This is a genomic window from Burkholderia sp. Bp9090, from assembly GCF_003857985.1.
Taxonomy (GTDB): Bacteria; Pseudomonadota; Gammaproteobacteria; order Burkholderiales; family Burkholderiaceae; genus Burkholderia.
Genome location: NZ_QTPV01000001.1, coordinates 1 through 115343, shown reverse-complemented (window position 1 = coordinate 115343; position 115343 = coordinate 1). Strand labels below are relative to the sequence as shown.

The window sequence follows — 115343 nt, the reverse complement described above, 5'->3', positions numbered from 1 at the left end:
TCCCCGGCACGGTCGCGCAGGCGCTCGCGCTGGCCGGCCGGGCCGACGATACCGCGTCGCTCGACGAGCGCGACCACTGGTATCGCGTCGAACTGCACGGGCACGGGCCGCGCGTGCTGCGCTTTCACGGCCTCGCGACGCTCGCCGAGGCATGGCTCGACGACACGCCGATCCTGCGCTCGGACAGCATGTTCGTCGCGCACGACGTGCCCGCGTCGCTCGACGGCACGCACCGGTTGACCGTCTGCTTCCGCGCCCTCGCGCCGCACCTGCGCGATGTGCGCGCACCGCGCCGCGCACGCTGGCGCACGCGGCTCGCCGAACCGGCGACGTTGCGCACCGTTCGCACGTCGCTGCTCGGGCACATGCCCGGCTGGTTTCCGCGCTGCGTGCCGACCGGTCCGTGGCGGCCCGTCGACGTGCTGGACCCTGCCGACGGTCCCGTTCTCGTTCATTGCGACCTGCACGCCCGCATCGACGGCGATACCGGCTGGCTCGATGCGGCACTCACATTCGCCGGGCCGCTGCCCGAGGCGTTTGCGGCCCGGCTGTCGTGCGGCGAGCACCAGGCGACGCTCGAACGCCGCGGCGCCGACCGGCTCCATGCGACCGTCGCGGTGCCGAACGTGCGCCGCTGGTGGCCGCACACGCATGGCGAACCGGTGCTTTACGACGTCGCATTGCACATCGGTGCCGAACGGCGGCCGCTCGGCGCGACGGGCTTTCGCACGATCGAGCCGGACGCGGGCGACGACGGCAAGGGGTTCGGGTTGCGCGTCAACGGCGTGCGCGTGTTCGCGCGCGGCGCATGCTGGAGCAGCGCCGCACCGCTCGCGCTGCACGCGGACGACGCGACCTATGGCCGGCTGCTCGGATACGCGCGCGACGCCGGCTTCAACATGATCCGCGTCGGCGGCACGATGACCTACGAGGCCGACGCATTCCATGCGTGGTGCGACCGGCTCGGACTGCTCGTCTGGCAGGACTTCATGTTCGCGAACTTCGACTATGCGCTCGACGATCGCGCCTTCGCGGACGCCGTCGGTCGCGAAGCCGAGCAGTTCCTCACGCGTGTACGCGCGTCGCCGTCGCTCGCGGTGCTGTGCGGCGGCAGCGAGATTGCGCAGCAGGGCGCGATGTCGGGTCTCGGGCCGAAGCAGCGCTTCCTCGAACTGACCGCCGAGCGCCTCGCCGACCACGCGGCGGCACGGCGGCCCGACGCGCTGTACGTCCCCGACTCGCCCGACGGCGGCGTGCTGCCGTTCATGCCGCGCGAGCGCGTGTCGCACTATTACGGTGTCGGCGCGTACCTTCGCCCGCTCGACGACGCGCGTCGCGCCGACGTGCGCTTCGCGAGCGAATGCCTCGCGTTCGCGAACGTGCCGTGCGATGCGATGCTCGCCAGCCTCGGCTGGCCGGGCGTGCACGAGCCGCGGTGGAAAGCGGCCGTGCCGCGCGACCCCGGCACGTCGTGGGATTTCGACGATATTCGCGATCATTATCTGCAGACGTTGTACGACGTGGCGCCCGACCGCCTGCGGCGCGAGGATCCGTCGCGCTACTTCGAGCTATCGCGCGCGGTGATCGCGGAACTGATGCGGGACACGTTCTCGGAGTGGCGGCGCACCGGCTCACGCTGCGCGGGTGCGCTCGTCTGGCAGTTCCAGGATGTGATGGCGGGCGCCGGATGGGGCTTGCTCGATGCGGCGCATCGGCCGAAATCGGCGTGGTATGCGCTGCGCCAGGTACTTCAGCCCGTGCAGGTCCTGCTCGTCGACGAAGGGCTGAACGGGCTCGACGTGCACGTGATCAACGAGCGGCCGGCGCCGCTGTCGGCGGCCGTCGAGCTGGTCGCGCTGCGCGACGGCCGCACGCCGCTCGCGCGTGCCGGCGCTCCGGTCCGGATCGCCGCGCACGACACGGTGCGGCTCGATTCGGCCGAATTGCTCGGCCGCTTCTTCGACTGGACCTACGCGTATCGCTTCGGCCCGTGCGAGCACGATACCGTCGTCGCGACACTGCGCGCCGACGACGGCACGCTGCTGTCGCAGGCGTTCTACTTCCCGTCCCGCACGCACCCGGCCGTGTTCGCCCGTCGCGAACCCGGCATCGAGGCATGCGTGTCGCGCACCGGCGACACGTGGCACGTCGACATCGGCACGCGCCACGTCGCACGTCACGTGCAGATCGATGCACCGGGCTTCGTGCCGCGCGACGACTGGTTCGATCTCGCGCCCGGCACGCCGGCGCGTGTCGCGCTCGTGCCGCTCGCGAACACCGGCGGCCATGCTGCCTCCGGCGCGCCACCGACCGTCGAAATCCGCGCGGTCAACGCCGCGCGAACCGTGCGGGCGGCGTTGACCGGCTGACGCGAGCGGGCGCGGGACCGGGATCACGCACGCGCACACGCTCGCGCGGCCGCACCGCGCGCGTCAGTCCGACGACCCCGTGCTGCGCGGCCGCTCGATGCCGTACGCTTCCATCCAGCGATAGAGCGTTGCACGCGACACGCCGAGCTCGCGCGCGGATGCGGCGACGCGTCCGCGCGTGCGCAGCAGCGCGGTTTCGATCGCTTCGCGCTCGATCGACTTGCGGATGTCGGCCACCGACGGCGACGCCGCGTCGAGACAGTATTCGAGCTCGAGGTCCTGCGCGGTGATCAGGCGCCCTTCCGTCATCACGACCGCGCGCCGCACGCGGTTGATCAGTTCGCGCACGTTGCCCGGCCAGTCATGCTTGTAGAGCGCCGTGATCGCATCCGTCGAAAAGCCGCGCACGCGATGGCGCGCGTCGCCGCGAAAGCGTTCGAGCATGTGATGCGCGAGCAGTTCGATGTCCTTGCCGCGCGCGCGCAGCGGCGGCTGGTCGATGCGCATCACGCAAAGGCGGTGGAACAGGTCCGCGCGGAAACGCCCTTCTTCCATCGCTTCGCGCAGGTCGACGTGCGTCGCGGAGACGATCCGCACGTCGACCGGCACCGGGTCGCTGCCGCCGAGGCGATGGATCGCGCGCTCCTGCAGGAAGCGCAGCAGGCTCGCCTGGCTCTCGTGCGGCAGGTCGCCGATTTCGTCGAGCAGCAGCGTGCCGCCGTTTGCGGCTTCGACGTAGCCGATCTTGCGCGCGTTCGCGCCGGTAAACGCGCCGCGCTCATAACCGAACAGTTCCGATTGCAGCAGGTGGGGCGGGATCGCTCCGCAGTTGACCGCGACGAACGGGCCGTTGCGCCGTTCCGAATGACGATGGATCGCGACGGCCGTCAGTTCCTTGCCGGTTCCCGTCTCGCCGAACACGAACACGGGCGCGTCGGTGCGCGCGAAGCGCCGCACCGTATCGAACAGCCGCAGCATCGCGCTGCAGGTGCCGACGATGCCGTTCTCCTGCGATTCGAGGCGTTCCCGATCGCGCGCGAACAGGCATTCCATTCCGTACGCATGGCCGACCGTATCGGCAATGCGTTGGTGCGACGCGGGCAACGTGATGTAGTCGAAGCAATAGTCGCGCAACAGCGCGCGCACGTTCGGCGAGGCGGTCTGGCCGGTCTCGACGAGCGCGACCCACACGACGTCGCGCATCGACGCGCAGGTCGACGCGATGCTGCCGATCGCGTCGGCGTGACCGCCGCTCAGGTCGAGGATGCCGCAGGTGATTTCGCCGGAGGTATCGCGCAATTCGCTGGCGTGCGCGACGAGCGTCACTTTCCAGTCGCGTCGCGCGAGTTCCTTGCGCAGCATGACGGACGGCGACTGGGTCCAGTAAATCAGAGGACGCTGCCCGGTAATCCTCTCCCCGCCGGCGCTCTTATCGCGCGTTATTGGCATATTCATAGCGAACCATCACTTTCTCCACTCCGCGAACCGTTCGCGTGCGCTGCGGCCGGCGGCGCATGGCCACCTGTCCGCGCCGCGTTTCCGCAGCCTTGGCGAAGATCGAAACTGCACACGGCGAGAGCCCCCGGAGGTCGAGCCGAATGTCATCCGGCCTCGTTGTCATCGAACTCGAAGGGAACGCGCGGCCGCGGGAGCCGCGGCGTTCCGGCTTTCATACGACGCGCCGTCAGGCGGAGCGCGTCGGCAAACGGGATTTCCGTCCGCATTTGCGTCGCGTCGTACACGACAGCCGCGCCCGATGCTGAACCGGATGGCCGCCAACCCGCGTTCGGAATGGTGGCCTCATTTCATCCGTTCCTGAATCTACACCCCGTATCGAGATGGCCTTGTTACCAAAAGATAAAATCGATTCAGCCGATTACGCTGCCGCCCCGGCGCGCGCGGCGCGCGTTTAGCGCCTCAGATTTGATTATCCACGACCATTCCCGTCTATCAGTGCCAAATACCACTTTTCCGCAAGATCGGCGCCTTCCATTGCCCGTGATTCTCGCTTGAATCGCGCAAATAATCCGGGAAGCGTTTTGCATCCGTGGATAATCGCGCGCCCCGTGCGACACCGCCATCACGCATCGAACGCGGGCGAACCGCGCGTGTTCGTTACAACATCGTAACGAAGCAGCCGGTCGTGCCGTCCGTCTCCTGACGCGATGCAGCATGGCGTCCATGCGTGTCGTGCCACCCATGATCGCTGCCGACAGGCCGGCGCGACGGGCACTGTGCTGGTGCAGGGCCGCATGCAGCGCGAAAGCATCGGGCAGCGCACCGTCGCAAGTATGCGCGTGTTGGCCGGCGCGTCGAAACGATTGCGTCCCGATGAAGGATGCGCGCATCGCGACGACATCGACGATGCGGCAGATGCCGGCCTGCGAGCAGCCGGTCGCGATGCGCGGCCGACCCGCCGTGAACGATCGCAATCTCAAGTACAGCCCCCGATTCTTCAATCGCGTTCGATGCAGACTGCCCGCTGCGCTGTTCGCAGCGGACAATCGCGACGAATCAATTATGGGAAAGCCGGCATGCGGCCACTGTGTGATACCGCACAGTGCCCCGCTCACGTCACGGCCCGTTTCGCGCTGCCGGCATCGCCCGCACGAAACGCGCATAACGGGAGTGTGAGTATGCTTTCGAACAGACCGGCGCGCCCCGCATCCGCATCATGGACATCGGCGAGCCGCACCGGACAAACGCGTTCATGCGGCTCGGCATGCTGAAGGCTTCACACGAGGACCGCATCATGGAATGGCATTGTTGTGAATTCGAACATCTGAGCGCCGTCGATCTCTATGCAATCCTGCGCTCGCGCAACGCAGTGCTGGTGGTCGAGGATGCGCATACGTATCTCGACATCGACGGCAAGGATGCGCATGCGCTGCACGTGTTCGCGTGCATGCACAAGGGCGACACGACGGAAGTCGTCGCCTACGCGCGCGTGCTGCCCGGCGACGACGCCGATCCGGACGTCGTGATCGACAAGGTGCTGACGAGCGAGGCATGTCGCGACGACCGCACCCTCGAGCAACTCATGCAGCGTGCGCTCACGGCCGCGCAGGCCGCATGGCCCGACGTGGCGGTGCGCACGCACGTTCCCGCGCAACGCCAGTCCTTCTACAAACGTTTCGGATTCCGCAAGGCATACGGTCCCTATCTCGAACAGGGCGCGCCGTTCGTCGGTCTCGTCCGGCCCGCCGACCGCGCCGCCGGCGCGCTGCGTCAGTTGCTGTCCCGGACCGTCTCGGCGCCGCGATCGCGCAACGAGGACACGCGCGTCGACGGCCGCGTACACAACCGGCTGCCCGCCGATACCGGAGCCAATCGATGAACGCCAACCTTCGCCCGGTTCCCGATCCCGAGCTGCCCTGCGTCCTGCCCGTCATACTCGCCGGTGGTTCCGGCACGCGCCTCTGGCCGCTGTCGCGCGAGCAGTATCCGAAACAGCTGATCGAGCTGACCTCGGACGAATCGCCGCTGTCGGCGACCGCGCGCCGCCTGAACGGCATCGCGAACGCGGCGCTCGGCGACACGCTGCTGCTGGTGTGCGGCGAACAGCATCGCATCATGAGCGCCGCGCAGGTGCTCGGGCGCGCGGCCCCCGCCCGCATCCTGCTCGAACCGGCCGCGCGCAATACGGCGCCCGCGCTGACGCTCGCGGCGCTCGACGCCAGCGTGCTCGCGGACGATCCCATCCTCGCGGTCATGCCGGCCGATCACGTGATCGGCGACGTCACCGCATTCCAGGAAGCGGTCGGCCGCGCGGCGCGCTACGCACAGGAAGGCGCGATCGTCACGCTCGGCGTGCTGCCGCGCCGCGCGGAAACCGGCTACGGCTACATCCAGGTCGGCGAACCGCGCGCCGGCCGCCTCGGTGGACAAGGCGGCTATGCGATCGGGCGCTTCGTCGAGAAGCCGAACGCGGCGCTCGCCGAGCGCTACCTGCATTCGGGCGATTACTGGTGGAACAGCGGGATTTTCGTCACGCGCGCATCGACCTGGCTGAAGGCGATCCGCGCGCTCGCACCCGACATCCATGCGGCCTGCGACGCGGCATGGCGCGCGGGCACCGCCGAGCATCCGTTCTTCCGGATCGACGCGGCGGCCTTCGACGCGTGCCCGTCCGACTCGATCGACTACGCGGTCATGGAACGCCTCGCGGAGCACCCCGAACTCGGCATCGAAGGGATCGTGGTACCGCTGTCCGCAGGCTGGTCGGACGTCGGCACCTGGGATGCGATCTGGGAAATCATGCCGAAGGACGATCAGGGCAACGTCGCGCGCGGCCCGATCGTGTTCGAGGACACGCAGGACAGTCTCGTGCGCTCGGAGGGCCGGTTGATCGCGTGCGTCGGGATGAAGGACGTCGTCGTGATCGAGACGCCCGATGCGGTGCTGGTCGCGAACAAGCACGACGTGCAGCGCGTGAAGAACATCGTCGCGCGCCTGAAGACCGAGCAGCGCCCGCAGGCGAGCGAACATCGCAAGGTGCAGCGGCCGTGGGGTCACTACGATTCGATCGATCTCGGCGAGCGGTTCCAGGTGAAGCGGATCGTCGTCGAACCCGGCAAGCGGCTGTCGCTGCAGATGCACTATCACCGCGCCGAGCACTGGATCGTCGTGCGCGGCACCGCGAAGGTTACGCGCGGCAACGAGACCTTCCTGCTCAGCCAAAACGAATCGACCTATATCGCTGTCGGCGAGGTCCACCGCCTCGAGAATCCCGGCCGGATTCCGCTCGAGATCATCGAGGTGCAGTCGGGTGATTATCTCGGCGAAGACGATATCGTGCGGTTTGATGATCAGTATGGAAGGCCCGTCGTCGAGAGCGTGCGGCAGCGCCCGTCGATCGCCTCGCGCGAACCGGACGAGGAAGCCTCGGAACGCAACGTCATCCGGTAAGCGCATGCGGATCGAGGCGGCGTGCGCGATGGCGATGCGCGCCGCCGCGCGAACAAGGGGTGGCCGCCTATTCGCCGCATGGCGTCGCCGAACCGCGGCCCACCCGACGCACGATCAGTCGATGCCGCCTTGCGACCAGCGCGCTTGCCTGACCGATTCGCGCACGCGCGGCAACAACGACGAATCCGCGCCGATCGCGTCACCTGCAGCCGACAACGGCTGACGCGCGGCCGCACACGGCGCGCCCCTCGCCTGCCCTCCCGACGCCCCCGCCGGTCGGCCGGTCGCGCAATCGTGCGCGGGGTCGACCCGGACCGGCATTCCGCCGATCCCCGACAGTTGATTGTCCGCGAGCCGCACACCCGACACGTTTCCCCACAGGCGAATGCCGTCGAATCGCGCATGCGACACGCGGTTGCCGATCACGGTCACGCGCGACACCGAACCCGACCACGTGCTGACCTCGATCGCCGCCTGCTGCGTGACCGGACGAGGATCGGCCCGGCCCGTCGCTGTCTGGATATCCGCGATCGAGTTGCCCTCGATGCGGATGTCGGACGAGCCGGCAGTTCGATTGCTGTCTTCCTGCGCGACGAGAATACCCGAGCTCACCTGTACGTTGCGCACGATATTGTTCGAGATGGTGACGTTCGCACCGCCGACCACCGTGATGCCCCGGCCCCACGGGTTGCCCTCCAGCGAGTTGCCGGTAATCAGCACGTTGCGCGTCAGCACGCCTTCCGCCTGGTAACTCACGACGGCGATCATGTCGTCGCCGGTCCCGCGCACGACGTTGCCCTGCACGAGCACGTTGTGCGAGCCGTGCGTCATGTGAATGCCGTCGGCCAGCGTCGACAGCACCTCGTTGCCGACGATCGCGACGTCAGCGCCGCCGAACACGAAGATCCCGCCGCCCGCGCCACCGTCGATGACGTTGTCGAGCACCTGCACGCCGCGCCCCGTCACCTCGACCTTCGAAGACTCCGGCGTCGTGAGGCGTGTCGTGCCGGTTCCGGTGAGCCGAAAACCGACGAGCGTCGTACCCTCGCCGCGCATCTCGACCGTCTGGTCGCCGGGGGTTGTCGCGATCAGCGTCGCGCCGTAGCCCGACAACACCACATTCCGCTGCCGCACGACCAGCGACCGGCCGACCACATACCGCCCCGGCGCGAACACCAGTCGCTGGCCAGGCTGCAACGCGTCCAGCGCATGTTGCAGCATGTCGGCCTGATCGGCCGCGTCCGCAGCGGGACGAACGTACGCATCCGGTACAGCCGAATGAAACGCACCAGGCGCAGGCGTGCCGGATACCGCCGCGGCACTGCCCGGCCAAGCCAGCCCGCCTGCCACGCACATCGCGGCAAGCGCCGCACGCGCAAGAATCGGGCCGTGTGATCTATGCATGTCGAGTCGACTCCCTGGAATGACTTCGCGCGCGTCCGCCGGCGCGCCCGAATCGCTGCATGCCGGCCGAGTTGTCGGCCCGCGATACCGCCAAAACAGGCGGTGTACTACGTTCGATTGGATCATTCGAACCCGCCGCGTTTCAGTGCGTCAACAGACCAATACATCCCGTCTGCGCGGCGGATCCGACATGCCGTTGACGATTCATCGCGCTTCCAATGAAGCGAATCGCGGAACGGTAGGCTCGCGAACCGAGTGCCGGTCTGCGACACGTATCATGGCCACCATGCGACGCGACCGTGCGCCGGGATCGCCCGACAGCACCGGTCGCACCCGATCCCGCGTCGCGGTCTCGGCGTGCCGTGCGCCGGGGCACCGAACCCTGCCCGCCGGGCCCCCGGATCGTCCGCACTTCGCTCGTCCAGAATCCGTTCATGACCGACCTGACCATCGCAATCTGCAACTACAACCACGGCGCATACCTGCGCGACGCGATCGATTCGGCGCTCGCGCAGGGCGCGCACGGTGTACGCGTGCTGGTCGTCGACGACGGTTCGACCGACGATTCGCGCGACATCATTCGCTCGTACGGCGAGCGCGTGACGGCGGTGTTCCAGGAGAATCGCGGTCAGGTCGCCGCATACAACCGCGCGCTCGAACACGTCACGACGCGCTACGTGATCCTGCTCGACGCTGACGACCTGCTCTATGCCGACGCCGCGGCCCGCGTGCTCGCCGCGTTCGCGTCCGGCGACTTCGTGAAGGTGCATTTCCGGCTCGACGTGATCGCGCAGGACGGTGCAATGACCGGGGCGAGCGTGCCGCAGTCGGCCGTCGACACCGATTGCGGCCGCCTGTTGCGCGCGGGCTGGCTGTACCCGTCGCCGCCCGCATCGGGCAACGCGTATCGGGTCGATGCACTCAAGCGCATCTTTCCGGTACCCGTCACCCCGGACAACCTGCATGGCGCGGATTTCTATGCGATCTACGGTATCGCGTTGCTCGGCGCCGTACACATGATCGATGCAACGCTCGGCGGCTATCGCGTCCATCAGCAGCCGGGGACGCGCCCGTCCGCCGACACGCCGGCCCTCGCCCTCACCAATTCGGAAGACGCCGCGACAGGCGCGCTGAAAGCCGAACGCCGATGGGCGACGCTGCGCATGCTTGCCGGCACACGGCTGCACGAAGCATTGCCGATCGCGCCGCTCGACTTCGCGATCGAGAAGGCCCGCTTCGCAAGCACGCTCTATCACGCCCCACTCGTGCGGCGCTGGCGCTGGTTCCTGTGCGAATCCGGGCGCTACTGGCAAACCGTGCTGCGCAACCCGTTCTGGGGGCCCGCCAAGAAAACGGCCGTGGCCGGGCTGTCACTCGCATGCTTGCTGCCGTCGGCAACGCTCAGCAACCGTGCGATTCGCTATATCTCCAATCCGCTCGCGCGCGTGCGGAAGTCGTCCGGCCATCACGCCGACGCTCGATAGCGTCGCCGAGTCGCGCCTTCGGTAAGCCATCGCACCCAGCGGGTCGCGCATGCGCTGCACAATGATCCGGACCAGTGGATTCACGCGCACTGACCGGATTTCGTCGTTGTCTCGTCTCCAGTCGTCGTAGTCGAACGCCGGTATCCGATGTTCGGAGGAATCGAGCCGACACGTAGAACGCGGCATTGATTCGTCACGCTGCGTCGTGTTCGGCACGCTCCGGCAACGTCGACCCGATATTCCATCGGCGGAAACCATCCGGCTGCCTCGTCAGCTCGAACAAGCGACTGCGACAGCAGGATCCAATGGCCACGGCAGCCATGCATTTATCAATCAGGAATGCATAGTTTAACGAACTCGACACCGAGACAACACGATTCGCGGGCGGCTCATCGTCACAACGGGCGATGAATGTGCGATCGGATCGCTAGACCGAAAGATGACCCAAGAAAAGATCGTTCATATCGCCGAAGCGTTTGGTGGCGGCGTGCTTTCGATGCTGACCCATCTCGCCAACCATGCCGCGGCGACCGGCGTCGACGTGACGGTTCTGCATTCGATCCGACCGGAAACCCCGACCGATTTTTCAACGCTGTTCCTGCCTGACGTGAAGCTCGTGTACGTCGACATGGCGCGCGAGGTGAGCGTCAAACAGGATCTGCGGAGCTTGCGTGCGCTGGTCCGGAACCTGCGCGACTGCAAGCCGACCGCGATTCATCTGCACTCGTCGAAGGCCGGCGTGCTGGGGCGAATCGCCGCCCGGATCGCCGCCCCGAATGCGAAGGTCCTCTACTCGCCGCACGGACTCTCGTTCCTGCGCCGCGACGTGTCGCGCATGAAGCAGTATGCCTACCTGAGCTTCGAGCGCATCGCGGCGCACATCGGCGGAACCATCGTCGCGTGCTCCGGCAGCGAACTCGCCGAGATCCGGGGAAAGGTCCGGGCGAAGTCGGCAGTCCTGGTGGAAAACGGCGTCAATGCGGCTGAGATCCCACCGCGTCGAACGCGCGACGATCGCAAAGTCGTCATCGGGATGAGCGGCCGGGCGTCGTTCCAGAAAAATCATGAAGCATTCGTGCGCCTTGCCGACACGCTGCACGGCGTGGACGTCGAGTTTCTCTGGATCGGCGGCGATGCCGCCGAGATTCCGGACCCCGGCCAGCGCCGGGCAGTCGTCTGCAGCGGCTGGGTCACCCGCGCACGCGCGCTCGCGCTGACGTCGGAACTGGATATCTACGTCCAGACCTCCCGATGGGAAGGCATGCCGGTCGCGTTGATCGAAGCGCAGGTCGCCGGCATACCGGCCGTGGTGACGGATGTCGTGGGCAATCGCGACGTGGTGATTCACGGCGTGACCGGCTATGTCGCGTCGAACGCCGACGAGATGGCCGCATATCTGACCCTGCTGCGCGACGACCGGCAGCTTCGCGAGGAAATGGGTGCAGTTGCCCGGCAACGGGCGATTCAGCGATTTTCGATGAACGCGATCTTCCGTCAGTGGCACGCCCTTTACGGACTCGACACCGACGGGGCGCGAGTCGACACGCACGACTTCAAGCCGGTTGTTCCCGATCACGTCAAAGCCTGACTCCGATTTCGACATCCCCTTATCGACATGATCGCTTTCAAGAAACCGAAGCAACTCGTATACAACGGCCGATTCACCACGCAGAAGACGACCGGCGTGCAGCGCGTCGCGCGCGAGCTGATCGCCGCACTGATCAAGTTTCAGCCTCAGGATCCGGTGACCGTGCTGGTGCCTCCGCAGCCCGGCGTCGAGGTAAGCGGTGCGAGGACGGTCAAGGTCGGTTTTTACAAGGGCGTGGTCTGGGAGCAGCTGGTGCTCCCGCTGTTCGCTCGCCGCGGCCGCATCGTCAATCTCAGCAATTCGGCATCCATTTTCATCGGCAAGCAGATCATCTACATGCACGATGCGGCGGTGTTCGACACGCCCGCGCATTTCTCCCGGCCATTTCGCGTGTGGTACCGGATCATGTTCTGGATCCTGGCGCGAACATCCGTTTGCGTGCTGACCAACTCCTATTTCTCGCGGGATCGCCTCGCGCATCACTGCGGCGTCTCCGCGGAGAAGATCAGCGTCGTGCCGCTCGGTGCGGATCATCTCGATGCCCTGGAAGCGGACGCGAGCGTGCTCGCCAAGCATGCGCTGACGCCCGGCCGCTTCGTGCTCGCGGTCAGCAGCATGAATCCGACCAAGAACTTCGGGCGGCTGATCGCGGCATTCCGGCAGATCGACGATCCGTCGGTCGATCTCGTCATCGTCGGCATGCAGAACGCCACCGTGTTCGGCAAGCAGGATCATCTCTCGGCATCCGAGCCGAACATCAAGTACGTGGGCTACATCAGCGACGAGCAATTGAAGGCGCTGTATCAGAACGCAGCGTGCTTCCTTTATCCGTCGATCTACGAAGGCTTCGGCATACCGCCTCTCGAGGCGATGCGCTACGGCTGTCCGGCGGTTGTCGGCAAATCGGCCGCACTGCCGGAAGTCTGTGCCGATGCGGCGCTGTACTGCGATCCGTATTCGCAGGACGACATCGCGCAGAAATTGCGGAGCCTGCTCGATTCCGCCGAGCTCAGGGCCGAGCTCAAACGCAAGGGAAGCCTGCACGCGGAGAAATATCGCTGGAGCCGAAGCGCCGAGATGATGACGGAGATCTTCGAGGGGCTGTAAAAGCGACTCCCGCACGCCGGGGCGCCACAACGACGCCGGCGTGCTGCGCGAACTGCTCCGTTTACCCGACGTTGACCGGGTTGCCGGTGGCGGCCCGATGATTTCCGAACATGCGCGTGCCCAGATACGACCTGATCGGTTCTTCAACAAATTTCGCCAGGATGGCGGCGGACACGATCGAAAGAGACGCGGCGATCATCGCGGTTCGGACAACGTGGATGTCGGCCTGTGGCGCATACGCGAACACCAGCCTTCCGATCGGATAGTGCACGCAATAAAGCGGATACGAGATCCAGCCGAGGAACGCGCTGAGCCTTGCAATCGTCTTGCCGCTCGGCGCGAGCATGGCCCCCCGGTAAACCAGCGCAGGTGCGACGAACAGCAGGATAGCCACTGAATACATCCCCTTGATCGACGACGGAAACGCGACGACCAGCAGGAAAACGACAAACAGCATGTAGTCGTTCTTTATGAGCCTGGCGACGAACCAATGCGGCTTCGCCGGAAGATCCGATTCGTACATCTTTCCAATCGCGATGCCCAACAAGAACCCGTAGCCCACCCTGAAGAAGCCGCCGATGAAGTTATCCGCCGCCCAGCCCTGGTTCATCATGATCGCCAGCTTGGCGTTATCGAGACTGGCAAGGAACCCATATACGAGGAATGCGACGAGACAGGCGTAGGCCCATCTCGACAGATTCCGCGCGGTCATCTTGATTGCCGCGATCAGGATGACGCTCGCGAACAACTCGAAGAACAGCGACCAGGCAGGCGGATTCAGCGGGAATACGCCAGGATCATTGACGGACGGCAAGCTGTGATTCGCCGCGCCGACGAAACCCGACACCGAAAAGCGACCGAGGTATGGAACGAGAAAAAAATTCTGGCCGGTGGCGGCCGCCAGGTTGCCCAATGAGAACCGGGCGGACGAATTGGCCTGCATGACGATCAGGCTCGCGAAGCCGATCGCGAACCCGATGAAAATCATCGGGTACAGGCGTATTAACCTGCGCTTCAGATACTCGCCACGCCATGCGTCCTGGCGTAATCTTTCACCATAGGAATACGAAAGAATGAAGCCGCTCAGCATGAAAAACATGTCGACGGAAAGATAGGCACCCTGCAGGATCGTGCTCGATAGTTCCTGCAGGAAATGCATGAACATCACGCTTATCGCAGCGATGCCTCGCAAGCCGTCCAGGATTTCGAACTTCTGCTTGTGACTGGCCATGAAAGTGAGTGGCTCCGGGAAATATCGATCTTGCAGGTTCGGCGCGCGTCGGCGAACACTTCAGGTTTCCGGTGACCCAGCACCCTACGATCGCCGTGCCGCCGCCGCGGGTCAGAAAGTCTTGTAGACGATGTCCGGCGCGGGCGAATCGGAAATGACCAGCACCAGCACGGTCACGACCGCCAATACCGTGCACCACGAGGTACGGGCGTAACGCGACAGGAACAGTCCGGCCATGCCGCCTTGCGTCACACGCTCGTATACCGCGTTGAGCACGGCAAGCGTCACCGTCGCGCCCACGAATACCAGCAGCCATACGAACGCGACGAGCGCCGGGCCGAGCGTCGTCGCGATGGTCTGGATTTCGCTCCAGGTCGACCAGAACCACAACAGGCTGAATGCGAAAAACGTGAACGTCAGCCCGCGCGCGCAATGGGCGTAGAGCGGCGTGTTGCACAGCGCGACGTACCGTTTCTTGCCAAGCCATTTGGTCATGCGGATCTGATACAGCTTGTTGACGCTGACGCCCCCGCCCTGCAGGACACCGAAGAACAGAAACATCGACGTCTGGCCGTGCCAGGCGCCGACCAGGAAGAACGTCACGAAGAACGCGACGACACCCAGATACGGCTCCAGTGAGCGCGACGGAAAGCGACGCATGAGTGTCATCAGCAGCGGGTTGTATACGTAGGTCTTGAGCCAGCCGGAAAGCGTGATGTGCCAGCGACTCCAGAATCCGATGAAGTTGGTCGACGAGAACGGCCGGTCGAAATTCTCCGGCAGTGAGATCCCGAAGTAGCGCGCGACACCGACGACCGTGTCCGTGTAGCCGGAGAAGTTGAAATACAGATAGACCGGGTAGATCGCGGCGATCGCCAGCCCGGTCAGCATGCGCTCGCCGAGCGGTTGCATCGGCGACAGTTGCGCAAGCGCCTGATGATGGAGGTGCGACAGTGCCGCCGACACGATCGCCACCTTGAAGAATCCCACGATGATGCGCTCGAGCGCGACGCCGTAGTCGATTGCATCCGGTCCCGGCCGCTCGCTCGTCTGCGTCACGCTGTAATCCTGAAAGCGTTGAATCGGCCCCGACACGAGCGACGTGAAATTGAGCACGTAATTCAGATACACCACCGGCGTCACGCGAACCGACAGGCCCGGACTGCGAGCGTCGATGATGAGATGGAGCATCCGGAAAAAGATGTAGGACACGCCGATCGTCGCATAAGGGTGCGACAGCAGCAACGCGGACGGCACGAACGTATAGCGTTTGAGCCAGAAGAACAGCGCGATCACGATCGCAACGATCGGCGCGAACGCAGCCAGCCACTGCTTCGTTTGCATGCCCCGGACGCTCAGATATCCGACGAGCAGGAATGCGGCGAACGGAATCCACGCGACCGGATCGCGGGAAAACGTCGCCAGGAACAGCAGATTGACGACGAGAAATACCGCGTTTTGCCAGGTCAGCGAGCGAGACAGGTTGAAGATCAGCGCGGCGACGGCTGCAAAGGCGAAGAACTGGAAGGATGGAATATTCATCGGGCGGCCTGGAAACGGTTCGAAACGATGGCGGCGGCATGCGCCGCCAGGTTCAATGTGACCCGCATGCCGACAACGCGGGTGCCCCGCCGGCGGTAAGCGCCGTCACCATGCTTCGCGCGACAACGCGCGCGCCGGCGGCGTTCAGATGGTTGTCGACCGGATAGTAGTAATCGGCCGGGTTCGCCGACTGCTTCAGGCTCGAGGCCAGATCGATGTAGCGCATGCCGTGCTTCGCGGCGATTTCGGCCATCGCGTGATCGAGCGCCAATGGATCGATGCCCGTCGGCAGCGATTTCGCGGCCAGGAGCCCGGCCTGCGTCCGTTGCGGAATCAGCATCAGCGCCACCGGCACGCCCGTCGCGCGAAACCTGTCCGCGACCGTTGCGGCCACTTTGTCGAACGTCTCGAGCCGCTCGCGCCAGGCGGTCGAAAATGGCGGCCGAAGGAAATCGGCCTTGTCGCCGTATTTCAGATACATCGGCACCTGAATGTCCGGATTTTCGAACATGTAGTGCTGTGCGACGGCGACGGCACGGCTGCCGCTCAGCCAGCCCTTGGCACGCGCCATCAGGTCGCTGCGCGGTTCCGGCGCGACGGTAGCCGCGGGCGCATCCGCGACGTCCGGCAGATTGATCTTTTCCAGATCGAACGGCGCAACCGTGAGTACCGCTGCATCCGGCTGCAAGGCCAGCGCCGGCCCGATCCGGTTCAGCACCTTGCGGAACGGCAGTTCGTAGACACCGAGATTCTGGACCTCCACCGGTGCGCCACACATCCTGCTCAGGTCATGTTCCGCCAGCGCCGCGAACGATTGGTCGTACGGGAGGCTCGTGCCTTCGGCAAACGACGTGCCGAGCAACGCAACGCGTCGCGTACCGGCCGGCTTCGGTCCGCAACCCTCGGTCGAGCGGAAACCGCAAGCGTTGTAGTGGTAAGTGATCCACGGCGTTTCCGGAGTCTTGACCGTCATCGTGCAGTTCGGGACGTTGCGCATGCCCTCCCTGGCATCGGCCACATGGCATTCGCCCCCGCGCGTACCCGCGCTCCAGATCGCCCTCGTCGCGAATTCGGCGGCAACGAAAAGGCAGACCACCGTCGCCACGACGATCAACGGCAGCAATACATAGTCACGGCGCGGCAGCTTGCGAGAAGCCGCAACGTCATCCGTCTCGCGCAACGACGTGAGTGATACGGTGTTTTTCATGATTCAGGCGGCAGCAATCGTATCGAAACCCGCCCGCGTCACGGCGAAATGACCCGGCGCGATCTCGCGGTCGCTGGCCATTTCCCAGACCGTCGTGCCGTCCGGCTCTTCGCTCACGGCTTCGAAACCGAGCTTCGCATAATGATCCTTGACCAGCGCATTGCGGTCGGTCGGGATATAACGCCCGATCACGCGCGTGACATCGCGCTGGCGCGCATGCTGCAGCACTTCGCGCAACACCATCTGCTCGACCTGGCGCCCCAGCACGCGGCAGCTCATCAGCCACGAATCGATCTGCCAGGTACTCGGCGCACGTTCGTCGGGCCGGCAAATCACGACCGAGATCATGCCGTTGTCGCCGAACGTATCCGTCAGGCGAACCTGCAGCGTGAAAACCCGCCCGTCACCTTCGAGCGCGTGGATCTCCGCGTCGGTATAGCGGCGCGTCGTCAAATTGAACTGGTTCGACTTGTTGATCAGCTGAACAATGCGTGCCCGTCCGGTATCGTCGAACGGTGCGAAATCGATCTTCATGTCGAGCGAACGCAGGTACGCATCCATGTCGCCGGCCTGACTGCGCAGCGCCACGCGGCGCGCATTGTCCTGGTACATGTCGGCGCGCTTCTGATCTTCCGGCAAGAACGCGAGGGACTCGAAATAGCCCGCGGCGGCAAGGGTCCGCGCGTACAGCGAAGGATCATCGGGCAACTCGGGAACGGCGACTTCGGGCAACGTCGTACGGACCAGATTCCGCTCGACCGGATTGTCGTCGAGGAACACCATCGAATCGATACCGAGCGACAGCTCGTCGGCAATCGCGCGAATATTGGTAGCCTTGTCGTTCCAGTTGGCCTGGAACACCGCAAAGTGTTGCTCACGCAACAGCATTTCAGGGTGCTTTTGAAACGGCAGACGCGCCGTATCGTCGTTGTTCTTCGACGACACCGCGAGCACGATGCCGCGCGCCCTCAGCGAAAGCGCGAGCTGCTGTACAGCGAGATGGGCTTCACCGACCGCATCGCCCTGCGCCACCTTGATGCCTTCGAGCAAGTCGTCGCCGATCACCCCGCCCCAAAGGGTGTTGTCGAGATCGAGTACCAGCACACGCCGGCTCTTGCCGCGCGCCGCGCCCAGCAGCCGGCCCACGTGATCCGCATAGAGCGGCACGTAGTCGCCGGCAAACGGATACTTGGCTAGATTCCATTGAGCGGGCGAATGCCAGTTCGCCAGTCCGACCGTCCCCGCGACATGCGCAACGTCGAACAGGATGTCGTTCGATTCCGCCACACGCTGCGCGAGCGCTCGATTGAAACGTTCGACGAGATTGAGCGGCGTGCCGGCAATCAGCGCATCTCGATTGCCGAACAGTGTGTCGGACGGCGGCGCGAGCGTCTGGACGATCGACGGCGCATTGCCGTGCTGCCTGAAGCCGGCGCGCAGTGCATCGATCTGATCCAGTGCCGCGGCCACGCTGTGCTGCGCCGCTTCCTCGTCGCCCGGTTGCGCGTTGAGCGGCAGCCCACGGTAGTCCAGGGCCACCAGCACGGCATCGACTTGCGCGCGATTGATCGTCGAATCCGGCGCAAGGGCTTCCTGCATGACCTGCCCGTAGTGCCCCGACACGATCTCCAGCGCCACGCCATGACGCGCGGCGCTGGCGACGAGCGGCAACACGAGATGATCGAGCGTGCCGTTGCCGACCAGCCCGAGCCGGAACGGCGTGAGCGGCGCGAGCGTGCGCCCCGCGCCCTGCAAGGCAACGATCGCGCGCGCCAGCTTGATCAACTGATTTTCGCCGAGCGCGCAGTTGGCCAGTTGGCGTAAGCGGCGGCCCAATCCGGCACCCGGTTCATCGTCGATCGATTCGACGAGCGTGCGGCATCGCGCGGAGAAATCGTCAGGCGGGCGCGGCAACCAGGCCAGCGCAGTGTACAAATCATCTTTCATCGAAGGGCGCTCTCGGCAAAGCGGGTTCTGGACGGGACATGCGGGCCGACCTGCATCATGCGGCGTGGCGCTTGCTGATCAGATCTGCAAATTCACCGACGTTCTTGAGGCCGGAAATATCGGCTGCGGCAAGCTTGATTCCGAAAGCGCGCTCGACGCTCAGAACCAGGCGGATGTGCGACAGGCTGTCCCAGCCGTCGACGTCAGCGGCGGTCAGTTGAGGCGTTGCCACCAGCTCGTCGTCGTCGAATACGTCCCGCAATACATCGGTCAACTTGGCATAGACGGCAGATTGGCTCACGGCGAAGGCATCCTTTGACGTAGGGAAAAATGAACGATGCGATGTGCTCGGTCGAGGTTGTTCGCGTGCAGGTCATCGCATTGCATCGGTCAGCGGTCCGTGGTCCGCAGCGGCACGACAACCTCGACCATCGTGCAAATGCTAGCCCGGCGATCGAATCATTAACGTGCGAAAAGCTACTTTTCCGGGAGGTGACCTGGCTGGAACGCAGGTTTCGACTCGCGAACGCGATGTCGAACGGGCACGCGGCTGCCCCCCGTTTCGCGCACGACAGGCACCGCGACGCGAGGCCGAACGTCGACTGGTCATCGGCGGCATTCGTGCTGCGATACGCTGCGAACCAGGCCGTCGATCGACACGTCAGCGCGCCCGCGTGCGCCTCACGGTGCGGCAGGATGGGTGGCCGGCGGGACCGATGCCGGTCGCTTGACGAAATAGCGGAACACGGCGATCAGCAAGACAATCGGCACGAAATTCCGTCCGCTGAACAAATTCGGAATTCGAAGAATCTCCATGATCGAAACGTAGAGCACGGCATGCGCGCAACACCAGAACCCGGCTCCGCTCCGCCAGCCTGCGTAGCTCCGTCCGAACACCCAGCCGAGGACAACCGCATCGAGCAGCCCGAACCAGCCCCATTCGTAAAAGTGAACGAAGATCCCGGAGGGATTGTTGAATTCCGGGTCGGCGTAGCTGTTCAGGAACACGGTGATGCTGTCGGTCGAGTCGAGCCACGGCTGCAACGGTGCGCCGATGATCGGAAAATGCAGCAGCCAGTCGAAAGTGAACATCGGATGGCCGCGGTCCCAGCCGAGCACGCTCAGTATCCCCGCACCGTTGTTCAGCGCCGTCGAGTAATAGAGGCCGAGACGTTCGAGCGCGAAATCGAAAAGGTTGTCGTAGATGGTGACGTAATAGGCTTCCCACGACCGGTTGTACTCGTTCGCGATGAAGAGCCCGAACAGCAACGGAATCGCGGCGTACGGCCCGAGCGTCAGCAGTCGCGAGAACCGGCCGCCGAGCCGGAACCGCACGATCATGAGCGCGCATGGCAGCGCCACCTCGATCAACGCGAGCCGCTCGGCAAAGATGAAGCTGCGCAGCAGCGTCAGCACCGCGAGCACGCCCAGGTAAACCTTGTAGCGGTTCACCCCTTTGACCGGCGTCTTGAACACGTAGAAATACAACGCGACGTACGGCGCGGCTGCCTGCGTGAACGAGCTCAGGCCCGTGAAGTGCCCTTTCTGCTCGAGCATGACATACGCATTCGCTTCGCCGTGCAGGAACGCCAGCAACAACGCCGGACGCGCGAGAATCCCGCCCAGCAGCATGAGATTGCCGAACAGCGCGAGCACGAACACGAAATCGAGTACGCCGGCGGGCAACTCGGCTGGCGCGGCCGGCGGCCCCCGGCGCGACTGCGCCTCGGTCGTCGCCAGCCACGCCGTCACCACGACGACCAGCAGGAACAACGCGCCGACCAATGCGTAATAGCCGTCGAAGTAGAGCCGCGCGATCGATTTCTGATTGACCAGCAGACTCAGCGACAACATCCCGTACAACGGCAGGATGAAGATCAGCACGAGGCGGGCGGGATCTTCCCACCAGTAACCTGTGTAAGCACCTGCCTCGCGACGGACACGCGCCGCCCTGCGCGCCGTCGCCCCGCTCTGTCGCGGACGGAGCCTGCCGTCGCCCGCACGCCGCCGTCTCATGAAGCCCGTTCCATCTGTTGTCGCGATACCGCCATTCCCTTGGCGACCGCCGCGGCTTGATGCGTGTTCGTATCCGCATATCCATAGTCGTACCGTCCCGGCGCGCCCTTGTAATCGTTCAGGACCACGCCGCGCACGTCGATATGCGCCTGTTCGAGCCGTCGTGCGCTTTCGTCGAGTTCCGCCAGTGTCGTCACGCCGCTGCGCGCGACGAGGAACACGGTTCCCGCGAGGCGGCCGAGCACCAGCGCATCGGCCACCGGCAGCAACGGCGGGCCGTCGATCACGACCATGTCGTAGCGCGATGCGACCTGCTCGATCAGTTCGGCGAGCGCGGGCTGCAGCAGCAGCTCGCCCGGATCGGGCACGACGCTGCCCATCGCGATGAAATCGAGGCCCGGCACGATGCCGCGCTTGATCGCCTCGTCGAGCCGATGGGTGCCAGCCACCACGTCCGACAGGCCCGGTGCGCGGCTGTAGCGGAATCGTTCGTGCAGCGACCCCTTGCGCAGGTCGGCATCGATCAGCAGGACTCGCCGCTTCGCCGCGCCGACGAGCGACGCGATATTCGCGGCGACGAACGACTTGCCGACACCCGTCGTCGGCCCGGAAATCAACACGACGGGATTCGACGTGTCCGGCATCGACAGTTGCAGTGCCGCACGGAAATTGCGCAGGCTTTCGAGCGCCGCGTCCTGCACGGCGACCGACGGCACCTGCGCGCGCGCGCCACGCCGTCCGGCCTTCGGGCGCAGCTCCGCTTGCGCCGCGCCCGGGCTGTGCGGCACGGTCGCGAACACGGGCAGTCCCGTCGTCCATTCGATTTCCTCGGCATCGCCGATCGTGCCGACGATGCGCTGCCGGACGATCACGATTGCCGCGCCTGCCAGCAGGCCCACCATCAGCAGGGCGATCACGGCGACCCCGCGATGCGGGCCGATCGGCTGCTCGGCGACCTTCGCCGTATCGACGATCCGCACGGTGCCGGTCTTGCTGGCCCGCGCGAGGATCATCTGCTGGCGCGTGTTGAGCAGGTTCGTGTACAGCGCCGTGTCGACGGCCACGTCGCGCTGCAACTGCAGCACGCCCTGTTCGACGGTCGGCAGTTGCTGGATCTGCTTGCGTGTCGTGTCGAGCGAACGCTGCGCGTCGGAGAGCTGAGCATCGACGGCCACCACGGCCGGATGCTTCGGCATGAAGCGCGTCAGCAATTCCTCGCGCCGCTGCTGCAGCGTCTGCACGCGCGTCTCGATGTCGACCGACTGCTGGCGCAACGCCAGCGCCTCGTCGCTCGTATTGACCGTCCCGTGCGAGGCCCGGAACGCGTTGAAGCGGCTTTCCGCCTTTTCGAGCTGCGCCTTGAGCTGCGGCAACTGGGCGTCCATGAAGCGGATCAGCTTGTCGGCCGCCTCGGACTTGCGCTGCGTGTTCTGCGCCAGGTATGCGTCGCCGATCGCGTTCAGCACACGGCTGTCGTGCACGGGATCGGTGCCGTCAAGCGTCACGCCGACCATGTTCGACTGCTTGCCTCGCTCCGAGATCAGCGCGTTCTTCTGCAGCCAGGCCGTCGCCTCCTCGTCGCTGTAGCGCGTCAGGTCGAAGCGTGCGCCGGGCTTGCCGGCCACGCCGCGCACGAATATGTCGAGCGGCCCCTGCGGCGTCTCGACATGTAGCGGCTGCCCGATGCGGCCCTGCCATGCCGGCCCCTTGCGGCCGAACCAGCCCGTACGCTGCAGCGTGTAGGCGCCGTCGTCGCCGACGGTCAGCGCGAACCGCTTGCCGAGCAGGCGCTTCGGCACGTCGAAGGTCGGCACGTCGATGCGCTCGGTGCCGTACACATAGCCGCCCGGCAGCGGCGACGACAGCCCGTCGGCCGCGTTCACGAACCGCCAGCCGATCAGCGGCAGGTAATGCGGCCTGGCGTCGACGGCCAGATTGGTGCTGTCGATCGCGCGATCGAGCACCGCGCGGGATTTCAACACTTCGATCTCGGTCGACGCATCCGTCTTCAGGTCGAATACCGACGACGGATCACCGGTCGGCGACGTCGATTTCGAGTCGGTCGGGCTTTGCTCGACCTGGAACAGGATGTCGGTCCGGTAGACGGGGGCCGCACACAGCGCATACACGGCGCCAACGAGTGCGCCCGCGAGCGCCGTGCCAAGGATCAGGCGCCGGCCGCCGTACAGCATGCCCCAGTAGCGGCGCACCGGATAGGACGGCCGCAGGGCGGGCCCGCTGTGCGGGTCGGGCAGGGTCGAGGAAGTCATACGGCATCAGTCCCGTAGGCGCGACGCGCGGTCGCGATGACGAAATGGGTCATGAGGGTCACGGCGAAATCGCCTTGGCCGTCAGCGCACCCTGCGCGGACGACGGAATCAGCAGGTTGACGACGCGGCTCCAGCGCACCAGCGACGACGCATCGACGAACACGACATCGCGACGCTCGAGCGGAAACTGATCGGCCAGCGCGAACGACGCGGGCGAACTGCCGTCGAGGTGGTACACCCGCGGGCGGTTGTCCGGGCCACGACGCACGACGAACACCTGGCGCGCGTCCGACGTGTACTGGCTCGCGCCGCCCGTGTCGCCGAGTGCTTCGCCGAGGCTCATCCGGCCGTCGGTCAGCGTCAGCGTCGCGGGCCGCGACACCTCGCCGAGCACGAACACCTTCGCGTCGCTCGCCGCGCGCACGCGCACGAGATCGCCGTCGCGCAGCAGGATGTTCGACGGGTTCACGCCCGCGGCGATCAGCGCCGGCAGGCTCACGTTCACGGTCTTGTCGCCGCGCGTCACCGAGACCTGCGAGCGATCGGCCGTCGGGGTAAAGCCGCCCGCGCGGTCGATCGCCTCGGGCAACGTCATCGGCATGTCGTTGACGATCTGCAGACCCGGCGTGCGCACCTCGCCATCGAGATAGACACGCTTGCTGCGATAGGTCTGCACGCGCAGCGCGATCTGCGGCTTGCGTACGTATTCGCCGAGACGCTTCGTCAGCAGCGCGCGCGCCTGCGCCTCGGTCAGCCCCGCCACGTGCACGAGGCCGGCATACGCGAACTGCACGTTGCCGTTTGCGTCGACCGTGTAGCCGGTCGCGACCGAACTGGCACCGACACCGTCGCCGCCCGCCGTCGTCTGCGTCGTCGGCAGGTTCAGTTCGGGGTGGTCCCATACGACGATGCCGAGCACGTCGCCCGGGCCGATCGCGTACGGCTTCGGCTTGCCGAACAGCTGGCGGATTTCCGCATCGACATCGGCCGGCCGGCTCGCACGCTGCTGCGCGACGAACGCCGGCGTGATTTCGATCAGATCCTCGCTCGACACGTTCTGCACACCGTCGAGGCCGCCCGCGCCCGATGCATCGGCGCTCACGCGCGCATTCGCGTCACGGTCGGCAGGCGCCCGGTACGTCATGCCCGGCGACAACGCACATGCGCTCAGTGCGCATGCGGCCGCCACGATCGCGATGCGCGACAGCCACGGTGCGCGACGGGTGCCGGCCATGCGTGCCTGCGGCGCTCCGTGCGTCGATTCGGGTTGCGTGGTGATTGACATCGTGCCCTTCCAAAACTGTGTGGTAACCCGCCGAACGCGGCGAATTCCGGCATTACGCTTGCCGGCGCGGCTCGCATCACGGTGCCGCGCCTCCCTCTACACCGCACGTCAAACCGTACGATTCGTCATGAACTGCTCTTCGTCGCTTTCGTTACTCGTCTGCATCGCCTCGGCCGGCATCGTCTGCGCCGTCGATGCGCAGACGTTGCCCGCCGTCCCGGCCAACGCACCGACGTTCGCATCGGCGGCGGCGCTCCCGCCCGTACCGCTGCAGCGATCGGCGCAAGCCGCCGCGACAAGCGACGCCGTCGAACCCGCTGCAGCCGCCTCCGGAGTCGCGATGTCCGCTTCCGCGCGTCCCGTCGCCAGCACCGCCGTCCAGCCCGAAACGCGCGCTCGCGGCGCGCTGCGCCGGCCGCTCGTGCCGGGGCGGCCGCATCGCCCGCAAGCGGCCAGTGCACCCGCCGACGACGTATGGCGCAGCGACAGGTTGTATGCGTCGCCCTACGCGAAGTCGCCCTATGAGCAACCGGACGATCCGGACTGAAGCATCCCGGCCGGTCATGCCTCGGCATGACCGGCGATGCACCGATACGGAATTGGACACCACGGCGAACGGCACGTCTGTGAGGGACCCCACCGAACGCCGATCTTCATGCGTAGAGGGGATCGCACCCCGATGCGCCGCCGCGTGCGACGCGGCGCGCATCACGACCGGCCGACGGACACGCTCGTGTACGATCGCGCGGCCGCTTCCGGTGCGGCCGGATCGGCGACGCGCGCGACCGGCCGGATCGAGTCGCGACCGAGCGCCTGCATGCACCGGTCGATCACGATGTCCGTGCCCACCGCGCCGTACACCGCATGGTCGACCTGCGGCTCGAGGTACAGACGCACGTGACGCGAGCACCGGAACGCGCGCTCGATTGCACCGAAGTGACGCCGGACATCGTCGATGCCGGGATCAAGCGCGCCGTACACCAGCGTCGTCCATACGTTGCGCTGCGCAAGCTCGTGCATCACGCCGCGCGGCGTGCCGATGCCCGGCTTCCAGCCGGCGCGCGCGACAAGCGCCTTCGCCGGCACGCTGACCCGCGCGATCGCATTCGCGGCCACCGCCCGCACGATTGGCCGCAGGTCGCGCCGATCCCGCACGAGGCGCTTCCATTTCTGCCAGTCGCGCACCGAAAGCCAGTAACCGCGCACCGAGTTGTTCCGCTGCTTCTGCACTGCCTCGAGCGAGAGTCCGGCCGGCCACACGAAGCGGGCGAGATTGATCGCGATCACGCCGCCGAGCGACGGCGTCTTCACGGCCGCATGCAACGCCGCATAGGCGCCGGAACAAATGCCCGCCGCGGCCACCTCCGGGTGACCGAGCGCGCGCAGCCAGTCCGCGGCAGCGGCCACGTCGTCGCTCGACCGCGCCGAATACACGACGCCCGACTGGTCGTCCAGCGCGGCGGGCCCGCTATCGCCGACGCCATGCACGTCGATCCGCAGTGTCGTCACGCCGGTGCGTGCCAGCGCGCGCGCGAGGCGCACGCTGAAGCGCCCTTCGCCGCTGCGCGGGTTCGTCGACGTGTTCGCGATCACGAGCGCCGGGCCGACCGGATTCGCAGGCCGCGTGTCGGCGGGACGGCACAGCACGCCGACGAGCCGGTCCGGACCGACCGCGACGACCTGCTCGGTCATGTCGTGCAGGTCCAGCGCGACGGCCGACTCGCCATTCCACGCCGAATCCGTTTGCATCGGGGTTTCGGCGCCAGCCGACATACGCGGCGCGCGTTCGGCGATCCAGTTCGCGAGCGTGTCGATCGCCGCGAGCGGCAAGCGCGAGCGCGTGCCGTCCAGCATCGTCGTCGGCCATTCGCGGAATGCATCGCTCGCAACGTCCACACCGCGCTCGAACAGCGCTTCGCGCAATGCCGGCCCGTCGCCCTGATCGGGCTGGATCAGCAGCATCGCGCCAGGCAACGTCGGCGCATCGCGCACGACGTCGCACAGATCGACCGCCTTCAGCGCATCGACGAAGTCGTCGGGAAACCGGTGTCCGAGCACGTTCATGCACGGTTCGTCGCGATGCGCGGCGCGGATCGCGGGCGACGTGATATCGAGCCACTGGCGATGCACGAACGACAGCTCGCGCAGGTAGGCGCGACCGCGCACGACCGGCGCCAGCGCCACCAGGGCGTCGACGCGCGGCGCCGGGCGCGGGCCCACGCCCGCGGCGGCCAGCATCGCGAACAACGCGCCCGCGCGGATCCCGACGAGCGTCAGCGTGGTTACGCCAACCTGATCGCGCAACAGGTCGATCGCGTCGTGAATGCTGGCGATGCTCGCGACATACCGACCGGCGTCGCGATCGTCGCCCGCCGAGTCGCCGGTGCACGGGTAGTTGAATCGCAATACCGTGACACCCTCGCGGGCCAGCCGCTCCGCGATCGCCCGCATGAGCTTGTGCGTCCACGATGCCTCGTGACCCAGCGATTCGCACAGGATCACGCCTTGTGTCGTATGTCCTTCGTGCAGCCACCCCACGCAGCTGCCGAACGTTATCGGCTTCAATCGGTACTCCTCGGCTCGGTATTTGTTATCGGATGCGGACACGCGTCCGGCGGCACACCGGAATCGGCCACTCCACGGTCATGTGACCGCTCTACGGCGCACGGCCCTCACGCAACGGACCTCCGCCACGCCCCTGCGCAACCCGTCCCTTCGCGATGCGTTGTCCTGCCCCGTTGCCTGGCAGCGGCAGGTTGCCGGCCCGAGTCGTCGTCAAGCCATGTCTGCCGCGCACGCAAACAGTCGTTCGATTAGAGCACTCGGCCCGAGCGCCCTTCGGTGCGCCAGCTTACAAATGCATTCATTACCGTGGCGATACAACGAGGCGCCCGCTGTTCCGATTCGCGCCGGGCGTGTGCGCCGAATCCGCGAAAGGTAGGCTCGCGAACACAGTCGTCTCGCTCGCCCCGTATCATGACCGCCATGCGATGTGGCCGTGTCCGGCATCGCCGGACGAAACCGGCGCCAGCCGGAACGGGCCGCGAACCCACGCAGCCGGGTCAGCGCCGACCGGCCGCGCGAGCGCACGGCGGCCCGCACCTCGCCACCCTGCGACACCCACGGCGCCGACCAAGCGAATGTCAAACCTCAAGAAGAATTTCCTGCTGCTGCTGACGCTGCAGATTTCGATGTATGCGGTGCCGCTGCTGATCGCACCGTTGCTCACGCACGCGCTGGGCCCGGAAGGCTACGGGCAGCTCGCGTTCTCGCTCGCGGTCATCGCGTACCTCACCAACTGCACGAGCTACAGCTTCGACCTGACCGCCACGCCGCGCATCGCGCTCGCGCGCGACGACCGCGCCGAACGCTCCCGCATCTTCTGGGCGACGCTGTATGCGCAGATCGGCATCGCGGTGATCTGTTTCATCGTGCTGGTCGGGCTGATCGTGCTGGTCGGCCGCTTCGGCGAAGACCGCGACCTGCTGCTGATCGGCTTCGGGATGGTGGCCGGCGTGGCGTTCACGCCGGGCTGGTATTTCCAGGGCATGGAGAAGTTGCGCGCGCTGAGCGTGATCCTGTTCGTTGGCCGCATCCTGAGCCTGCCCGCGATGTTCGCGCTCGTGCATAGCCCGGCGGACATCGACCGCGCGATGATCGTCAACGCGGCCGTCCCGACGCTGTCCGCGCTCGTACTGGCCGTCTATCTGTATGCCCAGCGCGAAATCGACTTCGTTCGCGTAGGTTTCGCCGACATCGCCGAATCGCTGAAAGGCGGCTGGCAGGTGTTCCTCGCATCGACGTCGATCGCGTTCTATGCGTCGACCAACACCGTGCTGCTCGGCTTCGTGTCGGGCAACGTCGCAGCCGGCTACTTCGCCGCCGGCGACAAGCTGATCCGCGCGGCGCTCAGCATGCTCCAGCCGCTGAAGGCCGCCACCTATCCTCGCATCAGCTATCTGATGCGGCATGCGCGAAACGACGCGTTCTCGTTCCTGCGCAAGCTGTTCGTGGTGCAGGTCGCGATGGTGCTCGGCATCTCGCTCGCGATCTTCTTCGGCGCGCCGCTCGCCGTGCGCATCCTGTACGGCCCTTCGTACGAACCGACGGTCCAGGTGCTGCGCTGGATGGCCTTCATTCCATTCATGGCCGGAATGACCGACCTCTTCGGTGTGCAGACGATGCTGCCGCTTGGAATGAAGTCCGAATTCACGCGTGTCCTGATGTCATCGGGCATTCTGAACATCGTGCTCGTGCCGGTGCTCGCGAAGTACTTCGCCGAACTGGGCGCCGCCGCCGCCGTGCTGACGGCCGAGGCTGCGGTCGCAGCGGCGCTCGCGACCGTCGTCTATCGTGCCGGGATTCCACTGCCGGGCAGTCCCGTCGCTCGGCGCGGTTAGCTGGCGCAGCGTCCGTGCTGCCGGTTTTCCCCGAGGCGACGGGAATTCGACGGGGTTCCATTCGATGCACACGCAACGACTCCCCCACACGCCCCCGTCGCCGCCCCCAATCCGCCTCCCCTCGAAACGACCGCCCGCGGGTACTTCTTACCCTGCTGCACACGCACAATCAGGAACGCTTACCGGCTTTTCCCCACATCGCACACCCGCATCGAAAAAAGATCATACGTATAAGTAGAAACACCGATGCTGTAGTCAAACTACATTCGTACGATTGGCCACTGCAGAGAATCGCTACATCCGATTCGGCAGTGTCGGACGGTCCGCGTCGCCGTCCGCGTTGTCCGATCGGGCCCAACCGGCCGTAACGATTCCCCGCCTGGCCTGGCATGCCGACGCGCAACCACCCTGCATCGCCAGCCGAATGCGTCCGGTGCGAATCCACCGGACGTGCGCAGCTCCAGACATCATCCGAACAACAACCGGCAATACGATCATGGAGAGCAACATGCGGGACAAACACTGGCCGGCCGTCGTGCTGGCAGCGACCCTCTGCACCACCGCCTACGCAGGCAACGCCGATTTCAATTCACAGGGCGACGCCGCCGACGCATTCGCGTCGTCCGCCGCGCAGCGGCGCGCCGACGTCCTCGTGCGCAAGATGACGCTCGACGAGAAACTGCAGTTCATCCATTCGCAATACGAAATGTCGAAGGTGCCGAACGGCGGTGCCGGCTACATCCAGGGCGTGCCGCGGCTCGGCATTCCCGATCTCAACATGGTCGACTCCGCGACCGGCTCCGGCAGCACGTCGCTCGCGAGCACGACCTTCCCCGCCACGATCGCCGTCGCCGCGAGCTGGGATCGCCGCCTGTCGTACGACTACGGCAAGCAGGTCGCGATCCAGTTGCGCGCGCAAGGGTTCGGCATGGGTCTCGGCGGCGGCACCAACCTCGCGCGCGAGCCGCGCGGCGGCCGGCTGTTCGAGTATCTCGGCGAGGATCCGCTGCTCGCAGGCGACCTGCTCGCGGAGCGCACGCTCGCCACGCAGCGGCAGAAGGTCATCGCGACCATCAAGCACTATGCCGGCAACGAACAGGAGCATGGCCGGATGGGCGGCAACACGCAGATCGACGAACGCACGCTGCGCGAGCTCTACCTGCTGCCGTTCGAGATCGCCGCGAAGCGCGGGCAGCCCGGCAGCGTGATGTGCAGCTACAACCGCCTGAACGGCGCATACGCGTGCGAGAACACGCATCTGCTGAACGACGTGCTGAAGAACGAATGGGGCTTCCAGGGCCAGGTGCAATCCGACTGGGGCGCGACGCACAGCACGGCCACCGCGATCAACGCCGGGCTCGACGAGGAAGAAGACGTCGGCCCGTCGGTCTACCTGACGCCGGCGGCCGTCAAGCAGGCGATCGCGAACGGCTCGGTATCGACCGCGCGCCTCGACGACATGGTGCGCCGCAAGCTCGCGGTGATGATCCGCGTCGGCGTGATGGACGATCCGGCCAAGGGCGGCGGCACGATCGATTTCGCGGCCGCGAACCGGTTCGCGCAGAGCGTCGCCGAGCAGTCGATCGTACTGCTTAAGAACGACGGCAACCAGTTGCCGTTGGCGGCGGCGGCCTTGTCGCGCATCGCGGTGATCGGCGGCCACGCCGACGCGGCCGTGCTGTCGGGCGGCGGCTCGGGCAACACGCGCGATCCGGTCACCGGTTCGTTCGCGGGCTGCGGCGGCCTGACGTTCGGGGCGTCGACCGGCTGCAGCTGGTGGCGCAATCCGTGGCTCAAGGTCGACGTGCCGATCGTCGCGGCGATCCGCGCGCTCGCGCCGGCGGCACAGGTCACGTTCGCGGGCAACAGCGACCAGCAGTCGCCGTTCCGCGCGTACACGCAGCAGGAAATCGACCAGGCCGCGGCGCTCGCGGGCCGCTCGGACGTCGCGATCGTCGTGGTCGCGCAGCCGGCCGGCGAGGATTTCGGCGATCTGCAAAGCCTGAGCCTCGCGAATCCGTCGAATCAGGATGCGCTCGTCGAAGCGGTCGCGCGGGCGAACCCGCACACGATCGTCGTCGTCCAGAGCGGCAACCCGGTGCTGATGCCGTGGAAGGACAACGTGTCGGCAATCGTCGAGGCGTGGTATCCGGGCGAAGGCGGCGGCAAGGCCATCGCGAACGTGCTGTTCGGCGCGGTCAACCCGTCCGGCAAGCTGCCCGTCACGTTCCCGGCGCGCGACCAGGACACGCCGACGTGGGGGCAAGGCGGCGCATTCGACAACGACCCCGTCTACGCGGAGAAGCTGAACATGGGCTACCGCTGGTACGACGCTCGCAACATCAAGCCGATGTTCGAATTCGGCCACGGGCTGTCGTACACGCACTTCGCGTATTCCGGGTTGTCGGTGTCGCGGCAACGGGACGGCTCGCTGAGCGTCGCGTTTACCGTGCGCAACGACGGGCGTGTCGCCGGCGCGGAAACGCCGCAGGTCTATCTCGGCGTGCCGTACAAGGACGAGCCGCCGAAGCGGCTGGTCGGCTGGGAAAAGATCCGGCTGAACCCGGGCGAGGCACGGCATGTCCGCGTGACCGTGTCGCCGCGGATGCAGAGCGTGTGGGATACGTCGCGCAATGGCTGGAAGGTCGTGCCGGGCGGGACGGTGTATGTCGGCGGATCGTCGCGCGATATCCGGCTGCAGGGTAGCTAGGCAGCCGGCCTGACGATGCCGGTGTCGGGTGGAACGCCGCCCGGCACCCGCGCACAACGCGTCGATTCGTACGATTAAAGAGGCGCCACCGGCCGGCAAACGATGCACAATCGCCGCGTTTCGTTCACATTGTCGACCAGGTGTCGGCAATGCGTGCGCGATGCGCACATGAATGAAAACCGGGAATGCCATCCATGCCCGGATTGACTTGCTCGTGCGCCCCGTTCGGCTAGGATGTGAACGTGCGATTTACCGGACTTCGTGCCGGCCGCCCACCGCACGAATGTGATAGCGTAGTGAAGCCGCAGCACGGTCTCGTCGCCGATGGTCGGAGTAGAACATGTCGGCAGGTCCGCGGGCGCGCTTCGTCGTCAGTCGTCATTGCAAAGGAGTTCTCCCATGTGGACCAAACCTGCCTACACTGATCTGCGACTCGGTTTCGAAGTCACGATGTACGTGTCGAATCGCTGATTCGGGCACGCCATCCGGAAAGGAAAGCCTCGGTCTGCCGAGGCTTTTTCTTTGCTTCGCACCCCGGCCCCTCGTCGCACCGTCATGCTCATACACATCCTCGGATCCGCCGCGGGCGGCGGCTTTCCGCAATGGAACTGCAACTGTGCGAACTGCGCGGGTTTTCGCGCGGGCACGATCGACGCGCAGGCCCGCACCCAGTCGTCGATCGCGCTGTCCGACGACGGCGCGAACTGGGTGTTGTGCAACGCGTCCCCCGACATTCGCGCGCAGCTGCAAGCCTTCCCGCCGTTGCAGCCGGGCCGCGCGCTGCGCGACACCGGCATCGCCGCCGTCGTGCTGATGGACAGCCAGATCGACCATACCGCCGGCCTGCTCAGCCTGCGCGAAGGCTGTCCGCTGCAGCTGTGGTGTACCGACATGGTCCACCATGACCTCATCAGCGGCTTTCCGCTGTTCAACATGCTCGCGCACTGGAACGGCGGGCTGGTCTGGAACCGCATCGTGCTCGGCGACAGCTTCACCGTGCCGGCCTGCCCGAACCTGCGCTTCACGCCGCTGCCGCTGAGCAGTGCGGCGCCACCCTATTCGCCGCATCGCTTCGATCCGCATCCCGGCGACAACATCGGCCTGCTCGTCGAGGATCGCCGCACCGGCGGCACGTTGTTCCATGCACCCGGGCTCGGCACGGTGGACGACGCGCTGCTGCAACGGATGAACGACGCGGACTGCGTGCTCGTGGACGGCACGCTGTGGGACGACGACGAGATGCTGCGACGCGGCGTCGGTGTACGCACCGGCCGCGAAATGGGTCATCTCGCACTGAACGGTCCGGGCGGCATGCTCGACGTGCTGGCCCGGGTGCCGGGCCCGCGCAAGGTATTGATTCACGTCAACAACACCAATCCGATCCTCGACGAAGGTTCTCCCGAACGCGCGGAATTGCGGCAGCGCGGGATCGAGGTCGCCTTTGACGGGATGGACATCGTGCTATAAAAAACGCATGGTCCCGCTTCCGCGACACGCATCGTGATGCATACGACGTCGATTGCGGTACGACGCACGCCCTTCCACTGTCCCCAACGTCATGGAACCGTCGATGAGCCAACCCGCTCTCACTCCCGCCCAGTTCGAACAGGCGCTGCGTGCCAAGGGCGCCTTCTATCACATCCACCATCCGTACCACGTCGCGATGTTCGAAGGCCGCGCGACCCGGGAGCAGATCCAGGGTTGGGTCGCGAACCGCTTCTATTATCAGGTCAGCATTCCGCTGAAGGACGCGGCGATCCTCGCGAATTGCCCCGACCGCGAGGTTCGCCGCCAGTGGGTCCAGCGCCTGATCGATCACGACGGAACCGCCGGCGACGAAGGCGGTATCGAGGCGTGGCTGAGGCTCGGTGAAGCGGTCGGGTTGGACCGCGCGCAGTTGCGCTCGCAGGAACGCGTGCTGCCCGGCGTGCGTTTCGCCGTGGACGCCTACGTGAATTTCGCGCGCCGCGCGAACTGGCAGGAAGCTGCGAGCAGCTCGCTCACGGAACTGTTTGCGCCGCAGATCCACCAGTCGCGCCTCGACACCTGGCCGCGCCACTACCCGTGGATCGATCCGGACGGCTACGCGTATTTCCGCACGCGCCTCGGTCAGGCGCGCCGCGACGTCGAGCACGGGCTCGACATCACGCTGCGGCATTACACGACCTACGAGAGCCAGCAGCGGATGCTGGATATCCTGCAGTTCAAGCTCGACGTGCTGTGGACGATGCTCGACGCGATGTCGATGGCCTACGAACTGCATCGGCCGCCTTATCACACCGTCACCGACCAGCCGGTCTGGCACAAGGGAATCGCACCATGAATTTCGACAGGAATCGCGTGCCGCGCTGGCGGCCGGGTTTTCGCTTCCAGTTCGAGCCGGCCCAGCATGCGCACGTGCTGCTGTACCCCGAAGGCATGGTCAGATTCAACGAAAGCGCGAGTGCGATCGGCGGGCTGATCGATGGCACGCGCACCGTCGCGGACATCGTTGCGCATCTCGAACGGCAATTCCCCGACGTGCCCGAACTCGGTACCGACGTCGAGGATTTCATGGAGACCGCCCGTGCCCAACACTGGATCGAACTCGCGTGAACCGGTGACGCCCGACGCCGCGCGGCCGGCAACCGGATTGCCGCTGTGGCTGCTGGCCGAACTGACGTACCGGTGCCCGCTGCAGTGCCCATACTGCTCGAATCCGCTCGATTTCTCGCGCCAGGGCGCGGAGCTCGACACGGCACAATGGTTCAGGGTCATGGCCGAAGCGCGCGAGATGGGCGCCGTGCAGATCGGCTTCTCGGGCGGCGAACCGCTCGTCCGTCCGGATCTTGCCGCACTGATCGGCGAGGCGCGCCGCCTCGGTTACTACACGAACCTGATCACGTCGGGTATCGGCCTGACCGAGCAGAAGATCGATGCGTTTCGCCAAGCCGGCCTCGATCACATCCAGATCAGCTTCCAGGCGAGCGACGCGACGGTCAACGACATGCTGGCCGGATCGGAAAAGGCATTCGCCCACAAGCTCGCGATGGCCCGCGCGGTCAAGGCGCACGGCTATCCGATGGTGCTGAACTTCGTCACGCACCGCCACAACATCGACGACATCGACCGCATCATCGAGCTGTGCATCGCGCTCGACGCGGACTACGTCGAGCTCGCGACGTGCCAGTATTACGGATGGGCCTACCTGAACCGTCAGGCGCTGCTCCCCACCCGCGCACAGCTCGAGCGCGCGGAGCGCATCACGAACGCGTATCGGGCGAAGCTCGCCGCCGCGAACAACCCATGCAGGCTGATCTTCGTCACGCCCGACTATTACGAGGAGCGGCCGAAGCCCTGCATGAGCGGCTGGGGCAGCCTGTTCCTGATCGTCACGCCGGACGGCACCGCACTGCCGTGCCACGGCGCGCGGCAACTGCCGATCGCCTTTCCGAACGTGCGCGATCACGACCTGCGACACATCTGGTACGAATCGTCCGGCTTCAACCGCTTCCGCGGCGACGACTGGATGCCCGAACCCTGCAAGTCGTGCGACGAGAAGAAGAAGGACTTCGGCGGGTGCCGATGCCAGGCGTATCTGATGACGGGCGATGCAAGCCTCACCGATCCCGTCTGCGGCAAGTCGCCTCATCACGGCCTGATCGAGAAAGCACGCGAGGCCGCGCTCGCGCCGCCGCAACCCATGACACAACTCGTGTTTCGCAACGTACGCAATTCGCGTGAATTGACGAAGACCTGAACGGCGCCGCGCGCTCGCCGCCGATCGCCGGTGTTTCCTGATTTGGAACGCAATGTTCGCGCATCGCGTCGGGCCGGCTCACTATAATTCGTTCGATCGAAAGCGATCGTCAGACCCATTACCGGAGCAGACCATGAACGACCTTCATATCGTCGCCGTGCTGTACGCCAAGGCGGGGCAGGAGGCGCAATTGCGCGAAGACCTGATCGCCCTTGCCGGTCCGTCGCAGAATGAAGAAGGCAATCTGCGCTACGAGGTGCATGTCGACAGCGAAGATCCGCGCCGGTTCGTTTTTGTCGAACATTGGGCGGATCCCGCCCTGCGCGAAAAGCATCACACGCAAGGCGCACACATCCTGAATTTCCACGCCAACGGCGTGAAGAATGTCGAGCGCTCGGAAGTCTTCAAACTGTCTCGCCTCGCCTGACCCTCCTTTCCCGCGCTGACCACCGTTTCGTGCGCGTGCGCGCGACGCCGGACATCTCGCCGCGCGCCGCGTCGTCGCCCCGGATTCAGCGAGGAGCGACGCGGTGTCCGGCAACCCATCGAATCCGTTTTTGCAACGTTCCGCACCGACGGCCCGTCACGCGCCGGCTACCGCCCATGGCGCGGCAGCGAGGCGCTCCGCCAGATAGTCCAGGAACGCGGTCACGCGCAACGGCCGCAAGCTGCTCGGCGGCGTCACGAGATTCACGCCCACCGGATCGATCCGCCACTCGGGCAATACGTCCACCAGTTCGCCTCGCATCAACGCGTCCCTGACGACGAACTCGGGTTGCAACGCGACGCCCCGGCCAGCCAGCAGCGCGGGAACGATCACGTCGGCGCTGTTGCTGCGGATGATGCCGCGCACCGTGACCGCGAACGCGTCTCCGCACGCATGACGGAATTGCCATAGCTCGGGCGTCGCCAACCCCGTGTAGACGAGACACGCATGCCGGGCCAGGTCGCGGGGATGCGTCGGTCGCCCCCAACGTTTCAGATAGGCCGGCGAAGCCACCAGCGGGTGATTCACCGCACAGAGCCGGCGCGCCCGCAGCGACGAGTCGGCGAGTTCCGCGATGAGCACCGCCACGTCGAACCCGCCGCCGACCACATCGACGATGCGGTCGGTGACGCAAAGGTCGATCTCCACCTGCGGATAGCGTTCGAGAAAGGCGGGGATCAACGGCGCGACGTGGCGGCTCGCGAACGACATCGGCACGGCAACGCGCACCAGACCGCGCAGTTCCGTCGCGTGCGACGACGCCTCGGTCTCCGCCGCCGCGGCTTCGCTGAGAATGCGAATCGCTCGCGATTTGGCGATTTCGCCGGCGGCCGTCAGCGAAACCTGACGCGAGTTTCGATAAAAGAGCGCCGTGCCGAGCCGGCGTTCGAGTCGGGAAATGGCTTTCGACACGGTCGGCTGCGAGAGGTCGAGCGCCTCCGCGGCCCTGACGAAAGAGCCCGTTTCGAGCACGTGCGCGAAAATCGCCCACGCCTCGAGGTCAGGAAGTATCTGCATCAGACAGCAAGCCTCCGGTTGGCCGATCCGGCCGGTTCCTGCCGATACCGGTGCCGCGCCCTGCAGCGTTCGCGCTGCATGAGCACCGCCGCCGATACCGGCTGCGCGATGTGCACACCGCTAGAAAAGCGTATGAAGGCCGATGCGGGCAATGGCCTGGTTCGCGCCGGACGACGCGCCATCCGGATCCATCACACCGTTGATTTGCGCTCGGGCACCGCTGCTTGCCCGCTGCCACACACCGGTCGCGTACACCATCGTTCGCTTCGACAGCGTGTACTGCACCGTCGCCGTGACCTGGTGAGCGTGGTCGTTGTCGAGCGCCGCATTGCCCTTCATGTATATGTAATCCGCGCCGATCCTGACCGGACCGGAGAGTTGCCAGGTACCGCCCGACTCGGCCATCCACACCGAGCCACCGGACGCAGCGTTATGAACGGTCGTCACCAGCGCGCTCAGGTTCGCCCGTCCGATCCGGTAGTGCGCCCCTGCGCCCCAGTTACGCACACTCGTCGCGACGGAGCCCGGCTGTGCGCCATATTTCTCGTTGGTGTACGCGGCGGCGGCGCCGAACGGTCCGGCCTCGTAGTCGAGACTGGCGCTCACCGTATTGCCCGCGCCGATCGAGCCCGGCACGCCGCCGAACGCATAAAGCGCGCCCGCCTTCAGCCCATGGATGACCGGGCTCACGAACTTGACGGCGTTCGCTACACGCTGACTGCCCGCCATCCGGTCCCAGTCGAACGCGCCGGTCGGGTTGCCGGGCAGCGCGAGCTTGCGAAAGGGTCCGTTGCGCAGGTTGTACAGTCCGGCGACATCGGCCGCCGCGTCAGTGCCGCTGAAGAACAGCGTATCGGCCATGAATTCATACTGGTTGCCGAACGTCAGCGTGCCCAGCCGGTCGTTCTGCACACCGACGTACGCGGTACGCGCGAACAGGCCATTGCCGATCAGCGCGCCGGTACCCGGTGAAATCTGGCTGACCAGCTGGAAAATGACCTTTGAGCCGCCACCGACATCTTCGCTTCCGCGCAAGCCGAGCAGGCTCGGCGTAAAAATCCCGTCGTCGAATTTCGCATTGCCGTGGCCACCTTCGTTACTGACGTAACTCAGTCCCACGTCGAGCGCGCCGAACAACGTGACACTGCTCTGCGCGCACGCGATCGGCACATGCGCAATCATCAACAGGGCCGGGGCATAGAGACGCTTTCCGAACATGAACCGCCTTCTTCATTGCTTCGCAATCCGAATCACAACGACCGGACCTTTCAATCATCCCGCGCAATGCAGGTACGCACATGCACCGCCGTCATGCCCGATCGCGCGACAGGCGGCACGCATCGACGGCACGAGTCTAGCGCACGGAATGACGCTTCGACGTTCGGCCCGCGAGAACACAATGTTCTGCATCTCCCGGCTACGCAATGCATCGCGGTTCGCCTACACTCGTTCGGTGCATCGGCAGATGCGCCGCGATTCGAGCCGCCATCCGAGCCGCGATTCGAGCCACGATCCGAGCCGCCATCCGTCGCCGACGAGAATCGATTGCGCATGCGATCGCGACACCCTCCGCCGCGCCCGATGCTTCGCGCTCAGGTCGAGCCGACCGGCGCACGCCAGGTCCCCACTTGCCAGGCCCGGAACTCCTTCCTCCGGCTTTCGTCCTCCGGAAAGTCCAGACCGCGCTTCACGTCCGATGTTTGAACCCGGGCGAAGCGCTCCATTAAGCGATCGTCACCCGGCGGTCGCGTTCGTCGCACGCGTTTTCACGCTCCGGAGCGGCCGGCGCGGCAACCGCGCCGAATCTCTCGACGCGCGCCACGGTAAAATTCCGTCGTGACCCGTTGCTCATCCCGTTCAGGCGCCCTGCCGGGCCTGCTGCGGCATGCATCGCCTGCCATTGGAAGCGCGCCGCACAGGAGCCCCTATCTCCTTGATTCCTATACATTCACCGTTTCCCGGAACATGACTTACTCGCTTGCCACCCTCTACACCCGGGAACTCGAGATCCGCAAGAGCCGCTTCATCGCGTTCGCGATCCCCGTCGAGGACCGCGATGCCGCGATGCAGGCGCTGCAGCGCCTGCGCGACGAACACCCGGCGGCCACCCACGTGTGCTGGGCCCTGCTCGCCGGCGGCCAGTCCGGCATGTCCGACGACGGCGAACCGTCGGGCACTGCCGGCCGACCGATCCTCGAAGTGCTGCGTCATCACGATCTCGACGGCGTGCTCGGCGCGGTAGTCCGCTACTACGGCGGCGTGAAGCTCGGCGCGGGCGGCCTGGTGCGCGCCTATACCGATGCGATCGCGTCGGCGCTGCTCGACGCTGAGCGCGTCGAACGCATTCGCCACACGCGGATCGCGATCGAAATCGGCTACCCGGACGAAGCGCGGGTGCGCCGCTGGATCGAGCAGGCGGGTTACGCGCTGGTGGACAGCGCGTACGGGATGACGGTGAAGCTCGTGATCAAGCTGCCGGAAACGGCCGAGGCAGCAGCGAAGACCGAACTGTTCGACCTGACGCAGGGGCGCTCGGGCTTCCCCGACCTGTGAGGATCGGGCAACCCGCCCGGCCTCGCCGCCACGGGTTTCACACAGATTCCCGTGAAAATTCAGATGCGTCCGATAGAAAACCCGCGCGCCGAAGCTTAATCTCCCCCGTGTTCCTCGCGACGCGTCCTGCAAACGCCTGGCCGGGCGTGCAGACATGCGGCACACCGCGCGTCGCCAACGATCGCCAACAATCAGAATTCAGCTACGGGGATATCGGACGCATGCAACTGCAAAAACTGCAAGCCCAGCTCGCGGAACTCGATCGACGCATCCGGGTGGCGCGCCGCCGCGAACGCCAAGCGGCACTGGTGCAGGTACGCCAGCTCGTGACGGACCATGCGCTGACCGCGCGGGAAATCTTCGGGCAGGGTTACAGCGATCGCGTAAAGCTGTTCACGATGGGCACGAAATATCGCGATCCGACGACGGGCGCGACCTGGAGCGGCCGCGGTCGTGCGCCTGCCTGGATCGCCGGGCGCGACCGCGCCGCGTTCCTGATCCGGGATTAACGCGCGCCGCGTTGCACGGCGCGCCTCCGTGGTCGACGCAGTCGACCCGAACCGCTCAATAAACGTCCGGGACGATCATGCTGTCCGGCGTCGGACGGCGAATGTAGTCCTCGTGATGCTCGCGCTGAGGCAGATCGATCGTCGGCCGCGGCACCTCGTGATACGGCACCTGGGTCAGCAGGTGATGGATGCAGTTCAGGCGCGCGCGCTTCTTGTCGACCGCCTGCACGACCCACCACGGCGCCTCGGGGATGTGCGTGCGCAGCATCATCTCCTCCTTCGCGGCCGTATACGCTTCCCAGCGGCGGCGGCTCTCGAGATCCATCGGGCTCAGCTTCCACTGCTTCAACGGATCCTCGATCCGGCTCTGGAAGCGCAGCTCCTGCTCATGGTCGGTGATCGAGAACCAGTACTTGACGATCTGGATCCCGCTGCGCACGAGCATTTTCTCGAACTCGGGCACCGAGCGGAAAAACTCCTCGTATTCGTCGTCGGTGCAGAAATTCATCACGCGCTCGACGCCTGCGCGGTTGTACCAGCTGCGATCGAACAGCACGATCTCGCCGCCGGCCGGCAGATGCGCGACATAGCGCTGGAAATACCATTGCGTGCGTTCGCGATTGTTCGGAGCCGGCAGCGCCGCCACGCGGCACACGCGCGGGTTCAGGCGCTGCGTGATGCGCTTGATCGCACCGCCCTTGCCTGCCGCGTCGCGCCCCTCGAAAATCACGACGAGCCGGTGCCCCGTGCTCACGACCCAGTCCTGCAGCTTCACGAGTTCGCCCTGCAGCCGGAACAGCTCGCGGAAATACTGCTTGCGCGCTTCGCGGCGCTCCGGCGAGAACAGCAGATCCTCGTCGTTGTCGAAGCGGCGGTCGTCGAGCTCCATTTCGAGTTCTTCGTCGTACGCGTCGACGAGGTCTTCCTCAAAACGGCGCTGGCGCGATTCGAGCGATGCCGTATCGGTGAAGTCGTCGGACTCGGTGCGGGTATCGTTATCGCCCATGGGGCCTCCTTCCTTCAATTGACGCAGCCAAACACCACCATTATCCCAGCGTCTCGCGTCAAATTGATGAAAAAGGGGTCGATCCGCCCCTCAGAAGCGGAATCCGGGCCGCGCGCTCGCCGAGAGCGTACTCGAACGCGATCGAACCGCTCCCGAGCGGATCGGGCACGCACATGCGCCGCTGGCGCGGTGACGCCCGCCCGCTCTGGCGATGCGTCAACCGGGCGGCGGCAGCACGACCGTGTCCTCGGGCCCGAGCACGCGGCCGTCCTGCGAGCGAAGCTCCAGTTTCCTGACGGGCAAGCCGGTCTTGCGGTCGACGAGAAGCACGTGCGCCTCGTCCGGTTCGAAGAAGAAATCCTCGCCCCACTGCCGCAGCGCGACGAGCAGCGGAAACAGGCCTCGCCCCTTTTCGGTCAGTACGTATTCGTGATGTGCGCCGCCGTCCGCGGCCGGCACCATGTCCATGATTCCGTGCGCGACGAGGTTGCGCAAACGCGCGGCGAGGATGTTCTTCGCCAGGCCGAGATTTTTCTGGAATTCGCCGAAACGGCGCAGCCCGTCGAATGCATCGCGGACGATCAGCAGCGACCACCAGTCGCCAATCGCATCCAGCGGGCGGGCAACGCCGCAAGGGGAATCTTCGTGGGTGGTTCGTCTGGTCATCGATGGAAGTCGAACGGCGGATGGTGCCATGGGCAATGAAGGTTTCAATATAAAACCAACAATACTGAAAATCAATCGCCGTGCGTCCATTGTTCGAGGAGCACGAACGAAACGGGGTTCCTCATCGGAATTGGTTAGTCGGGGTTAGTCTGGTCATGCATTTCGATGCCAAAAATTGCCGAATTTTCGATTTTTCTTACCTGAAGTCATCCCGTCGTCGAGGCGTTCGACCGTGTCCTGATCGTTCATTCAGTTGCAACTTGAAACCTCATGTCCTACGCTCCAAATGGTTTCAACATGAAACCACTATCCACGACCATACGAAGGAGCGCTCGATGATTTCATCCGATGCCACGTTCGACGGCACCTTTCCGTTCGCTCCGCACTTCAGCGACGCGCCCGGTTTCCAGATGCACTACGTGGATGAAGGCCCGCGCGACGGCGAAACGGTTCTGTGCCTGCATGGCGAACCCACGTGGGGTTACTTGTTCCGCCACCTGATCGCGGCACTGAGCCCGACACACCGCATCGTCGTGCCCGACCACATGGGATTCGGCAAAAGCGCGACGCCGCAGGATCGCAACTACGGGTTGCAGGACCATATCGACAACCTGGAGCGCTTCGTTCTCGCGCTCGGCCTCGACCGCTTGACGCTCGTGATGCACGACTTCGGCGGCCCGGTCGGCATGGGGCTCGCGGCCCGACATCCGGACCGGATCCGGCGCATCGTGTCGGCGAACGGGCCGACGCCGTTCGGCCAGCCCGATCTGGTCGAGCGCGTGACCGCGAACGGTCGCGACGCACCGTGGTTCCAGTGGATCGTGCGCGCGGCGGCAGACGACACACTCGAAACGGTGCTCGGGCAGCTAGGCTTCAACATCCTGAGTACGCTGAAGCTCAACGGTTTCGAGAATCATGCCGTCATCGACGATACCTGGATCGCCGCATACGGTGCGCCGTTCGCGCAACCGGCCGACTGTATCGGCGCGATCGGATGGGCGCGCGGATTTGCCGACGGCACGCACCGGTTCGAGGAGCCCGATGCTGCAGCGGTACGCGCGATACGCGACAAGCCCGCGCTCGCGATCTGGGGAGACGCCGATCGCACCCTCGGCGCCGAGCACTTCCTGCCGCTGTTCACTGCGCTGTTTCCGTCGGCGCCCGTCGAGCGGCTGGCCGGCGTCGGGCACTATTGCTTCGAGGATGCGCCCGACGCGGTGACCGACCGGATCGCCGGATTCATCCGCGCCACCGCCTGAGCGCGTTGCACCGCGCGTCCGAGCCATCCGACGCGGCTGCCCGCCCGGCACCGGACTGCATGCCGGCCGCGGAACCGCGTGCGCGACCGCTTTCGCGCACGCGTCACTCACCCGCTACTCGACGTCACCGAATGATCCGCGTGACCCCGCGCCCACGCGGATCGGCCATCGCCTCCGGCGTCCTGCCGTCGATCTTGATCACCTGGATGTCGCCGCTGAAGTCCTGCCCCGTCAGCGTGTAGCCGCGGGCCTCGATCTGTTTCGCGAGTTCGCCTTCGATCGGGTGGTACGGCTCCCAGAAGATCGTGTTCGGCGGCAGCAGCTGATGGTGGAAACGCATCGCGCCGACCGCCTCCTTCAACGGCATCCCGAAGTCGTAGATGTTGTTGATCACCTGGAAGATCGACGTGAAGATCCGCGAGCCGCCCGGCGTGCCGATCACGAGCGACACCTTGCCGTCCTTCGTCATGATCGTCGGCGACATCGACGACAGCGGACGCTTCTTCGGCTCGATCGCGTTCGCGTCGCTGCCGACGACGCCGAACATGTTCGCGACACCCGGCTTCGCGGAGAAGTCGTCCATCTCGTCGTTCAGCACGATCCCGGTGCCGTCGGCGACCACCCCCGAACCGAAATAGCCGTTGATCGTGTACGTGTTCGACACCGCGTTGCCCCACTTGTCGACGACCGAGAAGTGCGTCGTCTCCGCCTTCTCCGGCATCGACGTGCCGAGGCCCGGCTGCACGCTCTTGGTGTCGGCGATCTGCGTCGGGCTCACTTCGGCTGCGCGCCTCGCGATGTACGCGTCATCGGTCAGCTGCGCGACCGGTACCTTGTAGAAGTCGGGGTCGCCGAGATACTGCGCGCGATCCGCGAACACGCGCTTCTCGATTTCGGCGACGAGGTGGATGTATTGCGGCGAGTTGAGCTTCACGCCCTCGAAGTCCTGCTTGAGATCGGCCTTCATCTTCAGCAGCTGCACGAGGCCGATGCCGCCCGAGCTCGGCGGCGGCGCGGTGATCACGTCATAGCCGTTCCACTTCGCCTGCACCGGCTGGCGCCACACCGCGCGGTATTGCGCGAGATCCTCGGTGGTGATCAGCCCGTTGCCGTCGCCGGTCTTCATCGACGCGGCGATCAACTCGGCCGTCTTGCCCTTGTAGAATCCTTCCGCGCCGCCATCCGCAATGCGCGTGAGCACCGCCGCGAGATCGGGCTGCTTGAAGTTCGTGCCGGCCTTCATCGACGCGAAGTACTTGTCGAAGTTGGTCTTGCCGCCGAATTCCTTCGACGCGTCGACGCCGCGCTGCGCCAGCTGCTCGTCGACGACGAAGCCGTCGCGCGCATAGTGGATCGCCGGCGCGAGCACCTGCTTCCACTTCAGCTTGCCGAAACGCTTCTGCGCTTCCCACATGCCGGCGACCGTACCCGGCACGCCGGCCGCGCGCGGGCCGTACAGGCTCATGCCCTTGACGACGTTGCCGTCCTTGTCGAGATACATGTCCTTCGTCGCGGCGAGCGGCGCGCGCTCGCGATAGTCGATGAAATACGGCTTGCCGTCCTTGTAGATCGTCATGAAACCGCCGCCGCCGATGTTGCCGGCTTCCGGGTACGTGACGGCGAGCGTGAACGCGATCGCGACGGCCGCGTCGATCGCGTTGCCGCCTTCCTTGAAGATCCGCTCCGCGGCGTCCGCGCTGTACTTGTCGGCCACCGCGACCGCCGAGCTCGTCAGGACCGCCGGCTGCGGCCCTTTCGCGTAGGCCGGCGTGTTCGGCAGGAAGCCGATGCCGGCCATCGTCGCGAGCACGACGGCGGATGATTTGAAGCGATTCAGCATAGACATTGCATGTCCCCCATGTAGGTCTCCGGCGGGCTGGAAATAGCCCCTGATCCGCTTATAGCCGCTGGCGCACGGTCAGCCCTATGCCGGTTTCGTAGTGAATCGGGGAATGCGGCCGGAAAACTCGCGGCACACTACGAATTGCCGTGGATCGTGTACGGTCGGTCACACGGCGGAGCAAAAAATGAGCCGGTGGATCAGTCGAAATGGCATGCGGCGGATTCGCAGCGCACCCGCGCGATCGGAAATCACGGCACGCGCCGCATGCGCGGCTCCGGCACATGTAAAAAAATGCGATCGAACCGCCCGCTGAGCAGGCCGATCTGAGAAGATAGCGCCCCGCTTTCGCGCCCGATCGTTCGCGCTCGTCCGCAGCCGCTTCACGCTTCTTCGTCTCGTTTCCTATGGCATCACACAATGCGCATCACGCGTCCGGCTTCGCGGCCGGCGTCGCCGCCGCCGTCCTCGTCGCGCAAACCGGCGCGACCGGCCCCTGGCACGCGGGCCTGCTCGCCGCGTTCGCGGCCGGCGTCGCGGGCGGCACCGCGCCCGACTGGCTCGAAGTCGCGTGGTGGACCCGCAAGCGCCGCTTGTGGATCACGCACCGCACCATCACGCACTGGGGCATCGGCTGGATCGCGTTGCTCGCGCTCGGCTGGCACGGGCTCACGCATCATCCGCATCCGCTGTGGGCGGCGCCGCTGTTCGGCTTCGCGTGCGGCGGCGTGATGCACCTGCTCGCCGACTGGCCGAATCCGCTCGGCGTGCCGTGGATCTGGCGGCGCCATTCGCTGAACCTGTGGAACAGCGGACATTGCGACCTGATCGTCGTGGCCGCCGCCTGGGGCGGCACGCTGTGGCTCGCGCAATCGCTGTGGACGCGCGCGCCGTTCCTCGAACACTGGCTCGGCTGGCTGCATCGCGTGTAGTGACACGTCGTAGCGCATAGTCGCGCGCCGATACATGTCGTCACGCCTCGTGCTCCGCACCCGCCCGGCGCGCGTCGAACCCGACTTCCTTCTCTCCTCGATCCGGCATCCGCGAACGAGCGGGTGCCGTTACGCACGCACGCCCGTTGAAATGCCGGCGCCGCGCCTCATCTGAATCTCCGGCGCGCGCATTCCCGCCGCGCGCGGTGCCCGGCACGCGCACGCGACGTCTGGCACACTGACGATTCGCACGCGGCCGCCCGCGCGCTCGCACCCCATTTCAACGCTCCGATGGACGTCACCGCCACCCGCCCCGCCCACGCGCTCGACGTGTTCCACCCGGCCGTCGCCGCGTGGTTCCGCCGCACGTTTGCCGCGCCGACCGGCGCGCAGGCACTCGCATGGCCGCACATCAAGGCCGGCCGGTCGACGCTCGTCGCCGCGCCGACCGGCTCCGGCAAGACGCTCACCGCGTTCCTGTGCGCACTCGACGACCTCGTGCGCGATGCGCTCGCGCACGACGGCGCGCTGCCCGACGCGACGCTCGTCGTCTATGTGTCGCCGCTGAAGGCGCTGTCGAACGACATCCACGTGAACCTCGACGCGCCGCTCGCCGGCATCGCCGACTCGCTCGCGCAGCTCGGCCTGCCGGTGCCGGCGATCCGCACCGCCGTGCGCACCGGCGACACCACGCAGGCCGAACGCGCGGCGCTGCGCAAGCGCGCGCCGCACATCCTCGTGACGACGCCCGAATCCCTGTACGTGCTGCTGTCGTCCACGTCGGGGCGGCAAATGCTGTCGAACGTGCGTTCGGTGATCGTCGACGAGATCCACGCGCTTGCGTCGTCCAAGCGCGGCAGCCACCTCGCGTTGTCGCTCGAACGCCTCGACGCGTTGACGGGCCGCGCGTTGCCGCGCATCGGGTTGTCGGCCACGCAGAAACCGATCGACGCGGTCGCGCGCTTCCTGGTCGGCGGCCCGGCCGATGCGCCGCGCGACTGCACGATCGTCGACACCGGTCACACGCGCGAACGCGACCTCGCGCTCGAACTGCCGAACGTGCCGCTCGAGCCGGTGATGGCGACCGACGTGTGGGAACAGGTGTACGACCGGATCGCCGCGCTTGCCGCCGCGCATCGCACGACGCTCGTGTTCGTGAACACGCGGCGCACCGCGGAACGCATGGCGCGCCATCTCGCCGACCGTCTCGGCAAGGACGCGATCGCCGCCCACCACGGCAGTCTCGCGAAGGAGCATCGCTTCGACGCCGAACAGCGGCTCAAGCGCGGCGAGCTGAAGCTGCTCGTCGCGACCGCGTCGCTCGAACTCGGCATCGACATCGGCGACGTCGATCTCGTGTGCCAGGTCGGTTCGCCGCGCGGGATCGCACCGTTCCTGCAGCGTGTCGGACGCTCGGGGCACCATGTCGGCGGCGTGCCGAAGGGCCGCCTGTTCCCGCTGTCGCGCGACGAGCTGGTCGAATGCGCGGCGCTGCTCGATTGCGTGCAACGCGGCGAGCTCGACGCGTTGCGGATTCCCGAGGCACCGCTCGACGTGCTCGCGCAGCAGATCGTCGCCGAAGTCGCCTGCGCGGAATGGCAGGAGGACGCGCTGTACGCGAGCTTCACGCGCGCGGCGCCCTACGCACGCCTGTCGCGCGAACGCTTCGACGACGTGATGAAGATGCTCGCCGAAGGCTTCACGAGCCGGCGCGGCGTGCGCGGTGCATACCTGCATCGCGACGTGGTCGGCGGCACGGTGCGCGGGCGCCGCAACGCGATGATGACCGCGACGACGTCGGGCGGCACGATTCCCGACATGGCCGACTACGCGGTGCTGCTCGAACCGCAGGGTATCCAGGTCGGCACCGTCAACGAGGATTTCGCGGTCGAGAGCCTCGCGGGCGACGTGTTCCAGCTCGGCAACCAGTCTTACCGGATCATTCGCGTGGAAACCGGCCGTGTGCGCGTCGAGGACGCGCAAGGTCAAGCGCCGGGCATTCCGTTCTGGCTCGGCGAGGGGCTCGGGCGCAGCGACGAGCTGTCGGCGGCGGTCGGCCGGCTGCGGGCGCGGCTCGACGGGCTGTTCGCCGAAGGCGATCGGCACTCCGAGGCCGGAGCACGCAAACGCGCGAGCGACGACGCAGCGGGCAAGACGGGCACGCGCGGCAAAACCGGCAAGGCGGCCGCCGAAGCCGACGCGTTGGCCGACTCGCGCAGCGATAACGGCGGCACCGCGATCGCCCCGCCCGCAAGCCGCCTCGCGCCGGCGCTGCGCTGGCTCGTCGACGATCTCCGCCTGTCGCCCGACGCGGCCCGCCAGATCGCCGACTACCTCGCGCGCACGCGCGCGGCGCTCGGCGCCCTGCCGACGCAGGACACGCTCGTGATGGAGCGCTTCTTCGACGAATCGGGCGGCACGCAGCTGGTGATCCATTCGCCGTTCGGCAGCCGTATCAACCGCGCGTGGGGGCTCGCGCTGCGCAAGCGCTTCTGCCGCACGTTCAATTTCGAGCTGCAGGCCGCCGCGACCGACGACGCGATCATTCTTTCGCTGTCGCTCGCGCACAGCTTCGCGCTCGACGAAGTGTGGCGCTACCTGCGCTCGGCGAGCGCCGAGCACGTGCTGGTGCAGGCGCTGCTCGACGCACCGATGTTCGGCGTGCGCTGGCGCTGGAACGCGACGACCTCGCTCGCGCTGCCGCGCTTCACCGGCGGCCGGCGCACCGCGCCGCAACTGCAGCGGATGAAGAGCGACGACCTGCTCGCGACCGTGTTCCCCGACCAGGTCGCGTGCGTGGAGAACGTCGTCGGCGAACGCGAGATCCCGCACCATCCGCTCGTCGACCAGACGCTCGACGATTGCCTGCACGACGCGATGGATACCGACGGCTGGCTCGCGCTGCTGCGCCGGATCGAAAGCGGCGCGATCGAACTGATCGCGCGCGACCTGCCCGCGCCGTCGCCGCTCGCGGCCGAGATCCTGAACGCGAAGCCCTATGCGTTCCTCGACGACGCGCCGCTCGAGGAGCGCCGCACGCAGGCCGTGCAGTCGCGCCGCTGGAGCGATCCCGAATCGGCCGACGATCTCGGCGCGCTCGACGCCGATGCCATCGATGCGGTGCGCGACGAAGCGTGGCCGCTCGTACGCGATGCCGACGAAATGCACGACGCCCTGCTCACGCTCGCGTGCGTCGCCGACGGCGAAGCGCACGCGCACGAAGGCTGGCCCGAACGGCTCGCGGAACTGGCCGAGCGCCGTCGTGCGACGCAACTCGTCACGCCGGACGCCGCCGTGCTGTGGGTGCCGGTCGAACGGCTGGTCTGCATGCGCGCGCTGCATCCCAATGCACGCATTGTGCCCGCGCTGAAGGTGCCGGCCGCCTGCGCGCAACCCTGGGAAGCCGATGCCGCGCTCGTCGACGTGATCCGCGCGCGGCTCACCGGCTTCGGGCCATCGACGCTCGACGCCATCGCGCAGCCGCTCGGCCTGCCGTCCGCGGCGATCGCGACCGCGCTCGCCGCACTGGAGCGCGAAGGCTACGTGATGCATGGCCGCTTCACGCCGGGCGCCACGACCGACGAATGGTGCGAACGCCACCTGCTCGCGCGCATTCATCGCTACACGGTCAAGCGGCTGCGCCGCGAGATCGAGCCGGTCGAGCGCGCCGATTTCATGCGCTTCCTGTTCCACTGGCAGCACCTGACGCCCGACACGCGCGGCACGGGCCGCGACGCGCTCGCGGCCGTCGTCGAGCAGCTCGAAGGCTACGAAGCCGCGGCGAGCGCATGGGAAGACGCGCTGCTGCCCGCGCGCCTGACCGACTACACGGCCGGCGGCCTCGACGAGCTGTGCCGCTCGGGCAAACTCGTGTGGACCCGCATCGGCGCGCCGGCGCGCGCGGCCGGCACGCCCGTGAAAACGACGCCGGTCGTGCTGCTGCCGCGCCGCCACCTCGGCGCATGGCAGGCGCTGCGCGACCCGGACGCGCAGCCGGCGCTGTCGGCGCGTGCGACGCAGGTGCGCGATGCACTTGCCGCACACGGCGCGATGTTCTTCGACGCGCTGCTAGACGAACTGCACATGCTGCCGGTCGAACTCGAGCAGGCGCTCGGCGAACTCGTGTCGGCCGGCCTCGTGAATGCAGACAGCTTCGCCGGGTTGCGCGCGCTGTTGAAGCCCGCGGTCAAGCGCAGCGCGACCTATGCGCCGCGCACGCGGCGCGGTGGCGCGCTGATCGGCGGGATGGACGACGCCGGCCGCTGGGCGCTCGTGCAACGCATGTCGGCGCCGGACGATGCGCCAACCCCGGCACCGAAGCGCGGTGCGCCCGCGACCGATCCCGATGCGCTCGAACACATCGCGTGGACGCTGCTGCGCCGCTATGGCGTGGTGTTCTGGCGGCTGCTCGAACGCGAAGCCGACTGGCTGCCGAGCTGGCGCGAGCTCGTGCGCGTGCTGCAACGTCTCGAAGCGCGCGGCGAGATTCGCGGCGGCCGCTTCGTCGCGGGGCTCGCGGGCGAGCAGTTCGCGCTGCCGGAAGCGATCCCGGTCCTGCGCGAGCTGCGTCGCCAACCGGGCGACGGCCAGTACGTGTGCGTGACGGGCGCCGATCCGCTGAACCTTGCCGGCACGCTGTTGCCCGGCGACAAGGTGCCCGCGCTGGCCGGCAATCGCGTGCTGTTCCGCGACGGCGTGCCGGTCGCGTCGCTCGTGGCGGGCACGTTCCATTACGCGCCCGAGCTGCCGCCCGCCGCGCGCGAGGACGCGCGCCTGCGGCTCGCACGCCGCCACTGACTCCTGACATCGGCTGACACACGGCACATCGCGGACTACTAAACGCCGCGCGGCGGCACCGCGTACGTTCGGGTAGCATCGAACGATTCACTGCGCGCCCGAGCGTGCCCATGACGAGCCTTCAGGAGACTGCCTTTCATGCCCTCGCATGCCGATTCGCCCGCCGTTCATCACGCGGGCTCGCTGACGATTTTCCAGGGCGCCGCGCTGTATATCGGCGCGGTGCTCGGCACCGGCGTCATTGCGTTGCCCGCGCTCGCGGCCGAGGTTGCAGGCCCTGCGTCGCTGCTGGCGTGGGCCGCGCTCGTCGTGCTGTCGGGGCCGCTTGCCGCCACCTTCGCCGCGCTCGGCGCGCGCTATCCGGACGCGGGCGGCGTATCGACCTACGCGCGACGCGCATTCGGGCCGAAGGCCGCGGCAATCGTCGGCTGGTGTTTCTATTTCGCGGTGCCGGCCGGCGCGCCGGCCGCCGCGATGTTCGGCGGCGCGTACGTCGCCGCCGTCACGGGCGGCGGACACGTCACGGTGATCGTCACGGCTGCCGCGCTGATCGCCACGGTGTCGGCCGCGAATGCGTTCGGCGTCACGGTGTCGGGCCGCATGCAGCTCGTGCTGTCGGCGCTGCTCGTCACGCTGCTGCTGGCCGCCGTGCTCGCGTCCGCGCCGCATGCAAGCACGGTGAACCTGCATCCGTTCGCGCCGCATGGCTGGCTCGCGGTCGGCCAGGCTGCCGCACTGCTCGTGTGGAGCTTCGCGGGCTGGGAAGCGATCACGCACCTCGCGGCAGAGTTCCGACGGCCCGCGCACGACATGCCGCGCTCGGCCGGTATCGCGGTCGTGGTCGTCGGCTTTCTGTATCTGTCGGTCGCGGCCGCGAGCGTCACGGTGCTCGGGCCGTCGGCCGGCGCGTCGGGTGCGCCGCTCGCGGAACTGATCGCGGGCGGCATCGGCGGTCACGCGCAGGTGCTGGCGGCAGCGGCCGCGCTGCTGCTCACGCTCGGCACGATGAATGCGTATTTCGCGGGCGCGGCGAAGCTCGGCGCAGCGCTCGGGCGCGACGGCGCACTGCCTGCGTGGCTCGCACAAGGCAGCCAGATCGGCGGCGTGCCGCGCCGAAGTCTTGGCGTGATCGCGGTGCTGGCCGTCGTCGCGCTGGCCGCGACGACGCTCTCGGACGTCGGGCCGAAGCCGCTCGTGCTCGTCACGTCCGGATGCTTCGTGATGGTGTACGGGCTCGGCGCGGCGGCCGCGCTGAAACTGCTGCCGCGCGGCGGCATCGCATATCGCTGCGCGTGGATTTCGCTGGTCGCCGTCGCCGGGCTGTTCCTGACGACGGGGTGGTTCATCTTGTGCCCGCTGCTGCTTGCGGGCGGTGCGCTGCTTTATCTGCGGATGGCCGGGCGACGCACGTGATCGCGTGCCGGCGCCCGTGTGCGGACGAGCAAACGGGCGCTCGCCGCGCTGCGCCGGCACACCGCGAACCGGCCGCGCACCGCTGCGCCGCGGGCGTCAGGCCGGCACCAGTTCGAAGCTGAGCCGCTTGCCGAGTGCGGTGGCCGCGCTCGCGAGCGTCGCGAGCGTGAGGCTCGTGTCGGTTTCGTCGAGCAGCCGGTTGAGCGCGGCGCGGCTGGTCTTCATCCGCGCGGCCATCGCGGTCTTCGTGATGTGCTGCGCCTTCATTTCCTGGCCGATCTGCCACGCGATCACGCGCTTGATCGCGGTGGCGGTGGCCGCTTCGAGATGGCCTTCGTCCTCGAGGAAGCTGTCGAAATCGCTGCCGATATGCGGGTTGTTCGTGGTCGTCATGGGTACTCCAGTGCATGGCGTGGCCGGCCGGCACATCGCCGATCGCATGTGCCGGCGCAGCCGGAGGAATTCAGATGGCGCGCGTCAGCGCTTTCAGCCGCGCGACGGTCACGTCGAGATCGTCGGACGGCGTGGCCTGTGACTGCTTGAAGAACGCGTGCAGCAGCACCATCGTGTCGCCGACGACCGTGAACAGCGCGCGCGCTTCGCTGCGGCAACATCACGCGGATTTCCCACAGATCCTGCGACATCTTCCGGACCAGCGGCATGCCGAGCGGCCAACCGAGTTGAACGGTCTTGATCTCTTCGCCGATCACCCTGCGCTCGACCTGCCCGAGCGCCGTGAGCCATTCGCGCACCGGCTCGTTGCCACGCGCGGTGCGGGAGAACCGCACGTCGAGCGTGATCTGAATCTGCTGTCTCGCCATCGTCGTGTCATCGAGTGCATCAAAAACGGTACGATACGCCAAGCACGACGACACCCGCTACTGACCGGATGGCTAACGAATGACGGTGAGTGAGCGGCAGCCGGACGTCATCCATCCACGCCCTGCCCGGCGTCTCGACGCTGGCGGCGAGCCGGCTTGCGCGCGCTACGGGGGGCGCGATGGGTGTGCGCATCGGCGAACCGCGCCTGCGCGATGTCGCGCACGGCGTCGATCAGCGTCCGGGCGACGGGAGACGGTTGCGCATCGGTGCGCAGCACGAGCCCGACCGGCTCGTCGGTGCCCGCGGAAGGCAGCGGCAGCCGCGCGAGCGCGCCGGCCGACAAGTCGTATTCGGCCGCATAGAGCGGCACGAACCAGACTGCGTCGTTCTCGAGCGTGAGCGCACGCGCGACCGACACCGACAGCACCTCGATGAACGAATCAAGCGGCGGCGCGCCGCACGCGCCGAGCAGTTGCTCGGCCGACTGGCGGATCAGCGTGCCGAACGGCGGCAGCACGACCGGATAGCGCGCGAGCTCGGCGGCCGGCGCGGCACTCGCCAGCAGCGGATGGCCGGCGCGCACGACCGCGACGAGCGGTTCGTTGTACAGCTGCTCGAACGCGAGCCCGATCATCCGCTCCGGCTCCGACAGGCGCCCGATCGCGCATTCGATCGCCCCTGCCTTCAGACGCTCCAGCAGCTCGGTATTGGCAGCCGTCGCGATCCGCACCACGATGCGCGGCCAGCGTGCGGTCAGCGCCTTCATCAGCGCGGGCGCGAGCGATGCCGCGACCGTCGGCAGCATGCCGATTTCGAGCGTCGCCGCGGCCGCGCCGCCTTCGCGCGCGAGCAGCCCGACACCCTGCCGCAGCGCCAGCACGCACGCGTTCGCGTGCGGGATGAACAGTTGGGCTTCGCGGGTCGGCTGCGCGCCGTGCCGCCCGCGTTCGAACAACTTCACGCCGAGGATCGACTCCAGTTCGGCGATCGTCTTCGACACGGCCGGCTGCGTGATCGACAGGCTTTCGGCCGCCTTCTGCACGCCGCCCAACTGCGCGACCGCGAGAAAACACTGCAGGTGCCGGAATTTGACGCGGCCGTCGGCGATACGGTTATTCATAACGGGCGGTTATGCGAATGGTGATATCACGCCATTTTGCATAACTTTCCGGAAACACCCAAGCATTCGGCGCGGCGTCACGCATGACGCCGCCGCGCATGGAATCCGGTCGCCGGCAGCAACGCGATCACGCCGCCTGTCCGGCGGATTTCCATGGGCGCCGCCGAACATAACGAACGGTTATGCGATTCGCGAAAAAAGGTCATTTTGCATAACTTTCCGGATTGGCTAAAGTCTTGCCATCCACTTCGCGAAATACCTGACAGGAGACGCCCGATGGATTCCCCCACGATCCTCACGCCGCGCGACTGGCCGTCGCATCCCGCGTATATCCACCCCGAGTACCGTTCGTCGGTCAAGCGCGGCCCGACCCGCCCGCTGATCCCGTTGAAGGAAAAGCTGCGCGACCAGTACGTGCCCGTCTACGGCACCGACGATCTCGGCGCACTCGACCACGACCTGACGAAGAACGCCGTGAAGAACGGCGAACCGCTCGGCGAGCGCATCGTCGTCACCGGCCGCGTGCTCGACGAAGGCGGCAAGCCCGTGCGCAACACGCTCGTCGAGGTATGGCAGGCGAATGCGGCCGGCCGCTACGTGCACAAGGTCGACCAGCACGACGCGCCGCTCGACCCGAACTTCCTCGGCGCAGGCCGCTGCATGACCGACGCCGAAGGCCGCTACCGCTTCCTGACGATCAAGCCCGGCGCGTATCCGTGGGGCAACCATCCGAACGCATGGCGCCCGAATCACATCCACTTCTCGCTGTTCGGCGACTACTTCGGCTCGCGCCTCGTCACGCAGATGTACTTCCCCGGCGATCCGCTGCTCGCGTACGACCCGATCTTCCAGGGCACGCCGGAAGCGGCGCGTGACCGCCTGATCTCGCGCTTCTCGATGGACATCACCGAAGAAGGCTATGCGCTCGGCTACGAATTCGACATCGTGCTGCGCGGCCGCGACGCCACCCCGATGGAGCGCTGAACCATGACGACGCTGAAGCAAACCCCTTCGCAGACGGTCGGCCCGTACTTCGCGTACGGCCTGTGCCCGCAGCAATACGACTACGACCTGAAGAGCCTGTTCACGCCGGCGATCGCCACGCCCGACGCCGAAGGCGAGCACGTGCTGCTGGTCGGACAGGTGTTCGACGGCGACGGCAACGTCGTCAGCGACGCGGTGCTCGAATTCACGCAGGTGGACGGCGCGGGCCGCTATCCCGCGTCGCGCGACGACATCGCGAAGTCCGGCTTCACGGGCTTCGCACGCGTCGGCACGGGCACCGATGCGCAGCACCGCTTCGTTGTCCAGACGGTCAAGCCGGGCCGCGCCGCCGCCGACGAAGCGCCGCACATCAACGTGACCGTGATGATGCGCGGGATCCTGACCCACGCGTTCACCCGCGTGTATTTCGACGACGAAGCCGCGGCGAACGCGGCCGATCCGGTGCTGAACCTCGTGCCGGCCGAACGCCGCGCAACGCTCGTCGCAAAGCGCGACGCGCAACCGGGCCGGCCCGTCGTGTACCGCTTCGACATTCGCATGCAGGGGCCGGACGAGACCGTGTTCTTCGACGTGTGACCCGCGAGCCGGCGCACGCCGGCTGCCCGCACCGAACCGCCGTGTGGCGCGATACCGACAGGCATCGCGTCGTGCGGCGGTTTTCGCTTTCGGGCCCCCACATTCGATGCCGTGCCGCAGCACGCCCGATCGGGACGGCCGACGCCCTTGGTTGACTGCTCCCGCCTCCGGCATCAAACGCGCGATTGAAACGCATGCTGCGACAGCACATGAATCGTCGGGCCCGCACGATATCGTTTGCGCGTTACACGGCGTATGCTTTGCTATCCGCCCGACACCGACGGGATTGAATCGGAACAGGCAACAATTTCACCCGCAATGCGCGAACACTGCCCCGCTGCCTGAGCGCGCATTTTTCTGACCGAGTGCCTTCAAGCGCGTCTGACCGAAACCTGGCAGACGCGTTTTTTTCGTCCGCGACCGGAGCACGCCGCCGCACTCGCCACCGCCTCTGCTCCGGCTAGCGGCGAACCTCCAGATACCGGCTCGGCGTTTCGCCGAGGATGCGGCGAAACGCCGACGTAAAGGCGCTCGCGCTCGCATAGCCCAGATCGAACGCGACCCGCGTCACCGGCTGACCGTCGCTCAGGCGGGTAATCGCCGCCAGCATGCAGACCTGCTGACGCCAGGCGGCGAAACTCACGCCGGTCTGCGCGCGGAACAGCCGCGTAAACGTGCGCCGGCTCACGCCCGCGTCGGTCGCCACCTGGTCGAGATCGGCCGCGATCGACGGCGACGCGAACAGATGCCGGCAGATCTTCGCGAGGCGCGCGTCGGCCGGCAGCGGCGCGTGCAGCGACAGCCGCGGCATCGTCGCGATTTCCGCGACCAGCAGCGCCATCAGCTTGCCCGCCCGGCCGTCGACGTCGTACATCGCCGGCAGGTCGATCGCATCGTCGATCAGTTGCCGCAGGAGCGGCGACACGCCGTACACGCCGCACTGGTCCGGCAGCCCCGCGGCCTCGGCCGTGTCGTCCGACACGAACGTGTTGAGCATCGTGACCGGCCCGGTCATCGTCATTTCGTGCCGCACGCCGGCCGGCACCCAGCACGCGCGCTGCGGCGGCACCAGCCAGCGGCCGTGCGGCGTCGACACGCTGATCGTGCCGCGCGACGCGAACGCGAACTGCCCGCGCCGGTGCGCGTGCTCCGGAAACGTCGTGCCCGCCGCGTAGTCGTTGGCGGTCACCACGACGCTACGGGGAATGTCTTCGTAGGGATCCAGCAGCGTATTTCTCAAGGCCCGAATTCCATCATGAATGACCCGATATCGAAGGCGGGTCACCTTCGATCGGTCTACGATCCGCTCCACGCTTGCGCGACCGGATGGCCGCAAGACCCGACGGCCGAATCGGCCGGATAGCGACTTCTTCGGAGCGGAGATGCCCAATACGTTTCATCGCGTGGGGGACGGCCCCCACCCTGTTCTCGTGCTGCACGGCTGGTTCGGCGACGCGCGTGCGTTCGAGCCCGTCGAGACGTGGCTGTCGCACGAACGCTTCACCTATGTGTTCATGGACTACCGCGGCTACGGCGGCATGCGCGGCGCGCACGGCGCGCACTCGATCGCCGAAATCGCCGCCGACACGCTCGCCCTCGCCGACGCGCTCGGCTGGCGCACGTTCAGCCTCGTCGGCCACTCGATGGGCGGCATGGCGATCGAGAAGGTCGCCGCCATGGCGCCCGACCGGGTACGCGCGCTGGTGCCGATCGCGCCGGTGCCGTGCGGCGGCCTGCCGTTCGACGCCGCGCGACGCGCGCTATTCGAACGCGCCGCCGACCAGCTCGCCGATCGCCGCACCATCATCGATCGCAGCACCGGCGGCCGGTTGCCCGCCGCCTGGGTCGAGTGGAAAGCCGCGTATTCGGCATCCTGTTCGTCGCCGCACGCGTTCGGCGCGTACTTCCGCGCGTGGGCCGACACGGATTTCACCGACGAGATCACGGGCCGCCATCCGGTGAAGGTGCTGATCGGCGAACACGACCCGGCGTTCGACGCGGCGCTGATGGCGCGCACCTATCTGCGGCGCTATCCGCACGCGACCGTCGACGTGCTGCGCAATGCCGGTCATTACCCGATGAACGAAACCCCGCTCGCGCTGGTCGCCGCGATGGAAGCGTTCCTGCTCGACACGGCGGCAGACCGCGCGCCCGGTGCGTGACGCGCCGCGCATCGGCGGCCTCCGGTCGGCACGCATCACCGCAGCATGAACGACATGGCCGACAGGCTGTTCAGCGTGCGCACCACGTGCTCGACCGACGGCCCGTCGAAGCGCAGCGTCACCGCATCGACCCGCTCGAGCGACGGCAGCACGCAGAACAGATCGGCGAGCGCAGCCGTCTGCACGCGCAGCGTGCAAGCGGCCGGCGCGGGCCGGTGCGCGGTCGCGCGCCAGCCGGACGACAGCGCATGCGCGACCGTTTCGCGTGCGGCGGTCGCGATGCGCGCGCAGGACGCGGCCGGCGTGAGCGTGTCGCCGCTCGATGCGCCGCCGGCCGTCTTGACCGTCTCGAAACGCGCGTCCGGAAACAGCGGCCGGGTTTCCTCGGCGAATACGTCGTCGCCCGACGCCAGCGCGACGTGCGCGCCGTATTCGCGCGCCAGCGCGCCGTACAGCCCGGCTTCGCCGAGTTCGACGCCGTTCAGCCACACCTGCGTGAACGCGAAGCTGTTGATGGTGTGCGCAAGCACGCCGCGCGTCTGCGACTTCGCATGAAAGCCGATCATGAACACGAGGTCGGGCTGCTGCTCGAGGCCTGCCATCATCCCCAGCGTGCGCGGCTTGCCGAGCACGACGCGGGCGCGGGCATCGAGCCCGTCGGGCAGCAGATTGCGGAAGCTGCCGTGCGAATCGTTGACCCAGACGGCCTGCGCGCCGCCGGCGAACGCGCCTTCGATCGCCGCGTTCGCCTCGGCGGTCATCCAGCGGCGCGCACGTTCGTATTCCGGATTGCCGGCACGCGTCTGCTCGAGGGCGAACACGCCGGCGACACCCTCGATGTCGGTCGAGATCAGAATCTTCATGAATGGCTCGGACGTCCTTCGTTGCCTGCGTTGAATAACCGCTCGAGCTCGGGCACCGCATCGCGCAGCGATTGCCGTACGTGGCCGTCGCGGCCGGTCACGGTCAGGGCCTGCAGCAGCGCGTCGGCGATCGCGTGCTCGACGCTTTCGGCCGCGGCCATGAACAGCGGATCGAGCGCCGCATCGGCCACGAGGGCCGGCAGCGCGACGGTCGACGCATCGTGCGCGATCGTGTACGCGGTGGAAAAGGCGAGCGCGATGTCGCCGCTGCCATGCCCGTAGACCGAGCCGGTGCGGGCGAGCCCCGCGCCCGCGCGGCGCGCGAGCCGCGACAGTTGCCGCGCGTCGAGCGGCGCATCGGTCGCGAGCAGCAGGATGATCGAGCCTTGCTCGGGCGGCGCCGCGTGCGTCGGCTGAGCGTCCGCTGCGGCACGCCGCTGCGCGACGATCCGTCCGACCGGCACGCCACCGAGCATCAGCATCGGCAGCCGGCCGAAATTCGCGAGCACCAGCGCGCCGACCGTATACGGCCTGCCGGCCGCGACGGCCACGCGCGACGCGGAGCCGATCCCGCCCTTCAGGTCGAAACACGACATCCCGCGCCCGGCGCCTGCCGCGCCACGTGCGAAATCTCGCGCCGCGGTATGGCAGGCTTCGTCGTAATGCGCGGCCGTCACAGCGAACGCCTGGATGTCGTTCAGATAGCCGTCGTTGCACTCGAACACGAGCGGGTTGACGGTCGGCCAGTCGCGGCCGATTTGCGGGTTCTCCGCGACCGCCGCGCGAATCTGCGCCTGCGCCACCGCGCCGACGCCGAACGTGTTGGTCAGCGCGATCGGCGTATCGAGCGTGCCCAGTTCGTCGACCTGCACGAGCCCGACGCTCTTGCCGAAGCCGTTGATCACGGCCGCGCCGGCCGGCACCTTGCTGCGGTACAGGTCGCCCGGGTGCGGCTTCACGACGGTGACGCCCGTCTGCACGTCGCCCGCATCGAGCGTCGCATGGCCGACCGTCACGCCCGGCACGTCGGCGATCGTGCCGCGCGGCCCGGCCGGCAGCGTCGCGGCCCACATGGGCACGGCTTTCATCAGCGCCGCTCCAGCTTCGGGTCGAGCGCGTCGCGCAGCCCGTCGCCGAGCAGGTTGAACGCGAGCACGGTCAGGAAGATCGCGAGGCTCGGGAAGATCGCGACGTGCGGCGCGGTCACCATGTCCGCGCGCGCCTCGTTGAGCATCGCGCCCCACTCCGGCGTCGGCGGCTGCGCGCCGAGCCCGAGGAACGACAGGCTCGCGGCCGTGATGATCGACGTGCCGATCCGCATCGTGAAGTAGACGACGACCGACGACACGGTGCCCGGCAGGATGTGCCGCATGATGATCGTCCAGTCGGACGCGCCGATGCTGCGCGCGGCTTCCACGTAGGTCATGTGCTTGAGCATCAGCGTGTTGCCGCGCACGAGCCGCGCGAACGCCGGAATGCTGAAGATCGCGACCGCGCAGATCACGTTGACCATCCCGTTGCCGAGGATCGCGACCACGCCGATCGCGAGCAGGATCCCCGGGAACGCGAACAGCACGTCGGCCACGCGCATCGTGATGCGGTCCCACCAGCCTTCGTAGTAGCCGGCGAGCAGCCCGAAGAACGTGCCGATGAGCGCGCCGAGCGCGACCGAGAAGAAGCCGGCCGCGAGCGAGATGCGCGTGCCGGTGACGATCCGGCTGAAGATGTCGCGGCCAAGCGAGTCGACGCCGAACCAGTGCACGGCCGACGGCCCCGCATTCAGCGCGTCGTAGTCGAAGTAGTTCTCCGGATCGAACGGCACGATGTGCGGGCCGACGAAGGCCAGCACGACGAGCGCGAGCACGAAGCCGCCGGCGACCAGCGCGACGGTCTGCTTGCGGAACTTGCGCCAGAATTCACGCCACGGCGTGCGGATCGTGTTCGATGCGGCCGGCGCCGCGGGCTGGACAGTCGCGTTCATGCTGGCCTCACGCTCACTTGAACCGGATGGTCGGGTTGATGACCGCGTACAGCACGTCGACGGTCAGGTTGATCAGGATGAATTCGAGCGAGAACAGCAGCACGATCGCCTGGATCACCGGGTAGTCGCGCATCGTGACCGCATCGACCAGCAGGCGCCCGAGCCCCGGCCAGTTGAACACGGCCTCGACGACGATCGAGCCGCCGAGCAGGAAGCCGAACTGCAGCCCCATCATCGTGACGACCGGGATCATCGCGTTGCGCAGGCAATGCTTGAGCACCACCAGCGGCTCGTGCACGCCCTTCGCGCGCGCGGTGCGCACGTAGTCCTCGTTGAGCACCTCGACGAACGACGCGCGCGTGAAGCGCGCCATCACGGCCGCGACCGCGGCGCCGAGCGTCAGCGACGGCAGCACGTAGCTCTTCCACGTGCCGTCCGGCACGACCGGCAGCCAGCCGAGCTTCACCGAGAAGATCTCCATCAGCAGCATGCCGAGCGCGAACGCCGGAAACGAGATGCCCGACACCGCGATCGTCATCCCGAGGCGGTCGGGCCAGCGGTTGCGCCATACCGCCGACGCGATCCCGATCGCCATCCCGAACGCCGTCGCCCACACCATGCTGACGAGCGTGAGCAGCAGCGTCGGCATGAAGCGCTCGCCGATCTCGGTCGACACCGGCCGCTTGCTGCGCGTCGACGTGCCGAAATCGCCGTGCGCGATCTTCACGAAGAAGTTCGCGAACTGCGCGGGCAGCGGCCGGTCGAGCCCGAGATCGGTGCGCACCAGCGCGACCGTCGCGTCGTCGGCTTCCGGGCCGGCCGCGAGCCGCGCCGGATCGCCCGGCAGCAGGTGCACGAACAGGAACACCAGCACCGCGACGATCGCGAGCGTGGGCAGCAGGCCGAACAGGCGTTTGACGAGAAAATTCAGCATGGGGCACCGATCGAATCAGCGCGCCGGCAGCTTGCGCCGCCGGCGCCGGACAGCGGGCGAGCTGCCGTCATTTCACCGAGATTTCGTCGAAGTTGAACGAACCGTCCGGCATCACGTACATGCCGTGCAGGCGCTTGCTGCGCGCGTAGACGATCTTCTCCTGCACCAGGAAGATCCACGGCGCGTCGGCCCACACCAGCTTCTGCGCGTCGGCGTACAGGGCGGCCTTCTTCGCGTTGTCGGTCGTCTCGAGCGCCTTCGCGAGATCGTCGTCGACGGCTCCGTTCTTGTAGTACGCGGTGTTGTAGAGCTTCGGCGGCGCCGACGTGGACGCGAGCAGCGGCGACAGCGCCCAGTTCGCCTCGCCCGTCGAGGCCGACCAGCCGCTGTAGTACATCCGCACCGGCGCCGCCGCCGGATCCTGCGCGCTCTCGACCTTCGCGACCCGCTCGCCGGCCTCGAGCGCCTGCACCTGCACCTTCACACCGACCTGCGCGAGCTGCTGCTGGACGAACTGGATCAGCTTCTGCGCCGTCGAATGGTTGTACGCGGACCAGAGCGTCGACTCGAAGCCGTTCGGATAACCGGCCTCCTTCAGCAGCGCGCGCGCCTTCGCCGGATCGTACGGCCAGGGCCCGAGCTTGGTCGCGTATTCGACGCCGACCGGGGCGACGCCCGTCTGCGGGGTCGCGTAGCCGGCGAACACGACCTTCGCGAGCGCCTCCTTATTGACCGCGTAGTTCAGCGCTTCACGCACCTTCGGATTGTCGAACGGCTTCTTCTGCGTGTTCAGCGAGATGTAGCGCTGGATGATCGACGGCCGCTCGATCAGCTCGACCTTCGGATTGCTCTTCAGGTCGGCCGCCTGCTCGAACGGAATCGTGAACGCGAAATCCGCCTCGCCGGTCTTGAGCAGCGCGGCGCGCGTGTTGTTGTCGACCACCGGCTTCCAGTCGATCGAATCGACCTTCGGATAGCCCTTCTTCCAGTAACCGGCAAACTTCTTCACCTTCATGTCGTCGGTCTGCTTCCATTCGACGAACTCGAACGGGCCCGTGCCAACCGGATGCAGCGACACGTCGCGCCCCCACTTCTTCAGCGCGGCCGGCGAGATCATCACCGCCGACGGGTGCGCGAGCGTGTTGATGAACGCGGAGAACGGCTCGCGCAGCGTGAAGCGCACCGTCATCGGATCGACCACCTCGGTCTTCTCGATCACGCGGAACAGCCCGTAGCGCTTCAGCTTGTTCGCCGGATCGGTCACGCGGTCGAAGTTCGCCTTCACCGCGTCGGCGTTGAAGTCGGTGCCGTCGTGAAACTTCACGCCCGGGCGCAGCTTGACCGTGTAGACCTTCGCATCGGGCGACGCCTGGTAGCTCGTCGCGAGCACGTTCACGAGCTTCATGTCCTTGTCGAAGCCAAACAGCCCTTCGTAGAACGACTTCACGACGGCCTGCGACACCGTGTCGTTCGCGTCGTACGGGTCCATCGTCGTGAACGTCGAGTACACGGCGACCACGACGTTCTGCTGCGCGAACGCGGGCGCGGCGAACAGCGCGAGCGCGCCTGCCCCCGCGGCGAACAGCGCGCGCGGGCGGAACATCGGGAACGAATGCGGCTTGTTCATTTTGTCTGGCTCCTGTGGATGATTCGGTAACGCGTGGTGGAAATCGCGGCGCGACTGCATCCGCTCCGGGAAGTGACGCCGTTGCCTGGCGCGTGCGCAGCTACGGTCCATATGCGCCTCGCCGCGCAATCAATACGCGCCGCCGACGCGATGCGTCGCGACGTAGTGATCGGGGCCGACCGCGACGAGCGGTGCGACGATCGGCTCGTCGCCGACCGCGCGGATCGGGCTCGGAATCTCGTCCGCCGCGAGCTGGCGCGGCGCATGCCGGCGTGCCGGGTCGGCCACCGGCACCGCGCTCATCAGCTTCCTCGTGTACGGATGCTGCGGCGCCTCGAACACCGCACGGCGCGGGCCGATCTCGACGATCTGGCCGAGATACATCACCGCGACCCGGTGGCTGACGCGCTCGACGACGGCCATGTCGTGCGAGATGAACAGATACGCGACGCCGAGCTCGCGCTGCAGGTCGAGCATCAGGTTCACGATCTGCGCCTGCACCGACACGTCGAGCGCGGACACCGATTCGTCGGCGATCACGACCTTCGGATTCAGCGCGAGCGCGCGCGCGATGGCGATCCGCTGGCGCTGGCCGCCCGAGAATTCGTGCGGATAGCGGCGCGCGGCCTCCGGCGGCAGGCCGACCTTGTCGAGCAGCCAGTCGACGCGCGCCTGCGCTTCGCGGCCGCTCGCGACACCGTGCACGAGCAGCGGCTCCATGATCGAGAAACCGACCGTCAGGCGCGGGTTCAGCGACGCGAACGGATCCTGGAAGATGAACTGGATGTTCCGGCGCAGCGCCTGCAGGTCCTGGCCCTTCAGCGCGCTGATGTCGCGGCCGTCGAATTCGATCGAGCCGCTCTGCGATTCGACGAGGCGCAGCAGCGAGCGGCCGGTGGTCGACTTGCCGCAGCCCGATTCGCCGACGAGCGCCAGCGTCTCGCCCGCGCGCAGCTCGAAGCTCACGCGCTCGACCGCATGCACGTACTGCGACACGCGGCCGAACACGCCACTCTTCACCGGAAACCGCGTGACGAGATCGCGCACGCGCAGGATCGGCGGCGCGGCCGGATCGACGCGCGGCTGCCCGGCGGCGGGGACCGCGGCGGCATCGTTCGCATCGTTCGCATCGGCCGCATCACTCGCGTCGTTCGCGGCAGGCGCCGGCGCGGCCGCGCTCGCGCCGTCCACCTTCAGCAGCGGAAATTTCTCGGGGATATCGGTGCCGTGCATCGAGCCGAGCCGCGGCACGGCCGCGAGCAGCGCACGCGTGTAGCGATGCGCGGGCGTCGCGAAAATGCGCTCGGACTCGCCCTCCTCGACCTTCTCGCCGCGATACATCACCAGCACACGATCGGCCACTTCGGCCACCACGCCCATGTCGTGCGTGATGAAGATCACGCCCATGTTCATTTCGTCCTGCAGGCCGCGGATCAGTTGCAGGATCTGCGCCTGGATCGTCACGTCGAGCGCGGTCGTCGGTTCGTCGGCGATCAGGAGCGCGGGCCGGCACGACAGCGCCATCGCGATCATCACGCGCTGCCGCATCCCGCCGGACAACTGGTGCGGATAGCGCGCGAACACGCGGCGCGCCTCCGGAATGCGCACGAGATCGAGCAGCCGCAACGCTTCCGCGCGCGCTTCGGTCGCGCTCTTCGACTGGTGCAGCGCGATCGCCTCGCTGATCTGGTCGCCGACCGTAAACACCGGGTTCAGCGACGTCATCGGCTCCTGGAAGATCATCGCGATGTCCGCGCCGCGAATCCCGCGCATCGTCGCCGCACTCGCCTGCGCGAGGTCGACGAGCGCGCCGCCGCGGCGCCGCAACGCGATCCGGCCACTCGTGATCTCGCCGCCGCCGTGCTCGACGAGCCGCATCAGCGCGAGCGACGTGACCGACTTGCCGGAGCCCGATTCGCCGACGATCGCGAGCGTCTCGCCGCGATCGACGTGAAACGACACGTTGCGTACCGCGTCGAACGTCGCGTTCTCTCGTCGGAACATCACCGACAGGTCGTCGACGGCGACCACACGCTGTTCCGGCAGCACCAGCGCGGACGGGGTTCGGCTCGAAGTCATGCGAAGGTCTCCTCGTACGATCCGGAATCAGGCCGCATCGTCGCGATAGATGCCGACCACGGGCGTCTCGCCGACGCGTGCGTAGCCGCGATACATCCCTTCCGTGTTGAACGGCATCGCGACGTTGCCGTGCGCGTCGACCGCGACGATCCCGCCGCGCCCGGCCAGGCGCGGCAGCTTGTTCATCACGACGTCGTGCGCGGCGTCGGCAAGCGACGCGCCGCGATAGGCCATCTGCGCGGCCACGTCGTGCGCGGTCGCGAGCCGGATGAACATCTCGCCGGTGCCCGTCGCGGAGACCGCGCAGGTCGCGTCGTCCGCGTAGCAGCCGGCACCGATGATCGGCGAATCGCCGACGCGTCCGGGCTGCTTGTTGGTGATGCCGCCGGTCGACGTCGCCGCCGCGATATGGCCGCGCAGGTCGCACGCGACCGCGCCGACCGTGCCGTGCTTGCGGTCGGGATCGAGCGGCTCGGCCGGCTGCCCGGCGCCGAACGCGAAGGTCGCCGCGTCGTGGTCGAGCATCATGCCGGCCGCCTCGCGCGCCTTGAGCCACTGCGCACGACGCGCTTCCGTGTCGAAGTAGCCGGGCTCGGCGAGTTCGAGGCCCTGTGCGGCCGCGAACGCATCGGCGCCCGCGCCCGCGAACAGCACGTGCTCGCTTGCCTCCATCACGCGCCGCGCGGCGAGGACCGGATTGCGCACGCGGGTCGCGCAGCAGATCGCGCCGGCCGCGAGCGTCGTGCCGTCCATCACCGCCGCGTCGAGCTCGTGCTTGCCTTCGGCCGTATAGACGGCGCCGCGCCCGGCGTTGAACAACGGACAGTCCTCGAGCATCCGCACCGCGACGGTGACGGCGTCGAGCGCGCTGCCGCCGTCGGCGAGCACCTTCTGCGCGGCCTGCAGGATCGCGGTGAGTTCGGCGCGGTAACGGCGTTCGGTGTCGGTGTCCATCGCCTCGCGCAGGATCGTGCCTGCACCGCCATGAATCGCGACGATCGCGGATGAAGTCATGATTTTTTCGGACCGGAAGAAGAAGGGTTGGCGGCCGGCAGCGCCGCTTGCGGCTGGACCAGCCACGGCAACAGGAATTCGGTCATTTCGGCGGCGGACTTCGCGGAGCGGTGCGTGCGCAGCGCGACCGCGTCGATCAGCGCCTCGATCATCGTCAGCACGGCCGCTTCCGACGTGGCCGCGAAACGCCGCTCGGCCTTCACGTACAGGTTCAGCGACGCAATCGGTGCCAGCGGCGAACCGGGCCCGTCGGAAATGCCGAGCACGCGCGCGCCGCGCGCCGCCGCGCGGCGGGCCAGCTCGATCGTGTCCTTCACGTAGCGGGGAAACGCGAGCGCGATCACGAGATCGCGCGAGTCGGCCGTGTACAGGCGCCGCGCCGCATGCGACGGGCCGCCGAGCAGCGCGAGCGACTGCACGTTGTCGTGACACACCGACAGGCCGTGTTCCATCAGCCCGGTCAGAAACGCGCTCGAACCGGCGCCGAGGATCAGCACGCGCCGCGCGCCGACGATCGCCTCGACGGCCGCTTCGACGTCGGCCGCATCCAGCTGCGCGCGCGTGTTCTCGATGTTCGTGACGGCCTGGTCGAACACCGCGTCGATCCACGCGGCGCCGCGCACGCCCTGCTCCTGCTCTTGCTCCTGCGCGGAACGCAGCCGTTCGACCGGGCCGAGCGTCGCCTCGAAGCCGCGCACGAGCGCCGCGCGCATCGCCGGATAACCGTCGAAGCCGAGCGCCTTCGCGAAGCGGTTCGCGGTCGCGATCGATGCGTTCACGGCCTGCGCCAGCTCGTCGATCCGCATCGTCGCCGCGCGGAACGGATTCGCGAGCACGAACTCGCCCATCCGGCGGTGGATCGGCGTCATCCGCGGCATGGCCGAGGCGATGCGCTCCGCGATCGCGGATTCCTCGTGACTGACATCGTGCGGAAGGAGCGGCGTCATGCGAATGGTTTTGCAAGGTGGATGAAAATCAATTTACACAATCTGCCGACAGGAAAAAAATAAATTTTCATCAGGGTTGTCACGCCCATTGCCGGGCCCGGCTGATGCAGTCGGCCCGTCGACGGCCGCTCGGCCCCGGCAAGCGGGCGTTCGGCGCTCGGTCGTCACGCAACGCGCCGGACACCCGATCTGCACGCCTATCGGGAATACCCCAAGCATGTTCGTTCGAATGCAGATTCACGTTGACCTGATTCGAATTCGAACATAGGATGCTCGAAAATGATCAGTCGTCCGATAACATCAGCTTTCGACAACATCGAAATGTTCGATTGAATGTGGTCATTTCGAGAAAAACCGGGCGAATCGGCGCCCACCAAGATCGGACATCGTACAAATAAGACTGAACGAGACGCCCTGGCCGGGCGACTTGCATGGATCAGGAGACAGCAGTGAAAACAGTCAAGGCGTTGCGCTGGTGGATCATCGTGCTGGTATGCCTCGGCACGATCCTCAACTACCTCGCTCGAAACTCCCTCGCGGTGCTCGCACCGGAACTGAAGCAGGTGTTCGCGATCTCGACGCAGCAGTACTCGTATATCGTCGGCGCATTCCAGATCGGCTACACGATCATGCAGCCGGTGTGCGGGTTCATCGTCGACCTGATCGGGCTGCGGCTCGGGTTCGCGCTGTTCGCGATGCTTTGGTCGGTGGTCGGCGTCGCGCACGGCTTCGCGTCGGGCTGGCTGTCGCTCGGCATCCTGCGCGGCTTGCTCGGGCTGTTCGAGGCCGCCGCGATTCCGTCGGGGATGAAGGCCGTCGCCGAATGGTTTCCCGATCGCGAGAAATCCGTCGCGGTCGGCTACTTCAACGCCGGCACGTCGCTCGGCGCCGCGATCGCGCCGCCGCTCGTCGTGTTCCTGTCGATGCGGTTCGGCTGGCAATCCGCGTTCATGGTCACCGGCGCCCTCGGCTTCCTGTGGGCCGCGCTCTGGTACACGCAGTACCGCTCGCCGGCCTATCATCCGCGCCTCACGTCGCAGGAGCGCACGCTGATCCGCGACGGCCAGGCCACGATGCCGGCCGTGTCGAAGCGCCGGATTCGCGACGTCGTCACCGCGCGCCGCTTCTGGGCCATCGCGCTGCCGCGCTTCTTCGCGGAACCCGCATGGCAGACCTTCAGCTTCTGGATTCCGCTGTACCTCGCCACCGAGCGCCACATGGCGCTCACGCAGATCGCCGTCTTCGCGTGGATGCCGTTTCTCGCGGCCGACCTCGGCGGCATCGCGGGCGGCTACCTGTCGCCCTACCTCGCGAACCGGTTCAAACTGCCGCTCGTGTGGTCCCGCGTCGCCGGCGTCGCGCTCGGTTCGGTGCTGATGCTCGGGCCGGCGATGATCGGGCTCGTGTCGTCGCCGTATACGGCCATTGCCCTGTTCTGCGTCGGCGGCTTCGCGCACCAGATGATCTCGGCACTCGTCAACACGCTGTCGGCCGACGTGTTCGATCCCGAGGAAGTCGGCACCGCCAGCGGCTTCGCGGGCATGGCCGCGTGGATCGGCGGGCTCGGCTTCTCGCTGCTGGTCGGCGCGCTCGCCGACAAGATCGGCTACGCCCCGCTGTTCGCGTGCCTCGGCCTGTTCGACATCATCGGCGTCACGCTGCTCGCGGTGCTGATCCGCGGGCAGTCGAAGCAGGAACGCCTGCTCGCGCAACACGCCTGACCTTCGTTTTCATCAGGAATCGCCTTCATGACTTCGCTTCTTCATCCGCCCGTGTTCCGCGTCGCCGCCCGGCAGGCGAACCGTGTGCTGCTCGCGTCCGACGCGGGCGCGACCCTCGAGATCTTCGTGCTCGAGGACGACATCGTGCGCGTGCGCGTGCTGCCCGACGCGACGCCGCGCAACCCGCGCACCTGGACGATCGCACCGGGCCTCGACGACGTGCCGCTCGAGGGCCGCGACCGTCTCGACCTCGGCGGGTTCGCGCTGCCCGACTACGACTTCGGCGAGGACGACGGCGGCGTGCGCATCGAAACCGCGCAGGTCCGTCTCACGGTAAGCCGGCAGGGCGGCCATTGCACGTGGTCGATGCGTGGTGCCGACGGCGCGTGGCGCGTCGTGCTCGCCGACCGCGCGACGCAGGCGTACAACTTCGGCTGGTGGGACGACCGCGCCTATCACTACGTCGCCCGCGAGCGCGGCGACAAGGTGTTCGGCCTCGGCGAACGCGCGGGCGACCTCGACCGTACCGGCGCGCGCTTCGAGATGCGCAACATCGACGCGATGGGCTACAGCGCGAAGCACACGGACCCGCTCTACAAGCACATCCCGTTCTACGTCACCTGGTCGCCCGACGCGTGCCAGGGCTTCGGGCTGTTCTACGACACGCTGTCGGATTGCGCGTTCGACATGGGCCGCGAGCTCGACAACTACCACGGTCTGTACCGCTACTTCGTCGCCGAGCACGGCGATCTCGACTACTACTTCATCGCATCGCCCGACACGCCGCTCACCGCCGCCCGGCGCTTCACGTGGCTCACCGGGCGCCCGGCGCGCACGCCGAAATGGGGGCTCGGCTATTCGGGCTCGACGATGAGCTACACCGACGCGCCGGACGCGCAGCGCCAGATGAACCAGTTCGTCGAGCAGTGTGAATCGCACGACATCCTGTGCGATTCGTTCCACCTGTCGTCGGGCTATACGTCGATCGGCGCGAAGCGCTACGTGTTCAACTGGAACCGCGAGAAGTTTCCCGACGCGAAGGGATTCGTGAAGCACTACCGCGACCACGGCATCCGCCTGTGCGCGAACATCAAGCCGTGCCTGCTGCGCGACCATCCCGCGTTCGACGACGCTGCACGGCGCGGGCTGCTGATCCGCTCGGCGTCCGGCGAGCCGGCGTGGGTGCAGTTCTGGGACGAGGTCGGCGCATATATCGACTTCACGCAACCGGACGCTTGCCGCTGGTGGCGCGAGCAGGTCACGTCGGCGCTGCTCGACTACGGGATCGAGTCGACCTGGAACGACAACAACGAATACGAGATCTGGTCGCCCGACGCGATCGCGCACGGCTTCGGCCAGCCATTTCCCGCGCGCGAGGCGAAAGTGCTGCAGACGATGCTGATGATGCGTGCGTCGCGCGACGCGCAGCGCGCGCATGCGCCGGCGCAGCGGCCGTTCCTCGTGTCACGCTCCGGCGGCGCCGGCATGCAGCGTTATGTGCAGACCTGGTCCGGCGACAACTACACGTCATGGGAAACGCTGCGCTACAACCTGAAGATGGGCCTCGGGCTCGCGCTGTCGGGCGTGTCGAACATCGGTCACGACATCGGCGGCTTCTCCGGTCCCGCACCGTCGCCCGAGCTGCTGCTGCGCTGGGTCCAGTTCGGCATCTTCATGCCGCGCTTCAGCATCCATTCGTGGAATGACGACGGCACCGTCAATGAACCGTGGATGTATCCGGAGATCACCGCGCGGATCGCGTCGCTGATCAAGCAGCGCTACCGGCTGCTGCCTTATCTCTATCACCTGTTGTGGCTGTCGACCACGCGCTACGAGCCCGTGCTGCGGCCGACCTTCGGCGACTTCCCCCGCGACCCGCGCTGCTACGACGAATGCGACGACATGATGCTCGGCGACGCGCTGCTCGTCGCGCCGGTGGTCGACCCGGGCCGCACGGAACGCACGGTCTACCTGCCGTCGGGCGCGCGCTGGCTGTGCTGCGCGAGCGCGCGATCGTTCGACGGCGGCGCGAGCGTGACGCTGCCCGCGCCGCTCGACACGCCGGTGATGCTGTTGCGCGAAGGCCGTGTGCTGCCGCTGAACGTCGCCGAGCAACGCTTCGGCGCGCGCGCGGACACGCGCGGCTTCCTCGTCGCGCCACGCATCGAGGACGGTGTCGCATACGGCGAATGCGTCGAGGACGACGGCGAAACGGAAGCGTGGCGCGACGGCGAATACGGGCTGTGGCGCATCGAGACCGGCCGCCAGGCGTCGGGCGAACTCGGCGTGTCGGTCCGCTGGGACGGCCGCATGCATCGCCCCGCCGAGCGCCTCGAGATCCTGCTGCCGGCGTCGCTGCAAGGCGCGCTTGCGGTGCGCGGCGCGCGCGTCGAGCACGATGCGCGGGACGGCGCGTGGCGTCGCCTCGTCGTGGCGCTCGACGACTGACCGCGCACGCTCGGGCAAGCGCCGAGCCATGTTCGGGCGGACCGCGCACGCGGCCCGCCCCGCCATCCAAGAGGAGGCCGTCCAGCCTCCCGCCCCCTGAAGAGACCTGGAGATCGACAATGAAGGCACCGCATCATCATTATGCAATCCTGATTTTATCCGCCGCGTCGCTCGGCGCTTCCGCCGCCCATGCGCAGAGCAGCGTGACGCTGTACGGCGTGGTCGACGATTCGCTCGCGTACGTGAACAACCAGCAAGGCCACTCGAACGTGTACATGCGCGACGGCAACCTGTATGCGTCGAAGTTCGGCCTGCGCGGCGACGAGGATCTCGGCGGCGGCACGCACGCGATCTTCGACCTGCAATCCGGCTTCAACCTGAACACCGGCGCGCAAGCCGCCGCCGGCACGATCTTCAACCGCCAGGCCTTCGTCGGGCTGCGCAACGACCATTACGGCACGGTGACGGCCGGCCGCCAGTACACGCCGTACTTCCTGCTGGTCGGCCCCTACGCGTCGAGCAGCTGGCTGACCGGTGCGACCGGCGCGCATCCGGGCGACATCGACGGCCTCGACACGACCATCCGCGTGAACAACTCGGTCACCTATACGTCGCCGACCTTGTCCGGGCTGACCGCGAGCGCGATGTATGCGTTCGGCGGCATCGCCGGCGCGACCGGCAAGGGCAATACGTTCAGCGCCGCGCTGCGCTATGCGAACGGGCCGGTCGGGATCGCGGCCGGCTACCTGCGCATCAACAGCTCGGGTTCGTCGGCGGGGTTCCTGAATCCGGCGACCGCGGCGTCGGGCAGCTTCGCCGTGTCCGTGCTGAACCAGGGCTACCTGACCGCGAAGGCCGTCGAGCAGGTCGCGACGGCCGGCAACTACACGCTCGGCAACCTGACGATGGGCCTCAACTACTCGAACGTGAAGTACCTGCCCGGCAGCGGCTCCGCGTTCGCGAACACGGCCGTGTTCAACACCTACGGCGCGCTCGCCGCGTACCGCTTCACGCCGACCTTCTCGGTGGCCGGCGCGTTCGCGTACACGCTCGCGTCGAAGGCGAACGGCGTGTCGAACGCGGCCCGCTACCAGCAGTATTCGCTGAAGGAGTCGTACAGCCTGTCGAAGCGCACGACGCTCTATGCGCTGCAGGCGTACACGCATTCGAGCGGGCGCACGCTCGGCGCGCAAGGTGCCGGCCATATCGTCGACGCGGCGCCGATCGTCGGCGACTCGCAGCAGCTCACGCCGTCGACGACGCACGGCCAGTTCGTCGGCATGGCCGGGATCGCCGTGACGTTCTGAAATCGCGGCAGCGCATCGCCCGCCGGCGCCCCGGACGGTCCGCATCATCCGGGGCGCCGGATTCCGCGCCTCGTCTGCGCTCGGTCTGGGCTCCGTCGCACGCGCCGGCTCAGTGCGAGGGTGTTCGCGATCGGCCCGATACCCTACAATTCGTCAGGTTAATCCCTGCTGCTTGCCCCTTCTTGCAGTCCCGACACCGCGCTACACTCGACGCACGCCGTATCAGGGTCCGGCGTGCGACGCGCGCGCCGGGCGGCGTCGCGCCTCGTTGCGCCCACAACTGGATGCCAGCCATGCCAGGTTCCCGTCCCTCGACCCGCACGGCGTTAAAGCCGCAGGCCGTCGCCCCCAGCACGCCCGCCACCGCGCGCGAGGCCATGCTGATGCCCTTCTTCCACTGGGGCTTCCATGCGTGGGCGATCTACGGGCTGACGGGGCTCGTGCTCGCGCACTTCGGTTTCCGCTACAACCTGCCGCTGACGCTGCGGTCCGGGCTGTATCCGATGCTGCGGGAGCGCGTGAACGGCCGGATCGGCCACGCGGTCGACGCGTTCATCGCATCGTGCGGACGCGTGGCCTCCGACGGAGTCGCACGATGAGTGGCCTGCTGCACGATCGCACCGGCGACTTCATCGCGCTCGCGACGCTCGCGGTGCTTTACCTCGGCGGCGTCGGCCTCGCGCTGTGGCGGATCCGCACCGCCGCGCCGCGCGGCAAGGTCTACTGGATCGTCTGCATCGCGTTGCTGGCCGGCGGTGCGATCGCGATCACCGCCAACCTGTCGCCCGTGCCGAACAGCGGCGAGATGCCGCCCGGTTTCGCGCTCGGCGTCGAGGCGGTGCTGCTCGGGCTCGCGCTCGTCGCGGCGGGCTGCGCGTGGCTGATGTTGCGTGCGAGGCGCGGCTGATATCTGTCGCTTGCGCGGCGGCGCAGCCTTGCCTTGTCATGCGCGAACGGCAGCGTGCATGCCGAACATCGGTCGCCCTCGTAGCCTGGCGCGTCATGCAGACGGCGCCCGCGCCGTGACGAGCCAGCACGCCGCGTCGAACCGCACGTCAGCGCCCTGCACGTAAGGCTCGAACGCAGCGCGCACCGTTTCGACCACGCGCCGCCGCGTCGCGTCGTCCGCGTCCTGAAGCGCGAGCCCGACCGGGCCCAGCCGCGCGATGTAGTCGTTCAACGCCGCCTCGGGCAACACGCACGCCTGGTCGATCGGCTCGATCGCGATGTCGGCCCAGCCGCTTTCCGACAGCACCGACGCGATCCGCTGCCGGTCGCCGAACGCGAATTGCCCCGGCGCCCCCGGCTGCCGCGCCGGCAGGTCCGGCAGCAACGTTGCCGCGACACGTTCGGCCGTCGTCATGAACGGATTGTCGGCGGCGCCGCGCCATGCAACGAATCGCAGTTGCGCGTTCGCGCGCGCCGCGTGCCGCAGGTTCGCGAAGGCGCGCACCGGATCGTCGAAGAACATCACGCCGAAGCGCGACACGATCAGGTCGAACCGAGCCGGCGCGAATGCATGCGTCTGCGCATCGGCATGCACGAAGCCGGCGCCCAGGCCGGCGCGTTCGGCACGCGCCCGTGCGGCGGCAATCATCCGCGCCGAAATATCGACGCCGGTACAGTGCGCGTGCGCACCAAGCCGCCGTGCGATCGCGAGCGTCACCGCGCCGGTGCCGCAGCCGACGTCGAGCACGCTGCGCGCGGATGCCGCGTCCGCGAGCAGCGTCTCGAACGGCTCGAACATCCGGTCGAGCGAGCGCTGCTCGTCGACCCATGCCAGCCCCGACGGACCATTCCACAGCGCAGACTGCGCTTCGTTTGCCCGGCTGTCTTTCATCGTCGATTCTCCTTTTTCGTCCGTATCGTTGACCGTGATCCGGACTATGCTGCTTCAAGCCGGCTTGAGGTCAAGGCCGCGACCGCGGCACGACCCGCGCGCCGGCCGGCCGTCGGACTCCGCCCTTCACATTTCTTACACTCGCGCTGCGTATCGTTGACGACTTTCCTACGGTGCCTCTCATGCGACGACTCCTCCCGCGCGCACTGCTCGCGCGCTGCGCTCCGCTTGTTGCCCTCGCGGCGCTGTCCGCGTGTTCGAATCACATCGATACGCCCGCCGATCCGGCCAGTGCCGCGATCAACCTCCAGGCCGCGTGGGTCGAGATCGGCGACGCGAACCAGGCGATCGCACGCGTGATCACGAGCTACAGCCCCGCATCCGCGAGCGATCCGCTGTGCCCGCAACTGTCCGTCGACGGCAAGCTGTCGCGCATGACGCTGCGCGCCGGCGCCGCGACCGTCGCGCAGCGTCCGACGGCGAGCGCCGCGACCGACTCGAAACCGTCGAGCTTCCCGGTGTCGGTCTGCGAAGCGGCGCTGCCGACCGATGCGCAAACCGCGAGCGTCGCGGGCCGCGCGCTGCCGCTGCCGAAAGCGCAGCCGCAGCGCATCGCGATCATCGCCGACACTGGCTGCCGGATGAAGAAGGCCGACAACGCATGGCAGGCGTGCAACGACGCGACGGTCTGGCCGTTCGACACGATCGCGGCGAGCGTCGCGAAGCTGTCGCCGGACCTCGTGCTGCACGTCGGCGACTATCACTACCGCGAAAACGCGTGCCCGCCCGACATCGCCGGCTGCAAGGACAGCCCGTGGGGCTATGGCTGGGATGCGTGGCAGGCCGACCTGTTCCGCCCGGCCGCGCCGCTGTTCGCGAAGGCGCCGTGGGTCGTCGTGCGCGGCAACCACGAGGAATGCGCACGGGCCGGCCAGGGCTGGTACCGCTTCCTCGATCCGCGCCCGTATTCGGCGGCCCGTTCGTGCGACGATCCGGCCAACGACGACGACGCGAACTACTCGGATCCCTATGCGGTGTCGCTCGGCGGCGGCACGCAGGTGATCGTGTTCGACACCGCGAAGGTCGGCCGCAATCCGCTGAAGACGACCGACGCGCAATTCCGCATCTACCAGAAGCAGTTCCAGACGGTCGCGTCGCTCGCGTCGAAGGCCGGCATGTCGACGACGATCTTCACGAACCACCATCCGATCCTCGCGTTCGCGCCGATCGCCGGCAGCACGCCCGCGCCGGGCAACCTCGCGCTGCAGTCGGTGATGGCGAGCCTGAACGCGCAGGCGTACTACCCGCCCGGCATCCACGTCGCGCTGCACGGGCACGTGCACGACTTCCAGGCGATCAACTTCTCGTCCGGGCATCCGGCGACGATCGTGTCCGGCAACGGCGGCGACAACCTCGACGTCGCGCTGCCCGACCCGTTCCCCGCCGGCCTGACGCCGGCGCCGGGCGCCGTGATCGAACGGCTGTCGCACAACAACAGCTTCGGGTTCCTGATCATGGAGCGACGCGCGGCGCCGGCGACGGGCTGGGTGTTCCATGCGTATTCGGCGGCGGGCAAGCTGCTCGCGTCGTGCGAGCAGTCGGGCAACACGCTCGCATGCGACAAGACGGGGTTCATCGCGCCGTGAGTGACGAAGTTCGATTGCACGGCGGCTTGATGGATTCTGCGGATTCGGCGGATTCGGCGGATTCGGCGGATTCGGCGGATTCGGCGGATGCGGCGTGTTCGGCGTGTTCGGCGTGTTCGGCGTGTTCGGCGTGTTCGGCGTGTTCGGCGTGTTCGGCGTGTTCGGCGGATGCGGCCGGCTGCCGGGAAGGAATGGCTGGATCGCGAAGGCAGCCGATTCCTTCGGTCGCCCTCGCCGGGCGTCCGGCGTCCGCCGCGGTTCCGGCCGCCGGCGGACGGGCGGTACGCGCCCTTGCCGCCGCCGTGCTCGCCGGAGCGGCGCTCGCGGCCCACGGCGCACCTGCCGAAACGACCCTGCTCCCCGGCGCGCCGCCGGCGCGCGTCGTCGGTACGATCGGCAACGGCACGCCGCAGGTGACCGACAAGGTCGACGCGGCCACCGCCCGTTTCGCGCCCGACCCGACGCTCGTCGCGCTGGGCCGCCGGATCTTCTTCGATCCGCGGCTGTCCGAGCCGCGCGGCATGTCGTGCGCGGGCTGCCACGATCCGGGGCGCGCGTTCGCGCCGACCTTATCGGCCGCTTCGCTCGCGGGGCCGGGCGTGCCGGAAGGCAGCCGCCACGGGCGCTTCAGCCAGCGCAACGCGCCATCGCTGCTCTACGTGCGCTACGTGCCGCGCCGCCACTTCTACCAGGACGACGACGCGCCCGCGCCGTCGCCGTTCGGCGGCCTGTTCAGCGACGGCCGCGCGGACACGCTCGCCGAACAGATCCGCGGGCCGTTGTTCGACCCGAACGAGATGAACAACCGGTCGCCGGCCGCGCTGCTGCGCAAGGTCGACGGCACCGAACTGGCGGGCGATCTCGCCGCGCGCTTCGGCACGTCGGTGCGGCGCGATCCCGAGCAACTGGTGCGTGCGCTCGGCTCGGCCGTCGAGGCCTATCTGCAGAGCGACGAGATGGCGCCGTTCACGTCGCGCTTCGACGCGTTCCTGCGCACGCGCAAGCCGCTCGCGCCGGCCGAGATGCGCGGCCTGGCGCTGTTCCGCAATCCCGACAAGGGCAATTGCATGAGCTGCCATACGCTGTCGGAAACGTCGAGCCGGCCGGAGCGCTCGCTCTTCACCGATTTCGGCTATGACGCGATCGCGGTGCCGCGCAACCACGCACTGCCCGCGAACCGCGATCCGCGCCATTTCGACAACGGTCTGTGCGATACGGCTGCGCGGCTGCGCTGGCCCGAGCCGACGCAATGGTGCGGCTACCTGCGCACGCCGGGACTGCGCAACGTCGCGGTCAAGCAGACGTTCATGCACAACGGCGTGTTCACGACGCTGCGCGACGCGGTCGCGTTCTACAACACGCGCTCGACCGACCCTGGCCGCTGGTATCACGGCGCCCGGACGTTCGACGACGTGCCGGCCGCCTATCGCGGCAACATCAACGTCAATTCGACGCCGATGAACCGCCGGCCCGGCACGCCGCCCGCGCTGACCGACGCGGAAATCGACGACATCGTCGCGTTCCTCGGCACGCTGACCGACGCACGCTACGCGAATCCCGTCCCGGCCGCCGCCCGGATCGCCCGCGCCGCCGCGCCGGCGCGTTGACCCTGGCCGAACGGCCAGGCGCGTGCGCATCCGCTTGCGGTCGCCGCAAACACTGGTTATATTTACAGTACTGTATTTATGAACAGTGAGGTGCGCGATGGAACATCTGGTCCGTATCGTCAACGACACCGATCGCCAAGTGCTGGCATGGCTGCGTGCGCAGGTCGGCGACGCCCGCGTCGAGCGTGCGGCGCGCCAGCTCGGGCATACGCGAAAGCCCTTTCCGTCGGCGGTATGCCGGTATCTGGGCATGAGCGCGCCGGCCACGCTGCGCCCGGCGGAGCGGCCGCGTGCCGCACGCGACTTCTCGGTCGGAGATCGCTATCTGTCGCTGATCCGTCAGCACCTCGCCGCGCATGCGGTCAGCCGATGAAATCGCCGAAATCGTATCGTCGGCGCGTCGCCGCGCGGCGGCAGGCCGCGGAGAATGCGGCGAGCCGGATCGGCCGGCCCGTGCTCTCGTCACGACCGCCGAGCCCGGTAGCCAACGCGCCAGCCCGGCCGACACCCGCCCTGCTCACGCAGCGGCCGCCGCGTCGCGTATCAACTGGCCGAGCGTTTCGATTGCCGCTTCATGTGCCGTGTCGAACACCCGCGTGCAGGCAAGCCGGATATACGCGTCAAAGCGGTCGGAATTCGAGAAGATCGCGCCTGGCGCGATCCTTACCCCGCGTGCGAGCGCGGCATCGAACAAGGCTTCGGAACGCACGCCGTCGGGCAGCGCGATCCACAGCAGCATGCCGCCGGGCGGCCGGTTCATCCGCGTGCCGGCGGGAAAATGGCGCGCGATCGCATCGATCGTCACATCGCGCTGCACGCGAAGCTGTTCGCGAAACCGGTGCAGGTGGCGGTCGAACGCACCCGAGCCGACGAATTCGGCCGCGACGGCCTGCAGCAACGCGGCGTTGTGCCGGCTTTGCGCGAACTTGAGCATCTTCACGCGCGCGTGCCAGCGGCCCGCGCTCATCCAGCCGAGCCGCATTCCGGGCGCCAGCACCTTGTTGAGCGACGGGCAATAGATCACCGTGCCGTCGCGGTCCCATGCCTTCACGGGTTTCACCGCGTGCGGCGCTTCCACGAGTTCGCGATACGGCTCGTCCTCGATCACGGCCACGCCGCGACGCGAGCACAGCGCGACCAGCGCAGCCTTGCGTTCGTCGGGCATCACGCTGCCGAGCGGGTTCTGCAGATTCGGCACGACGACCACGGCCCGAATATCCGGGTACGCGGTCAGCGCCACGTCGAGCGCTTCGATCGACAACCCGGTCGTCGGGCTGGCCGGAATCTCGAGTGCACGCAGGCCGAGGCTTTCGAGCAGCTGGATCAAGCCGAAAAAGGCCGGCGATTCGATCGCGATCGTGTCGCCGGGGCGCGCCACCGCGCGCAACGCGAGATTCACGGCATCGACGCCGCCGCTCGTCGACATCACGTCGTCCGGCGACACGGTCACGCCGTACGACAGCGCGCGTTTGGCCATCGTCTGCCGGAATTCGGCCGAGCCGCCAACCGGCCCCGCGTCGGTCAGCAGCGTCGGCTTGCGCCGTAGCAGCCGGATCGCCAGCGCCTGCAGGCGCTCGGCCGGGTACAGCGTCGCCAGCGCGGATGCGCCACCGAGATTCAGCGCGTCGGGCCTCGCGTTCGCACGATCGATCACGCGCGACACGCGTTCGTGCAGCCCCGCGAACGGCGGCTCGACGCTCAGCGGCTGCCCGTCGCTTTCCGGCAGCGTGTCGAGCGCGGCCGCCGCGCGCCGGCGCACGAAGTAGCCCGAGCGCGGCCTGGCTTCGCACCAGCCCGTATCCTCGAGCCGCCGGAAGGCCTGGGTCGCGGTAGACAGGCTCACGCCGTGCTGCGCCATGAACGCACGCACGGACGGCATCCGGTCGCCGGGCGACAGCGTGCCGGCCGCGATGATGCGGCGGTAATGCTCGGCGAGCCGTTCGTAAAGCGGCTCGCCGGCCATCGGCAAAGTCATGCGGGATGGATCGGTGATGGGCGTCATGCGGGTCATCCTGCCCGCGCGCCCGGGCGCACGCCAGATACAGATTCCGGGGAAACTCACCGATACAGCAACATGAAATCGCCGTCTGCACCGTAACAGATACCCGTCCCCTGAATCTGTCCTGCCCGCACGCGTTTCCTTAACCTGATTGCACGCTGTCGCCCTGCCATCGCCGGGCCGCGCAACCGGGAAAAGGACACGCCATGCGGACGCACGACATCCGGCTCGACGCCGGGCAAAGCCACTTTGCGTGGTTCGACAAGGGCAGCCGCGTCATCGTGCTCGACGGCGCGCTCGCGGTCACGTTACGTCACGGCGGGCTCGACTGGCTGCCCGATGCGCCGCAATACGTTCGCCGCGTGCTCGACGAAGGCGAATGCCTGACGATCGAGACGGCCGGTCACGTGGCATTGTCCGCCGGCGGCGCCGGGCCGGTTGCCGCGACCGTCGCGGCGCCCGTGGCCAGGCCCGGCGTATTCGCGGTGTGGCGTGCGTGGCTGCAGCGGGCGTCCGCGCGGCTGCTCGGCGAGCGGCATGTGCGCGAGCAGTCCTGACGCGACGGCTACAACACCGTCGCCGGTGTCACCACGCGATCACCGTGTCGCTCCACCCGGCGACGAATTCGAACCCGGCCGCGCGACGCCTACACACCGTCGCCGTTGTCGCCGCACGATCACCGTGTCGCTCCCCCGGCGACGAATTCCAGCCCGGCCGCGCGACGCCTACACGCCGTCGCCGTTGTCGCCGCACGATCACCGTGTCGCTCCCCGGCGACGAATTCCAGCCCTGCCGGCGCCCTCGCCGGGCCGCTTCGGCCACGCCGACAACCTCGGCCGCAGCAGCCGCGCGTTGCTACCGCACCTTCCGCGCGCGCTCGATCCATTCGAACAATGCCATCCCGGCCAGCATCGCGCCGACGAACGCGATGCCCTTCACCGACCCGAGCCCGATCGACACGATCGCCGGCCCCGGGCAGAACCCGGCAAGCCCCCAGCCGATGCCGAACACGGCGCTGCCGGCGACGAGGCGCACGGTAATCGTCCGCACGGCCGGCCACTGGATCGGCAGGCCGAGCAACGACCGCGACCGGTGCTTCGCCCATGCGAACGCGAACACGGCGACGCCGATCGCGCCGGCCATCACGAATGCGAGCGACGGATCCCAGCGGCCGGCCAGGTCGAGAAAACCGAGCACCTTCTGCGGGTTGGCCATCCCCGACACGATGAGGCCGACGCCGAACATCAGCCCCGCCAGAAACGCGAATCCTGCCTGCATGTCAGCCCCCGAGCACGTGCCGTCGCACGAATACGGTCGCGAAGCCCGCGACCATGAAGACCGCCGTCGCGACGATCGAGCGCGTCGCGCCGCGCGACAGCCCGCAGACGCCGTGACCGCTCGTGCATCCGCCCGCATAGCGCGTGCCGATCCCGACCAGCAGGCCGGCCGCCAGCAACTCGCCCCAGCCTGCATCGACCTGCGGCGTCACGGCGGCACCGGCGACACGCATCAGCAGCGGCGCGGCGATCAGCCCGGCGACGAACGCGGCACGCCAGCCGCGCTCCGCCGCGCCGGCCGTAAACAGGCTGCCGACGATGCCGCTGATTCCGGCGATCCGCCCGTTGAACGCCATGAGCCACGCGGCCGCAAGCCCGATCAGCACGCCGCCGGCAAGCGACAGCCACGGCGTGAAATGAAGCGCATCAAGCTGCATCGCGCGTCCCCTTCGCGGCCGGGCCGCAGAACTGTTCGTACAGCACGCCCATCACCGCGATCGCAGCCGGGCTGTCGAGCGAGTAGTGGATGTTCTTGCCTTCGCGGCGCGTGCGGACGAGCGCGTTGTCCCGCAACACGCCGAGCTGCTGCGACAGCGTCGGCTGGCGAATATCCAGCCGCGCCTCGAGATCGCTCACGCAGCGTTCGCCCTGCGACAGTTCGCACAGCAGCAGCAAGCGATCGGGATTGGACAGCACCTTGAGCAGCGCGCAGGCCGATTCGGCGGCGGCGCGCATCTGATCGGGCTCGGGCAGCCCGGTGGAAGGGTCGGCGTTCATGAGAGCGATCGCATTCGATTAACGAATCAATATTATATATATTTATATATCGTTGATTCGTACTTTCGGTCGGCGCCATCGGAAGAAAAAGGAAAGCGCCGTCTGCGACGCCCACCCCTGCCTCCGCTACGCCTGCTCGCCGGCAAGCGCATCGGCTGCCGCCGCGCGCTTCTCGCCGGCCCGTACCGCGCCCAGCACCAGCACCGCGATCCCGGCGATCACGCACGGCACCGCGACGAATGCGAAGGCGATCGGCAACGGCAGCCCCGTTGCGAGCATCGCCCCGCCCGCCATCGAACCGACGACCGACCCGCCGCGGCCGATTCCGTTCGCCCAGCTCACGCCCGTGGTCCGGCACTCGGTCGGGTAGAACGCGGCCGACAGCGCGTTCGCGCCGACCTGCGAGCCCGACACGCAGAAGCCCGCGGCGAACACGACCAGCGCGGCGCCCGCCGGCGACGCGGCCAGCACGCCGATCGCCGCGACGAACACGCCGGCCGCCGCATAGCTGCATGCCAACACGCGATGCGGATCGAAGCGGTCCATCAGCCCGCCGAGCACGATCGCGCCGAGCGTGCCGCCGACCTGGAACATCGCGGTCACGCGCGCGGCCGTCTGCAACGTCGCACCGGTCGTGCGCAACAGCGTCGGCAGCCAGCTCGACAACAGGTAGATGACGAGCAGGCTCATGAAGAACGTGAGCCACAGCAGCAGCGTGCCGCGCAGCAGGTCGGCGCCGAACAGGCGGCCGAGCGGCGAACCGGCCGGCTTGCCGCGCGGTGCGATGAACGACGCGTGCGCGAGATGCGGGTCCGGTGCGATGCGTGCGAGCATCGCCGCGATCCGTTCACGCGCCGCGCCGGTGTTGACGAGGTAGCGCACCGATTCGGGCAAGCGCCATGCGAGCGCCGGCAGAAGCAGCAGCGGCGCGGCACCGCCGACGACGAGCACCGCGCGCCAGCCGTCGCGTTCGATCAGCGACGCGGCCGCGAGTCCGCCGAGCGCGGAGCCGATCGTGAAGCCGCAGAACATCGTCGTCACGAGCAGCGAGCGCCGCCGCGCGGGGCAATACTCGGACGTCAGCGTGATCGCGTTCGGCATCGCGCCGCCGAGCCCGAGGCCCGTCACGAAGCGCCACGCGATCAGTTCGGTCAAACCGCCCGCGCTCGCCGACGCCGCACTCGCGATGCCGAAACACGCGACACAGGCGAGCAGCAGGCGCTTGCGGCCGAACCGGTCGCCGAACGGCCCGAACACGAGCGCACCGGCCATCAGCCCGGCGAGCCCGGCGCCGAACACCGGCGCGAGCTGCGCGGGCGACAGGCCCCATTCCGCACGAATGACGGGGGCGATGAACCCGATCGATGCCGTGTCGAAACCGTCGATCGCGACGATCAGGAAGCACAACACGACGATCGCGGCCTGAAACGGCGCAACGCGATGCCGGTCGATCCATTCGCTGACGTCGATGGACAGCGTATCGGCCATGATGATGTCTCCTCCATGAAGGCGGTCGCGCGCGATGTCGTTGAAATGCGCGCCGCCGAATGCAAACCGAAAGGCGTCAGGCAACGGATTTCAGGCAGTTCTCCGCGCGCCAGCCGTGCAGCCAGTGGAGCGAATCGTAGAACTGCGCCTGCGTGCGTCCGACCCACAGCGTGTTGCGCACCTGCCGCTCGACGCCCTTCGCGTGATAGATCCGCCCCATCTCGCGCGCCGAATACAGCACGCGCGCGGTGCGCGGAATCCGCACGCGCTCGTACAGCGCAAACGCGGCCTCGAAGTCGCCGTCGGTCTGCGCGACGGCCGCGCCGAGCGTCACCGCATCCTCGAGCGCCTGGCACGCGCCCTGCGCGAGGTATTGCGTCATCGGATGGGCAGCGTCGCCGAGCACCGTCGCGCGGCCCGCACTCCAGCGCTCGACCGGGTCGCGGTCGGCGGTCGCCCAGCGCTTCCACGACGTCGGCCGGTCGAGCATCTGCTTCGGCAGCGGATGGATGCCGTCGAAGTACGACAGCACTTCCTCCTTGCTGCCGTCGCGCACGCCCCAGGTTTCCTGCTCTCGGCTGTGGAACGTGACGACGAGGTTGTACTGCCGGCCGCCGCGCAGCGGATAGTGGACGAGATGGCAATGCGGGCCGGCCCAGACGACCGGTGCATTGATCTGCAGATCCTTCGGCATGTTGTCGACGTCGACGACCGCGCGATACACGACGTGTCCCGTCACGCGATGCGCGTCGCCGATCAGCGCGTGACGGATCGCGGACTTCACGCCGTCGCAGCCGATCACCGCATCGGCGCGATAGCGCTCGCCGTGCTGGTCGATCACGGTCACGCCGTGGTCATCCTGCTCGAACCCGCACACCTGCGTGCTGGTCCGGAACTCGATCAGCGGATGATCCTTGACCGCCTCGTAGATCGACAGGTGGATGTCCGCGCGATGGATCACCGCATACGGGTTACCGAAGCGTTCGCGATACGCAGCGCCCGTATCGACGCACGCGACTTCCCGCGCATCGACCGCATCCATCAGTTGCAGCCTGTCGGTGAACACCGCCCGGCCGCGCGCGGCCTCGCCGACGCCCAGCGCGTCGAGCGCGTTGAACGCGTTTGCGGCGAGCTGGATGCCCGCGCCGATCTCGCCGATTTGCGCGGCCTGCTCGAGCAGCTTCACGCGAATGCCCTGGCGCGCGAGCGCCAGCGCCGTCGCGAGCCCGCCGATGCCGCCGCCGATCACGAGTACGCGTCGGCCTGTGTTGTGTGTCTCGCCCATGTCTGTCTCCTGCTTCGTGTTACGCGATGTAGTCCGGTTGCCGCTGCGGCTGCGCTGCGTCGAATGCCGGCTCGCGCCGCGCGTGTTCGTGAATCGCCAGGCTGCGCGGATACGCGCTCAGGTCGCAATCCATCCGCAGCGCGTTCGCGACCTGCGGCACGAGGCATACGTCGGCGAGCGTCGGCGCCTCGCCGAAACACCACGGGCCCGTGTCCGCGCGCACGAGCAGACGCTCGACGCCGGCCATCCCTTCCGCGACCCAGTGCCGGTACCACGCGCTCTTCTGCTGCGGCGTGACCTGCAGTTCGCTGTCGAGGTAGCGCAGCACCCGCAGGTTGTTGACCGGATGGATGTCGCATGCGATCAGCGTCGCGAGTTCCAGCACGCGTGCGCGCTGCCGCGGTTCGAGCGGAATCAGCCGCGGCGCCGGATGAATCCGGTCGAGGTAGTCGATGATCGCGAGCGACTGGCCGAGACGGAAATCGCCGTCGACGAGCGCCGGCACCGACGCCGACGGATTCACCTGCGCGACGTAGCCGGCCTCGCGGTGCTCGCCCGTGCGGATGTTCACGGGCAGCGTGTCGTACGGCAGTCCTTTCAGCGCGAGCGCGATGCGCACCCGATAGGACGTCGAACTGTTGAAGAAGCTATGCAGTTGCACGATGTGACCTTTCGAGGAAAGCGGGGCGCGCGCGTCAGACCACGCGCACGACCAGTTCGCCGAGCCGCTCGACGCCGACCTGCATCACGTCGCCCTTGACCACCGCGCCGACGCCTTCCGGCGTGCCGGTGAAGATCACGTCGCCCGGTTCGAGGCGGAAGAACTTCGACAGGTCGGCGACCGTTTCCGCGACCGACCAGATCAGGTGCGACACGTCGCTCTTCTGCTTCGTCGCGCCGTTGACCGTCAGCCACAGGCCGGCCTGCTCGAAATGACCGACCTCGCTCGCCGGATGCACGGGGCCGATCGGCGCGGAACGGTCGAACGCCTTGCCGATTTCCCACGGCCGGCCCATCTCGCGCATCTTCATCTGCAGGTCGCGGCGCGTCATGTCGAGGCCGACCGCATAACCCCACACGTGCTCGAGCGCACGCTCGAGCGGAATGTCGGCGCCGCCCTTGCCGATCACCGCGACGAGCTCGGCTTCGTAGTGATAGTTCTGCGTCTGCGACGGATACGCGAGATCGAGCGTTTCGCCGTAGGCGACCGGCACGACCGAATCGGCCGGCTTGCAGAAGAAGAACGGCGGTTCGCGATCGGGATCGAAGCCCATTTCGCGCGCATGCGCCGCGTAGTTGCGGCCGACGCAGTACACGCGGCGCACCGCGAAGCGGGCGTCGCTGCCGGCGACGGGAAGCGCCACCGGCGCTTCGGGCGGGAAAACATAAGTCATGAACGGCTCCAGCGTAGGCATGAAGGAAGGAACGCGCGCCGCGTCGGCGACGCACGCAACGAAGCGGGGAAAACGGGTGTCAGTCGCGCGCTTCGCGCAGCAGGTTCAGCGCGGACAGCACCGGCCGGTCGGAATAGCTGAACAGCACGCTGTCGGACGACGCCGACAGCCGCACCGGCGCCCACGACGGCGCGACGAAGATGTCGTGCGGCTCGAACGCGAACGCGTCGCCGCCGACGTGCGCGGTGCCGCTGCCTTCGACGACGCAGTAGATCGTCGCGTCGGTGCTGCGATACGTGCGGCCGTCGAAGCCGGCCGGCAGGAACTGCATGAAGGTCGCGATCGTCGGCATCGGCCAGCCGCCCGTCGCGGGGTTCACGTAGCGCAGCTTCACGCCGTCCCACGCGTCGAGTTCGCCGTTGCGGTACAGCGCGTCGAGCGCGTCGCGGGTGCGCGCATACGGATAGCTGAACACCGGCGACGTCGGATCGCTCGCGCGATGCCGCACCGGCGCCATGTTGTGGCCGAAGCGCGCGAAGCTGTCGCCTTCCGCGCGGCTCACCGGCTGCTCGGCCGTCGGATGGTTTTCGGCGAAACCCGCGTCGAGGTTCGCGACGAGCGGAATGTCGAGCCCGTCGAGCCACACGACCGGCTCGCCGCCGTCTTCCACCGCCGGATTGCCGTGGTCGTGCCACGCCCAAGACGGCGTGATGATGAAGTCGCCCGGATGCATCGTCGTGCGCTCGCCGTTCACCGCGGTCCATGCGCCCTTGCCTTCGACGATGAAGCGCAGCGCCGACTGCGTATGGCGGTGGCTCGGCGCGATCTCGCCGGGCAGGATCAGCTGCAGGCCTGCGTACAGGGTCGGCGTCATGCTCGACTTGCCGGGCAGGCCCGGGTTCTCCAGCACCAGCACGCGGCGCACGGCTTCTTCCGCGCTGATCACGCTGCCGGCCTGCATCACCAGGTCCCGCACCCGCGCGTACTTCCAGATCGCGGCCTGCGCGGCCGGCTGCGGCGTCTTCGGCACGAGGTTGTGCAGCGATTCCCACAACGGGGCGAGGCGCTGCTCGGCGATCCGGGCGTAGTAATCGGCGCGCGACGTATCCGGGTGTCGGCTGGTCATGATGTCTCCTTGGGGCGGCCGATCGCGGTCGGCGCTGTGTCGGGTCGGGGACCGCGTGCCGCAGTCCGTTAGCGCATTTATATTCGACGCAGACATACCCGGTAAAATGGTGAAATCATCTAATCCATATTGATTCGGATATACCTTCCGATACGGAGCGTGCGATGGACTGGACCCACCGGCTGCGCTTGCGGCACCTGCAGGTCCTGCTGAGCCTGGCCAGCACGGGCAACCTGAGCCAGTCGGCGGCTGCGCTCGCGACCACCCAGCCGGCGCTGTCGAAATGGCTGAAGGAACTCGAGGAGGATGTCGGCCTGCCGCTATTCGAGCGGCATGCGCGCGGCTTGCGGCCGACGGCCTACGGCGAAGCGCTGATCGAGCATGCGCGCCGCGTGGAGGCGCAGCTCGACGTCGCGCGCGACGACATGGCCGCGCTGCGCGAAGGCGGCAGCGGCCTGGTCACGATCGGCACGTCGGGCGTCGCGGCCGCCGATACGGTGCCGCTCGCGGTATCGCAGTTGCTGAAGCGGATGCCGCGCGCGCAGGTGCGGCTCGCGGAGAGCACGATGAACCAGCTGATGCCGCAGCTCGCGCGCGGCGAGCTGGACATCGTCGTCGGCCGTTCCGGGTCCGCGTCCGTCGATCCGCACCTTCACGCCGAAGCGCTGTACGTCGATCCGGTGGTGTTCGTCGCGCGGCCCGATCACCCGCTCGTCGGCGCGGCATCCGTCGGCTGGGACGAGGTGCTGGCCTGCTCGTGGATCGTCTGGCCGCCCGGCACCCCCGTGCACAACGCGCTACAGGTCGCGCTGACGGCCGCCGGGCGCGTGCAGCCGCCGCATTGCGTCGAATCGAATTCGTCGATCCTGAACCTCACGCTGCTGAACAACACCGACCTGCTCGGCGTCGCATCGCATCGTGCCGCGCGGCGCTTCGAGCAATTGAACGCGATCCGCATCCTGCCGATGCGGCTCGAGGGCCAGGGCGCGGTGTCGATCTACTGGCATCCGGACAGCGCGAAGCGCGCGGCCGTGGCCGCCGCGATCGAGTGCCTGCGTGCCTGTGCGGCGCCGCAGGTGGGCGGATGGGAGAAAGTGAAGGCGGAGTGAGCGACGCAGCGACCCGGCGCGAACCGGGCGCTGCGCCGTGGCGCATCAGCCGCCGTCGCAGGACGCGATGTCGTCCAGCATCAGCGTGCCGACTCGCGCGGGCACAAGCGGCGTGCGCGGCACCGGCGGCGTCCAGCCGAACAGCGCCTGCGCGGCCGCGCCGCACACGCGGCCCTGGCATGCGCCCATCCCGCAGCGCGTCTGCAGCTTCGCGGCCGTCCAGCCCGGCGCAGGCGCGGCCGCGTCTGCGACCGCGTCGAAGCGCACGTCCTCGCAACGGCACAGCAGCGTGTCGGGCCGCGCGAGCTTGCGGATCGGCTCGCGTATCGCGAAGCGCTCGCGCACCGCATCCGCGAACGCCTGCCAGTGCGCACGCCGCGCAACCAGCGCGGCCAGCGGCGCCGTCTGCCCGGTGGCCGCATAGCCGGCGATCTCGCCTTCGACGATCGCCAGTTCGCTGCCGCCGACACCCGTGCACTCGCCCGCCGCGAAACAGCCGTCGCGGCTCGTGCGCTGATGCGCGTCGACCACCACCGCGCCGTTTTCTATCCGGCAGCCGAGGTGGCTCGGCAGCACGGTGTTCGGCACGAGGCCGAAGCCGCACGCGAGCCTGTCGCAGTCGACCTCGAACTCGCGCTCGCCCTGCCGGATCCGCACGCGTTCGAGCCGCTTGTCGCCGAACGCCTCGACGACGTGGGCATTGGGCCGGTAGGCTGCCGTGACGAGCTTCGCCGCCTGCGTGAGTTTCGACGGCCAGCGCCAAAGCCCCGCGCCGAAACCGGCCACGTCGCTCCACGCCGCCTGTTCGAGCACGTGCGACACCTGCGCGCCGGCCTGACGGGCCGTCGCCGCGCTCGCGAGCAGCAGCGGGCCGCTGCCGGCGATCACCGTGCGCTGCCCGCGCACGTCGAGGCCGTACTTGATCAGGGCCTGCAGGCCGCCCGCGCCGGTCACGCCCGGCAGCGTCCAGCCCGGGAACGGCAGCAGCAGCTCGCGCGCACCGCAACACACGATCAGCGTGTGGAATTCGAGCAGGAAGCCGCGCTCGTCGTCCTCGAGCAGCAGCGTGCCCGGCTGCGTTTCGGCCACGATGCGCGTGGCCGCAAGATGCGTGACGTTCGGCTGGCGCAGCACGGCCAGCCGTTCCGCCGCGGCCGGCACCGGCGTCGCGGCCGCCGCCTGGCGCCAGATCTGCCCGCCCGCGCGCGGATTGTCGTCGACGATCGCGACCGTCGCACCGCTTCGTGCGGCGGCCCGCGCCGCCGACAGCCCGGCCGGGCCCGCGCCGACGATCGCGACGTCGACGCTCAGTCGTTCCTGTTTCGCCGTGCTCATCGCGTGCGCTCCACCCGCATCCCGTCGCGGCACAGCGTCTGGCAGGCCAGGCGGCGGCGGCCGTCGATCGTCATCCTGCACTCCTGGCAGATGCCCATACCGCAAAACGGCGCGCGCGCCGCACCCGTGCACGACACGCGCGTCGTGTCGTCACCGCTCGCCGCGACGGCGGCCGCGACGGTCGCGCCGTCGGCCACCGTCAGCGCGCGGCCGTCCAGATGAATGATCATGTGAGCCTCCGGCGGGCCGCCCCCGCGGGGGGCGCCTTGCATGGGACCGGGGCAAGCGCTGAAGCGCCAACTCCGGTCGATGGCGAACGAAGTGTGCGTGGGGGTCGTTTCATGTCAGCGCTCCAGCTACGGGGGACGTCGTCAGGAAACGTCCCGGCAAATACGGTTCGATGTCGATGGGCGGCCGCTCGCCGGTCATCAATGCGGCGACGAGCCGCGCGCTGCCCGGCGCGGTCGTCACGCCCAGCCCTTCGTGCCCGACCGCGAGCCATACGCCCGGCCGCGCCGGATGTTCGCCGAGCAGCGGCAGGCCGTCGGGGCTCGCGGAACGGAAACCCGTCCATGCGCGAATCCCGTTCAGGTCGGCCAGGTCGGGCAAATAGCCGGCCGCGCGGCGCAGCATCCGCGCGAGCACCGGCGGCTCGGTGCGCGCGTCCTCGGTATCGAACTGGCGCGACGAGCCGATCAGCAGCTGGCCGGTCGGTCGCGGCTGCACGTTGAACGCGACCGACGTGCCGTCGCTCGCATGCGCGCTCGCCGCATAGCCGAGTTCGACGAGCTGATGCGACACCCGGCCCGGATAACGATCGGTGATCAGCAGATGGCCCTTCTTCGGGCGCAGCGGCAACTCGGGCAACAGCGTGCGCGCGGCGACGCCGTTCGCGACGACCACGCGTTCCGCGCGCAGCGTGTCGCCGCTCGCGAGCGTCACGCTCGGACCATCGACCGCCACCGCGCGCTCGCGCCGCAACGTGATGCCCGGCGCGCGCTGCAGCAGCCAGCTCGCGGCGACGGGCGCATAGAGAATCGCGTCGCCGGGGATCTTCAGCGCGCCGCCGAGGCCCGCGCGCAGCATCGGCTCGAGTTGCGCGAGCGTCGCCGCATCGATCAGTTCGCCCGCGACGCCATGTGCGGCGAGCGTCGCCTGCTTGGTGCGCGCGAGGTCCATCTCGCTGGAATCGGCCGCGAGCCACAGCGTGCCGCAGTTGCGGTACGCGCAGCCTTCCGGCATCTCGCCGGCGAGCGCGCGCCACAGCTCGATCGAGTAATGGCTCAGCGCGAGCTCGGCCGCGTTATCGTCCATCGCGACGAGGTGCCCCATGCCGGCGCCGGTTGCGCCGCCGCTCGCGTCATCGACGACGAGCACGCGCAGCCCGCGCTGCGCGAGTTCGTGCGCACACGCCGCGCCGACGATGCCGGCGCCGATCACGACGACGTCGGTCCTGATTTCGCTCACGACACGATGCCCCAGCCGAACGGATCGTCTTCCTCGATCAGCAGCGTCGCTTCCGCGCTGAGGTGCGCGCTGCCGCGGATCGTCGGCACGATGCCGCCGTCGGCCTGCGCATAGCTCGCCTGGAACACGCTGCCGATCACGCTCGCCTGCCGCCACACGACGCCCGGCTCGAGCTTGCCGTCGGCCGCGAGGCACGCGAGCTTCGCGCTCGTGCCGGTGCCGCACGGCGAACGGTCGTACGCGTGGCCCGGGCACAGCACGAAGCTGCGGCTGTCGTGCTCGGGATCGTCAGCGAACAGTTCGATATGGTCGATCTCGCCGCCGTTCGCGCCGGTGATGCCCGCGCGCTCGAGCCCCGCGCGCACCGCGGACGAATAGGCGGTAAGCGCCGCAACGTTGTCGCCGGCCACGCGCTGGCCGTGATCGCTGATCAGGAAGAACCAGTTGCCGCCCCACGCGATGTCGCCCTTCACGGGGCCGTAGCCCGGCACGTCGACATCGACGGCCTTCGCGTGGCGATACGCGAGCACGTTGCGCACGCTGACCGACAGGTCGTCGTGCAGCGTCGCCTCGACGGTGCCGACCGGCGTTTCGATCCGGTGCACGCCCGGCTCGATGCGGCCCATGTGATGCAGCGTGCGCACGACGCCGATCGTGCCGTGCCCGCACATTCCGAGATAGCCGCTGTTGTTGAAGAAGATCACGCCGGCCGCCGCCTCCGGCGACACGGGCTCGCACAGCAGCGCGCCGACCAGCACGTCGCTGCCGCGCGGCTCGAGAATGCACGCGGTGCGATAGCGATCATGCTCGCGCGCGAGCACGTCGCGGCGCTCGGCCATCGTGCCGTTGCCGAGCGAGGGGAAACCGGACACGACGAGCCGCGTGGGTTCGCCGCCCGTGTGCGAATCGATGATCTGGATGCGCTTCATCATGAGCCGTCCGATGTGGGGAAAAGAGCATAGCTTCCTCCGTCGCGCGTCCGTCCGCTTGTGGCTTTTCGATAAGGACGGCGACGAAATCGGCATAGTGCGAAGCACCCTTCGCGGCCCTTCCGGCCACTATGCCGATTTCGTCATTTTGCTCCGCGATCCGGCTCAAGCGTGATGGGTGTTTGCACGGCGATACTGGTTGCACGTCGACACGCCTGTCGTCGACCGATACGAAGCAGGAGATTGCAGTGAGCCGAAACGCCATCCAGCGGACCGGAGTTTTCCCCGCCCTCAGCAACCGGTTCGCACCGGGCGCTTCCATCGCTTTCGACGCCGCGCGCCGCGCCGATCGGAATCGGGCGAACCGCTGACCGCGCTGACCGATTTCCCCCCGGCGGTGCAACGGCATCCCCCGTCGCATCGTCGCTTCCGGTCCGGCATGGCTCGCGCGGGCCGTTCGCTGCGGCGCAACCCGCGCCGCGCGTGAACGGCCCCCGGCCCGCGCCGGTCGCTCGAACCGGTCGCACGCCGGCCGGCAGGTGTTGCGCCGCTGCTCCGTCGGAGCCCGGCGCAAGCCACACCTGCACCGATATTTCCCAGGAGACAAACCCATGCCAGGCCAAGGCAACACACACCCGTCCGTCCCGCTTTCCCGTTCCGTGCCCGCCGACGGCGGTCACGGCAAATTCAAGAAGCAGTTGTCGCTGACCGACCTGACGTTCATCGGCCTCGGCGCGATTTTCGGTTCGGGGTGGCTGTTCGCCGCGAGTCACGTGTCGACGATCGCCGGCCCGGCCGGCATCTTCTCGTGGCTGCTCGGCGGCTTCGCGGTGCTGCTGCTCGGCATCGTCTACTGCGAGCTCGGCGCCGCGCTGCCGCGCGCGGGCGGCGTGGTCCGCTACCCGGTGTTCTCGCACGGCCCGCTGCTCGGCTACCTGATGGGCTTCATCACGCTGATCGCGTTCTCGAGCCTGATCGCGATCGAAGTGGTCGCCGCGCGCCAATATGCGGCCGCGTGGTTTCCCGGTCTCACCAAGGCCGGTTCGAGCGACCCGACCACGCTCGGCTGGCTCGTGCAAGCCGCGCTGCTGTGCTTGTTCTTTTACCTGAACTATTCGAGCGTGAAGACGTTCGCGAAGGCGAACAACATCATCAGCATCTTCAAGTTCATCGTGCCGCTGTCGGTGATCGCGGTGCTGTTCACGTTCTTCAAGCCCGCCAACCTGACCATGCACGGCTTCGCGCCGTTCGGCATGCCGGGCATCGAGATGGCCGTGTCGGCCGGCGGCATCATCTTCGCGTACCTCGGCCTCACGCCGATCGTGTCGGTCGCCAGCGAAGTGCGCAATCCGCAGCGCACGATCCCGATCGCGCTGATCCTGTCGATCCTGCTGTCCACGCTGATCTACGTGCTGCTGCAGCTCGCCTTCATCGGCAGCATCCCGACCGACATGCTCGCCGCCGGCTGGCACGACGTGAGCAAGGCCTTCTCGCTGCCGTACCGCGACATCGCGCTCGCGCTCGGCGTGGGCTGGCTCGCGGTGATGGTGGTGGCCGACGCGATGATCTCGCCGAGCGGCTGCGGCAACATCTACATGAACGCGACGCCGCGCGTCGTCTACGGCTGGGCGAAGACGGGCACGTTCTTCAAGGTGTTCACGCGTGTCGACGAAGCGTCGGGCATCCCGCGCGCGGGCCTGTGGCTCACGTTCGGCCTCGCGATCTTCTGGACCATGCCGTTCCCGTCGTGGGAAGCGCTGATCAACATCGTGTCGGCCGCGCTCGTGCTGAGCTACGCGGTCGCGCCCGTGTCGGTCGCCGCGCTGCGCCGCACCGCGCCAGGCCTGCCGCGGCCGTTCCGCGCGGTGGCGTTCGGCATCACCGGCCCCGCGTCGTTCGTGATCGCCGCGCTGATCGTCTACTGGTCGGGCTGGAGCACGGTGTCCTGGCTGCTCGGCCTGCAGATCGTGATGTTCGTGATCTATCTCGCGTGCCGCCGCTGGGTGCCGACCGCGCACCTGAGCATCGCCGAACAGGTGCGCTCGTCAGCGTGGCTGATCGCGTTCTACGCGGCCATGATCGTGCTGTCGTACTTCGGCGGCTTCGGCGGCACGGGCCAGCTCGCGCATCCGTACGACACGGTCGTCGTCGCGGCCGTCGCGCTCGTGATCTTCTACTGGGGCGCCAACACCGGCATCCGTTCCGACAAGCTGCAGCTCGAAGACGACGAAGACTGACGCACCCGCTTTCCCCTTTCCACTCCGGCCGGGCGCATCACGTCCGGCCCCGCATTTTCCGAGGAAGAACCATGCAACTCACAGGTCAGCTCCTGATCGGCCAGTCGGCCGTCGCCGGACAGAACGGCACCCTTCACGCGATCGCCGCCGCGACCGGCGAACCGCTCGAACCCGCGTTCGGCGGCGCGAGCCTGCACGACCTGGAGACGGCCTGCGCGCTCGCCGACGAAGCCTTCGACACGTATCGCGAAACGGGCCCCGAGCAACGCGCCGCGTTTCTCGACGCGATCGGCCGCAACATCATGGCGCTCGGCGACGACCTGATCGAGCGCTGCGTCACCGAAACGGGGCTGCCGCGCGCACGCATCGAAGGCGAACGCGGCCGCACGGTCGGCCAGCTCGCGCTGTTCGCGTCGCTCGTGCGCGACGGCGGCTACGTCGATGCGCGGATCGACCCGGCTCGTCCGGACCGCAAGCCGCTGCCCCGCGTCGACCTGCGCCTGCGCAACGTCGCGATCGGGCCGGTCGCCGTGTTCGGCGCGTCGAACTTCCCGCTCGCGTTCTCGGTCGCGGGCGGCGATACGGCATCGGCACTCGCGGCCGGCTGCCCGGTGATCGTCAAGGCGCACTCCGCGCACCCGGGCACGTCCGAGCTCGTCGGCCGTGCGATCCAGCAGGCCGTGCGCGAATGCGGGCTGCCGGCCGGCGTGTTCTCGCTGCTGTTCGATGCGTCGCGTGAAATCGGCCAGGCGCTCGTCGCCGATCCGCGCATCAAGGCCGTCGGCTTCACCGGCTCGCGCCGCGGCGGCGTCGCGCTGATGAACATCGCGGCCGCGCGCCACGAGCCGATTCCGGTCTATGCGGAAATGAGCTCGATCAATCCGGTGCTGCTGTTCCCGACCGCGCTCGACGCGCGCCACGACATGATCGCGCCGCAGTTCGTCGCGTCGCTCGCCCTCGGCGCCGGCCAGTTCTGCACGAACCCGGGCCTCGTGCTCGCGGTCGACGGCCCCGCGCTGCGCGCGTTCGAAGCCGCGGCAGCCACCGCCGTGCAGGCGACCGCCGCGCAGACGATGCTGACGCCGCACATCCACGCGAGCTATGCACAAGGCGTGGCCACCCTGCGCGCGCACGACGCGGTCGAGTTGCTCGCGGAAGGCGTGGAAGGCGGCCGCTACCAGGCGCGCTCGGCGCTGTTCGCGACGTCGGCGGACGCGTTCATCGCCCACCCCGAACTGCGCGACGAAGTGTTCGGCCCCGCGTCGCTGATCGTGCGCTGCCCGGATGCCGACACGCTGCATCGCGTGCTGAAGTCGCTCGAAGGCCAGCTGACCATCGCCGCGCATCTCGCCGACGGCGACGCCGCGCTGTTCGCCGCGCTGCGCCCGACGCTCGAGCGCAAGGCCGGCCGCATTCTCGTCAACGGCTTCGGCACGGGCGTCGAGGTCGGTCATGCGATGGTGCACGGCGGCCCGTTCCCGGCCACGTCCGACACGCGCACGACATCGGTCGGCGCACGCGCGATCGAGCGGTTCCTGCGCCCCGTGTCGTACCAGGACGTGCCGGACGCGCTGCTGCCGGACGCCATCCGCAACGGCAACCCGCTGAACGTGCCGCAACGCATCGACGGCGTGCCCGCGCCGCGGGAAGCGCGCGATGTCTGAGCCGCTCGCCGAAGTCGTCCTGTCGCTCGACGAGGTGCACGCACTCGCGCTGCGGGTGCTGACGCACCACGGGATGTCCGCTGCGCACGCGCAGGCGATCGCCAGCGTGATCACGCAGGGCCAGCGCGACGAGTGCCACTCGCACGGCGTGTACCGGCTGCTCGTGTGCGTGCGCTCGCTGAAGAAAGGCAAGGTCGATCCGCAGGCGGTGCCGACGCTGCGCCGGCTGTCGTCGTCGATCGTCTCGGTCGACGCGCATCGCGGCTTCTCGCTGCTGAGCTTCAAGACCGGCCTGCCGGTGCTCGTCGAGATGGCGAAGCAGCACGGAATCGCCGCGATGACGATCAACCGCTGCTACCACTTCTCGGCGCTGTGGCCCGAGGTCGAGGCGATCGCCGCCGAGGGGCTGGCCGGCATCGCGATGAACCCGAGCCACAGCTGGGTCGCGCCGGAAGGCGGCCGCGAACCGGTGTTCGGCACCAACCCGATCGCATTCGCGTGGCCGCGCCCGGACGGCGTGCCGTTCGTGTTCGATTTCGCGACCAGCGCGATCGCGCGCGGCGACATCGAGCTGCATGCGAAACAGGGGAAGGCGATCCCGCCGCACTGGGCGATCGACGCCGATGGCCAGCCGACCACCGACCCGAAGGCCGCGCTGCAGGGTGCGATGCGCACCTTCGGCGGGCACAAGGGTTCGGCGCTCGCGGCGATGGTCGAACTGCTCGGCGGCGCGCTGATCGGCGACATGACGAGCCAGGAGTCGATGGATTTCGACGAAGGCGTCGGCGCGACGCCGTGCCACGGCGAACTCGTGATCGCGTTCGACCCGAAGGTGTTCCTCGGCGACGATCTCGACGCGGGCCTCGCGCGCGGAGAGCGGATGTTCGCGTCGATCACCGGGCAAGGCGCGCGGCTGCCGTCGCAACGGCGCTTCGATGCCCGCGCGCGCAGCATCGCGCACGGCGTGCGGATTCCGCAGGCGCTGTACGACGAAATCCTGACGCTGCTCGACTGACGCGCGATCGGCGGGTACGGCGCACGGCTTCATCGTCGGCAGAACGGGCGATGAAGCCGCTGCCGGCGCCGCCGGCGATGGCCGGCGTCCGCCTTCGTGCCTGGTGCGCCCGGTTCGCCTTCACGCTCGGCACACCGAGGCGCTGTCCGGCCCACCACGCCACCCGCGGGCGCCGCACGCCCGGCGGCTGTGGGATAATCGCCGAGTTTGCCCAGGGCGCAGCTCAAGAGGTTGTTCGCACGGGCGCGCGAGAGGCCTTTATTCCCGTGCCTCCACCCTTTTCCGCGATATTTCTTCAGCCATACCATGCCCACATACCGTTCCAAAACTTCCACCGCCGGCCGCAACATGGCAGGTGCGCGCTCGCTGTGGCGCGCCACCGGCATGAAAGACGACGATTTCTCGAAGCCGATCATCGCGGTCGTCAACTCGTTCACGCAGTTCGTGCCCGGGCACGTGCACCTGAAGGATCTCGGCCAGCTCGTCGCGCGCGAGATCGAGGCCGCCGGCGGCGTCGCGAAGGAATTCAACACGATCGCGGTCGACGACGGCATCGCGATGGGCCATGACGGCATGCTCTACTCGCTGCCGAGCCGCGACATCATCGCCGACTCGGTCGAGTACATGGTGAACGCGCACTGCGCGGACGCGATGGTCTGCATCTCGAACTGCGACAAGATCACGCCAGGGATGCTGATGGCCGCGATGCGCCTGAACATCCCGGTGATCTTCGTGTCGGGCGGCCCGATGGAAGCCGGCAAGACGCGACTCGCGAACCCGGTCACCAAGGCCATCGAACTGAAGAAGCTCGACCTCGTCGACGCGATGGTGATCGCGGCCGACCAGTCGTATTCGGATGCCGACGTCGCCGAAGTCGAACGCTCGGCGTGCCCGACCTGCGGTTCGTGCTCGGGCATGTTCACCGCGAACTCGATGAACTGCCTGACCGAAGCGCTCGGCCTGTCGCTGCCCGGCAACGGCACGGTCGTCGCGACGCACGCCGATCGCGAGCAGCTGTTCAAGCGCGCCGGCCGCCGCATCGTCGAGCTGACCCGCCAGCACTACGAGCAGGACGACCTGCGCGTGCTGCCGCGCTCGGTCGGCTTCAAGGCGTTCGAGAACGCGATGACGCTCGACATCGCGATGGGTGGTTCGACCAACACGATCCTGCACCTGCTGGCGATCGCGCAGGAAGCCGGCATCGACTTCACGATGAAGGACATCGATCGCCTGTCGCGCAGCGTGCCGCAGCTGTGCAAGGTCGCGCCGAACACGAACAAGTACCACATCGAGGACGTGCACCGCGCCGGCGGCATCATGGCGATCCTCGGCGAGCTCGACCGCGCCGGCAAGCTGCACACCGACGTGCCGACCGTGCACGCGCCGTCGCTGAAGGACGCGCTCGACCAGTGGGACATCGTCCGCACCGAAGACGAAGCGGTCCGCACGTTCTACCTGGCCGGCCCGGCCGGGATCCCGACGCAGGTCGCGTTCAGCCAGGACACGCGCTGGCCGAGCCTCGACCTCGACCGCGCCGAAGGCTGCATCCGCTCGTACGAGCATGCGTTCTCGAAGGAAGGCGGCCTCGCCGTGCTGACCGGCAACATCGCGCTCGACGGCTGCGTGGTGAAGACGGCCGGCGTCGATGAAAGCATCCTCGTGTTCGAGGGCTCGGCCCACGTGACCGAGTCGCAGGACGAAGCGGTCGAGAACATCCTGAACGACAAGGTCAAGGCCGGCGACGTCGTGATCGTCCGCTACGAAGGCCCGAAGGGCGGCCCCGGCATGCAGGAAATGCTGTACCCGACGAGCTACATCAAGTCGAAGGGCCTCGGCAAGGCATGCGCGCTGCTGACCGACGGCCGCTTCTCGGGCGGCACGTCGGGCCTGTCGATCGGTCACTGCTCGCCGGAAGCGGCGGCGGGCGGCGCGATCGGCCTCGTGCGCGACGGCGACAAGATCCGCATCGACATCCCGAACCGCACGATCGACGTGCTCGTTTCGGACGAGGAGCTCGCACGGCGCCGCGAGGAGCAGAACGCGAAGGGCTGGAAACCGGCGCAACCGCGCCCGCGCAAGGTGTCCGCCGCGCTGAAGGCCTATGCGAAGCTGGTGATGTCGGCCGACAAGGGCGCCGTGCGCGACCTGTCGCTGCTCGACGACTGACGCGCGGCGGCGGGCCGCACGACGGGCCCGCCCGCCTCGATCGGGAGCCGCTCTCCGGAGCGGCATCGGACTGCTGACGAACCCCACGTTTTTCGGAGCGTGGGGTTTCGTTTTTCCAGGAACAGGCTTGCAGGGGCGCGATGAGCGAGCCGACCGATCCGTTTTTCGTCCGGCGCAGGCCAAGGGCCGCGCCCCCGCTGCCGTCGGCCGGTCAACGGCGAAACTCGTCGCTGCTGCCTCCACCCCCGCCACCGCCGTGGTTCCCGCCGCCGTTTCCGCCGCCCTGCGGCCGTGCGCCGCCGTAACCTCCACCACCCTGATGCGTCGGCGGCACCATCATCCGGGCCGCGCCACCGCTCGGTGCGGGCGGTGACGATGGCGGCGGTGGCGCCGGCTGACGGGCAGCCGCGCCAGGCATCTGCGCGGGCGCGGGCGCGGCCTGCGGCGCCGGCGCGCGGTTCGGGCCGTTCCAGCCGCCGCGCGTGGCCGACGGCCGTGCATCATGCCGCTCGGACGGCTCGCCGCCCGGCACGCGCTGAACCGGCCCGCCCGGCTGCGGGCGCCCGTAGGCCGGCGGCATCCCGCCGGGGCCGATGCGCGGCTCGGCACGATGCTCCCAGCGGTCGCGATCGTGAAACCACGGCCGGTGGCGGTAGTAGCGATCCCAGTACGCGCCGATCGCGAACCCGGTCACCGGCACGCCGATGATCGCGCCGTATTCGAGCAACGGCACGTAATTGCCCTGATACGGATAGTCGAGCTGCTCCGCGTCGATCCAGCCGCGCACGCCCGGCAGCGCGACGTCGCACCATGAGTAATCGCTCAGGCAGCCGAACACGTCCAGCGCGGTGCCGGGCGGGACCTGCGCGACGACCGGATAATCGGGCGCCGGCCCCGCATAGATTTCGGCCCCGGAATTCGTATAGGCGCTGCTTTGCGCGTCGGCGAGGCCCGGTATCGCGGCGAGACCGAACAGGACGACGCACAGACTTCGGATGATCGTGTTGCTCATGTTGCTCTCCCGCGCGGTGCCGCCGCGCGTCGGTCAGTGTCGATGGCCCCCGCCCCAATGCCCGCCTCCCCAGTGGCCGCCGCCCCAGGGACGGCGCCAGTACCCGCCGCGGTAGCCGCCGCCCCAATGCCCCCAGAAGCCGAGGCCGATCGTGACGGGCGGCCCGTACCAGCCCGGGTAATACGCGGGATAGTAGGCCGGGTAAGGCACATAGACCGGCGCGGCATATACCGGAGCCGGCGCGTCGGCGTAATCGTCCGCCGGCGGCGGCACGGCCGGCACCGCGGGTGTCGACGGGGCAACCGGCCCGGCATTTGCCGGCGCTGCCGGGAGTTCGCGCTGCGAAACCGTGGCAGGCACGGGTGCGTAATACGGCGCATAGCCGTACGGGCTCGTGTAATAACAACCGCTCAGCGCGAGCATGGCCAGCGCCATGACGGCAGGCCTCGCGGCGGAAATCGGGTTCATTTCATGCTCCGAAGGAATCCGCGCGTCGCTGCGTGGCGCGCGCCTGACTCTAGCTTACGTCCCCCGCATATTTCTGCGGGTTTGATCCGTTACTTTTTGTTTCCACGGGTCGAATCCAGGTCGCAACCGGGCGGGCATGCAGCATGCTCGCGCGTCAGCCGCGCCGACGTTGAAGTTGACGCAAATGCCCTCAACTTGAATATCGAGTCAGGCTGGCCGGCGCGGACGGGCGTTCGCGGCCCCCGGGAGCCTGAAACCCGCGGACTTCGGCCCGCCCAGACAGGAACGCGGCTCACGCCGCCATCGACATGACTACGCCACGCCCCACGCTTCGGGCGGACACGCCCCTCGATCCGATCATCCAGCTGCTGGCGCTTGCCGGCGAACAGGGTTATCTGACGCACGCCGACCTCGTCGACGCGCTGCCGCCGGAAAGCGACAGCCCCGACGCGCTGGACGTCGTGCGCGCCGCGCTCGCGGACATCGGCATCGCCGTGCTCGACGAGCCGGCCGCGCCGGTGCCGTTCGCGGGCGCGGCGCCGGTCGACGTCGATCGCGACGCGCTCGACGAGGGCCGTACGCTGCTCGGCGATCTGGCCCGCGGCACGAGCGCATCGACCGATCCGCTCGCGCTCTACATGCGGCGCATCCATGCGGTGCCCCTGCTCAAGCGCGAGGACGAAATCGTGCTGGCCCGCGAAATCGAAACGGGCCGCCATCAGATCCTGCACGCGCTCGCCGGCTGTCCGGCGGCCGTCGAGGCGCTGCTCGCGCGCCACGGCGCGACGAGCGCCACCGGCGCGGCCGCCAACGAAGGCGATGACATCGGCGACGGCGAAGGCAACGCACCGGTGCCTGCACGCTACGACACGCTGCAGGACGCGGTGACGGCCGTGCGCCGCGCATTGCACGCGCAGGGGTGCCGCTCGGCCGAATACCGCGACGCGCGCAACCGCCTGGCCGCGCTGCTCGGTTCGCTCGCGTGGGTGGCACCGGCCGTCGACGACGCGAGCCGCGTCGTGCGCGCCCTGGCCGCCGCGCCGGTCGACGCCGCGACGGACGCCGCCGCGGGCACCGACGCCGCGTGCTTCGACACGGTCGCGCGGCGTGCGCTCGGCGCCGCGCTGAGCGACGGCCAGCAGAAGGTGCGCGACGGTACGCGCGCGATGCTCGAGGCGAACCTGCGGCTCGTGCTGTCGATCGCGCGCAAGTACATGAACCGCGGCGTCGACCTGCCCGACCTCGTGCAGGACGGCTGCCTCGGCCTGATGCGCGCGATCGAGAAGTTCGAATACCGGCGCGGCTTCAAGTTCTCGACCTACGCGACCTGGTGGATCCGGCAGGCGGTCGCGCGCGCGGTGGCCGATCGCGCGCGCACGATCCGCGTACCGGTGCACGTCGGCGACCAGTACCAGCGCGTGCATCGGCACGCACTGCGCTTCCGCCAGCGCACCGGCCGGCGCGCGACGCCGGCCGAACTCGCGGCCGAAACCGGGCTCGCCGAGGACAAGCTGCGCGCGGTGCTCGCGCTCCCTGCCGAGCCGGTGTCGCTCGACACGCCGCTGCCCGACGCGGACGCCGGCCTCGTCGACCTGATCGAGGACCAGGCATCGGCGAGCCCGTTCGAGCAGCTGGCCGACACGCGGATGCGCGAATGCGTGACGTCGCTGCTGCGCTCGGTCACGCCGGCCGAGGCCGACGTGCTGCGCCGCCGGTTCGGCCTCGGCGGCGCCGAGCCCGACACCTACGATGCGATCGCGCAGGACGCGGGCATGTCGCGCGAACGCGTGCGGCAGATCGAGAAGCGCGCGCTCGCCGCGCTGCGCACGGCCGCGGAGGCGGAAGGCGCGCAGACGTTCCTCGAAGCGTGACGCATCGCACGTTCGTGCCGCGACCCGGCACGAACGTGCGCGGCCCGCTTCCGCCTGTGCAACGTTTGCTATTGATGCACATCAAGTTTTGTTCGTCGCCGGCCCTGACAATGTGTTGAAATAAAAAAAATGCGACCGGCGCGTTATCCGCCGTGTCCATTCCGTTTGCACATCCCCGGGCTCCGCACATGCAAACGACCATCGGCCAGACACACGAGGAAAACCGGCAAATCGCGGCCTGCCTGCGCGAAGCCGCGCAGTTGCTTGCCGAACAGGGGGCGAATCCTTATCGGGTTGCCGCCTACCGCGCGTCGGCCGACACGATCGCCTCGCTCGAAGACGGCATCCGCACCCGCTTCGACGCGGGCGGCGTCGATTCGCTCGCCGCACTGCCGGAGATCGGCACGGGCGTCGCCCAGGCGATCGCCGAACTGCTGGTGACCGGACGCTGGCGCCTGCTCGACCGGCTGCGCGGCGACGCGGAGCGCGCGTCCGCATTCGAAGCCGTGCCGGGCATCGGCCACGCGCTCGCGCTGCGGATTCACGACCAGTTGCACATCGATACGCTCGAGGATCTCGAACGCGCGGCCCGCAGCGGCCAGCTCGAAGCGATCGCGGGCGTCGGCCCGCGTCGCGCGGCCGGCATCCGCGCGGCGCTCGACGACGTGCTGACCCGGCGCCGGCGCTGGCAAGGCCACGCGCGCAACGCCGATCTCGGCACGGAGCCGCCGGTCGAGCTGCTGCTGTATATCGACCGCCTGTACCGCAACAAGGCCGCCGCCGGCATCCTGCCCACGCTCGTGTCGCGTCGGCTGAACGCGGACCTGAGCGTTCAGCCGCCCGTGATGCACATGACGAAAGGCGGCTGGCATTTCACCGCGCTGTGCCCGTATCCCGTTCGCCCGCAGGAGTCCACCCGCACCGCCGACTGGGTCGCGCTCTACTTCTACGATGCGCTGCAATGCGAGTACCAGAGGACGGTCGTCACCGAAACGCTCGGCTCGCTCGTCGGCAAGCGCATCGTGCGCGGACGCGAGATGGAGTGTCGTGTGTATTACGCGGGATGATCCGCTCGGGGGCGCCGGCCGCCCCCGCCGCCCGCCCGCGCGCGCCGTTCCGGCAAACCGGACCGCTTGACCGCTTACGTGCCGTCCGTCTTCGTGCGGCGCACCGGATGACGATGCGCGGCGATGCGCAGCAGCTTGCGGAACGACGGACACTCGAGATGACTCGGCGCCGGGCACACGGCGGCATGTCGCAAAGCATCGCGCACCGCGCCGAGACGGCGGATCGTACGGTCGAGCTCATCGGCCTTGTCGTCGAGTTTCGCGCGATCGAGCGCGAGCCGGCCGTCCGCGCCGAACATCGCGACGATGTCGTCCAGCGAAAAACCGGCCTCGCGGCCGAGCGCGATCAGCGCCAGGCGCTCCAGCACCGATTCGTCATACTGGCGCCGCAGCCCGTGACGGCCGGTCGGCACGATCAATCCCTTTTCCTCGTAGTAGCGCAGCGTCGACGCGGGCAATCCCGAGCGGCGCGCGACATCGGCGATGTCCAGACGGCTCATGCTTGATCTCAAGTGAACTTGAGGTTGCAAGATAGCGGCCCGACTCCTCCGACACAAGCCCGGACCGCCCCGCCGTTGCCGCAGCCGCCCCGCCGTTGCCGGCCGATTCAACTGCGCCGCGCCCGCGTCATTCGCCGCCGCTGTCGATCAGGTTGTGACGCACGCGCCCGAGCAGGCGCACGAGCGTGTCGCGCTCGTCGCGCGTGAAGCCGCGCAGCCCGTCGTCGGTGACGGTGTCGCCCACTTCCAGCATCTGCGGAAAGATCTCGCGCGACTTGTCGGTCAGCCGGATCACGAACGCGCGGCGATCGTCGTCGTTCGCGATGCGTTCGATCCACCCGCAGCTTTCCATCCGGTCGAGCAGCCGCGTCAGCGAGATCGGCGTGATCTCGAGCCATTCCGCGAGCCGCGCCTGATTCATCTCGCCCTTCCATGTCAGGTACGCGAGCACGCGGCTTTGCGCGCGCGTCAGCCCGATGCGCTTCGCGCGCCGGTCGAACAGGCGTCCTTGCAGGCGGGCCACGTCGGAAATCAGGTAACCGATCCGGTTCTCGTAGGTCTTGTCCATGCGGCGATTATAGGGGCAGGCCGCGAATGACCCGCGGCCCCGACCAAGCGATGAGCACAAACATAATAAGCATGCTTATAATTCGAGCCGTACCGGATCGCCGCCCACGGCGACCGCCCCACGGAGACACCCGCTTGAATCCCGCCGCCGACGCCCCCGCCTCGCCGCCCGCCCTCAATCGGCCGATGCTGACCCTGTCGATCATGCTCGCGACGCTGATCCAGACGCTCGACAGCACGATCGCGAACGTCGCGCTGCCGCACATGCAGGGCACGCTGTCCGCGTCGCAGGACGAAATCACCTGGGTACTGACTTCCTACATCGTCGCCGCGGCGATCGCGACGCCGCTGACCGGCTGGCTGTCCGACCGGCTCAGCATGAAACGGCTGCTGACGATCTCGATCGCGGGTTTCACGATCGCGTCCGCGCTGTGCGGGCTGTCCGAGTCGCTCGTGCAGATCGTCGGCGCGCGGCTGCTGCAGGGCGTATTCGGCGCCGCGCTGGTGCCGCTGTCGCAGTCGATCCTGCTCGACATCAACCCGCGCGAGAAACAGGGCCAGGCGATGGCGATCTGGGGGATGGGCGTGATGGTCGGCCCGATCCTCGGCCCGACGCTCGGCGGCTGGCTCACCGACAGCTACAACTGGCGCTGGGTGTTCTTCATCAACGTGCCGATCGGCGCGTTCGCACTGGCCGGCGTGCTGACCTTCCTGCCCGCGCGCGCACCGCGCCCGCACGTGAAATTCGACGCGTTCGGCTTCGCGACGCTCGCGCTCGCGATCGGCGCGTTCCAGGCGATGCTCGACCGCGGCGAACAGCTCGACTGGTTCGGTTCGTACGAGATCCGCATCGAGGCGCTCGTCGCGGCGCTGAGCTTCGCGTTCTTCCTCGTGCATACGGCGACCGTCGGCAAGGCCTCGTTCTTCAAGTCGGAATTGCTGCGCGACCCGAACTTCGCGACCGGCACGCTGTTCATCTTCGTCGTCGGCGCGGTGCTGTACGCAACGCGCGCGCTGCTGCCGCCGATGCTGCAGAACCTGATGGGCTATCCCGTCGCGACGACGGGGCTCGTCACCGCGCCGAGCGGCGCGGGCACGATGATCGCGATGCTGTTCGTCGGACGATTGCTGAAATACGTGGACGCGCGGGCGCTGCTGCTCGCCGGGCTGGCGATTTCCGCGCTCGCGCTGTGGCAGATGATGCAGTACACGATCGTGCTGTCCGAGGCGGACATCGTGTGGCCCGGGGTGGTCCAGGGCTTCGGCCTGGGGCTCGTGTTCGTGCCGCTGAGCGCGCTGTCGTTCTCGACGCTGCAGCCCGAGCTGCGCGCGGACGGCACGGCCACCTACAGCCTGATGCGCAACATCGGCAGCAGTATCGGCATCTCGATCGTCCAGACGCTGATGACGCGCAACACGCAGGTCGCGCATGCCGACCTCGCGACCCACATCACGCCGTTCGACCCGGCCGTGCAGGCGATGGCCGGCAGCCACGTCGACATCGCGCTGCTCGACCGCACGATCAACCAGCAGGCCGCGATGATCGCCTACCTGAACGACTTCAAGCTGATGTTCGTCGCGACGCTGCTGATGATCCCGCTGTTGCTGCTGATCCGCCCGCCGCAGAAAACGGCGAGCGTCGACGTCGCGCACGCGGCGATGGATTGACTCAGTGCGGCGGGCACCTGCCCGCCGCGGGCCGCGACGTCAGGCCTTCATCGTCCCGGTGCGCACATAGCGCTCGTGCCACGACAGCGCCTCGGCGAGCAGGTGCGGCGTGTGCTTGCCGAAGCTCTCGCGCGACGCGCGCTCGAAGTAGTCCTCGAGCATCGGCCGGTAGTCGGGATGCGCGCAGGTCGCGATGATCTTGCGCGCGCGCTGCTTCGGCGACAAGCCGCGCAGGTCGGCGAGCCCCTGCTCGGTGACGACCACCGCGACGTCGTGCTCCGTATGGTCGACGTGGCTCGCCATCGGCACGATCCGCGAGATCGCGCCGCCCTTCGCGGTACTCGCCGACATGAAGCACGACAGGTAGCCGTTGCGCGCGAAGTCGCCCGAGCCGCCGATGCCGTTCTGGATCTTCGTACCCATCACGTGCGTCGAGTTCACGTTGCCGTAGATGTCGGCCTCGATCATCCCGTTCATCGCGATGCAGCCGAGGCGGCGCACGAGTTCCGGATGGTTGCTGATCTCCTGCGGGCGCAGCAGGATCTTTTCGCGGAACGTCGCGATCTCGTCCGCGAAGCGCTGCACCGCGGCCGGGCTCAGCGACAACGCCGTGGCCGACGCGAAGCTCAACGTGCCGTCGTCGAGCAGGTCGAGCATGCCGTCCTGGATCACTTCGGTGTACGCGGTCAGGTTCGAGAAGCCGGCGGAGCTGAGTTCCGCGAGCACCGCGTTCGTGATGTTGCCGACGCCCGACTGCAGCGGCAGCAGGTTTTCCGGCAGGCGGCCGCGCTTCACTTCGTGGCGCAGGAAGTCGATCAGTTGCAGCGCGATCTGCTTCGACGTGGCGTCCGGCGCGGAGAATGCGTTGCTGCGGTCGGGCGCGTCGGTCTCGACGATCGCGACGATCTTCTCGGCCGGGCAGCGCAGGTACGGCTCGCCGATCCGGTCGTCGCTTTTCGTCAGCGGAATCGGCTTGCGGTGCGGCGGCAGCGCGGTGCCGTAATAGACGTCGTGCATCCCGTCGAGGCCGAGCGGCTGGCGCGCGTTGACTTCGAGGATCACGTGCTTCGCCTGCTCGAGCCACGTCTTGTTGTTGCCGATCGACGCGGACGGGATCAGCAGCCCGTCCTCGCGGATACCCGCGACTTCGACGATCGCGACGTCGAGGTCGCCGTACAGCCCGAACCATGCGTATTGCGCGACGTGGCTCAGGTGGACGTCCTGGTAGTCGACTTCGCCGGCGTTGATCTTGTCGCGCAGCGTCGGGTCGGACTGGTACGGCAGGCGCATCGAGATGCCGTTGGTGCGGGCGAGCGCGCCGTCGAGTTCCGGCGCGGTCGATGCGCCGGTCAGCACGTTGATCCGGAAGTCCTCGCCGCGCGCGTGGGCCGCGTCGATGTGGGCGGCGAGCGCGGCGGGCACGGCCTTCGGATAGCCGGAACCGGTGAAGCCGCTCATGGCGACGGTCATGCCGGGGCGGATCAGCGCGGCGGCTTCGTCGGCGGTGCGGACGAGCGAACGCAGGGCGGGAGCGAGGATGCGTGAAGAAGACATGGCTGTATATCTGACGCTTTTGGTCTGTCGTTGACGTCGCGGGGGGTGTCTCCTGGGCGACGCGAAGCCCTTGGGGCCGCGAGGGGCGGCCCGGCACCACGGGCACGGTCGGAGTATCGCAGAGGCCATCGCCGCGAAATGTCCGTTGAATGCAAAAGATACTTGCCGAATGCGCCGGGTATCGAACGGCCGTTCTGTGACAGGGCGCGGCCGCGCATCGAATCCGCTCGAAAGGTGCGCGAAAGCGAACCGCCAATTTGCCGCGCACGGATTGCAAGCTGCTGAACGGCAATCGATCGATATCTTTCCGGATTGATCGCGTAAACGCGGGGAATCCGCACGCGACGGCCGATCGGCGCGGCCGCCGCGGCCGATTGTCGCCCGACGCGGCTTTCGCGGGCCTGATGCACATCAACGCGGCGACGCGCGCGGAGCGCCGCCGCGCCCGCGCGCAAGGCCCGTCCGCCCTTGACAGCCGCGCGACGCGAACCACACTGAAGCTGGTAAGGCCCGCCTGTGCGAACGCCGTTTCGCGCATCCGGTTCGCAACCGGGCGATGTCCGGAATACGCGGTAACACTCCCGTATGTCAGGACATTGATCGAATAAAAAGCAACAAATTACAATTCCGTATATATTTCGCCGATGGACCAAAGAAAAACCGCCACACGTTCCGAACCGCCCCTGCCACGCACCTGGGATGCGCGGCTCGCGCGCTCGCTCGTACGCCCGCTGATCGACACGCCCGTCACCCCGAATCACCTCACTACCCTTCGTCTGCTGATCGGCCTCGCCGGTGCCTGGTGCCTCGCGCAAGGCGGCTTCGGCTGGATCAACGCGGGGGCATTCCTGATCGTGCTGTCGAACTTCGTCGACCACACCGACGGCGAACTCGCGCGCATCAGCGGCAAGTCCAGCAAGATCGGTCACTTTTACGACCTCGCGGCCGACGCGCTCGTGACGGTCGCGCTGTTCGTCAGCATGGGCCTCGGCATCGTCGCCCAGGGCGGCCAGATGGCCGCGTCGCCGGTGCTGCTCGGCGCGGTGGCCGGCGCGGCCGTCGCGCTGATCTTCTTCCTGCGCATGCGGATCGAATCGATCGCCGGCAAGGCCGGCACCAAGCAGGCGTTCGCCGGCGGCTTCGAGACGGAAGACGTGCTCTACCTGCTGCCGATCGTGACGCTTGTCGACGGCGTGCAGCCGTTCCTGCTCGCGGCATCGATCGGCGCCCCGCTGTTCGCCGCGTGGGTCGTGATCGACTGGTGGCGCATCGTCCGCCGCGGCAATCTCCCGCAGAACCCTACCGAAATCCAGGTTTCCAAATGACTCCTAGCACGCGCGACGACTCCGTGCTGAGCCCGGCACGCCCCGCGCCTGCGCGCGCGGCAGCGGCCGATCCCGATCGCACCGTGGCCGACTGCGTCGGCCGTCTCGACCTCGACCGCCTGCGCGGCGACTACACGCGCCAGGGCTCGTTCCTGTACCTCGACGCATTCCTGCCGGCCGACGCACACGCGAAGCTCGCGGCCGCCGCCCGCGCGATGCAGGCCGGCCTGAACCGCAATTACCTGCCCGGCCACAAGCAGGGCGGCAGCGTGAGCCGGCACACGATCGACGAGCAGGCGCCGTACATCGCGGAGCTGTACCGCTCGAAGGCGCTGATCGGCTTCCTCGAGAAGGTCACCGGCGACAAGCTGATGCTGTCGCCGGACGACGATCCGCATGCGTATGCGCTGTATTACTACACGAAGCCGGGCGACCACATCGGCTGGCACTACGACACGTCGTATTACGACGGCCGCCGCTACACGCTGCTGATCGGCGTGATCGACGAGTCGTCGTGCCGGCTCGACTACGAGCTGCATACGCGCAATCCCGACGTGCCCGACGAACCGGGTTCCGTGCAGATCGCCGACGGCGGCATCGTGCTGTTCGACGGCGACAAGCTGCGCCATCGCGTCACGCCGCTCGGCCAGAACGAGACGCGCGTGTCGCTCACGTTCGAATACGTGACCAACCCCGGCATGCGGCCGTGGAAGCGCTTCATCTCGAACATGAAGGACGCGATCGCCTATTTCGGTTTCCGCCAGGTGTTCAAGCAGCTGGCTACGCGCCGGTCGAGCGGGTCATGACACGCGCCGGCCTGATCCTGCTGTCCCTCGGAACGGCACTGTTCGTCGCCCTGCTCGCGTGGCAGGGCGTCGGCGCGGTCGCGTCGACGTTCCTCGCGGCCGGCTGGGGCCTCGCGCTCGTCGCGGCATTCCACGTCGTCCCGCTCGTGATCGACGCGCTGGCGATCTCGGTGATGTTCCGCCGCGGCCAGCCGGGCGCCGAGCTCGGCAACGCGCTGCGCGCGCGCTGGGTCGGCGAATCGGTGAACAGCCTGCTGCCCGCCGGGCAGATCGGCGGCCCGGTGCTGATGGTGCGCCACCTCGCGCAGCGCGGCACGCGGATGGCCGATGCGGCCGCCGCGGTCACCGTCAGCACGACGATGCAGGCGCTCGCGCAGATGGCGTTCGCGCTGATCGGCATCGCCACGTTCAGCGTGTATGCGACGCACGAGTCGGTCGCTCACCTGCGCACGCCGGCGCTGATCGCCACCGGCGTGCTCGGCGCGCTGGCCGTCGCGTTCTACGCGGCGCAGCGGCGCGGGCTGTTCGGCCGCGGGTTGCGTCTCGCGTCGAAGCTGCTCGGCCCGCGCGACTGGTCGTCGCTCGCGACCCGCGCGGACGCGATCGACGACGCGGTCGGCGCGCTGTACCGCGATCGCGCGAAGGTCGCGAAGACCTTCGCATTGAGCCTCGCCGGCTGGATCGTCGGCACCGCCGAAGTGTGGCTCGCGCTGCACTTCCTCGGGCACCCGGTCAGCTGGCTCGACGCGCTGCTGCTCGAGAGCGTCGGCCAGGCGATTCGCGGTGCGGCGTTCGCGATCCCGGGCTCGCTCGGTGCACAGGAAGGCGGTTACCTGCTGCTCGCCCCGCTGGTCGGCCTGCCGCCCGACGCGGCGCTCGCGCTGTCGCTCGCGAAGCGCGCGCGCGAACTCGCGCTCGGCCTGCCCGGCCTGCTCTATCTGCATTTCAGTGAAAGAAACTGGCAGCGGCGCCGTGCGCCGCAGCCCATCGCCGACTGATCGTTCAGATCCGCCGGTTTTTTGGTTGGAGAACCCATGCGAGCCATCATTCTTGCGGCAGGCCTCGGCTTGCGCCTGCAACAACCGCCCGAGGCGCAATTCCCGAAGTGCCTGCTGCGCTTCGACGACGTGTCGCTGCTCGAGCGCCATCTGCGTGTGCTCGACGCCGCGGGCGTCGATGAAATCGTGCTCGGGCTCGGCTTTCAGCACGAGAAGGTCGAGCAGGAACTGAAGCGCCTCGGCCGCACCGCCGAGATCGTGATCAACGAGCGCTATGACCTCGGCAGCGTGCTGACCGTGCACACCGTCGCCGACGCGATGACGCGCGGCGGCGACGTGCTGCTGATGGACGCCGACGTGCTGTACGACGAGAACATCCTGCACGCGCTGGTCGCCGATGCCGACAAGTCGGTCGCCCGCCTGCTGATCGATCGCGACTTCGAGGCCGGCGACGAGCCCGTCAAGCTGTGCCTGAAGAACGGCGTGCCGGTCGAGCTGCGCAAGCAGCTCGCGGTCGACCTCGACTACGACACGATCGGCGAGTCGGTCGGCTTCTTCCGCTTCACCGAAGGCACCGCGCGCCGCCTCGCGAAAATCGTCGCGGGCTACGTCGACAGCGGCCGCGCGAACATGCCGCACGAGGAAGCCGTGCGCGACCTGCTGCTCGAAGGCGGCCACGCGTTCGACGTCGCCGACGTCACGGGTTCGCCGTGGATCGAGATCGACTTCCCGAACGACGTCGCACGCGCGACGCAAGAAATTCTCCCCCTGATTCAACGCACGACCGCCGGAGCCGCACGATGAACGCACGCGAACCCAACTTCTCCGAATCGCGCAGCGCACGCCTGCGCCGCATGCTCGTCAGCAGCGAACTCGAATTCCTGATGGAAGCGCACAACGGCCTGTCCGCGCGCATCGTCCGCGAAGCGGGCTTCAAGGGGATCTGGGCATCGGGCCTCGCGATCTCCGCGCAGTTCGGCGTGCGCGACAACAACGAGGCAAGCTGGACGCAGGTCGTCGACGTGCTCGAATTCATGGCCGACGCGAGCGACCTGCCGATCCTGCTCGACGGTGACACCGGCTACGGCAACTTCAACAACGTGCGCCGCCTCGTGAAGAAGCTCGAGCAGCGCGGCATCGCCGGCGTCTGTATCGAGGACAAGCAGTTCCCGAAGACCAACAGCTTCATCGGCGGCGAGCGCCAGCCGCTCGCGGAAATCGACGAGTTCTGCGGCAAGATCAAGGCCGGCAAGGATTCGCAGACCGATCCCGACTTCTCGATCGTCGCGCGTGTCGAAGCGCTGATCGCAGGCTGGGGGATGGACGAGGCGCTGCGTCGCGCGAACGCGTACGCGGAAGCCGGCGCCGACGCAATCCTGATCCACAGCAAGCTGTCGCGCCCGGACGAGATCCTGCAGTTCGCGCGCGAATGGAGCGGCAAGGCGCCGCTCGTGATCGTACCGACCAAGTACTACAGCACGCCGACCGACGTGTTCCGCCAGGCCGGCATCAGCACCGTGATCTGGGCGAACCACCTGATCCGCGCGTCGGCATCCGCGATGCAGGCGACCGCGCGCGAGATCCACGAGAGCGAAACGCTGATCAACGTCGAGGACCGCGTTGCATCGGTCAACGAGATCTTCCGCCTGCAGGACGCCGACGAGTACTCGGCCGCCGAGCGCATCTACCTGTCGTCGTCGTCGCGCGCGTCGAACGCCGCGATCGTGCTCGCCGCGAGCCGCGGCAAGGGCCTCGAAGCCGTCACCGAAGACAAGCCGAAGGTCATGCTGCCGGTCGCCGGCAAGCCGTTGCTGCGCTGGCTCGTCGACGGCTTCAAGACGCACGGCGTGAACGACATCACCGTGGTCGGCGGCTATCGCGCCGACGCGATCGACACGTCGGGCATCAAGCTCGTGGTCAACGAACGCCATGCGCAGACGGGCGAACTCGCGTCGCTCGCATGTGCGGCCGAACGCCTGACCGGCGACACCGTGATCTCGTACGGCGACCTGCTGTTCCGCAGCTACATCGTGCGCGACCTCGCGGAGAGCGAGGCCGAGTTCAGCGTCGTCGTCGATTCGTCGCTCACGGAAACCAACCAGAGCGTGCGCGACTTCGCGCTGTGCTCGGCGGCGGACGACCGCGGCCTGTTCGGCCAGAAGACGTATCTGCAACGTGTGTCGAGCGACGTCGCCGCCGGCACGCCGCACGGCCGCTGGATCGGTCTCCTGAACGTGCGCGGCGCGGGCGTCGACCGCCTGAAGGCGATGCTCGCGACGCTGCAGGCACGCCCCGATTTCGACACGCTCGACATCCCGTCGCTGCTCAACGAGCTGATCGCCGCCGGCGAGAAGATCGAGGTGCAGTACGTGCACGGCCACTGGCGCGGCGTCAACGATCTGGAAGACTTCCGCCGCGCGGGCGACTTCGCGCACGGCCAGACGCCGCTGTCCGAGCCGGGCGCCGGCAACGGGAGCGCGCAATGATCGAAGCGGCCCAGTTCGTCGAGGTCGCGCGCGAACGCGGTTTCGACTGGTACGCGGGCGTGCCCTGCTCGTACCTGACGCCGTTCATCAACTACGTGCTGCAGGACCCGACGCTGCACTACGTGTCGGCCGCGAACGAAGGCGACGCGGTCGCGCTGATCGCGGGCGCCACGCTCGGCGGCAAGCGCGGGATCGCGATGATGCAGAACTCAGGGCTCGGCAACGCGGTGAGCCCGCTCACGTCGCTGACCTGGACGTTCCGGCTGCCGCAGCTGCTGATCGTCACGTGGCGCGGCCAGCCGGGTGTCGCCGACGAGCCGCAGCACGCGCTGATGGGGCCGATCACGCCGGCGATGCTCGACACGATGGAGATCCCGTGGGAGACGTTCCCGACCGACCCCGAACAGGTCGGCCCGGCGCTCGACCGCGCGATCGCGCACATGGACGCGACGGGCCGCCCGTACGCGCTCGTGATGCAGAAAGGCAGCGTCGCGCCTTATGAGCTGAAGGCGAACCCGGCGGCAGCGCCGCGCGCGCATGTCGCCGCGCAAGCGTCGTCGCGTGCCGCGTCGGCCGACGCGTGGCCGACCCGCCACGACGCGCTGCAGCGCGTGATCGCGCACACGCCGGTCGATTCGACCGTCGTGCTCGCGTCGACCGGCTTCTGCGGCCGCGAGCTCTATGCGATCGACGACCGCCCGAACCAGCTGTACATGGTCGGCTCGATGGGCTGCGTGACGCCGCTCGCGCTGGGTCTCGCGCTCGCGCGCCCCGACCTGCGCGTGGTGGCCGTCGACGGCGACGGCGCCGCGCTGATGCGCATGGGCGTGTTCGCGACGCTCGGCACCTACGGCCCGGCCAACCTCACGCACGTGCTGCTCGACAACGGCGCACACGAATCGACGGGCGGCCAGGCGACCGTGTCGCAGCATGTGTCGTTCGCGGGTGTCGCGGCCGCATGCGGCTATGCGTCGGCCGTCGAAGGCGACACGCTCGACGTGCTCGATGCAACGCTCGCCGCGCGGGCCGACGGTGCGCAGTTCGTGCGCGTGGCGATCCGCACGGGCGTGCCCGACGGCCTGCCCCGCCCGACCGTCACGCCGGTCGAGGTCAAGACCCGCCTGATGCGGCATATCGGCGCCGCACAGGCTGAAGCCCACGCCGAAGGAGCTCATTGATGCTGCTGCTGAATCCCGGCCCGGTCACGCTCACCGAACGCGTGCGCCGCAGCCTGCTGCAACCCGACCTGTGCCATCGCGAAAGCGAATTCTTCGATCTGCAGGATGAAGCGCGTGCGCGCCTCGTCGCCGCGTACGAGCTCGATCCGGCCGAGTGGGCCGCCGTGCTGATGACCGGCTCGGGCACCGCCGCCGTCGAGAGCATGATCGCGGCGCTCGTGCCGCAGGACGGCAAGCTGCTCGTGATCGAGAACGGCGTGTACGGCGAGCGCATCACGCAGATCGCGACGCAGTACGGAATCGCGCACGAGGTGGTGAAGCACGAATGGATGCAGGCGCCCGATCTCGCGCAGATCGCCGCGCGTCTCGACGCGGGCGGTTATTCGCACGTCGCGGTGATTCATCACGAAACGACGACGGGCCGGCTGAACGACCTCGGCGCGATCGCCGACGTGTGCCGTGCGCGTGGCGTGAAGATGCTCGTCGACGGCGTCAGCAGCTTCGGTGCCGAAGCGATCGACTTCGCCGGCGGCGTGATCGACGCGGTCGCCGCGACCGCGAACAAGTGCCTGCACGGCGTGCCGGGTGCCGCGTTCGTGATCGTGCGCCGCAGCGCGCTCGCGAAGGCGGCGAGCCGCACGTATTACCTTGATCTCGGCCGGCTCGCGAAGCTGCAGGATCAGCGCAATACGCCGTTCACGCCGTCCGTGCACGCGTACTACGCGCTCGTCGAGGCGCTGCGCGAGTTCGATGAGGCCGGCGGCTGGCGTGCGCGGCATGCGCACTACAAGGCGCTCGCCGATCAGGCGCAGGCCGGGCTCGCGGCGCGCGGGATGTCGCTCGTGCTGCCGGAAGGCGCGTCGTCGGTCGTGCTGCATGCGTACCGGCTGCCGCAAGGCGTCACGTACGAGACGCTGCACGACGGGCTGAAGGCGCGCGGCTTCGTGATTTATGCGGGGCAAGGCGGGTTGTCGAAGGAACTGTTCCGGATCTCGACGATGGGCGCGATTCAAGCGGCTGATGTCGAGCGGTTGCTGGAGGGGTTTACGGCGCTGACGCAATGAACGTTGCTCACCCCTTCATCCGTAAGAGGCCCGCAAGGGCCTTTTTTTTGGTTCATCGAGGATTACCGGGGAACGCGGCGCGGATCTTGAGGAAGAAGTATTCGTCGTCGCGGTACCCGTAAGCCC

General features: G+C 68.0%; 93 protein-coding genes and 2 pseudogenes (1 of these 95 running past the window's edge). 48 read left to right on the top strand and 47 right to left on the bottom strand.

Going from position 1 to position 115343, the window contains the following annotated elements:
- A protein-coding gene (locus DIE16_RS00490; protein WP_124891593.1) for a glycosyl hydrolase 2 galactose-binding domain-containing protein crosses the window boundary here: on the top strand, window positions 1–2369 show its 3' portion. 106 nt of this gene lie to the left of the window's left edge; only the last 2369 of its 2475 coding nucleotides appear in the window; its start codon lies beyond the left edge, outside the window; its stop codon occupies window positions 2367–2369.
- A gap of 63 nt (window positions 2370–2432) precedes the next feature.
- Here DIE16_RS00490 and DIE16_RS00485 read toward each other — a convergent pair whose 3' ends face one another.
- Window positions 2433–3824 carry a sigma-54 dependent transcriptional regulator gene (locus DIE16_RS00485; protein WP_185500279.1) on the bottom strand — a complete coding sequence of 464 codons (1392 nt, stop codon included), beginning with the start codon at window positions 3822–3824 and terminating at the stop codon, window positions 2433–2435.
- A 1297-nt stretch (window positions 3825–5121) separates the two neighbouring features.
- Between DIE16_RS00485 and DIE16_RS00480 the strand changes: the two genes are divergently transcribed.
- Together DIE16_RS00480 and DIE16_RS00475 are read left to right on the top strand one after the other, a co-directional pair.
- Window positions 5122–5706: a drug:proton antiporter gene (locus tag DIE16_RS00480; RefSeq protein WP_124485079.1), complete on the top strand. Its 585-nt coding sequence runs from the start codon at window positions 5122–5124 to the stop codon at window positions 5704–5706.
- On the top strand, window positions 5703–7277 hold the full coding sequence (locus DIE16_RS00475; RefSeq protein ID WP_124891592.1) for a mannose-1-phosphate guanylyltransferase/mannose-6-phosphate isomerase: 1575 nt from the start codon (window positions 5703–5705) through the stop codon (window positions 7275–7277). Before DIE16_RS00480 ends, DIE16_RS00475 begins: the two co-directional genes overlap by 4 nt.
- A 114-nt stretch (window positions 7278–7391) precedes the next feature.
- Here the strand turns inward: DIE16_RS00475 and DIE16_RS00470 are convergent, their stop codons facing one another.
- Window positions 7392–8681: a right-handed parallel beta-helix repeat-containing protein gene (locus tag DIE16_RS00470; RefSeq protein ID WP_124891641.1), complete on the bottom strand. Its 1290-nt coding sequence runs from the start codon at window positions 8679–8681 to the stop codon at window positions 7392–7394.
- A gap of 434 nt (window positions 8682–9115) precedes the next feature.
- Here DIE16_RS00470 and DIE16_RS00465 point away from each other — a divergent pair, with 434 nt between their 5' ends.
- The 3 genes from DIE16_RS00465 to DIE16_RS00455 all read left to right on the top strand — a co-directional run bounded on the left by DIE16_RS00465 (window position 9116) and on the right by DIE16_RS00455 (window position 12860).
- On the top strand, window positions 9116–10165 hold the full coding sequence (locus tag DIE16_RS00465; protein WP_124570052.1) for a glycosyltransferase family 2 protein: 1050 nt from the start codon (window positions 9116–9118) through the stop codon (window positions 10163–10165).
- A 439-nt stretch (window positions 10166–10604) separates the two neighbouring features.
- On the top strand, window positions 10605–11753 hold the full coding sequence (locus tag DIE16_RS00460; RefSeq protein WP_124891591.1) for a glycosyltransferase: 1149 nt from the start codon (window positions 10605–10607) through the stop codon (window positions 11751–11753).
- Between the two features lie 27 nt (window positions 11754–11780).
- A complete protein-coding gene (locus tag DIE16_RS00455) occupies window positions 11781–12860 on the top strand; it encodes a glycosyltransferase family 1 protein (protein WP_124891590.1) in 1080 nt (359 codons plus the stop codon).
- 61 nt (window positions 12861–12921) lie between these two features.
- Here the strand turns inward: DIE16_RS00455 and DIE16_RS00450 are convergent, their stop codons facing one another.
- The 8 genes from DIE16_RS00450 to DIE16_RS00415 all read right to left on the bottom strand — a co-directional run bounded on the left by DIE16_RS00450 (window position 12922) and on the right by DIE16_RS00415 (window position 24358).
- Window positions 12922–14091: an acyltransferase gene (locus DIE16_RS00450; RefSeq protein WP_124891589.1), complete on the bottom strand. Its 1170-nt coding sequence runs from the start codon at window positions 14089–14091 to the stop codon at window positions 12922–12924.
- Between the two features lie 111 nt (window positions 14092–14202).
- On the bottom strand, window positions 14203–15633 hold the full coding sequence (locus tag DIE16_RS00445) for an MBOAT family O-acyltransferase (RefSeq protein ID WP_124891588.1): 1431 nt from the start codon (window positions 15631–15633) through the stop codon (window positions 14203–14205).
- Window positions 15634–15685: 52 nt separating this feature from the next.
- Window positions 15686–16606 carry an SGNH/GDSL hydrolase family protein gene (locus tag DIE16_RS00440; protein WP_185735438.1) on the bottom strand — a complete coding sequence of 307 codons (921 nt, stop codon included), beginning with the start codon at window positions 16604–16606 and terminating at the stop codon, window positions 15686–15688.
- Between the two features lie 237 nt (window positions 16607–16843).
- The gene (locus DIE16_RS00435; RefSeq protein ID WP_124891587.1) at window positions 16844–18787 is read right to left on the bottom strand and encodes an HAD family hydrolase; all 1944 of its coding nucleotides are present in this window, start codon (window positions 18785–18787) and stop codon (window positions 16844–16846) included.
- 55 nt (window positions 18788–18842) lie between these two features.
- Window positions 18843–19088, bottom strand: coding sequence for an acyl carrier protein (locus DIE16_RS00430; protein WP_059666713.1), 246 nt, complete (start codon window positions 19086–19088; stop codon window positions 18843–18845).
- Between the two features lie 380 nt (window positions 19089–19468).
- Window positions 19469–20803: an oligosaccharide repeat unit polymerase gene (locus DIE16_RS00425; protein WP_124570063.1), complete on the bottom strand. Its 1335-nt coding sequence runs from the start codon at window positions 20801–20803 to the stop codon at window positions 19469–19471.
- Window positions 20800–23073 (bottom strand): polysaccharide biosynthesis tyrosine autokinase, encoded by a 2274-nt coding sequence (locus tag DIE16_RS00420; RefSeq protein WP_124891586.1) that lies wholly within the window; start codon window positions 23071–23073, stop codon window positions 20800–20802. Before DIE16_RS00420 ends, DIE16_RS00425 begins: the two co-directional genes overlap by 4 nt.
- Before the next feature lie 58 nt (window positions 23074–23131).
- Complete coding sequence (locus tag DIE16_RS00415) at window positions 23132–24358, bottom strand: polysaccharide biosynthesis/export family protein (protein ID WP_124891585.1); 1227 nt, start codon at window positions 24356–24358, stop codon at window positions 23132–23134.
- Here DIE16_RS00415 and DIE16_RS00410 point away from each other — a divergent pair.
- Window positions 24345–24905, top strand: a complete 561-nt coding sequence (locus DIE16_RS00410) for a hypothetical protein (RefSeq protein ID WP_260434315.1) — start codon at window positions 24345–24347, stop codon at window positions 24903–24905. The genes DIE16_RS00415 and DIE16_RS00410 overlap by 14 nt on opposite strands.
- A 161-nt stretch (window positions 24906–25066) precedes the next feature.
- Here the strand turns inward: DIE16_RS00410 and DIE16_RS00405 are convergent, their stop codons facing one another.
- Window positions 25067–26923 carry a serine aminopeptidase domain-containing protein gene (locus DIE16_RS00405; protein ID WP_124484980.1) on the bottom strand — a complete coding sequence of 619 codons (1857 nt, stop codon included), beginning with the start codon at window positions 26921–26923 and terminating at the stop codon, window positions 25067–25069.
- Window positions 26924–27498: 575 nt separating this feature from the next.
- On the opposite strand from DIE16_RS00405, the gene DIE16_RS00400 reads away from it, so the two are divergent.
- The 8 genes from DIE16_RS00400 to DIE16_RS00365 all read left to right on the top strand — a co-directional run bounded on the left by DIE16_RS00400 (window position 27499) and on the right by DIE16_RS00365 (window position 35634).
- The gene (locus DIE16_RS00400) at window positions 27499–28758 is read left to right on the top strand and encodes an oligosaccharide flippase family protein (RefSeq protein ID WP_124484981.1); all 1260 of its coding nucleotides are present in this window, start codon (window positions 27499–27501) and stop codon (window positions 28756–28758) included.
- Between the two features lie 508 nt (window positions 28759–29266).
- Complete coding sequence (locus tag DIE16_RS00395) at window positions 29267–31468, top strand: glycoside hydrolase family 3 C-terminal domain-containing protein (RefSeq protein ID WP_124891584.1); 2202 nt, start codon at window positions 29267–29269, stop codon at window positions 31466–31468.
- A 399-nt stretch (window positions 31469–31867) separates the two neighbouring features.
- Window positions 31868–31939 carry a pyrroloquinoline quinone precursor peptide PqqA gene (pqqA, locus tag DIE16_RS00390; protein ID WP_124485082.1) on the top strand — a complete coding sequence of 24 codons (72 nt, stop codon included), beginning with the start codon at window positions 31868–31870 and terminating at the stop codon, window positions 31937–31939.
- Between the two features lie 84 nt (window positions 31940–32023).
- Window positions 32024–32935: a pyrroloquinoline quinone biosynthesis protein PqqB gene (gene pqqB / locus DIE16_RS00385; RefSeq protein ID WP_044842934.1), complete on the top strand. Its 912-nt coding sequence runs from the start codon at window positions 32024–32026 to the stop codon at window positions 32933–32935.
- 103 nt (window positions 32936–33038) lie between these two features.
- The gene (gene pqqC, locus DIE16_RS00380) at window positions 33039–33791 is read left to right on the top strand and encodes a pyrroloquinoline-quinone synthase PqqC (RefSeq protein ID WP_044843142.1); all 753 of its coding nucleotides are present in this window, start codon (window positions 33039–33041) and stop codon (window positions 33789–33791) included.
- Window positions 33788–34063 carry a pyrroloquinoline quinone biosynthesis peptide chaperone PqqD gene (gene pqqD / locus DIE16_RS00375; protein ID WP_044842933.1) on the top strand — a complete coding sequence of 92 codons (276 nt, stop codon included), beginning with the start codon at window positions 33788–33790 and terminating at the stop codon, window positions 34061–34063. Before pqqC ends, pqqD begins: the two co-directional genes overlap by 4 nt.
- Entirely contained in the window at window positions 34035–35207 is a 1173-nt protein-coding gene (gene pqqE / locus DIE16_RS00370; protein ID WP_185735437.1) for a pyrroloquinoline quinone biosynthesis protein PqqE, read from the top strand. Before pqqD ends, pqqE begins: the two co-directional genes overlap by 29 nt.
- Before the next feature lie 133 nt (window positions 35208–35340).
- On the top strand, window positions 35341–35634 hold the full coding sequence (locus tag DIE16_RS00365) for a putative quinol monooxygenase (RefSeq protein ID WP_124484984.1): 294 nt from the start codon (window positions 35341–35343) through the stop codon (window positions 35632–35634).
- A gap of 156 nt (window positions 35635–35790) precedes the next feature.
- Here the strand turns inward: DIE16_RS00365 and DIE16_RS00360 are convergent, their stop codons facing one another.
- Both DIE16_RS00360 and DIE16_RS00355 read right to left on the bottom strand, forming a co-directional pair.
- Complete coding sequence (locus DIE16_RS00360; protein ID WP_124484985.1) at window positions 35791–36711, bottom strand: LysR family transcriptional regulator; 921 nt, start codon at window positions 36709–36711, stop codon at window positions 35791–35793.
- A gap of 120 nt (window positions 36712–36831) precedes the next feature.
- A complete protein-coding gene (locus tag DIE16_RS00355) occupies window positions 36832–37893 on the bottom strand; it encodes a porin (RefSeq protein ID WP_409364446.1) in 1062 nt (353 codons plus the stop codon).
- A gap of 783 nt (window positions 37894–38676) precedes the next feature.
- Here DIE16_RS00355 and DIE16_RS00350 point away from each other — a divergent pair.
- On the top strand, window positions 38677–39264 hold the full coding sequence (locus DIE16_RS00350; RefSeq protein ID WP_124484987.1) for a YigZ family protein: 588 nt from the start codon (window positions 38677–38679) through the stop codon (window positions 39262–39264).
- 221 nt (window positions 39265–39485) lie between these two features.
- Window positions 39486–39773: an H-NS family nucleoid-associated regulatory protein gene (locus DIE16_RS00345; RefSeq protein WP_124891639.1), complete on the top strand. Its 288-nt coding sequence runs from the start codon at window positions 39486–39488 to the stop codon at window positions 39771–39773.
- A gap of 55 nt (window positions 39774–39828) precedes the next feature.
- Here the strand turns inward: DIE16_RS00345 and ppk2 are convergent, their stop codons facing one another.
- Both ppk2 and DIE16_RS00335 read right to left on the bottom strand, forming a co-directional pair.
- Window positions 39829–40779, bottom strand: coding sequence for a polyphosphate kinase 2 (ppk2, locus tag DIE16_RS00340; protein WP_124484988.1), 951 nt, complete (start codon window positions 40777–40779; stop codon window positions 39829–39831).
- 216 nt (window positions 40780–40995) lie between these two features.
- Complete coding sequence (locus tag DIE16_RS00335) at window positions 40996–41445, bottom strand: helix-turn-helix domain-containing protein (protein WP_124519704.1); 450 nt, start codon at window positions 41443–41445, stop codon at window positions 40996–40998.
- A gap of 335 nt (window positions 41446–41780) precedes the next feature.
- Here DIE16_RS00335 and DIE16_RS00330 point away from each other — a divergent pair, with 335 nt between their 5' ends.
- Window positions 41781–42704, top strand: a complete 924-nt coding sequence (locus tag DIE16_RS00330; protein ID WP_124891582.1) for an alpha/beta fold hydrolase — start codon at window positions 41781–41783, stop codon at window positions 42702–42704.
- Window positions 42705–42828: 124 nt separating this feature from the next.
- Here DIE16_RS00330 and ggt read toward each other — a convergent pair whose 3' ends face one another.
- Complete coding sequence (gene ggt / locus DIE16_RS00325; RefSeq protein WP_124891581.1) at window positions 42829–44550, bottom strand: gamma-glutamyltransferase; 1722 nt, start codon at window positions 44548–44550, stop codon at window positions 42829–42831.
- Between the two features lie 401 nt (window positions 44551–44951).
- On the opposite strand from ggt, the gene DIE16_RS00320 reads away from it, so the two are divergent.
- The 3 genes from DIE16_RS00320 to DIE16_RS00305 all read left to right on the top strand — a co-directional run bounded on the left by DIE16_RS00320 (window position 44952) and on the right by DIE16_RS00305 (window position 51686).
- Window positions 44952–45476: a metal-dependent hydrolase gene (locus tag DIE16_RS00320; protein ID WP_044842922.1), complete on the top strand. Its 525-nt coding sequence runs from the start codon at window positions 44952–44954 to the stop codon at window positions 45474–45476.
- Window positions 45477–45767: 291 nt separating this feature from the next.
- Window positions 45768–50273, top strand: a complete 4506-nt coding sequence (locus DIE16_RS00310) for a DEAD/DEAH box helicase (RefSeq protein WP_124891580.1) — start codon at window positions 45768–45770, stop codon at window positions 50271–50273.
- A gap of 138 nt (window positions 50274–50411) precedes the next feature.
- Window positions 50412–51686 carry an APC family permease gene (locus DIE16_RS00305; protein ID WP_124891579.1) on the top strand — a complete coding sequence of 425 codons (1275 nt, stop codon included), beginning with the start codon at window positions 50412–50414 and terminating at the stop codon, window positions 51684–51686.
- Window positions 51687–51782: 96 nt separating this feature from the next.
- Here DIE16_RS00305 and DIE16_RS00300 read toward each other — a convergent pair whose 3' ends face one another.
- From DIE16_RS00300 to pcaQ, 3 genes and pseudogenes are all read right to left on the bottom strand, one after another.
- The gene (locus DIE16_RS00300) at window positions 51783–52079 is read right to left on the bottom strand and encodes an XRE family transcriptional regulator (RefSeq protein WP_044842919.1); all 297 of its coding nucleotides are present in this window, start codon (window positions 52077–52079) and stop codon (window positions 51783–51785) included.
- A 70-nt stretch (window positions 52080–52149) separates the two neighbouring features.
- Window positions 52150–52507: pseudogene (locus DIE16_RS00295) on the bottom strand (type II toxin-antitoxin system RelE/ParE family toxin).
- 107 nt (window positions 52508–52614) lie between these two features.
- Window positions 52615–53628, bottom strand: coding sequence for a pca operon transcription factor PcaQ (gene pcaQ, locus DIE16_RS00290; RefSeq protein ID WP_124519651.1), 1014 nt, complete (start codon window positions 53626–53628; stop codon window positions 52615–52617).
- A 276-nt stretch (window positions 53629–53904) separates the two neighbouring features.
- Here pcaQ and pcaH point away from each other — a divergent pair, with 276 nt between their 5' ends.
- Both pcaH and pcaG read left to right on the top strand, forming a co-directional pair.
- Window positions 53905–54612 (top strand): protocatechuate 3,4-dioxygenase subunit beta, encoded by a 708-nt coding sequence (gene pcaH, locus DIE16_RS00280; RefSeq protein WP_124484995.1) that lies wholly within the window; start codon window positions 53905–53907, stop codon window positions 54610–54612.
- A 3-nt stretch (window positions 54613–54615) separates the two neighbouring features.
- A complete protein-coding gene (gene pcaG / locus DIE16_RS00275) occupies window positions 54616–55209 on the top strand; it encodes a protocatechuate 3,4-dioxygenase subunit alpha (protein WP_044842915.1) in 594 nt (197 codons plus the stop codon).
- Between the two features lie 460 nt (window positions 55210–55669).
- On the opposite strand, the gene DIE16_RS00270 is transcribed toward pcaG, so the two are convergent.
- Complete coding sequence (locus DIE16_RS00270; RefSeq protein WP_044842914.1) at window positions 55670–56449, bottom strand: helix-turn-helix domain-containing protein; 780 nt, start codon at window positions 56447–56449, stop codon at window positions 55670–55672.
- Window positions 56450–56591: 142 nt separating this feature from the next.
- On the opposite strand from DIE16_RS00270, the gene DIE16_RS00265 reads away from it, so the two are divergent.
- Complete coding sequence (locus DIE16_RS00265) at window positions 56592–57371, top strand: alpha/beta fold hydrolase (RefSeq protein WP_124891577.1); 780 nt, start codon at window positions 56592–56594, stop codon at window positions 57369–57371.
- Window positions 57372–57406: 35 nt separating this feature from the next.
- On the opposite strand, the gene DIE16_RS00260 is transcribed toward DIE16_RS00265, so the two are convergent.
- The 8 genes from DIE16_RS00260 to DIE16_RS00225 form a co-directional block, all read right to left on the bottom strand.
- Window positions 57407–58234: a M55 family metallopeptidase gene (locus tag DIE16_RS00260; protein ID WP_124484998.1), complete on the bottom strand. Its 828-nt coding sequence runs from the start codon at window positions 58232–58234 to the stop codon at window positions 57407–57409.
- Window positions 58231–59322 carry a P1 family peptidase gene (locus DIE16_RS00255; RefSeq protein ID WP_124891576.1) on the bottom strand — a complete coding sequence of 364 codons (1092 nt, stop codon included), beginning with the start codon at window positions 59320–59322 and terminating at the stop codon, window positions 58231–58233. Before DIE16_RS00255 ends, DIE16_RS00260 begins: the two co-directional genes overlap by 4 nt.
- Window positions 59322–60215 (bottom strand): glutathione ABC transporter permease GsiD, encoded by an 894-nt coding sequence (gene gsiD, locus DIE16_RS00250; protein ID WP_044842910.1) that lies wholly within the window; start codon window positions 60213–60215, stop codon window positions 59322–59324. The genes DIE16_RS00255 and gsiD overlap by 1 nt, the downstream gene beginning before the upstream one ends.
- A gap of 13 nt (window positions 60216–60228) precedes the next feature.
- The gene (gsiC, locus tag DIE16_RS00245) at window positions 60229–61149 is read right to left on the bottom strand and encodes a glutathione ABC transporter permease GsiC (protein ID WP_124485001.1); all 921 of its coding nucleotides are present in this window, start codon (window positions 61147–61149) and stop codon (window positions 60229–60231) included.
- Between the two features lie 67 nt (window positions 61150–61216).
- Entirely contained in the window at window positions 61217–62776 is a 1560-nt protein-coding gene (gene gsiB / locus DIE16_RS00240) for a glutathione ABC transporter substrate-binding protein GsiB (RefSeq protein WP_124891575.1), read from the bottom strand.
- A gap of 129 nt (window positions 62777–62905) precedes the next feature.
- Window positions 62906–64855: a dipeptide ABC transporter ATP-binding protein gene (locus DIE16_RS00235; RefSeq protein ID WP_124891574.1), complete on the bottom strand. Its 1950-nt coding sequence runs from the start codon at window positions 64853–64855 to the stop codon at window positions 62906–62908.
- A 27-nt stretch (window positions 64856–64882) separates the two neighbouring features.
- Entirely contained in the window at window positions 64883–65869 is a 987-nt protein-coding gene (locus DIE16_RS00230) for an isoaspartyl peptidase/L-asparaginase family protein (protein WP_124485004.1), read from the bottom strand.
- Window positions 65866–66816, bottom strand: coding sequence for a MurR/RpiR family transcriptional regulator (locus DIE16_RS00225; protein ID WP_124485005.1), 951 nt, complete (start codon window positions 66814–66816; stop codon window positions 65866–65868). The genes DIE16_RS00230 and DIE16_RS00225 overlap by 4 nt, the downstream gene beginning before the upstream one ends.
- A gap of 449 nt (window positions 66817–67265) precedes the next feature.
- Between DIE16_RS00225 and DIE16_RS00220 the strand changes: the two genes are divergently transcribed.
- The 5 genes and pseudogenes from DIE16_RS00220 to DIE16_RS00200 all read left to right on the top strand — a co-directional run bounded on the left by DIE16_RS00220 (window position 67266) and on the right by DIE16_RS00200 (window position 73199).
- Window positions 67266–68537 carry an MFS transporter gene (locus DIE16_RS00220; protein WP_124519659.1) on the top strand — a complete coding sequence of 424 codons (1272 nt, stop codon included), beginning with the start codon at window positions 67266–67268 and terminating at the stop codon, window positions 68535–68537.
- Window positions 68538–68564: 27 nt separating this feature from the next.
- Complete coding sequence (locus DIE16_RS00215; protein WP_124665783.1) at window positions 68565–70985, top strand: glycoside hydrolase family 31 protein; 2421 nt, start codon at window positions 68565–68567, stop codon at window positions 70983–70985.
- Between the two features lie 119 nt (window positions 70986–71104).
- Entirely contained in the window at window positions 71105–72292 is a 1188-nt protein-coding gene (locus DIE16_RS00210; RefSeq protein WP_124891573.1) for a porin, read from the top strand.
- 326 nt (window positions 72293–72618) lie between these two features.
- Window positions 72619–72870: pseudogene (locus DIE16_RS00205) on the top strand (BCCT family transporter); the annotation flags it as partial.
- A gap of 17 nt (window positions 72871–72887) precedes the next feature.
- On the top strand, window positions 72888–73199 hold the full coding sequence (locus DIE16_RS00200; protein ID WP_044843140.1) for a hypothetical protein: 312 nt from the start codon (window positions 72888–72890) through the stop codon (window positions 73197–73199).
- Window positions 73200–73292: 93 nt separating this feature from the next.
- Here the strand turns inward: DIE16_RS00200 and DIE16_RS00195 are convergent, their stop codons facing one another.
- On the bottom strand, window positions 73293–74132 hold the full coding sequence (locus DIE16_RS00195; protein ID WP_124891572.1) for a class I SAM-dependent methyltransferase: 840 nt from the start codon (window positions 74130–74132) through the stop codon (window positions 73293–73295).
- A gap of 182 nt (window positions 74133–74314) precedes the next feature.
- Between DIE16_RS00195 and DIE16_RS00190 the strand changes: the two genes are divergently transcribed.
- The 3 genes from DIE16_RS00190 to DIE16_RS00175 all read left to right on the top strand — a co-directional run bounded on the left by DIE16_RS00190 (window position 74315) and on the right by DIE16_RS00175 (window position 77758).
- Window positions 74315–75778, top strand: coding sequence for a metallophosphoesterase (locus tag DIE16_RS00190; protein ID WP_124891571.1), 1464 nt, complete (start codon window positions 74315–74317; stop codon window positions 75776–75778).
- A gap of 302 nt (window positions 75779–76080) precedes the next feature.
- Window positions 76081–77385 carry a cytochrome-c peroxidase gene (locus DIE16_RS00180; RefSeq protein ID WP_124665779.1) on the top strand — a complete coding sequence of 435 codons (1305 nt, stop codon included), beginning with the start codon at window positions 76081–76083 and terminating at the stop codon, window positions 77383–77385.
- Between the two features lie 97 nt (window positions 77386–77482).
- A complete protein-coding gene (locus DIE16_RS00175) occupies window positions 77483–77758 on the top strand; it encodes a hypothetical protein (RefSeq protein ID WP_044842898.1) in 276 nt (91 codons plus the stop codon).
- Window positions 77759–77902: 144 nt separating this feature from the next.
- Here DIE16_RS00175 and DIE16_RS00170 read toward each other — a convergent pair whose 3' ends face one another.
- A complete protein-coding gene (locus tag DIE16_RS00170) occupies window positions 77903–79387 on the bottom strand; it encodes a PLP-dependent aminotransferase family protein (RefSeq protein ID WP_185702587.1) in 1485 nt (494 codons plus the stop codon).
- 203 nt (window positions 79388–79590) lie between these two features.
- On the opposite strand from DIE16_RS00170, the gene DIE16_RS00165 reads away from it, so the two are divergent.
- Window positions 79591–79941 carry a hypothetical protein gene (locus DIE16_RS00165; RefSeq protein WP_124485012.1) on the top strand — a complete coding sequence of 117 codons (351 nt, stop codon included), beginning with the start codon at window positions 79591–79593 and terminating at the stop codon, window positions 79939–79941.
- 298 nt (window positions 79942–80239) lie between these two features.
- Here DIE16_RS00165 and DIE16_RS00160 read toward each other — a convergent pair whose 3' ends face one another.
- From DIE16_RS00160 to gtdA, 8 genes are all read right to left on the bottom strand, one after another.
- Window positions 80240–80662 carry a DUF6691 family protein gene (locus DIE16_RS00160; RefSeq protein ID WP_124485013.1) on the bottom strand — a complete coding sequence of 141 codons (423 nt, stop codon included), beginning with the start codon at window positions 80660–80662 and terminating at the stop codon, window positions 80240–80242.
- Between the two features lies 1 nt (window position 80663).
- Window positions 80664–81098 (bottom strand): YeeE/YedE family protein, encoded by a 435-nt coding sequence (locus DIE16_RS00155; RefSeq protein ID WP_124485014.1) that lies wholly within the window; start codon window positions 81096–81098, stop codon window positions 80664–80666.
- Window positions 81088–81438 carry a helix-turn-helix transcriptional regulator gene (locus DIE16_RS00150; protein WP_044842893.1) on the bottom strand — a complete coding sequence of 117 codons (351 nt, stop codon included), beginning with the start codon at window positions 81436–81438 and terminating at the stop codon, window positions 81088–81090. The genes DIE16_RS00155 and DIE16_RS00150 overlap by 11 nt, the downstream gene beginning before the upstream one ends.
- 126 nt (window positions 81439–81564) lie before the next feature.
- On the bottom strand, window positions 81565–82926 hold the full coding sequence (locus DIE16_RS00145; RefSeq protein WP_124891570.1) for an aromatic acid/H+ symport family MFS transporter: 1362 nt from the start codon (window positions 82924–82926) through the stop codon (window positions 81565–81567).
- A gap of 76 nt (window positions 82927–83002) precedes the next feature.
- Window positions 83003–84211, bottom strand: coding sequence for a 3-hydroxybenzoate 6-monooxygenase (locus DIE16_RS00140; protein ID WP_124891569.1), 1209 nt, complete (start codon window positions 84209–84211; stop codon window positions 83003–83005).
- A 19-nt stretch (window positions 84212–84230) separates the two neighbouring features.
- The gene (maiA, locus tag DIE16_RS00135) at window positions 84231–84872 is read right to left on the bottom strand and encodes a maleylacetoacetate isomerase (RefSeq protein WP_124891568.1); all 642 of its coding nucleotides are present in this window, start codon (window positions 84870–84872) and stop codon (window positions 84231–84233) included.
- A gap of 34 nt (window positions 84873–84906) precedes the next feature.
- Window positions 84907–85605, bottom strand: coding sequence for a fumarylacetoacetate hydrolase family protein (locus tag DIE16_RS00130; protein WP_124891567.1), 699 nt, complete (start codon window positions 85603–85605; stop codon window positions 84907–84909).
- 79 nt (window positions 85606–85684) lie between these two features.
- A complete protein-coding gene (gtdA, locus tag DIE16_RS00125; protein ID WP_124891566.1) occupies window positions 85685–86731 on the bottom strand; it encodes a gentisate 1,2-dioxygenase in 1047 nt (348 codons plus the stop codon).
- A gap of 164 nt (window positions 86732–86895) precedes the next feature.
- Here gtdA and DIE16_RS00120 point away from each other — a divergent pair, with 164 nt between their 5' ends.
- Window positions 86896–87840 (top strand): LysR family transcriptional regulator, encoded by a 945-nt coding sequence (locus DIE16_RS00120; RefSeq protein ID WP_124891565.1) that lies wholly within the window; start codon window positions 86896–86898, stop codon window positions 87838–87840.
- Window positions 87841–87885: 45 nt separating this feature from the next.
- Here the strand turns inward: DIE16_RS00120 and DIE16_RS00115 are convergent, their stop codons facing one another.
- The 4 genes from DIE16_RS00115 to DIE16_RS00100 all read right to left on the bottom strand — a co-directional run bounded on the left by DIE16_RS00115 (window position 87886) and on the right by DIE16_RS00100 (window position 91571).
- A complete protein-coding gene (locus DIE16_RS00115) occupies window positions 87886–89175 on the bottom strand; it encodes an FAD/NAD(P)-binding oxidoreductase (protein WP_124891564.1) in 1290 nt (429 codons plus the stop codon).
- The gene (locus DIE16_RS00110; protein ID WP_011658575.1) at window positions 89172–89405 is read right to left on the bottom strand and encodes a 2Fe-2S iron-sulfur cluster-binding protein; all 234 of its coding nucleotides are present in this window, start codon (window positions 89403–89405) and stop codon (window positions 89172–89174) included. The genes DIE16_RS00115 and DIE16_RS00110 overlap by 4 nt, the downstream gene beginning before the upstream one ends.
- Window positions 89406–89514: 109 nt before the next feature.
- On the bottom strand, window positions 89515–90642 hold the full coding sequence (locus tag DIE16_RS00105; protein WP_124891563.1) for an FAD-binding oxidoreductase: 1128 nt from the start codon (window positions 90640–90642) through the stop codon (window positions 89515–89517).
- On the bottom strand, window positions 90639–91571 hold the full coding sequence (locus DIE16_RS00100) for a 4-hydroxyproline epimerase (protein ID WP_124485087.1): 933 nt from the start codon (window positions 91569–91571) through the stop codon (window positions 90639–90641). Before DIE16_RS00100 ends, DIE16_RS00105 begins: the two co-directional genes overlap by 4 nt.
- Before the next feature lie 611 nt (window positions 91572–92182).
- Here DIE16_RS00100 and DIE16_RS00095 point away from each other — a divergent pair.
- The 4 genes from DIE16_RS00095 to ilvD all read left to right on the top strand — a co-directional run bounded on the left by DIE16_RS00095 (window position 92183) and on the right by ilvD (window position 98653).
- Window positions 92183–93808 carry an APC family permease gene (locus DIE16_RS00095; protein ID WP_044842883.1) on the top strand — a complete coding sequence of 542 codons (1626 nt, stop codon included), beginning with the start codon at window positions 92183–92185 and terminating at the stop codon, window positions 93806–93808.
- Window positions 93809–93879: 71 nt separating this feature from the next.
- Entirely contained in the window at window positions 93880–95472 is a 1593-nt protein-coding gene (locus DIE16_RS00090; RefSeq protein ID WP_124891562.1) for an aldehyde dehydrogenase (NADP(+)), read from the top strand.
- Window positions 95465–96487 carry an Ldh family oxidoreductase gene (locus tag DIE16_RS00085; protein WP_124891561.1) on the top strand — a complete coding sequence of 341 codons (1023 nt, stop codon included), beginning with the start codon at window positions 95465–95467 and terminating at the stop codon, window positions 96485–96487. Before DIE16_RS00090 ends, DIE16_RS00085 begins: the two co-directional genes overlap by 8 nt.
- A gap of 306 nt (window positions 96488–96793) precedes the next feature.
- A complete protein-coding gene (gene ilvD, locus DIE16_RS00080) occupies window positions 96794–98653 on the top strand; it encodes a dihydroxy-acid dehydratase (protein ID WP_044842880.1) in 1860 nt (619 codons plus the stop codon).
- Between the two features lie 211 nt (window positions 98654–98864).
- Here ilvD and DIE16_RS00075 read toward each other — a convergent pair whose 3' ends face one another.
- Window positions 98865–99665 carry an SH3 domain-containing protein gene (locus DIE16_RS00075; RefSeq protein ID WP_124891560.1) on the bottom strand — a complete coding sequence of 267 codons (801 nt, stop codon included), beginning with the start codon at window positions 99663–99665 and terminating at the stop codon, window positions 98865–98867.
- A 33-nt stretch (window positions 99666–99698) separates the two neighbouring features.
- On the bottom strand, window positions 99699–100133 hold the full coding sequence (locus DIE16_RS00070; protein WP_124891559.1) for a hypothetical protein: 435 nt from the start codon (window positions 100131–100133) through the stop codon (window positions 99699–99701).
- A 308-nt stretch (window positions 100134–100441) separates the two neighbouring features.
- Between DIE16_RS00070 and DIE16_RS00065 the strand changes: the two genes are divergently transcribed.
- Both DIE16_RS00065 and DIE16_RS00060 read left to right on the top strand, forming a co-directional pair.
- Entirely contained in the window at window positions 100442–102004 is a 1563-nt protein-coding gene (locus tag DIE16_RS00065; protein WP_124891558.1) for a sigma-70 family RNA polymerase sigma factor, read from the top strand.
- A 188-nt stretch (window positions 102005–102192) separates the two neighbouring features.
- Entirely contained in the window at window positions 102193–103071 is an 879-nt protein-coding gene (locus DIE16_RS00060; RefSeq protein WP_124519678.1) for a helix-hairpin-helix domain-containing protein, read from the top strand.
- A 74-nt stretch (window positions 103072–103145) separates the two neighbouring features.
- On the opposite strand, the gene DIE16_RS00055 is transcribed toward DIE16_RS00060, so the two are convergent.
- Window positions 103146–103571, bottom strand: coding sequence for a helix-turn-helix domain-containing protein (locus DIE16_RS00055; RefSeq protein WP_044843992.1), 426 nt, complete (start codon window positions 103569–103571; stop codon window positions 103146–103148).
- 127 nt (window positions 103572–103698) lie between these two features.
- Window positions 103699–104139, bottom strand: coding sequence for a MarR family winged helix-turn-helix transcriptional regulator (locus DIE16_RS00050; RefSeq protein ID WP_124485029.1), 441 nt, complete (start codon window positions 104137–104139; stop codon window positions 103699–103701).
- 134 nt (window positions 104140–104273) lie between these two features.
- Between DIE16_RS00050 and DIE16_RS00045 the strand changes: the two genes are divergently transcribed.
- The gene (locus DIE16_RS00045; RefSeq protein WP_124485030.1) at window positions 104274–105806 is read left to right on the top strand and encodes a DHA2 family efflux MFS transporter permease subunit; all 1533 of its coding nucleotides are present in this window, start codon (window positions 104274–104276) and stop codon (window positions 105804–105806) included.
- A 39-nt stretch (window positions 105807–105845) separates the two neighbouring features.
- Here the strand turns inward: DIE16_RS00045 and DIE16_RS00040 are convergent, their stop codons facing one another.
- Window positions 105846–107360, bottom strand: a complete 1515-nt coding sequence (locus tag DIE16_RS00040; RefSeq protein ID WP_124891557.1) for an acetyl-CoA hydrolase/transferase family protein — start codon at window positions 107358–107360, stop codon at window positions 105846–105848.
- Between the two features lie 644 nt (window positions 107361–108004).
- Between DIE16_RS00040 and DIE16_RS00035 the strand changes: the two genes are divergently transcribed.
- From DIE16_RS00035 to DIE16_RS00005, 7 genes are read left to right on the top strand one after another with little or no spacing between them, the layout of a single operon-like run.
- Window positions 108005–108685 (top strand): CDP-alcohol phosphatidyltransferase family protein, encoded by a 681-nt coding sequence (locus DIE16_RS00035; protein WP_124485032.1) that lies wholly within the window; start codon window positions 108005–108007, stop codon window positions 108683–108685.
- Window positions 108682–109491 (top strand): 2OG-Fe(II) oxygenase, encoded by an 810-nt coding sequence (locus DIE16_RS00030; protein ID WP_124485033.1) that lies wholly within the window; start codon window positions 108682–108684, stop codon window positions 109489–109491. Before DIE16_RS00035 ends, DIE16_RS00030 begins: the two co-directional genes overlap by 4 nt.
- Window positions 109488–110489, top strand: a complete 1002-nt coding sequence (locus DIE16_RS00025; RefSeq protein WP_044843986.1) for an HpnL family protein — start codon at window positions 109488–109490, stop codon at window positions 110487–110489. The genes DIE16_RS00030 and DIE16_RS00025 overlap by 4 nt, the downstream gene beginning before the upstream one ends.
- A gap of 36 nt (window positions 110490–110525) precedes the next feature.
- Window positions 110526–111293, top strand: coding sequence for an NTP transferase domain-containing protein (locus tag DIE16_RS00020; protein WP_124891556.1), 768 nt, complete (start codon window positions 110526–110528; stop codon window positions 111291–111293).
- Window positions 111290–112975 (top strand): phosphoenolpyruvate mutase, encoded by a 1686-nt coding sequence (aepX, locus tag DIE16_RS00015; RefSeq protein ID WP_124891555.1) that lies wholly within the window; start codon window positions 111290–111292, stop codon window positions 112973–112975. Before DIE16_RS00020 ends, aepX begins: the two co-directional genes overlap by 4 nt.
- Window positions 112972–114153, top strand: a complete 1182-nt coding sequence (aepY, locus tag DIE16_RS00010) for a phosphonopyruvate decarboxylase (RefSeq protein ID WP_124519681.1) — start codon at window positions 112972–112974, stop codon at window positions 114151–114153. The genes aepX and aepY overlap by 4 nt, the downstream gene beginning before the upstream one ends.
- On the top strand, window positions 114153–115217 hold the full coding sequence (locus DIE16_RS00005; RefSeq protein WP_124891554.1) for a 2-aminoethylphosphonate aminotransferase: 1065 nt from the start codon (window positions 114153–114155) through the stop codon (window positions 115215–115217). Before aepY ends, DIE16_RS00005 begins: the two co-directional genes overlap by 1 nt.
- The last annotated feature ends 126 nt before the right edge of the window (window positions 115218–115343 follow it).

Excerpts from the sequence above, each read along its gene's own strand:
- DIE16_RS00485 (WP_185500279.1), bottom strand. The coding sequence starts at position 3,824 with ATGAATATGCCAATAACGCGCGATAAGAGCGCCGGCGGGGAGAGGATT.
- DIE16_RS00480 (WP_124485079.1), top strand. The coding sequence starts at position 5,122 with ATGGAATGGCATTGTTGTGAATTCGAACATCTGAGCGCCGTCGATCTC.
- DIE16_RS00475 (WP_124891592.1), top strand. The coding sequence starts at position 5,703 with ATGAACGCCAACCTTCGCCCGGTTCCCGATCCCGAGCTGCCCTGCGTC.
- DIE16_RS00470 (WP_124891641.1), bottom strand. The coding sequence starts at position 8,681 with ATGCATAGATCACACGGCCCGATTCTTGCGCGTGCGGCGCTTGCCGCG.
- DIE16_RS00465 (WP_124570052.1), top strand. The coding sequence starts at position 9,116 with ATGACCGACCTGACCATCGCAATCTGCAACTACAACCACGGCGCATAC.
- DIE16_RS00460 (WP_124891591.1), top strand. The coding sequence starts at position 10,605 with ATGACCCAAGAAAAGATCGTTCATATCGCCGAAGCGTTTGGTGGCGGC.
- DIE16_RS00455 (WP_124891590.1), top strand. The coding sequence starts at position 11,781 with ATGATCGCTTTCAAGAAACCGAAGCAACTCGTATACAACGGCCGATTC.
- DIE16_RS00450 (WP_124891589.1), bottom strand. The coding sequence starts at position 14,091 with ATGGCCAGTCACAAGCAGAAGTTCGAAATCCTGGACGGCTTGCGAGGC.
- DIE16_RS00445 (WP_124891588.1), bottom strand. The coding sequence starts at position 15,633 with ATGAATATTCCATCCTTCCAGTTCTTCGCCTTTGCAGCCGTCGCCGCG.
- DIE16_RS00440 (WP_185735438.1), bottom strand. The coding sequence starts at position 16,606 with ATGACGGTCAAGACTCCGGAAACGCCGTGGATCACTTACCACTACAAC.
- DIE16_RS00435 (WP_124891587.1), bottom strand. The coding sequence starts at position 18,787 with ATGAAAGATGATTTGTACACTGCGCTGGCCTGGTTGCCGCGCCCGCCT.
- DIE16_RS00425 (WP_124570063.1), bottom strand. The coding sequence starts at position 20,803 with ATGAGACGGCGGCGTGCGGGCGACGGCAGGCTCCGTCCGCGACAGAGC.
- DIE16_RS00420 (WP_124891586.1), bottom strand. The coding sequence starts at position 23,073 with ATGACTTCCTCGACCCTGCCCGACCCGCACAGCGGGCCCGCCCTGCGG.
- DIE16_RS00415 (WP_124891585.1), bottom strand. The coding sequence starts at position 24,358 with ATGTCAATCACCACGCAACCCGAATCGACGCACGGAGCGCCGCAGGCA.
- DIE16_RS00400 (WP_124484981.1), top strand. The coding sequence starts at position 27,499 with ATGTCAAACCTCAAGAAGAATTTCCTGCTGCTGCTGACGCTGCAGATT.
- DIE16_RS00395 (WP_124891584.1), top strand. The coding sequence starts at position 29,267 with ATGCGGGACAAACACTGGCCGGCCGTCGTGCTGGCAGCGACCCTCTGC.
- pqqB (WP_044842934.1), top strand. The coding sequence starts at position 32,024 with ATGCTCATACACATCCTCGGATCCGCCGCGGGCGGCGGCTTTCCGCAA.
- pqqC (WP_044843142.1), top strand. The coding sequence starts at position 33,039 with ATGAGCCAACCCGCTCTCACTCCCGCCCAGTTCGAACAGGCGCTGCGT.
- pqqD (WP_044842933.1), top strand. The coding sequence starts at position 33,788 with ATGAATTTCGACAGGAATCGCGTGCCGCGCTGGCGGCCGGGTTTTCGC.
- DIE16_RS00365 (WP_124484984.1), top strand. The coding sequence starts at position 35,341 with ATGAACGACCTTCATATCGTCGCCGTGCTGTACGCCAAGGCGGGGCAG.
- DIE16_RS00360 (WP_124484985.1), bottom strand. The coding sequence starts at position 36,711 with ATGCAGATACTTCCTGACCTCGAGGCGTGGGCGATTTTCGCGCACGTG.
- DIE16_RS00355 (WP_409364446.1), bottom strand. The coding sequence starts at position 37,893 with ATGATTGCGCATGTGCCGATCGCGTGCGCGCAGAGCAGTGTCACGTTG.
- DIE16_RS00350 (WP_124484987.1), top strand. The coding sequence starts at position 38,677 with ATGACTTACTCGCTTGCCACCCTCTACACCCGGGAACTCGAGATCCGC.
- DIE16_RS00345 (WP_124891639.1), top strand. The coding sequence starts at position 39,486 with ATGCAACTGCAAAAACTGCAAGCCCAGCTCGCGGAACTCGATCGACGC.
- ppk2 (WP_124484988.1), bottom strand. The coding sequence starts at position 40,779 with ATGGGCGATAACGATACCCGCACCGAGTCCGACGACTTCACCGATACG.
- DIE16_RS00335 (WP_124519704.1), bottom strand. The coding sequence starts at position 41,445 with ATGACCAGACGAACCACCCACGAAGATTCCCCTTGCGGCGTTGCCCGC.
- DIE16_RS00330 (WP_124891582.1), top strand. The coding sequence starts at position 41,781 with ATGATTTCATCCGATGCCACGTTCGACGGCACCTTTCCGTTCGCTCCG.
- ggt (WP_124891581.1), bottom strand. The coding sequence starts at position 44,550 with ATGTCTATGCTGAATCGCTTCAAATCATCCGCCGTCGTGCTCGCGACG.
- DIE16_RS00320 (WP_044842922.1), top strand. The coding sequence starts at position 44,952 with ATGGCATCACACAATGCGCATCACGCGTCCGGCTTCGCGGCCGGCGTC.
- DIE16_RS00310 (WP_124891580.1), top strand. The coding sequence starts at position 45,768 with ATGGACGTCACCGCCACCCGCCCCGCCCACGCGCTCGACGTGTTCCAC.
- DIE16_RS00305 (WP_124891579.1), top strand. The coding sequence starts at position 50,412 with ATGCCCTCGCATGCCGATTCGCCCGCCGTTCATCACGCGGGCTCGCTG.
- DIE16_RS00300 (WP_044842919.1), bottom strand. The coding sequence starts at position 52,079 with ATGACGACCACGAACAACCCGCATATCGGCAGCGATTTCGACAGCTTC.
- pcaQ (WP_124519651.1), bottom strand. The coding sequence starts at position 53,628 with ATGAATAACCGTATCGCCGACGGCCGCGTCAAATTCCGGCACCTGCAG.
- pcaH (WP_124484995.1), top strand. The coding sequence starts at position 53,905 with ATGGATTCCCCCACGATCCTCACGCCGCGCGACTGGCCGTCGCATCCC.
- pcaG (WP_044842915.1), top strand. The coding sequence starts at position 54,616 with ATGACGACGCTGAAGCAAACCCCTTCGCAGACGGTCGGCCCGTACTTC.
- DIE16_RS00265 (WP_124891577.1), top strand. The coding sequence starts at position 56,592 with ATGCCCAATACGTTTCATCGCGTGGGGGACGGCCCCCACCCTGTTCTC.
- DIE16_RS00260 (WP_124484998.1), bottom strand. The coding sequence starts at position 58,234 with ATGAAGATTCTGATCTCGACCGACATCGAGGGTGTCGCCGGCGTGTTC.
- DIE16_RS00255 (WP_124891576.1), bottom strand. The coding sequence starts at position 59,322 with ATGAAAGCCGTGCCCATGTGGGCCGCGACGCTGCCGGCCGGGCCGCGC.
- gsiD (WP_044842910.1), bottom strand. The coding sequence starts at position 60,215 with ATGAACGCGACTGTCCAGCCCGCGGCGCCGGCCGCATCGAACACGATC.
- gsiC (WP_124485001.1), bottom strand. The coding sequence starts at position 61,149 with ATGCTGAATTTTCTCGTCAAACGCCTGTTCGGCCTGCTGCCCACGCTC.
- gsiB (WP_124891575.1), bottom strand. The coding sequence starts at position 62,776 with ATGAACAAGCCGCATTCGTTCCCGATGTTCCGCCCGCGCGCGCTGTTC.
- DIE16_RS00235 (WP_124891574.1), bottom strand. The coding sequence starts at position 64,855 with ATGACTTCGAGCCGAACCCCGTCCGCGCTGGTGCTGCCGGAACAGCGT.
- DIE16_RS00230 (WP_124485004.1), bottom strand. The coding sequence starts at position 65,869 with ATGACTTCATCCGCGATCGTCGCGATTCATGGCGGTGCAGGCACGATC.
- DIE16_RS00225 (WP_124485005.1), bottom strand. The coding sequence starts at position 66,816 with ATGACGCCGCTCCTTCCGCACGATGTCAGTCACGAGGAATCCGCGATC.
- DIE16_RS00215 (WP_124665783.1), top strand. The coding sequence starts at position 68,565 with ATGACTTCGCTTCTTCATCCGCCCGTGTTCCGCGTCGCCGCCCGGCAG.
- DIE16_RS00210 (WP_124891573.1), top strand. The coding sequence starts at position 71,105 with ATGAAGGCACCGCATCATCATTATGCAATCCTGATTTTATCCGCCGCG.
- DIE16_RS00200 (WP_044843140.1), top strand. The coding sequence starts at position 72,888 with ATGAGTGGCCTGCTGCACGATCGCACCGGCGACTTCATCGCGCTCGCG.
- DIE16_RS00195 (WP_124891572.1), bottom strand. The coding sequence starts at position 74,132 with ATGAAAGACAGCCGGGCAAACGAAGCGCAGTCTGCGCTGTGGAATGGT.
- DIE16_RS00190 (WP_124891571.1), top strand. The coding sequence starts at position 74,315 with ATGCGACGACTCCTCCCGCGCGCACTGCTCGCGCGCTGCGCTCCGCTT.
- DIE16_RS00175 (WP_044842898.1), top strand. The coding sequence starts at position 77,483 with ATGGAACATCTGGTCCGTATCGTCAACGACACCGATCGCCAAGTGCTG.
- DIE16_RS00170 (WP_185702587.1), bottom strand. The coding sequence starts at position 79,387 with ATGACGCCCATCACCGATCCATCCCGCATGACTTTGCCGATGGCCGGC.
- DIE16_RS00165 (WP_124485012.1), top strand. The coding sequence starts at position 79,591 with ATGCGGACGCACGACATCCGGCTCGACGCCGGGCAAAGCCACTTTGCG.
- DIE16_RS00160 (WP_124485013.1), bottom strand. The coding sequence starts at position 80,662 with ATGCAGGCAGGATTCGCGTTTCTGGCGGGGCTGATGTTCGGCGTCGGC.
- DIE16_RS00155 (WP_124485014.1), bottom strand. The coding sequence starts at position 81,098 with ATGCAGCTTGATGCGCTTCATTTCACGCCGTGGCTGTCGCTTGCCGGC.
- DIE16_RS00150 (WP_044842893.1), bottom strand. The coding sequence starts at position 81,438 with ATGAACGCCGACCCTTCCACCGGGCTGCCCGAGCCCGATCAGATGCGC.
- DIE16_RS00145 (WP_124891570.1), bottom strand. The coding sequence starts at position 82,926 with ATGGCCGATACGCTGTCCATCGACGTCAGCGAATGGATCGACCGGCAT.
- DIE16_RS00140 (WP_124891569.1), bottom strand. The coding sequence starts at position 84,211 with ATGGGCGAGACACACAACACAGGCCGACGCGTACTCGTGATCGGCGGC.
- DIE16_RS00130 (WP_124891567.1), bottom strand. The coding sequence starts at position 85,605 with ATGACTTATGTTTTCCCGCCCGAAGCGCCGGTGGCGCTTCCCGTCGCC.
- gtdA (WP_124891566.1), bottom strand. The coding sequence starts at position 86,731 with ATGACCAGCCGACACCCGGATACGTCGCGCGCCGATTACTACGCCCGG.
- DIE16_RS00120 (WP_124891565.1), top strand. The coding sequence starts at position 86,896 with ATGGACTGGACCCACCGGCTGCGCTTGCGGCACCTGCAGGTCCTGCTG.
- DIE16_RS00115 (WP_124891564.1), bottom strand. The coding sequence starts at position 89,175 with ATGAGCACGGCGAAACAGGAACGACTGAGCGTCGACGTCGCGATCGTC.
- DIE16_RS00110 (WP_011658575.1), bottom strand. The coding sequence starts at position 89,405 with ATGATCATTCATCTGGACGGCCGCGCGCTGACGGTGGCCGACGGCGCG.
- DIE16_RS00100 (WP_124485087.1), bottom strand. The coding sequence starts at position 91,571 with ATGAAGCGCATCCAGATCATCGATTCGCACACGGGCGGCGAACCCACG.
- DIE16_RS00095 (WP_044842883.1), top strand. The coding sequence starts at position 92,183 with ATGCCAGGCCAAGGCAACACACACCCGTCCGTCCCGCTTTCCCGTTCC.
- DIE16_RS00090 (WP_124891562.1), top strand. The coding sequence starts at position 93,880 with ATGCAACTCACAGGTCAGCTCCTGATCGGCCAGTCGGCCGTCGCCGGA.
- DIE16_RS00085 (WP_124891561.1), top strand. The coding sequence starts at position 95,465 with ATGTCTGAGCCGCTCGCCGAAGTCGTCCTGTCGCTCGACGAGGTGCAC.
- ilvD (WP_044842880.1), top strand. The coding sequence starts at position 96,794 with ATGCCCACATACCGTTCCAAAACTTCCACCGCCGGCCGCAACATGGCA.
- DIE16_RS00075 (WP_124891560.1), bottom strand. The coding sequence starts at position 99,665 with ATGAGCAACACGATCATCCGAAGTCTGTGCGTCGTCCTGTTCGGTCTC.
- DIE16_RS00070 (WP_124891559.1), bottom strand. The coding sequence starts at position 100,133 with ATGAACCCGATTTCCGCCGCGAGGCCTGCCGTCATGGCGCTGGCCATG.
- DIE16_RS00065 (WP_124891558.1), top strand. The coding sequence starts at position 100,442 with ATGACTACGCCACGCCCCACGCTTCGGGCGGACACGCCCCTCGATCCG.
- DIE16_RS00060 (WP_124519678.1), top strand. The coding sequence starts at position 102,193 with ATGCAAACGACCATCGGCCAGACACACGAGGAAAACCGGCAAATCGCG.
- DIE16_RS00055 (WP_044843992.1), bottom strand. The coding sequence starts at position 103,571 with ATGAGCCGTCTGGACATCGCCGATGTCGCGCGCCGCTCGGGATTGCCC.
- DIE16_RS00050 (WP_124485029.1), bottom strand. The coding sequence starts at position 104,139 with ATGGACAAGACCTACGAGAACCGGATCGGTTACCTGATTTCCGACGTG.
- DIE16_RS00040 (WP_124891557.1), bottom strand. The coding sequence starts at position 107,360 with ATGTCTTCTTCACGCATCCTCGCTCCCGCCCTGCGTTCGCTCGTCCGC.
- DIE16_RS00035 (WP_124485032.1), top strand. The coding sequence starts at position 108,005 with ATGGACCAAAGAAAAACCGCCACACGTTCCGAACCGCCCCTGCCACGC.
- DIE16_RS00030 (WP_124485033.1), top strand. The coding sequence starts at position 108,682 with ATGACTCCTAGCACGCGCGACGACTCCGTGCTGAGCCCGGCACGCCCC.
- DIE16_RS00025 (WP_044843986.1), top strand. The coding sequence starts at position 109,488 with ATGACACGCGCCGGCCTGATCCTGCTGTCCCTCGGAACGGCACTGTTC.
- DIE16_RS00020 (WP_124891556.1), top strand. The coding sequence starts at position 110,526 with ATGCGAGCCATCATTCTTGCGGCAGGCCTCGGCTTGCGCCTGCAACAA.
- aepX (WP_124891555.1), top strand. The coding sequence starts at position 111,290 with ATGAACGCACGCGAACCCAACTTCTCCGAATCGCGCAGCGCACGCCTG.
- aepY (WP_124519681.1), top strand. The coding sequence starts at position 112,972 with ATGATCGAAGCGGCCCAGTTCGTCGAGGTCGCGCGCGAACGCGGTTTC.
- DIE16_RS00005 (WP_124891554.1), top strand. The coding sequence starts at position 114,153 with ATGCTGCTGCTGAATCCCGGCCCGGTCACGCTCACCGAACGCGTGCGC.